95 protein-coding genes (1 of these 95 running past the window's edge) are annotated in these 115,343 nt (G+C 57.2%); 54 read left to right on the top strand and 41 right to left on the bottom strand.

What is annotated here, in order from left to right; genetic code table 11:
* Positions 1-760, top strand: the end of a protein-coding gene (locus tag Q354_RS0122550) for an electron transfer flavoprotein-ubiquinone oxidoreductase (protein WP_027859594.1). It extends 896 nt beyond the left edge of the window; only the last 760 of its 1,656 coding nucleotides appear in the window; its start codon lies off the left edge, out of view; its stop codon occupies positions 758-760.
* Between the two features lie 288 nt (positions 761-1,048).
* Here Q354_RS0122550 and Q354_RS0122545 read toward each other — a convergent pair whose 3' ends face one another.
* Both Q354_RS0122545 and Q354_RS0122540 read right to left on the bottom strand, forming a co-directional pair.
* Positions 1,049-1,696, bottom strand: coding sequence for a MalM family protein (locus tag Q354_RS0122545; protein ID WP_084332726.1), 648 nt, complete (start codon positions 1,694-1,696; stop codon positions 1,049-1,051).
* A gap of 21 nt (positions 1,697-1,717) precedes the next feature.
* On the bottom strand, positions 1,718-2,470 hold the full coding sequence (locus Q354_RS0122540; RefSeq protein WP_027859592.1) for a hypothetical protein: 753 nt from the start codon (positions 2,468-2,470) through the stop codon (positions 1,718-1,720).
* 664 nt (positions 2,471-3,134) lie between these two features.
* Here Q354_RS0122540 and Q354_RS26940 point away from each other — a divergent pair.
* The 12 genes from Q354_RS26940 to folD all read left to right on the top strand — a co-directional run bounded on the left by Q354_RS26940 (position 3,135) and on the right by folD (position 17,698).
* Positions 3,135-3,488, top strand: a complete 354-nt coding sequence (locus Q354_RS26940) for a putative quinol monooxygenase (RefSeq protein WP_051560556.1) — start codon at positions 3,135-3,137, stop codon at positions 3,486-3,488.
* A gap of 198 nt (positions 3,489-3,686) precedes the next feature.
* Positions 3,687-4,217 carry a L,D-transpeptidase family protein gene (locus Q354_RS0122530; protein ID WP_084332725.1) on the top strand — a complete coding sequence of 177 codons (531 nt, stop codon included), beginning with the start codon at positions 3,687-3,689 and terminating at the stop codon, positions 4,215-4,217.
* Between the two features lie 372 nt (positions 4,218-4,589).
* Positions 4,590-7,262, top strand: coding sequence for an ATP-binding protein (locus tag Q354_RS27715; protein ID WP_051560555.1), 2,673 nt, complete (start codon positions 4,590-4,592; stop codon positions 7,260-7,262).
* 37 nt (positions 7,263-7,299) lie between these two features.
* Positions 7,300-7,725, top strand: a complete 426-nt coding sequence (locus Q354_RS0122520; protein ID WP_211252314.1) for a response regulator — start codon at positions 7,300-7,302, stop codon at positions 7,723-7,725.
* Positions 7,726-7,736: 11 nt separating this feature from the next.
* Complete coding sequence (locus Q354_RS0122515; protein WP_036231202.1) at positions 7,737-8,168, top strand: response regulator; 432 nt, start codon at positions 7,737-7,739, stop codon at positions 8,166-8,168.
* Positions 8,169-8,174: 6 nt separating this feature from the next.
* Positions 8,175-8,909: a sensor histidine kinase gene (locus Q354_RS0122510; protein WP_027859588.1), complete on the top strand. Its 735-nt coding sequence runs from the start codon at positions 8,175-8,177 to the stop codon at positions 8,907-8,909.
* Positions 8,910-8,960: 51 nt separating this feature from the next.
* The gene (locus Q354_RS0122505) at positions 8,961-10,733 is read left to right on the top strand and encodes a GGDEF domain-containing response regulator (RefSeq protein ID WP_027859587.1); all 1,773 of its coding nucleotides are present in this window, start codon (positions 8,961-8,963) and stop codon (positions 10,731-10,733) included.
* A 491-nt stretch (positions 10,734-11,224) separates the two neighbouring features.
* Positions 11,225-11,974, top strand: a complete 750-nt coding sequence (locus tag Q354_RS0122500) for an electron transfer flavoprotein subunit beta/FixA family protein (RefSeq protein ID WP_027859586.1) — start codon at positions 11,225-11,227, stop codon at positions 11,972-11,974.
* Positions 11,974-12,921, top strand: a complete 948-nt coding sequence (locus tag Q354_RS0122495) for an electron transfer flavoprotein subunit alpha/FixB family protein (protein ID WP_027859585.1) — start codon at positions 11,974-11,976, stop codon at positions 12,919-12,921. The genes Q354_RS0122500 and Q354_RS0122495 overlap by 1 nt, the downstream gene beginning before the upstream one ends.
* A gap of 130 nt (positions 12,922-13,051) precedes the next feature.
* Positions 13,052-13,903, top strand: coding sequence for a formyltetrahydrofolate deformylase (gene purU / locus Q354_RS0122490; protein WP_027859584.1), 852 nt, complete (start codon positions 13,052-13,054; stop codon positions 13,901-13,903).
* 222 nt (positions 13,904-14,125) lie between these two features.
* On the top strand, positions 14,126-16,576 hold the full coding sequence (locus Q354_RS0122485; protein ID WP_027859583.1) for a GcvT family protein: 2,451 nt from the start codon (positions 14,126-14,128) through the stop codon (positions 16,574-16,576).
* A 267-nt stretch (positions 16,577-16,843) separates the two neighbouring features.
* Complete coding sequence (gene folD, locus Q354_RS0122480) at positions 16,844-17,698, top strand: bifunctional methylenetetrahydrofolate dehydrogenase/methenyltetrahydrofolate cyclohydrolase FolD (RefSeq protein ID WP_027859582.1); 855 nt, start codon at positions 16,844-16,846, stop codon at positions 17,696-17,698.
* A 108-nt stretch (positions 17,699-17,806) separates the two neighbouring features.
* Here the strand turns inward: folD and Q354_RS0122475 are convergent, their stop codons facing one another.
* The 7 genes from Q354_RS0122475 to Q354_RS0122450 all read right to left on the bottom strand — a co-directional run bounded on the left by Q354_RS0122475 (position 17,807) and on the right by Q354_RS0122450 (position 26,978).
* Positions 17,807-18,556: a sulfite exporter TauE/SafE family protein gene (locus Q354_RS0122475; protein ID WP_027859581.1), complete on the bottom strand. Its 750-nt coding sequence runs from the start codon at positions 18,554-18,556 to the stop codon at positions 17,807-17,809.
* A 151-nt stretch (positions 18,557-18,707) separates the two neighbouring features.
* Positions 18,708-20,477 (bottom strand): SulP family inorganic anion transporter, encoded by a 1,770-nt coding sequence (locus Q354_RS26930; protein WP_036231254.1) that lies wholly within the window; start codon positions 20,475-20,477, stop codon positions 18,708-18,710.
* Between the two features lie 142 nt (positions 20,478-20,619).
* On the bottom strand, positions 20,620-20,781 hold the full coding sequence (locus Q354_RS28375) for a hypothetical protein (protein WP_156948456.1): 162 nt from the start codon (positions 20,779-20,781) through the stop codon (positions 20,620-20,622).
* A gap of 47 nt (positions 20,782-20,828) precedes the next feature.
* Positions 20,829-22,193: an NAD-dependent succinate-semialdehyde dehydrogenase gene (locus Q354_RS0122465; RefSeq protein WP_027859580.1), complete on the bottom strand. Its 1,365-nt coding sequence runs from the start codon at positions 22,191-22,193 to the stop codon at positions 20,829-20,831.
* 60 nt (positions 22,194-22,253) lie between these two features.
* Positions 22,254-23,183: a dimethyl sulfoxide reductase anchor subunit family protein gene (locus Q354_RS0122460; RefSeq protein ID WP_027859579.1), complete on the bottom strand. Its 930-nt coding sequence runs from the start codon at positions 23,181-23,183 to the stop codon at positions 22,254-22,256.
* A 147-nt stretch (positions 23,184-23,330) separates the two neighbouring features.
* Positions 23,331-24,020 carry a 4Fe-4S dicluster domain-containing protein gene (locus Q354_RS0122455; RefSeq protein WP_027859578.1) on the bottom strand — a complete coding sequence of 230 codons (690 nt, stop codon included), beginning with the start codon at positions 24,018-24,020 and terminating at the stop codon, positions 23,331-23,333.
* A 21-nt stretch (positions 24,021-24,041) separates the two neighbouring features.
* Positions 24,042-26,978, bottom strand: a complete 2,937-nt coding sequence (locus Q354_RS0122450; protein ID WP_027859577.1) for a molybdopterin oxidoreductase family protein — start codon at positions 26,976-26,978, stop codon at positions 24,042-24,044.
* A gap of 449 nt (positions 26,979-27,427) precedes the next feature.
* On the opposite strand from Q354_RS0122450, the gene Q354_RS0122445 reads away from it, so the two are divergent.
* A complete protein-coding gene (locus Q354_RS0122445) occupies positions 27,428-28,153 on the top strand; it encodes a DUF481 domain-containing protein (RefSeq protein WP_027859576.1) in 726 nt (241 codons plus the stop codon).
* On the opposite strand, the gene Q354_RS0122440 is transcribed toward Q354_RS0122445, so the two are convergent.
* From Q354_RS0122440 to Q354_RS0122395, 10 genes are all read right to left on the bottom strand, one after another.
* Positions 28,150-30,468 (bottom strand): putative bifunctional diguanylate cyclase/phosphodiesterase, encoded by a 2,319-nt coding sequence (locus Q354_RS0122440; protein ID WP_084332724.1) that lies wholly within the window; start codon positions 30,466-30,468, stop codon positions 28,150-28,152. The two genes, Q354_RS0122445 and Q354_RS0122440, sit on opposite strands and share 4 nt — an antisense overlap.
* Entirely contained in the window at positions 30,455-31,513 is a 1,059-nt protein-coding gene (locus Q354_RS0122435) for a polyamine ABC transporter substrate-binding protein (RefSeq protein ID WP_027859574.1), read from the bottom strand. The genes Q354_RS0122440 and Q354_RS0122435 overlap by 14 nt, the downstream gene beginning before the upstream one ends.
* A 173-nt stretch (positions 31,514-31,686) precedes the next feature.
* Positions 31,687-32,550 (bottom strand): aminotransferase class IV, encoded by an 864-nt coding sequence (locus Q354_RS0122430; protein WP_027859573.1) that lies wholly within the window; start codon positions 32,548-32,550, stop codon positions 31,687-31,689.
* Between the two features lie 345 nt (positions 32,551-32,895).
* Positions 32,896-33,789 carry a LysR family transcriptional regulator gene (locus Q354_RS0122425; RefSeq protein WP_027859572.1) on the bottom strand — a complete coding sequence of 298 codons (894 nt, stop codon included), beginning with the start codon at positions 33,787-33,789 and terminating at the stop codon, positions 32,896-32,898.
* A 177-nt stretch (positions 33,790-33,966) separates the two neighbouring features.
* Positions 33,967-34,821 carry a glutamate cyclase domain-containing protein gene (locus Q354_RS0122420; RefSeq protein ID WP_156948455.1) on the bottom strand — a complete coding sequence of 285 codons (855 nt, stop codon included), beginning with the start codon at positions 34,819-34,821 and terminating at the stop codon, positions 33,967-33,969.
* Positions 34,822-34,833: 12 nt separating this feature from the next.
* A complete protein-coding gene (locus Q354_RS0122415) occupies positions 34,834-35,769 on the bottom strand; it encodes a 5-oxoprolinase subunit C family protein (protein ID WP_027859570.1) in 936 nt (311 codons plus the stop codon).
* Positions 35,766-36,443 carry a 5-oxoprolinase subunit PxpB gene (pxpB, locus tag Q354_RS0122410; protein WP_027859569.1) on the bottom strand — a complete coding sequence of 226 codons (678 nt, stop codon included), beginning with the start codon at positions 36,441-36,443 and terminating at the stop codon, positions 35,766-35,768. The genes Q354_RS0122415 and pxpB overlap by 4 nt, the downstream gene beginning before the upstream one ends.
* Positions 36,440-37,174, bottom strand: coding sequence for a 5-oxoprolinase subunit PxpA (locus Q354_RS0122405; RefSeq protein ID WP_027859568.1), 735 nt, complete (start codon positions 37,172-37,174; stop codon positions 36,440-36,442). Before Q354_RS0122405 ends, pxpB begins: the two co-directional genes overlap by 4 nt.
* A gap of 12 nt (positions 37,175-37,186) precedes the next feature.
* Positions 37,187-37,975, bottom strand: coding sequence for a putative hydro-lyase (locus Q354_RS0122400; protein ID WP_027859567.1), 789 nt, complete (start codon positions 37,973-37,975; stop codon positions 37,187-37,189).
* 164 nt (positions 37,976-38,139) lie between these two features.
* Entirely contained in the window at positions 38,140-38,505 is a 366-nt protein-coding gene (locus tag Q354_RS0122395; protein ID WP_027859566.1) for a DUF3461 family protein, read from the bottom strand.
* A gap of 304 nt (positions 38,506-38,809) precedes the next feature.
* Between Q354_RS0122395 and Q354_RS0122390 the strand changes: the two genes are divergently transcribed.
* Entirely contained in the window at positions 38,810-39,079 is a 270-nt protein-coding gene (locus tag Q354_RS0122390) for a hypothetical protein (RefSeq protein ID WP_027859565.1), read from the top strand.
* A gap of 139 nt (positions 39,080-39,218) precedes the next feature.
* Here the strand turns inward: Q354_RS0122390 and speB are convergent, their stop codons facing one another.
* Positions 39,219-40,217 carry an agmatinase gene (speB, locus tag Q354_RS0122385; protein ID WP_051560554.1) on the bottom strand — a complete coding sequence of 333 codons (999 nt, stop codon included), beginning with the start codon at positions 40,215-40,217 and terminating at the stop codon, positions 39,219-39,221.
* A gap of 100 nt (positions 40,218-40,317) precedes the next feature.
* Entirely contained in the window at positions 40,318-41,241 is a 924-nt protein-coding gene (locus tag Q354_RS0122380; RefSeq protein ID WP_036231197.1) for a LysR family transcriptional regulator, read from the bottom strand.
* 227 nt (positions 41,242-41,468) lie between these two features.
* Between Q354_RS0122380 and Q354_RS0122375 the strand changes: the two genes are divergently transcribed.
* Complete coding sequence (locus Q354_RS0122375; RefSeq protein WP_027859562.1) at positions 41,469-42,476, top strand: TRAP transporter substrate-binding protein; 1,008 nt, start codon at positions 41,469-41,471, stop codon at positions 42,474-42,476.
* A 447-nt stretch (positions 42,477-42,923) separates the two neighbouring features.
* On the opposite strand, the gene Q354_RS27710 is transcribed toward Q354_RS0122375, so the two are convergent.
* The 8 genes from Q354_RS27710 to Q354_RS27705 form a co-directional block, all read right to left on the bottom strand.
* The gene (locus tag Q354_RS27710; RefSeq protein ID WP_051560553.1) at positions 42,924-44,621 is read right to left on the bottom strand and encodes a GGDEF domain-containing protein; all 1,698 of its coding nucleotides are present in this window, start codon (positions 44,619-44,621) and stop codon (positions 42,924-42,926) included.
* 340 nt (positions 44,622-44,961) lie between these two features.
* Positions 44,962-45,831 carry a type IV pili methyl-accepting chemotaxis transducer N-terminal domain-containing protein gene (locus Q354_RS0122365; protein WP_084332723.1) on the bottom strand — a complete coding sequence of 290 codons (870 nt, stop codon included), beginning with the start codon at positions 45,829-45,831 and terminating at the stop codon, positions 44,962-44,964.
* A gap of 251 nt (positions 45,832-46,082) precedes the next feature.
* Positions 46,083-46,940 carry a type IV pili methyl-accepting chemotaxis transducer N-terminal domain-containing protein gene (locus Q354_RS0122360; RefSeq protein WP_027859560.1) on the bottom strand — a complete coding sequence of 286 codons (858 nt, stop codon included), beginning with the start codon at positions 46,938-46,940 and terminating at the stop codon, positions 46,083-46,085.
* A gap of 13 nt (positions 46,941-46,953) precedes the next feature.
* Positions 46,954-51,066, bottom strand: a complete 4,113-nt coding sequence (locus Q354_RS26920) for a hybrid sensor histidine kinase/response regulator (RefSeq protein ID WP_245601115.1) — start codon at positions 51,064-51,066, stop codon at positions 46,954-46,956.
* A 37-nt stretch (positions 51,067-51,103) separates the two neighbouring features.
* Positions 51,104-53,335, bottom strand: coding sequence for a methyl-accepting chemotaxis protein (locus Q354_RS26915; protein WP_084332721.1), 2,232 nt, complete (start codon positions 53,333-53,335; stop codon positions 51,104-51,106).
* A 93-nt stretch (positions 53,336-53,428) separates the two neighbouring features.
* On the bottom strand, positions 53,429-53,893 hold the full coding sequence (locus Q354_RS0122345; RefSeq protein WP_027859558.1) for a chemotaxis protein CheW: 465 nt from the start codon (positions 53,891-53,893) through the stop codon (positions 53,429-53,431).
* Between the two features lie 101 nt (positions 53,894-53,994).
* Positions 53,995-54,360 (bottom strand): response regulator, encoded by a 366-nt coding sequence (locus tag Q354_RS0122340; protein ID WP_027859557.1) that lies wholly within the window; start codon positions 54,358-54,360, stop codon positions 53,995-53,997.
* 45 nt (positions 54,361-54,405) lie between these two features.
* Entirely contained in the window at positions 54,406-55,239 is an 834-nt protein-coding gene (locus Q354_RS27705; protein WP_027859556.1) for a response regulator, read from the bottom strand.
* A gap of 1,053 nt (positions 55,240-56,292) precedes the next feature.
* Here Q354_RS27705 and csy1 point away from each other — a divergent pair.
* From csy1 to cas6f, 4 genes are read left to right on the top strand one after another with little or no spacing between them, the layout of a single operon-like run.
* Positions 56,293-57,594, top strand: coding sequence for a type I-F CRISPR-associated protein Csy1 (csy1, locus tag Q354_RS0122330; RefSeq protein ID WP_027859555.1), 1,302 nt, complete (start codon positions 56,293-56,295; stop codon positions 57,592-57,594).
* The gene (gene csy2, locus Q354_RS0122325; protein ID WP_027859554.1) at positions 57,587-58,543 is read left to right on the top strand and encodes a type I-F CRISPR-associated protein Csy2; all 957 of its coding nucleotides are present in this window, start codon (positions 57,587-57,589) and stop codon (positions 58,541-58,543) included. The genes csy1 and csy2 overlap by 8 nt, the downstream gene beginning before the upstream one ends.
* Before the next feature lie 16 nt (positions 58,544-58,559).
* Positions 58,560-59,582 carry a type I-F CRISPR-associated protein Csy3 gene (gene csy3, locus Q354_RS0122320; protein ID WP_027859553.1) on the top strand — a complete coding sequence of 341 codons (1,023 nt, stop codon included), beginning with the start codon at positions 58,560-58,562 and terminating at the stop codon, positions 59,580-59,582.
* Positions 59,583-59,584: 2 nt separating this feature from the next.
* Entirely contained in the window at positions 59,585-60,148 is a 564-nt protein-coding gene (gene cas6f, locus Q354_RS0122315) for a type I-F CRISPR-associated endoribonuclease Cas6/Csy4 (protein WP_027859552.1), read from the top strand.
* Positions 60,149-60,769: 621 nt separating this feature from the next.
* On the opposite strand, the gene Q354_RS27700 is transcribed toward cas6f, so the two are convergent.
* On the bottom strand, positions 60,770-61,369 hold the full coding sequence (locus tag Q354_RS27700) for a FecR family protein (protein ID WP_051560550.1): 600 nt from the start codon (positions 61,367-61,369) through the stop codon (positions 60,770-60,772).
* 399 nt (positions 61,370-61,768) lie between these two features.
* Between Q354_RS27700 and Q354_RS27695 the strand changes: the two genes are divergently transcribed.
* The 10 genes from Q354_RS27695 to nhaR all read left to right on the top strand — a co-directional run bounded on the left by Q354_RS27695 (position 61,769) and on the right by nhaR (position 70,577).
* Positions 61,769-62,263: a Na+/H+ antiporter subunit E gene (locus tag Q354_RS27695; protein ID WP_051560548.1), complete on the top strand. Its 495-nt coding sequence runs from the start codon at positions 61,769-61,771 to the stop codon at positions 62,261-62,263.
* A complete protein-coding gene (locus tag Q354_RS0122300; RefSeq protein WP_051560547.1) occupies positions 62,260-62,523 on the top strand; it encodes a monovalent cation/H+ antiporter complex subunit F in 264 nt (87 codons plus the stop codon). The genes Q354_RS27695 and Q354_RS0122300 overlap by 4 nt, the downstream gene beginning before the upstream one ends.
* Entirely contained in the window at positions 62,516-62,800 is a 285-nt protein-coding gene (locus Q354_RS0122295; protein WP_027859549.1) for a cation:proton antiporter, read from the top strand. Before Q354_RS0122300 ends, Q354_RS0122295 begins: the two co-directional genes overlap by 8 nt.
* Before the next feature lie 5 nt (positions 62,801-62,805).
* Positions 62,806-63,732 carry a hydrogen gas-evolving membrane-bound hydrogenase subunit E gene (gene mbhE / locus Q354_RS26895; RefSeq protein WP_084332728.1) on the top strand — a complete coding sequence of 309 codons (927 nt, stop codon included), beginning with the start codon at positions 62,806-62,808 and terminating at the stop codon, positions 63,730-63,732.
* Positions 63,732-64,016: an NADH-quinone oxidoreductase subunit K gene (locus Q354_RS0122285; RefSeq protein ID WP_051560543.1), complete on the top strand. Its 285-nt coding sequence runs from the start codon at positions 63,732-63,734 to the stop codon at positions 64,014-64,016. The genes mbhE and Q354_RS0122285 overlap by 1 nt, the downstream gene beginning before the upstream one ends.
* Positions 64,009-65,451, top strand: coding sequence for a complex I subunit 5 family protein (locus Q354_RS0122280; protein WP_027859547.1), 1,443 nt, complete (start codon positions 64,009-64,011; stop codon positions 65,449-65,451). The genes Q354_RS0122285 and Q354_RS0122280 overlap by 8 nt, the downstream gene beginning before the upstream one ends.
* A 1-nt stretch (position 65,452) precedes the next feature.
* Positions 65,453-66,952, top strand: coding sequence for a complex I subunit 5 family protein (locus Q354_RS0122275; protein WP_027859546.1), 1,500 nt, complete (start codon positions 65,453-65,455; stop codon positions 66,950-66,952).
* Positions 66,949-68,622 (top strand): complex I subunit 5 family protein, encoded by a 1,674-nt coding sequence (locus Q354_RS26890; protein WP_051560540.1) that lies wholly within the window; start codon positions 66,949-66,951, stop codon positions 68,620-68,622. Before Q354_RS0122275 ends, Q354_RS26890 begins: the two co-directional genes overlap by 4 nt.
* A gap of 15 nt (positions 68,623-68,637) precedes the next feature.
* Positions 68,638-69,576, top strand: a complete 939-nt coding sequence (locus tag Q354_RS0122265; protein ID WP_027859545.1) for a universal stress protein — start codon at positions 68,638-68,640, stop codon at positions 69,574-69,576.
* Positions 69,577-69,668: 92 nt separating this feature from the next.
* Positions 69,669-70,577, top strand: coding sequence for a transcriptional activator NhaR (nhaR, locus tag Q354_RS0122260; RefSeq protein WP_027859544.1), 909 nt, complete (start codon positions 69,669-69,671; stop codon positions 70,575-70,577).
* Between the two features lie 359 nt (positions 70,578-70,936).
* Here the strand turns inward: nhaR and Q354_RS0122255 are convergent, their stop codons facing one another.
* Together Q354_RS0122255 and Q354_RS0122250 are read right to left on the bottom strand one after the other, a co-directional pair.
* Entirely contained in the window at positions 70,937-72,415 is a 1,479-nt protein-coding gene (locus Q354_RS0122255; protein ID WP_084332718.1) for a Na+/H+ antiporter NhaC family protein, read from the bottom strand.
* A gap of 109 nt (positions 72,416-72,524) precedes the next feature.
* Positions 72,525-73,916, bottom strand: a complete 1,392-nt coding sequence (locus Q354_RS0122250; protein WP_027859542.1) for an aminotransferase — start codon at positions 73,914-73,916, stop codon at positions 72,525-72,527.
* Positions 73,917-74,051: 135 nt separating this feature from the next.
* Between Q354_RS0122250 and Q354_RS0122245 the strand changes: the two genes are divergently transcribed.
* The 12 genes from Q354_RS0122245 (at position 74,052) to Q354_RS0122190 (ending at position 91,098) form a co-directional block, all read left to right on the top strand.
* Entirely contained in the window at positions 74,052-74,846 is a 795-nt protein-coding gene (locus Q354_RS0122245; RefSeq protein WP_027859541.1) for a helix-turn-helix transcriptional regulator, read from the top strand.
* 182 nt (positions 74,847-75,028) lie between these two features.
* Positions 75,029-76,267, top strand: coding sequence for a Zn-dependent hydrolase (locus tag Q354_RS0122240; protein WP_036231192.1), 1,239 nt, complete (start codon positions 75,029-75,031; stop codon positions 76,265-76,267).
* Positions 76,268-76,638: 371 nt separating this feature from the next.
* Positions 76,639-78,030: an aminotransferase family protein gene (locus tag Q354_RS0122235; protein WP_027859539.1), complete on the top strand. Its 1,392-nt coding sequence runs from the start codon at positions 76,639-76,641 to the stop codon at positions 78,028-78,030.
* Positions 78,031-78,346: 316 nt separating this feature from the next.
* Positions 78,347-79,825 (top strand): MocR-like pyridoxine biosynthesis transcription factor PdxR, encoded by a 1,479-nt coding sequence (gene pdxR, locus Q354_RS0122230; RefSeq protein WP_027859538.1) that lies wholly within the window; start codon positions 78,347-78,349, stop codon positions 79,823-79,825.
* 142 nt (positions 79,826-79,967) lie between these two features.
* A complete protein-coding gene (locus Q354_RS0122225) occupies positions 79,968-80,483 on the top strand; it encodes a hypothetical protein (protein WP_027859537.1) in 516 nt (171 codons plus the stop codon).
* A 72-nt stretch (positions 80,484-80,555) separates the two neighbouring features.
* Complete coding sequence (locus Q354_RS0122220) at positions 80,556-81,836, top strand: TolC family protein (protein WP_027859536.1); 1,281 nt, start codon at positions 80,556-80,558, stop codon at positions 81,834-81,836.
* Between the two features lie 4 nt (positions 81,837-81,840).
* A complete protein-coding gene (locus Q354_RS26885) occupies positions 81,841-83,364 on the top strand; it encodes an efflux RND transporter periplasmic adaptor subunit (protein WP_156948454.1) in 1,524 nt (507 codons plus the stop codon).
* Complete coding sequence (locus Q354_RS0122210; protein ID WP_027859535.1) at positions 83,361-86,468, top strand: efflux RND transporter permease subunit; 3,108 nt, start codon at positions 83,361-83,363, stop codon at positions 86,466-86,468. The genes Q354_RS26885 and Q354_RS0122210 overlap by 4 nt, the downstream gene beginning before the upstream one ends.
* A gap of 392 nt (positions 86,469-86,860) precedes the next feature.
* Positions 86,861-88,624, top strand: a complete 1,764-nt coding sequence (gene xsc, locus Q354_RS0122205) for a sulfoacetaldehyde acetyltransferase (RefSeq protein WP_051560537.1) — start codon at positions 86,861-86,863, stop codon at positions 88,622-88,624.
* Positions 88,625-88,799: 175 nt separating this feature from the next.
* A complete protein-coding gene (gene pta / locus Q354_RS0122200; RefSeq protein WP_027859533.1) occupies positions 88,800-89,798 on the top strand; it encodes a phosphate acetyltransferase in 999 nt (332 codons plus the stop codon).
* A 307-nt stretch (positions 89,799-90,105) separates the two neighbouring features.
* Positions 90,106-90,405 (top strand): DUF6506 family protein, encoded by a 300-nt coding sequence (locus Q354_RS0122195; protein WP_027859532.1) that lies wholly within the window; start codon positions 90,106-90,108, stop codon positions 90,403-90,405.
* A gap of 36 nt (positions 90,406-90,441) precedes the next feature.
* Positions 90,442-91,098, top strand: a complete 657-nt coding sequence (locus Q354_RS0122190) for a response regulator transcription factor (protein ID WP_027859531.1) — start codon at positions 90,442-90,444, stop codon at positions 91,096-91,098.
* 473 nt (positions 91,099-91,571) lie between these two features.
* Here the strand turns inward: Q354_RS0122190 and Q354_RS0122185 are convergent, their stop codons facing one another.
* Entirely contained in the window at positions 91,572-92,234 is a 663-nt protein-coding gene (locus tag Q354_RS0122185; RefSeq protein WP_156948453.1) for a hypothetical protein, read from the bottom strand.
* A 270-nt stretch (positions 92,235-92,504) separates the two neighbouring features.
* Here Q354_RS0122185 and cysM point away from each other — a divergent pair, with 270 nt between their 5' ends.
* The 7 genes from cysM to adk all read left to right on the top strand — a co-directional run bounded on the left by cysM (position 92,505) and on the right by adk (position 103,262).
* A complete protein-coding gene (cysM, locus tag Q354_RS0122180) occupies positions 92,505-93,398 on the top strand; it encodes a cysteine synthase CysM (RefSeq protein ID WP_027859529.1) in 894 nt (297 codons plus the stop codon).
* 711 nt (positions 93,399-94,109) lie between these two features.
* Entirely contained in the window at positions 94,110-95,327 is a 1,218-nt protein-coding gene (locus tag Q354_RS0122175; protein WP_027859528.1) for an FAD-binding domain-containing protein, read from the top strand.
* A 613-nt stretch (positions 95,328-95,940) separates the two neighbouring features.
* Positions 95,941-98,214: a GTP diphosphokinase gene (relA, locus tag Q354_RS0122170; protein ID WP_027859527.1), complete on the top strand. Its 2,274-nt coding sequence runs from the start codon at positions 95,941-95,943 to the stop codon at positions 98,212-98,214.
* Positions 98,214-99,026, top strand: coding sequence for a nucleoside triphosphate pyrophosphohydrolase (gene mazG / locus Q354_RS0122165; RefSeq protein WP_027859526.1), 813 nt, complete (start codon positions 98,214-98,216; stop codon positions 99,024-99,026). Before relA ends, mazG begins: the two co-directional genes overlap by 1 nt.
* A complete protein-coding gene (locus Q354_RS0122160; RefSeq protein ID WP_027859525.1) occupies positions 99,026-99,406 on the top strand; it encodes a hypothetical protein in 381 nt (126 codons plus the stop codon). The genes mazG and Q354_RS0122160 overlap by 1 nt, the downstream gene beginning before the upstream one ends.
* 263 nt (positions 99,407-99,669) lie before the next feature.
* A complete protein-coding gene (gene ppc, locus Q354_RS0122155; protein ID WP_027859524.1) occupies positions 99,670-102,276 on the top strand; it encodes a phosphoenolpyruvate carboxylase in 2,607 nt (868 codons plus the stop codon).
* A gap of 329 nt (positions 102,277-102,605) precedes the next feature.
* Entirely contained in the window at positions 102,606-103,262 is a 657-nt protein-coding gene (gene adk, locus Q354_RS0122150; protein ID WP_027859523.1) for an adenylate kinase, read from the top strand.
* Positions 103,263-103,363: 101 nt separating this feature from the next.
* Here the strand turns inward: adk and Q354_RS0122145 are convergent, their stop codons facing one another.
* From Q354_RS0122145 to Q354_RS27690, 5 genes are all read right to left on the bottom strand, one after another.
* The gene (locus Q354_RS0122145) at positions 103,364-104,659 is read right to left on the bottom strand and encodes a DEAD/DEAH box helicase (RefSeq protein ID WP_245601114.1); all 1,296 of its coding nucleotides are present in this window, start codon (positions 104,657-104,659) and stop codon (positions 103,364-103,366) included.
* Between the two features lie 66 nt (positions 104,660-104,725).
* On the bottom strand, positions 104,726-105,061 hold the full coding sequence (locus Q354_RS0122140; RefSeq protein ID WP_027859521.1) for a DOPA 4,5-dioxygenase family protein: 336 nt from the start codon (positions 105,059-105,061) through the stop codon (positions 104,726-104,728).
* 123 nt (positions 105,062-105,184) lie between these two features.
* Positions 105,185-105,907, bottom strand: coding sequence for a glycerophosphodiester phosphodiesterase family protein (locus Q354_RS0122135; protein ID WP_027859520.1), 723 nt, complete (start codon positions 105,905-105,907; stop codon positions 105,185-105,187).
* A gap of 130 nt (positions 105,908-106,037) precedes the next feature.
* Positions 106,038-106,664, bottom strand: coding sequence for a glutathione S-transferase N-terminal domain-containing protein (locus Q354_RS0122130; RefSeq protein WP_027859519.1), 627 nt, complete (start codon positions 106,662-106,664; stop codon positions 106,038-106,040).
* Positions 106,661-107,539: a hypothetical protein gene (locus Q354_RS27690; RefSeq protein WP_027859518.1), complete on the bottom strand. Its 879-nt coding sequence runs from the start codon at positions 107,537-107,539 to the stop codon at positions 106,661-106,663. The genes Q354_RS0122130 and Q354_RS27690 overlap by 4 nt, the downstream gene beginning before the upstream one ends.
* 161 nt (positions 107,540-107,700) lie before the next feature.
* On the opposite strand from Q354_RS27690, the gene Q354_RS0122120 reads away from it, so the two are divergent.
* The 4 genes from Q354_RS0122120 (at position 107,701) to Q354_RS27685 (ending at position 111,420) form a co-directional block, all read left to right on the top strand.
* Positions 107,701-108,513 carry a dienelactone hydrolase family protein gene (locus Q354_RS0122120; RefSeq protein WP_036231187.1) on the top strand — a complete coding sequence of 271 codons (813 nt, stop codon included), beginning with the start codon at positions 107,701-107,703 and terminating at the stop codon, positions 108,511-108,513.
* A gap of 39 nt (positions 108,514-108,552) precedes the next feature.
* Positions 108,553-110,214: an amidohydrolase gene (locus Q354_RS0122115; RefSeq protein ID WP_084332717.1), complete on the top strand. Its 1,662-nt coding sequence runs from the start codon at positions 108,553-108,555 to the stop codon at positions 110,212-110,214.
* Positions 110,215-110,319: 105 nt separating this feature from the next.
* A complete protein-coding gene (locus Q354_RS0122110) occupies positions 110,320-110,568 on the top strand; it encodes a hypothetical protein (RefSeq protein WP_027859515.1) in 249 nt (82 codons plus the stop codon).
* Between the two features lie 21 nt (positions 110,569-110,589).
* Positions 110,590-111,420, top strand: a complete 831-nt coding sequence (locus Q354_RS27685) for a putative metalloprotease CJM1_0395 family protein (protein ID WP_051560535.1) — start codon at positions 110,590-110,592, stop codon at positions 111,418-111,420.
* A gap of 56 nt (positions 111,421-111,476) precedes the next feature.
* Here Q354_RS27685 and Q354_RS0122100 read toward each other — a convergent pair whose 3' ends face one another.
* A complete protein-coding gene (locus Q354_RS0122100; protein WP_036231184.1) occupies positions 111,477-112,373 on the bottom strand; it encodes a helix-turn-helix transcriptional regulator in 897 nt (298 codons plus the stop codon).
* A 187-nt stretch (positions 112,374-112,560) separates the two neighbouring features.
* Between Q354_RS0122100 and Q354_RS26870 the strand changes: the two genes are divergently transcribed.
* A complete protein-coding gene (locus tag Q354_RS26870) occupies positions 112,561-113,508 on the top strand; it encodes a DMT family transporter (protein ID WP_051560533.1) in 948 nt (315 codons plus the stop codon).
* On the opposite strand, the gene Q354_RS0122090 is transcribed toward Q354_RS26870, so the two are convergent.
* Both Q354_RS0122090 and Q354_RS0122085 read right to left on the bottom strand, forming a co-directional pair.
* Positions 113,489-114,250, bottom strand: coding sequence for an alpha/beta fold hydrolase (locus Q354_RS0122090; protein ID WP_027859513.1), 762 nt, complete (start codon positions 114,248-114,250; stop codon positions 113,489-113,491). The genes Q354_RS26870 and Q354_RS0122090 overlap by 20 nt on opposite strands.
* Before the next feature lie 130 nt (positions 114,251-114,380).
* On the bottom strand, positions 114,381-115,007 hold the full coding sequence (locus tag Q354_RS0122085; protein ID WP_027859512.1) for an FKBP-type peptidyl-prolyl cis-trans isomerase: 627 nt from the start codon (positions 115,005-115,007) through the stop codon (positions 114,381-114,383).
* Positions 115,008-115,343 lie beyond the last annotated feature (336 nt).

Below are 115,343 nucleotides of genomic sequence, written 5' to 3'. Positions count from 1 at the left end.
CTACGGTGCCCGTGCCATCGCTAAGGGCGGCTATAACTGCCTGCCGAAGATGAGCTTCCCCGGCGGCCTGCTGATCGGCTGCGATGCCGGAACCCTCAACTTCGCCAAGATCAAGGGTACCCATACTGCCATGAAGTCCGGCATGATCGCGGCAGAAACCGTGGTCGAGGCGCTGCAAAACGGGCAGGAGGGCGGTCAGGAGCTGAACGCCTTCGACGACCAGTTTGCTGACAGCTGGGCCAGCGAAGAGCTGCACCGCTCACGTAACTTCGGCCCGGCGATGCATAAATTCGGCACCCTGATGGGCGGGGCTTTTAACTACCTCGACCAGAACATCTTCGGCGGCAAGCTGCCCTTCACCCTGCACGACAGCACCCCCGACTACGCCAAGATGAAACCGGCCAGCGAATGCAGCCCGATCGACTACCCTAAACCGGATGGTGTACTCAGCTTCGACAAGCTCTCCTCGGTGTTTCTCTCCAACACCAACCATGAGGAAGACCAGCCCTGCCACCTCAAGCTGAAAGATCCGTCGATCCCGCTGAGCCAGAACCTGCCGAAATTCAACGAACCGGCCCAGCGCTACTGCCCGGCCGGGGTCTATGAAGTGGTCGAGGATGAAAACAGCGGCGAACAACGCTTCCAGATCAACGCCCAGAACTGCGTCCACTGCAAAACCTGCGATATCAAAGACCCGGCCCAGAACATTACTTGGGTAACCCCGGAAGGCGCGGGTGGGCCTAACTATCCGAATATGTGAGTCTTTTGTTAAACAACGGCCAGTTGTTCCCTGATGCCAGGTTCTGTCTAGGACCTGGTTTCTTGATATAAATAGACTTATCTGCAGGCCTCTAATTAAGAATGCTTTTTAAAATTCAGAGGTGATAGCTAGATATGGAGAAATGGCACATCGGAGGACTCCTTAAGAAACTCAAAAGTATATGCTTGTCCTATGGGAGTTTTAATGAAAATTGAGCCGTCGGGAAGATCTTTTCAGTTACCTAGCTCGGAGGACTCTCCGAGCTAGGCTGTCCTATTATCGTTATCTTTACTTTTCATCCTCCCTGATGTCGCTCAAGGTTCGCAGCTTGTACTCATTTAAACCGATAAGAACGATCCCCCCTTTCGAACTGGTGATCGTCGACGTTATATCGCCACTACCGTAGGAAAGGCTTACTCCGCTTGTGTATACGGTGTTGACTTCAACACTAGTTGTTTTCTGTGCTATTGATCTAGCATTTAAGTCTTCACTTATAACCAAGTAGTGTTCGTTATTATTAGTATCATTTACAAATAGCGTCGCTTCATACTTGGAGTGATTAAATATGAAGTCCTTGTGATCAAAGGTGCGTGATACTCTATGGTCTTTATCCAGCAGAACTAGTTTGGGAACAAAGGCTGACTTTAGGTGAACAGGAGATTGGACTCTAATTGAGTATGGAGAAACAAAATTCGGAAGAATTAGCTTTAAGGCATATATTTTTTCCTTTTCCTCCTCCACTACCACTCCGTGCTCGTCACCAAGATGAAAGCGTATGCCCTCGCCATTAAACTCTATCTTTTCGCCGGGCATCTTCTCATATGTTGTACAGCATGGTGCTGCGCTCTCCAGCTGAGAAGCGTAGTCTATTCGTTTCACTGTACAGCCTGCCAGAGTAACTACGCTCAAGGCTGCTAGCAATGTTCTAACAATCATACTAATTACTTTAATTCTGCATTAATTGTTGAGAGCGATCGATTTAGGCTCTTTTTCTATAGGCGCTAATTCTTGAACAATACTCGAAACGATGCGGTTGATTGCATCTTTTAATCCATCAATACTGCTTTCCGGTGATTCTTTAAGTGCATCGTAGCTGGGAAAAGAAAAATTCTCAGAATGACCGATATATCTTGTGTTATCTCGAAGTCCAAAGTTTTCGCCTGTCGCTAATTGGTTGGCGTACAATACGGCTTCAGAATTTGAATCAACCAGCCTGGTCTGTAACTTTATGGTTGGTTTGTATGCAGCGATAGGGCTACCAGCCGTATATCCATAGCTGTAGAAATAATTATCCAAAACGGCATCGATACCTTTCTTAGGATATTCCTGCATGAACTTTCGAGATTCTGTTGCGGAGGTTTCTATAAGCGATACATCATAATTCCGATCTTCAAGCGCTTTCTGTAGGCTCTCAACTAGATATTCTGAAGGGTTGAAGCTTTGATTAGCGATTGCTTCGTTATATCCGTTAGTTTTACTAGTGAATTCAATGCCTGCAGCTATACCGCCGATTAAACCAGCCTGATAGCCAGGATGATTATGATAGTAGATGTTCACTTCCTCAGGCGTTATAGGCTTGACGATAGCAACCTTTTTTACATGCGTATTTGCTTGCTGGTTATATGCTTGCTGTTTTGGAAGGCCCGAACAGCCTGTCATTGCTACTAGTGTTAGAAAAGTGAGCGCTAGCTTGACTTTGTGCTTAAACATCTGAAGTCCCCTTGTAAATTAGCTCTAATATACACAGGGACAATTATCTAGTTCACGATGAGAGTCATAAGCATACTAACTTCATGATTTTTAGTCGATCTGAACCGTCCCTGTTTCAGGCGGGTAGTGTAAACATTGTTCGCCGAGATGTAATCCCCTTTGATAGCTCACACAATCAACGGGAAGAAGTACTAATCGATAAATTAAACAGTTGTTAGCTTGTATTTTGTTCAGATGTAAGCCAAGCCTGATCTCTTGTCTACAAAAAATCTTCTGTAAGTGATACTGAATCTATAGTTGGCAGGTGTTCCTTTGCGGCCCAGTAAAAATTTCTAAAGAGTTATGACTATGGTGCCTGTTCTTAGAGATGGTAGAGCTTGAGGGCTCGGTTGGTGGCGACTGACCGCTATGGCTTATGACTGACCTATTGATATATCGATCTAATAATCGACACGTTGGATATACTGGCCGATGGCATTGACAAGTCTTCACCTGATATAGCCATAAGAGGCTCTCCCAAAAGCTGTGTTTTTTCATCCTAAAGACCTAATTGGCGCCTTGCCTGAAACTGCTAGGGTTGAGTCATTAGCGCTCTGCCCAGGTCTGGGGTAACGTGACTGGGTGGCCTTCTGGCTGCCTTCAATCAACAGTTAGGGATGATCAGATGACGAACAATATCTACTGGATACTGAAAGCCAATATCGGCGAGGGTAATCTTGCGGCGCTGAAAGAGCTGGCTGCGAAGTTTTGCCATATGACGCAGGAAGAGCCGGGTGTGGTGGCTTATGAGTGGTCGGTCAGTGAAGACGGCAAGGTGCTGCATATCTATGAGCGCTATGCCGACAGCGATGCCGGTCTGGCTCATCTGGCGAATGTCGGGCCATCCCTGCCGGAGCTGATGGCGTTGGTGACGCCGGTGAGTATCGAGTGCTACGGCAATGTCGGTGATAGTCTCAAAGAGGCGATGAAGGCGTTACCGATGAGCTATATGGAGACCTTTGCCGGTTTTCATAAGTAAGTGACTGCTGCTGGCGGTATCGGTCACAAGGCAGGATATCGCTGGCAGGATGTTTGATTACCGCTTGCCCGGATTCACCGCAGGGTAATGCGCCCGTAAATCTATCCTGAAATCTCTGGAAGATCCTGCAGTGGCAGAGTATCTTATCAATCGTTCAATAAACATCACTTCCGTTAGTTATCTGAATGAGTTGTCCGAATGGAATCGCCCGTCCTGTCAGGGATACATGTCTGCACTCCATATCTGTCCCGTCTGTGTTCACTGTCATTAGCACTGTTTCTGTCTGCGTTTAGCTTTCAGGCGATAGCTGTTGATCTGATTCGGGTCGATAAGTCTGAGCGGCGGATGTACCTGATCGAGAACGGTAACCTGGTTCGCGAGTATGTGGTGGCACTGGGTAAGAATCCCCGTGGCCATAAGCAGCAGCGCGGCGATAAACGAACCCCGGAAGGGGCTTACTACCTCGACTTTATCAAGCAGAACTCCTCCTTTTACCGCGCCATGCATATCAGCTATCCCAACGAGCAGGACCGGCAGCGCGCGCGGCAGCGGGGTGTGTCGCCCGGCGGCTCAATTATGATCCACGGCCAGCCGAACCGTGCGGACTGGAATGCTGAGCGGGCACAGAAGCTGAACTGGACCAACGGCTGTATTGCCCTCACCAATGAAGAGATGGATGAGTTTATGACTCTGGTTGATGTCGGAACCCCCATCCGTATCGACTGGTAGCCGCTTTCATAAGCGTGATCCATCAGGCCGGGTAATGCGGGCTGAGCTGCTACCTAAAGGCTTAATTATAGAGCCGCTGCTCTAGCGTTTTTCCTCTGCTGTTCTAGTATTAGGTAACCTCGGTGTTTATCAGTCAGTCCGGCCGTGTGGAAATCTACCCAGGGGTCTATCTAGAAGTTGTCGGATCTGTTGATATCATCCGTCCTGTTAAATCAGGTTATCGGGAAGGTAGTGAAATCCTCTTCAGGAATCCTTCCAGTGGGATCGTCCGGCAACAGGGAGTGTTTAGGCAGCCATTCTGCTTCTTGACTCATCTGTAACCGATTCTTAAGGCCTCCCTCCGGGGCAGGCTTAGCTAAAGGATTAGTGCTAATGGATCTGGCTCATGGCCCTCATCATTCTGAAAATAAAGTTCAATCCTTCCGGTGTTATAGCCTGAAAGCGATCGGTACTGTGATAGCAGCATTGTCCGCGCTGATGGGGCTGGTAGTGATGACCGGCTGGTATAGCAAAAATCAGTTGCTGATTCAGATCGATCCCGAGTTTGTGCCGATGCAGTTTAATACCGCCTTGGGCTTTTTGATGTCGGGGACGGGGCTGCTGGCCGCAATCTACAACAGACGCTATCTGATGGTCGGGCTGGGTGGCATGCTCGCTGCATTGGGTGGGCTGACTCTGGCTGAGTATCTGGCCGATGTTGATCTTGGTATCGACCAGTTGCTGATGGAACACTACATCACGACACTCACCTCGCATCCCGGCCGGATGGCACCGAATACCGCCTTGTGTTTTCTACTGACCGGAATGGCGCTGGTATCTGCTTTTCTGCTGCAACGTGTCATGTTTCCTATGATTCTGGGAATCATAACCGTTTGCCTCGGAGGGTTGTCGCTCACCGGCTATCTGGTCGGCTTTGAAGCGATCTATGGCTGGATGCACTTTACCCGGATGGCCGTACATACCTCTGTCGGCTTTGTCTTTGTCGGCACAGGGGTGTTGCTCTGGAATGCCTCACGCCGATTGCATGAAGAACGCTCGCAGACCTATCTCTATAACATTGTCAGTGGCGTGGTGCTGACGGTTTCGTTGCTGGTGCTTTGGCAGGCGCTTTCCTCATGGGAAAACCAGAGGATCAAAGAGGTCATCAGAAACGAAGCGGATGCTGCCCGCTCTGTCACGGATCAGTTTCTTGCCTCAGAGGTAGCGGCACTGGAACGCATGAGCCAGCGCCTGTCCTACCAGGGGCAAATCAATCAGAAGCAGTGGGAACGGGATGCCGAATCCTATATTGAGGATATGTCGGTGTTTCAGGCGATCGAATGGGTGGATAGCAGCTTCCATATCCGCTGGGTTGTACCGCTGGAAGGCAATGAATCCGCAATGAATCTGAATCTGGCCTCCGATCCGCGAAGGGCGGCTGGGTTCAGGCAGGCCCTTCAGGAAAACGGCATCAGCGTTACCCGTACCGTCGAGCTGGTGCAGGGTGGGCGCGGCTTTCTGGTTTACTCGCCGGTGATGCAGGAATTGGAACTTAAGGGTTTTGTTCTTGGGATTGTGAAGGTTGATCAGTTGATGTCCAGGTTGATCGGCTTTCGTGACTATGATGAGCGATTCTATATCACTGTCTCTGACGGTGATGAGGTTATCTGGAAAAACTATTCAACGCCTGAAGCGGAGAGTATTGCCATCAGTCAGATGGTTGTGCTGCCGCTGGCCAATGTCGCCTGGCAAGCCGAGTTTATTCCGCGTAAGCAGTTTGTCGAAGAGCTGGTGTCTTCCCTGCCGTTGATGGTGCTGGGGGCAGGGGGCTTGCTGATATTTCTGTTTCAGGGGACGCTGTTTTTCTATTATCAGGCACGTGAAGTGAATCGGCTGAATATCCGCAAAGAACGGCAGCTGGAGCAATCCAACCAGGCTTTGCAACAGGCTGAACAGCGTTATCGGGCTATCACCTACCTGATGCCGGTCGGGGTGTTACTGATTGATCGGCAGGGCAACATTGCCGAAGCAAATGAGCAAGCCTGCACTATCTTTGGTTATCGTAGCGAGCAATTGCTGGCAATGAATGTCGATCAGCTGGTGCCGGATATGGTGCGCAATAAACATGCTGCATTGCGTGAGGGCTTTCAGGGCGACCGGGGGGCGCGGAAGATGGCCGGAGATGGCGCTGACCTGATGGGGCTGACCGCCGATGACTGCCTGGTACCTATTGAAGTCGGCCTGTCATCAATTGAGATCGGGCAGGAAACGTACATCATCGCCTCCATCACTGATATGACCGAGCGTAAACGGATGCTGCAGGAGCTTAAAGTGCAGAATATCCAGATGGACTGTGCCATGGAAAGGCTGCGGCACTCCAATGAGCAGCTGGAACGCTTTGCCTTTGTCTGCTCGCATGACCTGCAGGAACCGGTACGGATGGTGCTGAGTTTCAGTCAGCTGCTGGAGCGTCGTCTGTCTGACAACCTGGACGATAAAAGCCGTAGCTATCTGCACTACATTACCGACGGGGCACAGCGGGCCCGCAGTATGATTTCAGACATTCTTACTTTCTGCCGCCTTGACCAGAATGTGCAGGCGACCGAGGAGGTCGCTTTGGAAGATATCTGTGTTCAGGTGAAGAACACCCTGCAGGAGGTGATGACCGAAAAGCAGGCGGAGTTTAGCTGGCAGCAGCCGTTACCGGTATTGTCAGGGATACCTTCTCAGGTGTTCCAGCTGTTCCTCAACCTGGTGGGTAACGGGCTCAAATTTAATCGCAGTGAACAGCCCCGGGTTGTTATCTCAGCAGAGGAGCAAGGCGATCTCTGGCTGATCGATGTGCAGGACAATGGCATCGGTATTGATGAAAAGTATCGGGACAAGCTGTTTACCATCTTTCAACGGTTGAATACTAAGGAGGAGTTTCCGGGCACAGGCATTGGCCTGGCAATCTGCAAAAAAGTTGCCGGGCACCACGGTGCTGAGATAGACGTTTTCTCTGAACCGGATAAAGGAAGCCGATTCCGCATTAAGTGGCCGAAGTCAATCAGCGGTGACCACTGATACTGGCGACAAACAGAACTGATAATGGATGTTATTTATGGAAGTACGCCCGATAGAAATACTGCTGGTGGAGGACAACCCGGGGGATATCGAACTGGTTAAGGCCGGATTCGATGAAGCACGGGTTGCGAACAATATCGTCGTGATCGGGGATGGTCAGGATGCACTGGATTTTTTTGATCAGGCAGAAACGTTACCGGATATTGTGTTGCTGGATATTAATCTGCCTAAAGTCGACGGCATAGAGGTGCTGCATAAGATTAAAAGCCAGCCCCGGACCCGGAGTGTACCGGTGATTATTCTGACCTCATCGGAGGCGGAGATCGATATCAGCCGGAGCTATACCGAAAATGCCAACAGCTACATCACCAAGCCCGTGGATTTCGAGAAGTTTATTGAGGCGATCCGATCACTGGAAGATTTCTGGCTGTCTGTTGTAAAGCTGCCCGGGCAGCCCGGATAAAGGGGGGAGCGATGAAGTCCATTAATATTTTGTTAATTGAAGATAATCCAGGTGATGTCGAGCTTACCCGGGAGGCGCTCAGCTCGGGCAAGATTCGCAATCACCTGGAGGTGGTTTCCGACGGTGAGCAGGCGCTTGATTATCTGCGCAAGCAGCCCCCTTATACCGATGTCTCTACCCCGGACATTATTCTGCTGGATCTTAACCTGCCAAAAGTAGACGGCCGCGAAGTACTGCAGGCCGTCAAAAGCGATCTTAACCTGCGTCAGATTCCGGTGATTATTCTATCCAGTTCAGAAGCTGCCAGTGATATCCAGCAAAGCTATGACCTGCATGCCAACTGCTTTATCTCCAAGCCTGTGCAGCTCGATCGTTTTCTGGATATTGTCCAGATGATTGAATGTTTCTGGATCGATATCGTCAAGCTGCCGGGTAAGGGGTGAGACACCATGGCAACGACTGATTCAGGCGTGACTGCGCCGCCGGAAGGGCAGGGGGATGATCTCCAGAAACTGGTCTATGGATTATCGCACGATATGGGCGCGCCGCTGCGCGCCGTGGTTCAGTTTTCCCAGCTGATCGGGCGACGGCTGGATGGACGGCTGGATGAGAAAGAACAGTACTGGTTAGCACTGATTCAGGAGAACGGCGAGCGCGCCCAGCAGATGATCGATGCGCTGCTGGTGTTCTCTCGGCTGCAAAGCCAGCGGCAGCCGGACTCATCATTTTCACTGGCCAGGCTGATCGACTCGGTGCTGCAAAAACTTGGCCGTCACTATGATATATCGGTAGTAAAGATCGGCCATGTCGAACTGCCTGAAGTGACCGGCTGCTATGGTCACTGGCAGCTGTTACTGGAGAATGTTCTGAAAAATGCACTGCAGTATCATCCGCCAGAAGCAGGTCATCAGCCGCAGGTTGTACTACAGTGCCTGCAGCATCAGGAAACTATTCAGGTTTCTGTAGAAGACAACGGGATCGGAGTATCTGATACAGCTTTGGAACTGCTCGTGACACCTTTTAAGCGTCTGCAGTCGGGCCATGACTACGAAGGTATCGGAATGGGACTGACTTTTTGTGAACGCATTGTCCGGCTGAACGATGGAGCGCTGTTATTCGCTCACTCTCCGCAGGGTGGACTGGCGGTCACTTTCATAATGCCCACCGTAAACCGACAGGATTGACCCTCCATCCATTCAACTGAAGGCGATGGAGAAAGCAAAGGAAAGTCATGCATGAATACTCCGATGGTGAACTCCAAATCCAGTAATATATTTCTGATGGCGGAGGATAATCCCGCCGATGCCGAACTGGTCACCGAGATGTTATTCGAAGTGTTTGGTGACAGCTATTCGGTGGTCTGCGTAGACCGCTTTGAAAAAGTGGTGGAAGCACTGGCGAAAGGCACCTTTCAGTCGCTGATACTCGATATGGGGCTGCCGGACCGCTCGGGGGTCGAAAATATCCGCGAGGTGAACAAGCTCTATCCCAACCTGCCCATCGTTGTGCTGACCGGCCAGGAAGATCTGGATGTAGCCGCAGATGCGCTGCAGAAAGGAGCCCAGGACTACCTGACCAAAAATAATGTATCGCCGGAGCTGCTGGCTCGCAGCCTGCACTATGCCAAAGAGCGTAAGCAGATTGAGCTGAAGCTGAAACAGGCGCTGGAAGACTCGGCCTATCGTAATGTGCAGCTGGAAGCGATGGTGAAGCATGACCCGCTGACCCGGCTGCCAAACCGCACCTACTTTCATGATGCCGCCACCCGGGTGTTACATCGGGCCAAGCGCTCTGGCGACCAGGTGGCGTTGCTGTACTTTGATCTCAATGGTTTTAAGAAGATCAATGATACCTATGGCCATCTGACCGGCGACGAACTGTTGAAACAGCTGGCGCGCCGACTGGAAGGTGTTGTCCGGGACTCCGACTTTCTGGCCCGTCTGGGTGGTGACGAGTTCGTGATTATTTCCGACCTGCTGGAAAACCGGCAGCAGATCTATCCCCTGATTAAGCGCATACTCTCGGTGTTCGACAGCTCCTTTGAGATCGACAGCCACCAGATTCTGATGACGCCTTCGGTTGGTGTCGCTTTTTATCCCCATGCCGAGACCATCGATCTGCTGATTAAGCACGCGGATTGTGCGATGTATGAAGCCAAGCGGATGCCTGATTACCCGGTTTGTTTCTATACCCAGAAGATGGCGGCTCAGTTTGCCCGTAATCAGGCCATTGAGCTGGAGCTCAGCGCCGGGCTGGCGAATACCGAGTTCAGCGCCTGGTTCCAACCGGTCATTGCGGTGCAGCAGCCGGAGACTATGCAGGTCGAGGCGCTGGTCCGCTGGCAGTCACCACGTCTTGGCTGGGTTCCACCGGATCACTTTATCTCCCTGGCCGAGATGACCCCGGCGATCAATGGCATCACCCGTGTGGTGGTTAACAAGAGTCGGGACCTGTTTCATCTGCTGAGCGGTGACAGTTCATCGATACAGAAGATCGCCATCAATGTAACCGCTTCGCAGTTGAGCGGACGTGGCTTTTACGAACTCTTTCTCAGCTGGCTGGAGGAGTGCGGACTGCCGCCGGAGTGTATCTGTCTGGAGCTGACAGAGCGTGAAATCGTGCAGAGCACCAAAAGCTGTCGCAAGCAGCTGGAGCGCTTTCGCGCCATCGGCATGAAGGTGGCGCTGGATGATTTCGGATGTGGCTTTTCTTCCATTACCCATCTGCTGGACCTGCCTCTGGATATCCTCAAACTTGATCGGATGCTGATCGATCATATTGATGTACATCCGCGTAATCAGGCGCTGACCGCAGGTATCGTCGAGATGGCGCACCGCCTGGATATGGAAGTGGTGGCCGAAGGTATAGAGCGCCGGGAAGAGTATGAGATGGCGATCCAGCTGGGGTGTGACCACCTGCAGGGGTTTTATATCGCCAGGCCGATGCCGATTGATCAGTTGCTGAGATTCTACTCCAATACAGAGTGTGAACCCGGCTCCCGGCACTAGTCGGATGGTGGTAACGGCCGCACCGCTTAACCGTGTCGACTGACGAACCCGCCGTGTCGCGGTTCGCAGTGACTCAGCGGCGGGGTGCAAGAGACTCTGACTGAACCGACTCTTACATATGGCATGACCCAGCGGGCCATTACTCTGGCGCCCTGGCTGCGGTAATGGAAGCCGGAGCAGCCGGTAGCACAGTCCTTTTTGTTCTATTCTTTCCTTTCTTCACTTCATATCTCCTGAGTTTGTTGCCTCCGGCAGCACATCCTCTGTTGTCTTAACGGGATGCCTCGCTGGCTTTCAATGCTGGTCGCGATCTTTTGCGCGATGCGTGGAAAGCGGTATTTCATCGGTTTCGTTTACTTGCCTGTAAAAATTTTATTGACACGGCTTATCTAAAGATTTATTTATGTATGTGAAAAATAAATAAATAATTTCACGAAAATATTGGTCTTTGTGAAATTTGTCACTTTGAAGTAAACGTCTTTGAGGTCAATATGAAGATACTGGTCGCTGTTAAGCGGGTTGTGGATGCCAACGTCAAGGTGCGTGTTAAGCCGGACAATTCCGATGTCGAGCTGAACAACGTCAAGATGGCTATCAACCCTTTCTGCGAGATCGCGATTGAAGAAGCGATTCGCCTGAAGGAGTCCGGTGTGGCATCTGAAGTCGTAGTGGTGAGTGCCGGTAGCAATGAGTGTCAGGAGCAGCTGCGCACCGCGCTGGCGCTGGGCGCCGACCGTGCAATTCAGATCGCTACCGATGAAACCCTGCAGCCGCTGGCGATCGCCAAGCTTCTGAATGCCGTGGTTGAGCGCGAACAGCCGGGGCTGGTGATTATGGGCAAGCAGTCAATCGACGGCGATAACAACCAGACCGGCCAGATGCTGGCCGCGCTGAGCGGCATGCCTCAGGGGACCTTTGCATCGGAAGTTAAACTCGAAGGTGAAGAGTTACTGGTGACCCGCGAAGTGGATGGCGGCCTGCAACAGGTTGGCCTGAAGCTGCCGGCACTGGTGACTACCGACCTGCGCCTGAACGAGCCGCGCTATGCCTCCCTGCCGAACATTATGAAAGCCAAGCGTAAGCCGCTGGCGCAACTGACGCCTGATGATCTGGGTGTCGATGTAACACCACGCCTGACCACCCTGAAGGTATCTAATCCGCCAGAGCGTGCGGCGGGCACCATGGTCAGCACCGTGTCTGAGCTGGTCGAGAAACTGAAAACTGAAGCGGGAGTGCTGTGATGACGATTCTGGTAATTGCCGAACACGATAACCAAACACTGAAAGCGGCGACCGCCCATGCCCTGAGTGCTGCGAAAGAGATCGCCGCCCAGACCGGTGGCGAAGTAAGCCTGCTGGTAGCCGGCCATAACTGCGGCGCTGCCGCCGAAGCGGCTGCAGCTGTACCGGGTATCGCTAAGGTCCTGTTGGCCGACAGCGCTGCGCTGGCGCAGCAGCTGCCGGAAAATCTGGCACCGGCTTTAGTATCACTGGTTCAGGCGCAGGCGGTTACTCACCTGCTGGCGGCGTCTACCACTCAGGGTAAGAACCTGCTGCCACGGGTTGCCGCACTGCTGGATGTGGCACAGGTCTCCGATATCACCGAAGTCGTTGATGGCGATACCTATGTGCGTCCTATCTACGCCGGCAATGCCCTGGCAACGGTACAGAGCAGCGACAGCGTTAAGGTGATCACCGTGCGTACCACCGCATTCGAAGCCGCTGAACTGAGTGGCGGTCAGGCGGCGGTGGCAACCCAGGAAGAGGCATCCGATGCCGGACTGTCGCGCTTTATCAGTGAAGAGGTGAGTCAGTCTGACCGTCCGGAACTGACCTCCGCCCGCATCATCATCTCCGGTGGTCGCGGCATGCAGAGTGGCGATAACTTCCCGCTGCTGGAAAAGGTCGCCGACAAGATTGGCGCAGCGGTTGGTGCCTCCCGCGCGGCGGTGGATTCCGGCTTCGTGCCTAACGATATGCAGGTTGGACAGACCGGCAAGATCGTGGCACCGGATCTCTATATCGCCGTGGGTATCTCCGGTGCGATCCAGCACCTGGCCGGTATGAAGGATTCCAAGGTGATCGTCGCCATCAATAAAGATGATGAAGCACCGATCTTCGGTGTAGCCGACTACGGCCTTAAGGCGGATCTGTTCGAAGCCCTGCCGGAGCTGGAGCAGCTGCTCTGACAGCGTATGACTGAACGCTAAACGTTGCCCGGGGTGTCGTCGCTGCGCGCTGAACCCCGGGCGCTACGAAGACAAAAATAACAATAGCGGCGGCATGCCACAGAGACAGTGCCGCCGGGAGGAAGACTAAATGAACCGCAACTATCGCCTGATTCTCGATTGTCCCGACCGTGTTGGCATTGTTACCCGCGTAGGTGAAGTGATCACCAGCAATGGCGGCTGGATCGCTGAAGCGGCACACCACTCAGATGAAGAGAGTAACTGGTTCTTTTCTCGCATGGTGATTCAGGCGGCTTCATTGCCATTCGGCATTGAGGCGTTGCGCGAAAAGTTCCGGCCACTGGCGGAAGAGATGGAGATGAACTGGCAGATCGTGGATAGCGAAGAACCCAAACGGGTGATCGTTATGGCCAGTAAGGGCTCGCACTGCCTGTCCGATCTGCTGGATCGTTGGAAGAGCGGCGATATCGACTGTGATATCCCTTGCGTAATCTCCAACCATGAGGATATGCGCGGGCTGGTGGAGTGGTACGGCATTCCGTTCCATCACGTAGTGATCGAAAAGGACAACAAGGCGCCGGGCTTTGCCGCGGTTGAGTCGCTGGTGGATGAGTACAACGCCGATTGCGTGGTACTGGCGCGCTACATGCAGATCCTGCCGCAGGCGCTGTGCGAGAAGTACCGTCATAAGGTGATCAATATCCATCACAGCTTCCTGCCATCCTTTATCGGTGCCAAACCCTACCATCAGGCATCCCGCCGGGGTGTGAAGCTGATCGGGGCGACCTGTCACTACGTTACCGAACAGCTGGATGAAGGCCCGATTATCGATCAGGACGTGGCCCGGGTCAGCCACAGCGACCGGGTCGATGACCTGGTGCGGCTGGGCAAAGATGTGGAAAAAACCGTGCTGGCGCGAGGCTTGCGCGCCCACCTGGAAGACCGGGTGCTGGTACACGGCAATAAAACTGTCGTCTTCTGAGCGACAGAGGATTTGTGACCCAGCGGGCTTTTGATGCTTGCGTAGGTTGGTGTTGAGCTTGCGAAACCCGACATCCGGGGGGGATGGCTGCTCCGTTGTTGGGATTCATCGCTGCGCGATTCATCACCAACCTACCAGCAATAGTTCGATTGGGTCCCGAACGAATAACTACAATCAGATTTAAAAGGCCCGGCAATGTCTGCCGGGCTCAGGAGAATAATAATGTCCAAGAAACTTCCAGCCTCAGCTCAGGTTGTCATTGTTGGCGGCGGTGTTATCGGTTGCAGTGTCGCCTATCACCTGGCGAAACTCGGTATTAAAGATGTGGTACTGCTGGAGCGTCGCAGCCTGACCTGCGGAACTACCTGGCATGCGGCGGGCCTGGTGCCGACCCTGCGTGCCACCTACAACATGTCGATGCTGGCCAACTACAGCGCCAGCCTCTATGAGCAGCTGGAAGCGGAAACCGGACAGGCTACGGGCTTTGTGCGTAATGGCTCCCTGACCATCGCCACCAACAAAGAGCGTCTGGCAGAGATCAAGCGCGGTGCATCGATGGCCAAGGTAGCGGGCTTCCCCTGTGACGTTATTTCGCCGGACCAGGCCAAGGAGATGTGGCCGCTGCTGAATGTCGACGATGTAATGGGCGCCATTCACCTGCCGATGGATGGCATGGCCAGCCCGGTCGATGTCACCCAGGCCCTGGCCAAGGGCGCGCGCCTGAATGGCGCACAGATTTTTGAAAACACCAAAGTGCTGGACCTGAAGATCCGTGACGGCAAGGCGGCCGGTGTTATCACCGAGCAGGGCGATATCGATGCCGAGTACGTGGTCAACTGTGCCGGTATGTGGGCGCGTGAGTTCGGTAAGAAAGCCGGGGTTAACGTACCGCTGCATGCCGCCGAGCACTTCTACGTCGTGACCGAGAATATGCCGGACCTGAAAGCCGGCCTGCCGACCCTGCGCGATATGGATGGCTACTGCTACTACAAGGAAGATGCCGGCAAGCTGCTGGTGGGAATGTTCGAGCCGGGCGCCAAGCCCTGGGGCATGAACGGCATTCCGGAAGACTTCTACTTCGATCAGCTGCCGGAAGATTTCGATCACCTGGAGCCTTACCTGGAAGCGGCGATGCACCGGGTACCTAAGCTGCTGGAGACCGGCCTGCAGGTGTTCTTCAACGGGCCTGAATCTTTTACCCCGGACGATCGCTATCACCTGGGTGAAGCACCGGAGCTGCGCAACTACTTTGTTGCCGCCGGCTTCAACTCGGTGGGCATCCAGTCCGCCGGTGGTGCCGGTAAGATGCTGGCCGAGTGGATCCATAAGGGCCATGCGCCGCGTGATCTGTGGGATGTGGATATCCGCAGAAACATGCCGTTCCAGGGCACGCAGAACTACCTGCAGGAGCGTACAACTGAGTCCCTCGGATTACTCTATGAAACCCACTATCCGTTCAAGCAGTTTAAGACCTCGCGCGGCGTGCGCCGTTCGGTACTGCATGAGCAGCTGAAGGCGCAGGGCGCGGTATTCGGTACCGAGAACGGCTGGGAACGTGCCAACTGGTTCGCCAACGAAGGCCAGGCGCGGGAGTATGAATACAGCTTCGGCCGTCAGAACTGGTTCGACAATAACCGCCAGGAGCACGAAGCGGTACGTAACGCGGTTGGCGTGATCGACCAGTCCTCCTTCTGTAAGTATCAGGTAGAGGGGCCGGACGCCGAGCGCTTCCTCAACCGGATCTGCGCCAATGATGTAGCGGTGGCCGTGGGCAAGATGGTCTATACCCAGTGGCTCAACGAGCGTGGCGGCATCGAAGCCGACGTCACCGTGACCCGCCAGGCCAAAGACCGCTACCTGGTGGTATCCGGGGTGGCCTGCCAGACCCGCGATATGGACTGGCTGCGTCGCAACAAGCCGGAAGATGAGATGGTGGTGATCACCGATGTCACATCTGCCTATGCGGTAGTGACGGTGATGGGGCCGAAGTCCCGCGACACCCTGAGCAAGCTGAGCCGGGCTGACCTCTCCCACGAGGGTTTCCCGTTCGCAACCTCCAGGGAGATCGATATCCACTACGCCATGGTACGGGCTTCGCGTATCACCTACGTCGGCGAGCTGGGCTGGGAGCTGTATATCCCGACCGAATATGCGCCGTCGGTGTATGAAGCGATCTTCGAAGCGGGTGAGGAGTTCGATATCCGCCCTTATGGCTACCACACCATGAACTCGCTGCGGATGGAGAAGTGCTACCGTCACTGGGGGCACGATATCACCGACGAGGATACGCCACTGGAAGGTGGCCTGGGCTTTGCCGTGGCCTGGGATAAAGAGGGCGGCTTTATCGGTCGCGACGCGCTGCTGGCGCAGAAGGCGGCCGGGCCGCTGAAGAAACGCTTTGTTGCTTTCGTATTCGAGAATCCGGAACCGCTCTGTTACCACGAAGAGCCGATCTGGGCCGATGGCAAGATTGTCGGTCGCACTACTGCCGGGATGTTCGGCCATACCGTGGGCAGCACCATCGCCATGGGATATGTCGAGTTTGATGGCGGCGTCACTAAGGAGTGGCTGGAAAGCACTGAATTTGAGATTGAAGTGGAATGCGAACGCTACAAGGTCAAGCCGACCCTGCGTTCGGTATACGATCCGGCAATGGAGAAGATCCGTTGCTGATTATCGAGAGGCTGTGAACAGGGTGCTTAGGCTCGCTGAAGGCTGATAAAGCCAGAGGCCGGTAAAGCGGTTCACAGCTTCCACAGGAGAGGGCATGTTTTCTGCGACCATTCGTGAGAAAATACCGCGCTCAATCCGAAGGCCCTCTCAGAATCTGCCCTGTTGTCTGCAACGGCAGGGCGTCAGAGTGGGTTTTCACCATTGGCATGAGGGACGGGTAAATCTGAAATGCCCGCCTTCAGCAGTCGGTTTAAACGGGGGAAATTGATGACTGCTCTAATCCTTGATGGAAAATCGCTGGCCCAGCAACGCGAAGCACAACTGAAAGAGTCCGTCAGCGGACTGGTGCAGCGTAATGGCAACCGCACGCCAATTCTGGCAACAATCCTGGTTGGGGATGATCCTGCCTCTGCGACTTACGTGCAGATGAAAGGGAACGCCTGCCGCCGGGTCGGAATGGATTCCATCAAAGTTGAACTGCCACAGAGCACCACGACTGAGGAGCTGCTGGCGACCATCAACGATCTCAACAACAATCCGGATGTGCACGGTATCCTGCTGCAGCACCCGGTACCGGAGCAGATCGACGAGCGTGCCTGCTTCGATGCGATCGACCTGGCAAAGGACGTTGACGGTGTAACCACCCAGGGCTTCGGTCGTATGGCGATGGCAGAACCGGCCTACGGCTCGGCGACACCGGCGGGTATTATGCACCTGCTGGAGCACTACGGTATCGAACTGTCCGGTAAGCACGCCGTGGTTGTCGGCCGCAGCCCGATTCTGGGTAAGCCGATGGCCGCCATGTTGCTGAACGCCAACTGCACCGTGACTATCTGCCACTCCCGTACCGCTAACCTGGCCGACCATGTTGCGCAGGCAGATATCCTGGTAGGTGCCGTCGGGCGTCCGGAACTGATTCGTGCCGAATGGATCAAGGACGGTGCCGTGGTAGTGGATGCCGGCTATCACCCGGGTGGTATCGGTGATATTGAAAAGGATGGTCTGGAAAACCGTGTCGCGGCATTAACCCCGGTGCCGGGCGGTGTCGGTCCGATGACCATCAATGCACTAATCAGTCAGACGGTTGAAGCGGCCGAGAAGGCTGCAGACGCAGCGCAGTAACCGATCAGGCTGCAGCGCAGTGCTGTAGCCGCTTGCATGGCCCGTGCGGGCCATGCATCTCCTCCCTGATATTCTTCCTTTCGCTTCCCTTCACACAGGTTGCCAGGCTTAGAGCAGCTCTTTTACCAGCAACGTGCCACCGATGATGATCAGCAGGGTAAAAGCCAGGCGGCGCATGGTCTTGTCGCTCAGCGGCGGCGGATACTTCTTACCCAGCCAGGTCGCGGCGGACACCACCGGCAGACAGATACCGGCATAGATAAACATATCCAGGTTCAGCTCGCCCTGCAGCCCCACCATCAAGGTACGAAAGGAGCTGCTGCAGAGAAAAATTGCCAGCAGACAGAGGCGGATACATTTCATGCTGTAGGGCTGGCGGTAGAACTGAAATACCAGCGGCGGGCCCGCGATACTGAACATCCCGGCGAGAAAGCCGCCTGCGGCCCCGGCCGTGGCGAAAGCCAGCGGGCCTGAAGGCTGCTTCAGCGGTTCGGGCTTGAGCATAATAAACAGGCCGCCGGCGATAATAGTGACACCCAGCAGGATCTTCAGCATCTGATTCAGCTCACTGCTCATCCAGGTCAGCAGCCAGACCCCCAGCGCCAGGGCCGGAACCAGGCCGATAAAGGCAAACTTGACCGCTTCGCGGTTGAGCTCCTTCCAGTTGCCCTTCAGGGCCTGCAGGCCGTTCGCCAGCGCCATCAGACTGATAATTACCGAGGTGAAGAGTACCGGGGCCAGGTCAAAGGCGGTAACGCCGCCCATGACGATCATGCCCAGGGCAAAGCCGGTCACGGTCTGTACATAGGCGCCAAGGGCCATGATAACCAGAAATGAGATCAACAGGGTCAGTTCCATCAGGGTTCCTGAAGTTAGTCAGCAGGGCTGAGATAGAGAAAAGAAAAGTGGTGTGGCTCAGGCCGCAGATCACCAAGCAGATCGCTGGCCGCCTGAACGAATGCGCCCCGCAGAGGCGGGGCGCAGATTATACAGCGGTAAATCGACCGGGTTAACCTCTGCTGGCTAAAGGTATCGTTACCTTCTCCTGGCACTCGCGGAACAGTTTGACCTGACAGCGATTGCAGCGTTCCTGATCCAGCTGACGGTAGATGCTCTGGATCGCCTCGCCTTTGCCTTTGAAGATCGCGTCTTCACCGATGACCTCACGATATTCGCCGCGGCTGAGATAGTCATCGACCCGCGTCTTCAGGTTGGAGAGGTAGAGGGCGCCGCCCTTAACCCGCCGCCTGCGGGCTTCGTGCATCAGCATCTCGGCCCCGGCGATATCGATAAAGTTCATGCCATTGCCGACAATCAGCAGGTGCTCCTCCTCGACGGATTCCAGATACTCCTGAACGTACTGCACGGCGCCGAAGAATAGCGAGCCTTCGATGCGGATAATGCGCAGCTGCGGACAACTGCTGCCGCCATCTTCATTGGTGTCGAAATAGTGACCGCGCTCGGTTTCGGTCGGTACGATCTCGACGATATTCGGACGTGATGTGCGTTTCAGGTAGAACACCAGCGACAGGATAACGCCGATATAGATCGCAAACTCCATCGCCATCACCAGTGTTGCGGCAAAGGTGACGCCGAGAATCGCAAACTCTGACTTACCCGCCTGAACGATGCTCTTGATGTGATGGAAATCGATCAGGTTGTAGGACACCACAAACAGCAGTCCGGCCATGCTCGGAATCGGTACATAGGCGGTCAGCTCGGAGAACAGCAGCACGATAATCGCCAGCGACAGCGCCGCGACAATCGCCGCCATCGGCGTCCGGGCACCGGAGCTGTAGTTGACGCCGGTACGGGTGAAAGAGCCGGAGGAGGCGTAGCAGGAGAAGAAAGAGCCGACGATATTGGACAGCGACTGGCCGTAGAACTCCTGGTTGCCATCGATACGCTGATGCGAGCGGGTCGCCACCGAGCGGGCAATTGAAACCGCTTCTACCAGGCCGAGCAGGCCGATGGCGATCGCCCCCGGTGCCAGCTGGTGGAAAATCTGGGCATCGATACCCGGGAAGCTTAACGGCGGCAGGCTGCCGGGAATGGAGCCGACAAGGCGGATATTGTGCTCTTCAGCGCCGATCAGGTAAGCGGCGATACTGCCGGCGATCATCGCCAGCAGCATATGCGGCCAGCGTGGCAGGATCTTCTTGATAATAAGGGAGGCGGCGAGGGTGATCAGACCCACGCTCAGGGCATAGACGTTAGTGCCGCCGATGGCATCGATAACACCGGCCCAGGTAGAGAGGAAAGTACCGTCACTCTCGATGCTGATACCCAGCAGGTTCTTGACCTGGCTGGAGGCGATCACAATTGCGGCGCCGGAGGTGAAGCCAACCACCACCGAATGGGAGACAAAGTTAACCAGGGTGCCCATGCGGGCCAGGGCCAGTACCAGCTGAAACAGCCCGGCCATCAGGGTCAGCGCCAGGGCCAGCTGGATAAATTCGGCCGAGCCCGGTTCGGCCAGCGGACTCAGGGTGGTGAACACCACGATCGACAGTGCCGCCGTCGGGCCGGAGATCAGGTGGAAAGATGACCCCCAGAGGGCCGCGATGATGGCGGGCACAATCGCTGCGTAAAGGCCGTATTCCGGCGGCAGCCCGGCAATCAGTGCGTAAGCCACGCCCTGTGGCAGTACGATGACCGCATTGGTCAGGCCGGCAAAGAAATCGTCCCGCAGCATGGCCGGGGTCAGGGTGCGCGCCCACACCAGGAACGGAAACAGGCGTAACAATAACCGGGAACGGTCTTGCGAAAGTTTAGACATAGTACTCACTTCAAAAAATCACTGTTCAGGCGGCATGGGTCTGCTGAACGGATACCCGGCACCGAAATACGGCACCACCTTGTCATGGCAGTGTGAAAACCAGGCTAGCTGCCGCGAGGGGCCGCTAACCTGGCGCTGGGCATCAGCAGTGATTGTGTCGGGCCGGGGTGACGCCTTTACGCCGCGGTTGAGCGGCAGCGTTCTGTTGTTTCCGGGGCGACGCTTCCGGGCTACTGAGACGTTGCTCCTGATGAGCGAAGATATCCCAGGTAAGGCCGGACTGAGTGCTGCTGTACTTTTTCATTACCAGCTCCCATTGTTATTGTTGTCGGGGCTTTTGCGGGGCGCTGATTACTCACCGACCCACAGGGTTTTGATATTACAGAACTCATGCATGCCATAGCTAGCCAGTTCACGACCCACACCGGAACATTTAATGCCGCCAAACGGCAGCCGCACATCACTGCCCACCTGGGCATTAACAAATACCGCCCCCGCTTCGATCTGGCGAGCCAGCTGTTCGCCGCGTTCAGCGTCGCGGGTAAACAGGCTGGCACCGAGGCCGAAACGGGTGTTGTTGGCCATCGCAATGGCTTCGGCTTCATCCTTTACCCGCACGATAGAGGCGACCGGGCCAAACAGCTCTTCGTCAAAGGCTTCCATTCCCGGCTTGACGTTATCCAGCACCGAGGCCGGGTAGAACCAGCCGTGGCCGGTCAGCGGTTCGCAGCCTGCCAACGGCGTGGCACCCTGCTCAATCGACTTCAGCACCTGCTGGTGCACCTGGGTGCGCAGGTCTTCACGGGTCATCGGGGCCAGGCGGGTGTCGGCATCGGTCGGATCGCCGCACTTGAGGGTGGCAACCTGATCCATCAGCTTGCTGACAAACTCGTCGGCAACGGCTTCGGTAACGATAAAGCGTTTGGCAGCGATACAGATCTGACCGGCGTTGCTGAAGCGGGCACGGACAGCGATCTCGACCGCCTGGTCCAGGTCGGCGTCATCCAGCACGATCAGCGGGTCGGAGCCACCCAGCTCCAGCACCACCTTCTTCAGGTTGGCACCGGCCAGGGCTCCGATCTTGCGACCGGCCACTTCGCTGCCGGTAAAGGCAACGCCATGGACACGGCGGTCTGCGATCACAGTGGCACTCTGTTCCACCGAGATCAGCAGGCTGCTGAATACGCCTTCAGGCGCACCGGCGTCACGCAGGATCTCCTCCAGCGCCAGGGCACACTGCGGCACGTTCGGCGCATGTTTCAGCAACAGGGTATTACCGGCCATCAGGGTCGGTGCCATGCAGCGGATCACCTGCCACAGGGGGAAGTTCCACGGCATGATCGCCAGGACGGTGCCGATCGGCTCGAACGCTACCAGGCTCTTCTTCGCCGGAGTTTCGATCAGCTTGTCCTGCAGCATCGCTGCGCCGTGATCGGCATAGTAGGCACAGGCACCGGCACATTTATCCACTTCACCCAGGGCTTCGCCCAGCAGCTTGCCCATCTCCAATGACACCGTGCGGGCCAGCGCTTCGCGGCGCTCGGTCAGCAGCGCGGCGACTTTGTGCAGCAGCTGGCTGCGTTCGGCAAAATCGGTCTTGCGCCATGCACGGGCCGCCTGCTCAGAACGGGCCAGGGCAGCGTCCAGCTGCGTATCGGAGATGTAGTCGAACTGCTGAATCAGTTCACCGGTAGCCGGGTTACGGGTCTCAAACATGGGTCTTCCTTCTTTAAGTCAGGCGCAACAAGTACAGGGCGCAAACAGGATTTATACCGCTCAGGTGCGCTGGTCGCCGTGGTAAAGGCGCACAACATGACGTGCTTCGGCGAAGAACAACCAGCGTTCTACCAGCAGTCCGCCAATCGCCAGCAGGGCCGCGATCAGGGTCAGGGCGGCAGAGTTCAGCATTAGCAGGATAAACGGCAGGACAAACGCCAGCAGCAGCATGCCGCCACGCAGGCGCAGCAGCTTATTGGCCTCCACTGTATAGCCAAATTCGTCGTTGAGGAAGCTGTTGGAGGTGTGGCCCTGATCCAGCAGACGCACGCTGGCCTGAGTAAAGCCGGTGGCGGTCTGGATGGTGGAACCCTGTGGCTTACCGATCCAGAACAGGTAGATCAGTTTAGTCACGCTGCCCAGTACCACCAGGCCCAGTGCGGCATTCTGCAGAGTACCGTTGAGGTCACCGGCGACAATGCCCTGCACCGCAGCCAGCAGCAGGGAGCCGGACATCAGGCCCAGTGCCAGGTAGTTCATCGGCGTCAGGGCGCTGTTCCACTGGCGGATGGTTTTCAGGCTGGCGTAGATCATGGAGGTGCAGAACAGCGTCACCATCGCCAGGATCGCAGCAACAGTCCCCATCAGCTGGAAGAAGCCGTTCAGCTCGGTGCCCTGGCTGTAGATACCGAACAGGTAAAGCAGCAGGAAAGGGTAGAACAGTACCGCGAACACGGCCTCACGGGAGAGCCATGAGGTACGGAAGCGACTGAAAGAGCGCCAGGCGTTCTTCGGGTTCGCCAGATGCAGGGTAGAGGAGAGCAGGCCGCCGGAGATCAGCAGGAATGCCAGGATGCCACCTGAGAGCAGGGTGCTGCTGTCCTGCAGTTGTGCCAGTCCGCTCATATGAGCGATTACCATCAGGGTGATCAGGCCGTAGCCCGCCCCTGACATCACCGTAAATACCAATACAGAAAAAGCCGGATGCATAGTTCGTTACTCCGTAACCGGGCAGCGCGCCTGGCGCTGCGAGCTTCGCGTTGTTTAATCCCCGCTTTATGGGGGCAGCGCTTGGTTAATTCTCAATTCGATCAATGGTTGCGCACGGCCCGAAGCGCGCCGTGCGCAGCTCCCGCATCAGCGGGCAATTACCTTGTTGACCCACTTCTTCACGGTGTTTTTCACCGAAGAGACGTCGTAGGTTTCCACCACCGGCTTGTTACGCGGTGGCAGGTAAGTGTTGACCGGGTTATAGCCCAGTTCCGGCATCAGCTGCTTACCGGCACGCTCGCGTACCAGCTGGCTGACCTCTGAGTCCGGATCGTCAAAGTCACCGAAGACACGGGACTTGGTCGGACAGGTCATCACGCAGGCCGGCTTACGCTCGTCTTCCGGCAGTTTCTCGTCATAGATACGGTCGACGCAGAGGGTACATTTCTTCATGGTGCCCTGCTGCGGGTCCAGCTCACGGGCGCCGTACGGGCAGGCCCAGGAGCAGAGGTTACAGCCCATGCACTTGTCCTGATCGACCAGCACGATGCCGTCTTCCTCACGCTTGTAGGACGCGCCGGTCGGGCAGACGGTGACACAGGCCGCGTTGTCACAGTGCATGCAGGACATCGGCATGTTGACGGTTTTACTGTTCGGGCTGTCATCCACTTCATAGGTGCGGATTCGGTTCAGCCAGGCACCGTTCGGGTCGCGGCCATACGGATCTTTATCGGACAGCGGCCCGATGGTGCCGGAGGTATTCCATTGCTTACAGGCGGTGGCGCAGCCGTGGCAGCCCACACAGGTATCGAGATCAACAACCAGACCTAGTTTCATCTTCTTATTCTCCGTCTGCCGTTACTGCTCGCCACGTGTCAGGATGTCTGACATCGGGCGCTTCAGATTGACGTTTTCGTGGGTGGCATAGCTCAGCGATTGCGGTGATGGCTTGGCATTCGGCTGTGGCTTCAGCGGGCCGAATTCAGGCCAGGCACCGGTTTCGCCCGGAGCGGCTGGAGTGATCTTCACACGAAGGTCATACCAGGCTGCCTGCCCGGTGACCGGGTCGGAGTTAGTGACACGGTCAATCTTGTCGCCTTTCTGCGGCAACAGTTCGGAGATCAGGTGGTTCATCAGGAAGCCGTCGGTGGCTTCGTTGGCGTCGTCAGACAGGCCCCAGGCACCGCCGCGCTTGGCGATGGCATTCCAGGTCCAGACGGTCTGTTCGTTGGTGCCTTCCATGTACTTGATCTGGACCCGGATCTTGCCGTTGTGGGATTCGACCCAGACCCATGACAGGTCGTCGATACCCAGTTTCTCGGCGGCGATACGGTTCATGAACAGGTAGTTCTGCGACATGATCTGGCGCAACCAGGCGTTCTGGCTGTCCCAGCTGTGGTACATAAACATCGGACGCTGGTTGACGGCGTGGAACGGGTATTCCTCGCGGTCGATACGCTGCTCTTCCAGTGGCATGTAGTAGGTCGGCAGCGGATCGAAGTATTTCACCAGACGTTCTTTGTGGTGCTCTTCGGTCGGCATCGGGCCGTCATACAGGCCCTGGCCCGCCAGGCGGAATGTCTGCAGCTTCTCGGAGTACAGTTCGATCACGATCTGGTTGGTGGAGCCGACCCAGGCTGCTTCCTTCGCCAGCGTCAGGTAATCCAGGTTGGCGTGACGCATGTAGCGCTGGTTTGGCTGCAGGTGCATCTCGAAGAAACCTTCGTTCTCTTCGTAGGCTTCCCACTGGCGTGGGTTCGGCTCGCCGCGCAGGGATTTCTCGCCATCCTTGCCACGGTAACCGGCCAGGAAGCCGATACCCGGTTCCTTCTCGAAGTTAACGATAAAGTCTTTATAGCCTTCGTACTTGCGGCCACCTTCCGGCTTGGTGAATGCCGGGAAGCCCAGGCGTCCGGCCATCTCAACCATCACTTCCTGCCAGCTCATCACGTCACGGTCCGGCTTAACCACCGGGATACGCACGGAGTCACAAGCGGCGTGCGGCTCGGAGATCGGACGGTCGAGCATGGAGATAGTGTCGTAACGCTCCAGGTAGGTGGTGTCTGGCAGTACCAGATCGGAGTAGGCCACCATCTCGGAGTTGAAGGCGTCGGAACAGACGATAAACGGAATCTTATACTCGCCGCTCTCCTTCTTGGCACAGAGCATATCCATGGTCTGGGCGGTGTTCATGCTGGAGTTCCAGGCCATGTTGGCCATAAACAGCATCAGCGTATCGATCTCGTACGGATCGCCCTTCACCGCATTGCTGATCACCATATGCATCAGGCCGTGGCAGGAGATCGGCGCATCCCAGCTGTAAGCCTTATCGATACGCAGCGGATTGCCGTCGGCGTCGATCGCCAGGTCTTCCGGACAGGTCGGGAAGCCCAGCGGAGGTGATTTCAGTGGCGTGTTCGGTGCCATCTCTTTGGCAGGCTTGATGCCTGGTGGCACATGTTTCGGGAACGGTGGCTTCGCCAGGTGACCGCCCGGGCAGTCGATGGTGCCCAGCAGAACCTGCAGCAGGTGGATCGCACGGCAGGTCTGGAAACCGTTGGAGTGAGCGGAGATACCGCGCATGGCGTGCATCGAAACCGGACGGCCGATGAACTTGTCCTGCTTACGGCCGGCCCAGTCAGTCCACTCTACATCCAGGGTGATGGACTCTTTGAACGCCACGTGCGCCATCTCCAGCGCCATGCGTTCGATATCTTCAGCGGCAACGCCACACTCTTTAGCGGCGTTTTCCGGTGCGTACTGCTCGTCCAGGTACTTGTCGAGCATGATGTTCATGGCGGTACGCAGCGGCGTACCGTCTGGCGCCGTGTACTCACCAAACAGCGCCGGGTTGATATCCGGCAGGTTGGCGTCGACAAACGCTTCCTTCACCAGATCCCAGACCTGAGGCTGGCCGGCCTGCCCCTCTTTTTCCGGGCCACGGTAGAACAGGCCATCGCCTTTCTGTCCCGGGGTGTTCACAACCAGCTGGGCGGAGTTGGTGTAGCGGATCAGGAACTCTTCGTCGATCAGCTGGTGCTGCAGCAGCACGTGCACCATGGACAGGGCCAGTACCGCGTCGGTGCCCGGACGGATGGAAACCCACTCGTCGGCGATCGCCTGGTAGCCGGTACGGACCGGGTTAACGGCAACAAACTTGGCGCCGCGCTCTTTGAGCTTTTTAAGGCCCAGCTTTATCGGGTTGGAGCTGTGGTCTTCCGCCACGCCCCACATCATGAAGTACTTGGTGTTATCCCAGTCCGGATCACCAAATTCCCAGAAGGCGTGGCCCATGGTGTAGAGGCCGCCAGCGGCCATATTCACCGAGCAGAAACCACCGTGGGCCGCCCAGTTGATGGTGCCGAACTGGCTCGCCCACATGCCGGTCAGGGCCTGCATCTGGTCGCGGCCGGTAAAGTAGGCCAGTTTCTTCGGATCGGTGGCACGGATATTCGCCAGGCGTTTTTCCAGGATATCCAGCGCCCGCTCCCAGCTGATCTCCTCAAACTCACCGGCACCGCGTTCGGTGCCCGGCTTACGCAGCAGCGGTGCGCTCAGTTTGGCCGGAGAGTACTGCTTCATGATGCCGGAGTTACCCTTGGCGCAGAGTACACCCTTGTTGATCGGGTGGTTCGGGTTGCCCTGGATAAAGCGGACTTTGTTGTCTTCCACGGTAACCTTGATACCGCAGCGACAGGCGCACATGTAGCAGGTGGTGTAGCGGGTTTCCTGTTTGTCCCGGTCTTCAAAGACCGGCAGGCCGGAGTTCACCGGAATATTGGCTTGGCTTGTCATATTTATTATCCACCGCATTCAGCCTTGGCGGGCCTGTGGCTTGGGTACAGGTCGCCGGGGACAGAGGCTGATGTTGTTTTTATTCGGTCTGGCGACACCGCACTCACCCTGCGGAATCGTCGCTCACCCTATGCTAGGAGTCCGGGCCTGATGCGACAAAGGCCAACGCTTTTGCCGCTATAGGTCCAGCCCGAGGCTTTGCCGGAACGGTTTGTCCCGGGCATTCCATTGCGGAAAAAGCCTTGTTTAGTTATAGGCTTATATTATGAAGTTTGGTTTGTTTGTCATATACAAACGTCCTGTACTTGTCGTCAACTAATATTGAACAGTTGTCGGTAGTGGCTGTGGTTGGCGGGCTGTAGCGGGGCTGGCGGGGGAGATCAGGCGGCTGAAAATGAATCTGATCTATACTTTTTCCAAGCCCGAAACTGACAAAAGGTAGCGCCTGAATGAAACCGGCGGTTCGATTACTGAGCTGTGTGCTCGGTCTGAGTTGTAGCGTTTCGGTGGCGGCCCCGCTGCTGGAGACTCCGGAAGATCGCTGGGTTTTTGATGCTGAACTGGGCTTTGTGGCCAGTCGCGGCAATACCGATACCGAAACCTCGGTGTTCAAGCTTAACGGTGAGCGCGACAGTGCCCGCTGGCGGTTTAACTTTAACCTCGACACCTTGCATGCGGCTGACTCTGACCAGACCTCGGCCGAACGCTATCTGTTGTCCGCGCAGCTGGATTACAAGCTGGAAGCGGGACGCTATCTGTTTGGGGTGCTGGATTATGAAAATGATCGCTTCAGTGGCTACAACCACCAGAGCAGCTTCTCGGTCGGTTATGGCTGGCCGGTGCAGCAACGCGAAAACCTGCTGTGGAACCTCGAAACCGGCCTGGGTCTGCGCAGCAACCGGCTCGATAACGGGGCTGAGGAGAACGACCTGATCTTTCGCCTGGGCTCAGATCTTAAGTGGCAGATCAGCACTGTTTCCCGCCTTAAACATGCCCTTTCCATGGAGATCGGTAAAGATGCCACTATTACCAAATCCACAGCCGGGCTCAGGTCCAAGATCGCTGATGCCCTGGCGATGAAGCTGACACTGACGGTTAAACACAGCAGCAGCGTCCCGCAGGATAGTGAGAATACCGATATCGAGACGGCGGCGACGCTGGTGTACAGCTTCTAGACGCTGAGCACCCGGACCACGCTGTCCGGTATCTCCTGTGGCAACCTCTCCAGCCGTTCCGGCTTACAGATCAGATAGCCCTGAAAATAGTCGCAACCGGCTTCCATCAGCAGCTGTTGCTGCTGGCGGGTCTCTATTCCTTCGGCAGTTACGCAGATCTGCTGCGAGTGGCACAGGTCGATAATCGGCTTCAGCAGCTTACGCTGACGGGGCTGAGTAAGCATGCCAGTAAAGGTCTTATCGAGTTTTATCTTATCCACCGGATACTCAACCATCTGCAGCATCGAGGTGTAGCCGGTGCCAAAGTCATCGATCACAATCGAAAATCCGATCGCCCGGATGCGGTTCAGCACCGCGATATGTCTGCTGCTGTGATGGGCATTGAAGGTTTCGGTGATCTCCAGCTCGATATGGCGGCTGTCCACCGGATGCCGCGCCAGGGCATCCAGCAGCATCTGCTCCAGTTGCGGGTTTTCCAGTTCGGCGGCCGACAGGTTGATACTCAGCGTCAGTTGCTCGCCAAAGCGGCGTTGTAACGACGGATAGGCCGCCAGTGCCTGATTGAGCACCCACTTGTCGATATGGGCGAAACTGCCGGTACTTTCTGCAATGGGGATAAACAGGTCGGGTGGCACGTTGCCCAGTGAGGGAGAGTTCCAGCGCAACAACGCCTCGCAGTGGCTGACCTCAGCGTCCCGGTTCAGGGTGGGCATAAAGACCAGATGGAATTCCTGGTCGAACACGATGCTGCGCAGCTGTTGCTCGATCTCTTTCAGCTGGCGGGCTTTTTGTGTCAGCTTTTCCGAGTAGATCGAGTAGCGGTTCTTGCCTTCGGACTTGGCCTGGTACATGGCGGCATCCGCGTTGGATATCAGCTGGGAGGCGTTGCCGGCATCCCGGGGATACAGGGCAATGCCGATGCTGGCACTGACCGGGTACTTGATCCGCTCTACTTTAAAGCCGTTATCAAACTGTTCGATGATACGGCGGGCGATCTCCGGGGCTGTCTGTGGCTGACGGATATTCCGGATCAGGATGGCGAACTCATCCCCAGACAGGCGGGAAAAGAAGATATCATCCGGGCTGCGTTCATCCGAGTCCCGGTGGCGCAGCAGTGACTGAGTCCGATGGGCAAAGGATCGCAGCAGGCTGTCGCCGGCTTCATGGCCGAAGCGGTCGTTGACGAACTTGAAGTTATCCAGATCGATAAACAGCAGGGCCAGCTGGGCCTGGGGGTTGCTCTCCAGCGCGGCCGTTAACTGCTGGGTAAAGCTGCTGCGGTTTGGCAGTGTCGTCAGGGAGTCGGTCAGTGAAAGCCGCCGGGTTATCTCATGGGCGTCGGAGAGCCTCTGGTATAGCTTATGGAAGCTTCCGGCCAGGTGAGAGATCTCATCGTCGCCCTCGCTGTTGGCGATGTTATCCAGCCGCTTTTCCATCACCGCGGCCAGCTGTTGGTCCAGCTTAGCAATGGGCTGGGTGATAAAGCGCCGGATCAGCAGGCTGAGCATCAGCAGCGTCGCCGCGCTCAGGCCTGTGATCGCCAGCATCAGCTGCTGCTTAAAGGGCTGTAACAGTGAGTCAAAATAGGCCTTGGGAATCGTCATCGAAACGGTGATTTCCGGGGTCAGGGCGACGGCGTGACTGAAGGGGCGCTCGGGGGCGCTGGCTGAGATGTCCACCCGGGCCATATAGCGTTTCTCGATGGCGCTGATGCGGCTGTTCAGCTCCACGGCTTCCAGTGCCATCTGCAGAGCCAGCGTGCCCGGGGCTGAAAAATCGACCGGCTGTAGCATCGTTTCGCGGTCGATAATCAGGGTATAGAGTAACAGTGCATTGTCCTGATTGAGTATCAGCTTCTGGTTACGGCTCTGTCCGGAGCTGAGTGTCTGGATAGCAATGCTTTTGTGCTCAGGCGAGATATCGGCAAAGGGGTCCTCGCTGTTTTCGTAGTAGAACATCACCTGCCGGTTGGGTTGGATCAGGGTGATCGAGGCGAAACCTGACTGATCCGGCAGCAGGCCGTAGAGTGCTTCCTCCAGGCTGATGCCGAGGGTTCTGGCACGGAGGTAGTCGTTCTGTTCGTTGAGATAGCCTTTGAGGACATTACCCTTGAGCAGGGTGAACAGGTAGTTGCTGGCGAAGCGGCTGTGATTGTCATGGATGGTCTTCAGCTCTGCCATATTATGGGACAGCTGAGACAGCTCGGCTTTTTCCACCGTCTTGCGCTGTAGCTGAAACACAGAGATCGCTGCAGTGATATAGGCCGCCAGAATCACCGGCAGCATCAACAGCCCCGCGCGCTTATTTAGCCTCATAGAGTTTACGCATGGCGCCGGTAATGCGTTTACGCAGGGTTACGCTCTCCGAACTGATCGGCCGGTAGTTCTGGCTTTTAGCCAGTACTTCAGCGCCGGGGAAGACTTCAGTGTCATTGAGAAAGTCGCTGGAAAGCTCAGTCAGGGCGCTGTGGTTTACCGGAGCGACGTAGAGCGATTCGGCATTCATGGCGGCGATATGCGGGCGGTTAAGGAAGTCGATAAAGGCGAGGGCCTGTGCCTTATTGTCCGATTCGGCCATCACCGTCAGGCAGTCACGCCAGATGGCACCGCCTTCGCCGGGGACGGTGAATTTCCAACGCTCATCGCCGTCACTCATCTCGTTCAGTACATACTGGTCGCCGCTGTACGCCATCCCCATGTAGAGTTGTTCTGCCTGCGGCGAGTTACGCATAAAGCTGATCGGGTACTGCAGCGTCAGCAGCGAGGGGGCCTGTTTTTTCAGGATTTCGAACGCCTGCTTCAGGGTTTCCCGGTCCTCGGTCATGAAGTCCTGATCCATTGCCTGCAGCGGCGGAATCAGCGTGTCCAGGTAGTCATAGAGCATGCTGATATGGCCCTGAAGCTCCGCAGCCGGGGTTAGCAGGTCGTTCCAGGATTCGGGGCGTGTCACCTTGTCGCTGCGATAGATGATGCCCACCATTCCCCAGGCGTAGGGGACGCCGTAACGGCTGCAGGCATTGCGGTGCTCATCGCCGATATGGCTCAGATTGGGAATACGCTCGGGCGGGATCTCTACAATGGTGCCTTTGTTACCAAACTGGGGCGTGATCAGCTGATCCATGATGGCCAGGTCAAAGTTAATTTTCTGACTGGTGTTGAGTATCTGGTCCCGGATCTCATCGCTGTCAAAATAGACCTGTTCGATCCTGACACCCGTCTCCTGCTGCCATAAAGCGATGACTTCATCGCTGAGATATTCTTCCCAGTTGAGGATTCTTAAGGTTTCGGCGGCACAGAGGCCTGATGAGAGCAGGCCGGCAGTAACGGCTGTGAGCAGTGGACTGAAGCACAATCTGAACATAGGAGCTCCCTGCTGAAGTTTTCATCCAAGAATCAAAGTCAGAAGTGACTAGAAATACAGGATAGTACAGCGCTGGGCATCTGTTTCAGATTCAAACAAAAACCCCCGCACGGAGGCGGGGGCTATGTCGTCTTTTGCACGACTTAAGGCCGTGAGTCTATCCGGCTACGGGATCAGTAGTCGAATTTTGAAGCAGTGTAGATCTTAAACGCTTCTTCCCAGACCTGGCCGACTTTACCGTCGCCGACAGGCTGGCCGTCCAGTTCGATAACCGGTGCGATCTCTTTCGAGGAGCTGGTGATCCAGATCTCGTCAGCGTTACGCACTTCATCCATGGTGATGGTCCGTTCTTCAATCTGGATAGTACCGGCAGCCTTGATGCTGTCGATAATGATGCGACGGGTGATGCCCGGCAGGATCTGGTTGTCCTGGATCGGGGTGATCACGACACCATCTTTAACGATGAAAGCGTTGCAGCTGGAACCTTCAGTCAGTTCGCCTGCTTCGTTGTACAGCAGGATTTCGTTCTGACCGGCAGAGTGGCCCTGCTGGTAGTGGATAACGTTGCCCAGCAGTGCAGTGGACTTAATGTGGCAGCGTTTCCAGCGCAGATCTTCAGTGCTGTTTACTTTGTAGCCGTGGGCTTTAGTGCGGTCGGTTGGCTCAGGATCTTTGATCGGGAAGGCGAACGCGAAAACAGTGGCCGGCACATCTTCAGGGTAAGCGTGGAAGCGCTTAACGTCGGCACCACGGGTAACCTGTACGTAGACGCCCAGGTTTTCGCCCAGGTCAGCGTTACGCTCAACCAGGTCGCTCATCAGTTCGTTCCAGCCAGCCAGGTCGATATCGCAGTTGATTTCGATCTCGGCCAGGCCATTAGCCATGCGGGTCATATGAGGGTTGAAACCAACCGGCTTACCCGCGTAGTACGGTACAACTTCGTAGATACCGTCGCCGAACAGGAAGCCGCGATCCAGTGGAGAGATACGTGCTTCGGACAGCGGCAGATATTCGCCGTTCAGATATGCAATGCTCATATTAACCTTCCTCTCATATCAATTCAGATAATCAACGGGCTGTTGATTGGTTTAGCCGGCGGGGATGTACGGTATGACAGTGACATCCGCTCAAAGTGCTGGTGGTGATTCGGGCCGATCAGCCACAGTGCGCCTTATTGTAGTCTTAGCAGCCAGTTGAGTGATTTTTCGGCAGTTTCCTCAAAAAGGTGTTTCTTTGCAATACGTAGGTTGAGAAAACATAATTTTTATAAAACTCGATAATTATTGGAGCTTTATCAGGAATAAACTCATTTAACAGCAAATTTAACTGGCTGTGTTTGGTCCAGATTCTGCATTTTACCTAGGCCAGATTCCGTTCAGCCATTACGCACCTGCGTTGCCTGCGGTAACGATCTCGCGACCGCTCTGGGCCAGCAGGCGGGGAACGATACGGTCGTCATCCAGCCGCCAGGAGCAGCAGAATGAAAGTTCCGGGGGCGCGTTACTCACCTCCAGCCGGGTCAGGCGGCCGGCATCCAGCGATTTCTGCACCACGGGATACGGCAGCAGCACGGTGCCGACGCCCTGTTCCGCCAGTCGCAGCAGGCTGGCGACCGAGCTGCAGGTATGAATCACCAGCTCTTCCTGCTGTCTGGCAAACAGCTGCTGCAGGTAATGCCAGGGCCGGGTATCGCGCGGAAAGCTGAGAATCGGATAGGCAGACAATGCCTCAAGGCTCTGTACCTTGTTGCTGTCGATCAGTTCCGGGCTGGCCACCCAGCATTGCTGGTAACTGCACAGCGGTTCGGTGATCAGTTTCGGCATATGTGCATGTTCCGACACCATCAGGGCCAGGTCGAGCTGATGGTCTTCCAGCTGCTGAATCAGGGTGGTGGTGATATCACTGATCAGCTCGAAGGAGATCAGCGGATGCTGCTTGCGCCAGTGGTTCAGCAGATCGGAGAGCCACAGGTGGGACAGGGTTTCTGCAATGCCGATGCGCAGGATGCCGCGGTCAGGGGTGTCCTGTTTCAGCTGGCTTTTCATCTCCTGGCTGATCGCCAGCAGCTTCTCTGCGTAGGGCAGCATCTGGGTGCCGCGGGCAGAAAGCCGGGTGCCGCTTTTATCACGGATAAACAGCTGGACGCCGAGTTCATCTTCCAGTGCCACGATACGGGCGGAGATAGCAGGCTGGGTGGCATGCAGCTGCAGGGCTGCGGCATGGAAACTGCCAAGGTGGGCAACTTTTACAAAGGTTTGCAGGTTACGCAGACGCATCAGCGGGTCTCTAGGTACGACGGTATAGAGCTGATCATACTGTGTTAGCAACGCCCCCGCGATGCTCTTTTGAAGCGTTGGGGGCGTTATCGGTCTGAACGGTCGCAGCCGGGTAGGCTGCGCCGCTTATCCGGCGGCTTACTCAGACGGCTTAGCAGGCACCGCCGGGGCGTTCGTTCAGGCTGCGAATCCGCTCAGCTGGCGCAGTTGCAGCAGCACGCTTTCGCCTTCGCTGACCGGCATCCCGTCTTCGGTCAGCTCATTGAGGCGGGTCACGCCGTCAACGCTGCCCAGCTGGGAGATGTATTCGAGGATTTCCAGCGGCTTCACCGCGCCCAGCAGGTCTTTTTCTGCCCACAGGCCGAGGAAGGTCATGATGCCGTAAGCGCCCCAGTTGGAGACGTCGGCGATCAGCAGTTCATCCACCTTGGTGGCAGAGGCCATGATATCGAGGTCTTTCAGGGCCGCGTAGATGTTGCCCATACCGATCTCGTTACCGCCGTCGCCGATAGCGATGGTCGGGCAGCTGGCATTACGCACGAAGCTGTCGAAGCAGGCAGCGCGGGCGCCGATGCTTTCACCGCGCATATTGTAGTAGTCGCCATCTTCCGCCTGGCCCGGACGTTCGATCGATACGATCACTTCCGGCTGGTATTTTGCCAGCGCATCCAGCGCTTCCTGTTCGCGCTGCTCGTGTGGACCGACATGGATTTCACAGACACGGTAGTCCTTCGCCAGGGCTTCGGACATCGGCTTGCCGCAGACGATCACCGGTGTCGCGCCCAGGGTTTCCAGCGCCTGATACAGCGCCAGTGTGCCGACAGGGCCATCGGTTTCGAAAGTGTCGACCACCGGGAAGCCGGTGCCGATCAGTACGGTGCCTTTCACATCACGCAGCATCTGTGCCGCGCGCAGGTAGTAGCCGGTTTCCAGCGCAGGCTGGACGGTCTTCATACCACGCGGGTTACGGGCGACCAGTACATCTTCAATCTGTTTACTCAGTGCTGCTTCATTCACAATGAGTGTCTCCACAAAAATTGATTCTTAGACGGCTTCAGGTTCGGTGCGCTCGAAGCGCTTCTGAGCCAGACAATAGAGGTTGTGTGCCTGATCGATGCTGATCTCTTCGAAGGAGAGGCTGGCACCGGGCATCAGCTGGGTCAGGCGGGCCGTATCTGCCGCGATCACAGAGCCGATCTTCGGATAACCGCCGATGGTCTGGCGGTCGTTCAGCAGGATGATCGGCTGGCCGTCGGCCGGTACCTGTATCGCGCCGTGACAGATCCCTTCGGAGAGGATGCCGTCGATCGATGGTTTGATCTCCGGTCCTTCGAGGCGGAAGCCCATGCGGTCGGCACGGTCGGTGACCTTATATTCGCTGCTGAAGAAGATCCGCTTCTGGATGGTGCTGAAGGCGCTCTGCTGGTAGCCCTGAATCACCCGCAGGGTGACATCGCTGGCGTAGTCAGGCTGATGCTCATCTGCCAGGCGGTAGCCTTTGGCTGCCGGGGTATTGGCGCAGTGCAGGTAGGCACCCTGTTGCAGTTTCTGGCCATCGATACCGCCGATCCCTTCGCGGGTGACAGTGGCGGCACTGGAGAAGCTGTGGGTGATCTGGAAGCCGCCGCTTACTGCCAGGTAACAGCGGGCACCGGCCGCGGCAAAGCCGACTTCGATCTTATCGCCCGGCTGCACCTTATGGCTGTGCCAGCGGGACTGTTCCACGCCGTTGATCTTCAGCGGCATCTCGGCGCCGGTGAGGACGATACGGGTTGCCACATCGGCTTCCAGCACCAGGCCGCCGATGCTGACTTCCAGCGCGGTAGCGCCGGGCTGGTTGCCACAGAGGCGGTTGGCCCAGCTAAAGGCTTCGGCGTCCAGTGGACCGCCGGTGGTCAGGCCGATACGGTGATGGCCGAAACGGCCGGCGTCCTGGATCAGGGTCAGCAGGCCCGGCTGGAGAACGTTAAATCCGCTCATAGCTCACCTCCCAGCTCAATAAATTCTTCCCGGCTGATCGGTTTGAAGGTGACCCGGTCACCGACTTCCACCGGCATGGTGGGTTCGGCATCCGGATTGAACATCCGCGTCGGGCAGAGGCCGATCAGGTTCCAGCCACCCGGCGACACAGCCGGGTAGACCGCAGTCTGGCGGTCGGCGATCGCGACGGCACCACGGGGTACCTTCTGGCGCGGCGTCGACAGCCGTGGAGCGGCGATACGCGGATCGACCTCACCGAGGTAGGCAAAGCCCGGCGCGAAGCCGATCGCATAGACGCGGTATTCCATGCTGCTGTGGATGGCGATCACCTCTTCCGGCGTCAGCTTGGCGCGCTCAGCCAGGGACTCCAGGTCGGGGCCGGACTCAGCGTCATACCATGCCGGCAGCGTGACCAGGCGGCCCTCGCCGGACTCGGCGTTATCCATGCCCTGCAGGCACTGGCGCAGGCGGCGACGTACTTCAAGGTGGTCGCAGGCCAGCATATCGAAGATCACCAGCAGCGAGGCATAGGAGGGCACCAGGTCGATCAGCAGCTCAGGCATCGCCTGTTCGATACGGCTGACCGCCTGCTGCACCTGGGCAGATACAGCCGGGCTGGTCTCTTCACCAAAATAGAGGATCAGGGCGTTTTCGCCCGCGATTTCTACTCTCATGAGTGCAGCATCTCCCGGATCTCCTGAATTGCGTTGACCCCTTCCATATTGTCGCCGTGGACACAGAGGGTATCGGCGTGCAGGTTCAGGGTGTTGCCGCTGACGGTGGTGACAGTGCCGTTTTCAGCCAGCTGCTTAACCTGGGCCAGCATCTTCTCGCGGTTATGCACTGCGCCTTCTTTAGTCCGTGCCAGCAGGCGACCATCGTCGTCGTAGCAACGGTCGGCAAAGGCTTCAAACCACAGCTCGATGCCTGCCGCTTTCGCTTCTTCGCGGTGTTTAGCGGCATCCGGCGTGCCCTGCAGCATCAGCACGACCGGGCGGTGGTAGCCGGCGATCGCTGCCATGATGGCCGCGCGGACATCGGCATTGGCCATCATGTCGTTGTACATGGCACCGTGTGGCTTAACGTATTCCAGCGTCAGGCCTTGGGAGGCCGCCATGCCATCGATGGCGGCGATCTGGTACTGCACCATCGCTTTCAGCTCGGCGGCAGAGGCCTTGATGGAGCGACGGCCAAAGCCGACCAGGTCCGGATAACCCGGGTGAGCACCCACGGTTACACCGTGCTGCTTGGCCAGGGTCAGGGTCTTCTGCAGGACCAGTGGATCACCGGCGTGGAAGCCACAGGCGATATTGGCCTGATCGATATGGGGCATCACCGCTTCGTCGAGACCCATCTTCCAGGAGCCGAAGCTCTCACCCAGGTCGCAGTTCAGTTTCAGTGTCATACTCAGGACTCCTTACAGAATCGCCAGACGGCTGTTTGGCAGGTCGGATACCAGCATGTGGCCCGGGCTGTGGGTGATACAGAAATCAGGTTGTGCCTGTTCAATGGCAACCTGTGGTGTCACGCCGCAGGCCCAGAACACCGGTACTTCACCTTCTTTGATCGTTACCGCGTCGCCAAAATCCGGAGTATTGATATCTATTATGCCGATCTGGGCCGGATCACCAAAGTGCAGCGGCGCACCGTGCACGGACGGGAAGCGGGTACAGATCTGGATCGCGCGGATCGCATCGGCCGGTTTCATCGGACGCATGCTGACCACGGTGGTGCCGGAGAAACGACCGGCTGGCTGGCACTCGATATTGGTGCGGTACATCGGCACGTTAACGCCTTCAGTGATGTTACGTACTTCCAGACCATCGGCGATCAGCGCTTCCTCGAATGAGAAGGAGCAACCGAGCAGGAACGCCACCAGGTCATCACGCCAGAAGTCACGGATATCGGTGACTTCCTGGGTCAGGACGCCTTTCTCATAGATACGGTATTTCGGGATATCGCTGCGGATATCCAGGTCTTCGCCCAGCGTCGGCAGCATAAACTCGCCCGGCTGGCTGCTCATGCCGATAACCGGACATGGCTTAGGGTTGAGCTGGCAGAATTGCAGGAATTCGTTGGCCCACTCTTTTGGCATGATGGCCAGGTTGCCCTGTACAAATCCCTGACAATAACCGGAGGTGTTGCCGGTGAACTCGCCGGAACGGATCTTACGGCGCAGTTCCAGCGGTGACAGCTGAGTATCCATTGAAAGGCTCCTTTATCAAAAGCTGGGAAAATCTATTGGGGCGAAGTGTCTTATGGGCCGTTTCTGCTGTCCAATCGATATTGGCTGCTACATCTGATAATTTTTATTTATCAGATGTAGCAGGGAGAAGCGTCCGGCCGGAAGCCGGATCGGGGGCAGGCGGTTCAGAACTTGGAGAGATCGCTGCGCAGTTCAGCCAGTTTGCTGCTCATTACCCGCTCCAGGTGCTCCAGTTCGTGGGCCAGCTGCTCGCGGGCGGCACGCTGTTCCTGGTGCTCAGGTTTATTCAGCTGATTAAGTTCTTTAATCGCCGCAACAATAACCGGGGCCATCTCTGGCTGGGAACCGGCACCGTCGGCCTGTACAGCACGCTCAAAGGCAAACTTGTTGCTGCTGGGTAGCAGGGAGTCATCGGCGTTGTTGAAGTAGATCTTGAGTACGTCCCGATTGCCTTCCTGTCGCAGGCTGTAGCGACTGATGTTGTCGACATCGGTAATACCCATCTGGGCCAGTGTCTGGTACTGAGTCATTGATGGCTCCTCTGCGTGTCTTGCCCTTGTAGTTATTATCCCGGAGACGTCTGAGAGTCTGCTGATACCCGACGTTCCTCTGTCCGCGTGCTGCGCACAGCAAGATGCCGCGCGGCAGGCGTTAATCTTCAAGCTTCAGCTTTTGTCTTTAGACCGGGTAGAACCAGTAGCGGAGGGGGGATGCGTCCAGTTTCAGCAGCGGCTTGTGGTGGCCCCAGATTTCAGCCGGGACTGGCCCTATAGGTGATATTTAACGACTAATACTATTGGGTGGTCGAAGCATAAAAATAAGAGGCAGCAAAACATGGCTTACGAACCAACTACCGTAACAATTGAACTGAATGCTGAAGTGAGCCGCTTGCTGGCTGAGTACAGTGACTACACTAAGGTGCCTGCCGAAACTTATATCTCCACGCTGGTCGAACAGACCCTGCCGACGCTGAAAGCGATGGTGGAGTGCTTTGATAAGGTGGGTGACGATGAAGACGCGATGATGGAGATGTTCGGCCAGAAGATGGGCGAAGCTATTCTGGCCCAGCGTAAAGCGGCTGAAGCACAGGATGCCGCTCACTGAGGGCTGTGCCACCTGACGGAACCGAATCAATCAAAAAAGGCTGCCTGTCGTTAAGACAGGCAGCCTTTTTTGTGACTCTATCTCAGCCAGCCCGGACATTGCCTGCAGGCATGACCGGGGCGGGGCCGAGTGGTGGACGTTACCGTTTGCGCTGAGCCACCTTTTCGCTCATCAGGCAGAGCATCTCCCACATCAGGGTAGCGCCGAGCAGGGCGGTGGCGCCGCTGGGATCGAAAGGCGGGGATACTTCCACCAGGTCGGCTCCGATCAGGTTCAGCCCGCGCAGGCCGCGCACCATGCGCTGGGCTTCATGGGAGGTCAGGCCGCCGATCTCCGGTGTGCCGGTGCCGGGGGCAAATACCGGGTCGAGACAGTCGACATCGAAGCTGATATAGGTGGCCTGATCACCGACCACGCGACGCGCTTCCTGCAGGGCTTTTTCCACACCTAATTCGTAGAACTCCTCGACCCGCATCACGCGGATACCCTGTTCCAGCCCCCAGTCATCATCGTGCTCTGAATAGAGGCCGCCCCGGATACCGATCTGGACGATCCGTTTCGGGTCAAGTATCCCCTCCTCGATGGCGCGCCGGAACGGTGTGCCGTGGGTGTATTTACAGCCGCCGAAGTAGCGGTCCCAGGTATCGGTATGGGCATCGAAGTGCACCATCCCCATCGGGCCGTGTTGCTTTGCCAGCGCGCGCAGGATCGGCAGACTAACGAGGTGATCGCCGCCGGCGGCCAGCGGGATAATATTGCGTGCCACTATCTCATCGACAAAGTGCTCGACCTTATCGAGGGTTTCCTCGATCTGCAGCGGATTTACCGGACTGTCGCCCAGGTCGGCACAATTCGCCAGACTGAAAGGACTCAGGCCCAGCACCGGGTGTACCTTGCGCATCAGCGCTGATTGTTCGCGGATCTGGCGCGGGCCATGGCGTGCGCCCGGGCGGTTGGTGGTGCCGCCATCCCAGGGAATACCGAAGATGCCGATATCTGCGCCGGTGGCCTCGGCCGTGCTGTAGAACGGCAGGCGCATGAAAGTGGCAATACCGGCGTAACGTGGCACTGATTCAGAGGGCAGGGGGCTGAAACTTTTTGTGGCTGTAGCGATTGTCTCGGATAAGGAATCTGACATAAGGGGTACCCGGTTAATGCTGGTTTCCCCCGACTATAGGAAGCTGTTTGCGTTACTTAAATCGCAATAAGGGCATCTTAAGTTGTCTGAAACAGAAACATTAAGCCGTGGACGTATCGACCATCAGGGCCTTCAGAAAGGTGGTCCGCAGCAGGTTGGGCTGGGCATCACGTCGGGTAATCGCGCAAAAGGGCACCTGATAACTGAAGGTCTGTGGCAGAATCTCACGCATCTGACCGGTACTGAGCCACTGCAGGGCATAGTGATCGGGCAGGAAGCCAAGGTACTGGCCGCTGAGTACCAGAGTGGCGATGCCTTCAACCTGTGACGACATAGCGGCCGCCTTCAGCTCAGGAAAGCGCTCCTTGAACTCAATAGAGTGGGCGTAGCCCGGTACGATAAAGTCGAATGGCTGCAGGCGATCGGCGGTAATTTCGCTGGCCTCCAGCGGGTACAGCGGATGGCGGGCGGCGCAATAGAGCCTGGAGGTTTCCTGATACAACGGATGATACTCCAGCCCGGGCAGTTTATGGTGAACCGGCACTATCCCGATGTTGGCATGGCCCTCAATCACTGCCCGCTCTATCTCGTTGGGCGAGCCGACCTGCAGGCTGATGCTGACCTCAGGTTCGTCCTGATGAAAGGCCCCCAGCGTATTGATCACCGGGGCCTTGCTGTCGCTGACCATATTGTCGGTCAGCCCCAGCTTCAGTTCCCCGATCAGCTGGCTGTGCGCGGCGTTGATATTGCAACGGAATTTCTCGATATCGACCAGCAGCTCCAGGGTCGCCTCATAGACCAGCCTGCCATGCTCCGTGAGCAGAAAGCCGGAGCGGCCGCGTTGACAGAGCCGCATATCGAGGCGAGTCTCAAGGTCGGCCATCTGGCGGCTGATCGCCGAGCGGCCGATGTTCAGTTCGACTTCGGCGGCAGAGAAACCACCGCATTCCACCACTGTTTTAAAGACCCGCAGAAGTTTCAGGTCCAGATCGCTGACCTGGCCGGACAGGCTGATACGCTTCATCGGTATTGTTTCCTGAATGGTGGAGTGGATGGTATTTATATGATGTACCCGACAACATAAAAATAGTTGTCGCCGGGGTCAACCCGGCTGTTGCGGCCGGGGAGGTCAGGGCTTAGCTATGTTTCCGGAATCAGCAATTAAAGATGTTTTTATTGCTATTTAACGAAAGCGAATGCGGTTTCAGTATGGCCATACTGACCAAAACAAAAAGCGATGCTGAGGATTATATGAAATATAAGAATAAGTTTATCAGCGCACTGGCCCTGACGACGGGCTTGATTTTAGCGGCCCCCTCTCAGGCTGCCACCGTCTGGAAAGTGGCGGCGGGCGATAACGAGGGCAGTGCACAGCATGCGTTCGGATTGAAATTTAAAGAAGCGCTGAACACCGGCTCCGGCGGTAAATATGATGTCAAACTGTTTATGGCCAGTACCCTGGGCAGTGAGCAGGATACCGTGAACGATGTGTCGCTGGACACGCTGGATTTTTCAATTCTGGCGGTCAATAACCTGACACCATTTTCGCCGACGGTCGGCATTTTTACCCTGCCCTATGTGGTGCAGTCACTGGATGATGCTGTGACCCTGACTCAGGGCAGTGTGGGGCAGGAGTTGGTGGAGAACTCGGTGCGTGATGCCGGTGTCCGGATTGTCGGTTGGACCTATACCGGTTTCCGGGTGCTGACTAATTCGAAAAAGCCCGTTCGTACCCTGGATGATCTGAAGGATGTGGTGGTGCGGGTGCCCAAAAACGAGATCATGATTGATACCTATAAAGCCTGGGGGATCAACCCGACGCCGATGGCCTGGTCGGAGACTTTCACGGCCTTGCAGCAGGGGGTAGTGGATGGCCAGGACAATCCCTATGTCACAGTGAATGCGATGAAGTTCTACGAGGTTCAGAAGTATGTCACGAATATCCGCTACATCTTCTCCATCGAACCGATGATTATGAGCGAGCAGCTGTTTCAGTCACTCAAGCCTGATATGCAGAAAGTGGTACTGGATGCCGGCCTGGCCGCGACTAAGGCCAGTGAAACGTTCCTGATCGAAAACGAAGCCAAAATTCGCCAGAACCTTATTCAGCACGGGATGAAAATTGTCGATCCGGCCAATGGTGAAAAGGAGTGGATCGAGCGGGCGACCGGCCAGGTCTGGCCTAAATATTACGATTCTATCGGCGGAAAGGACAAGCTGAACAAAGCCCTGCGCGCGCTCGGCCGGGATGAGGTTTAGCAGATAATCGGGTTTACTTCATAAGTATCTCTTACCGGCCTTCTGGCCGGTTTTTTTATATCCGGCGGCTATAAATTGCGTGATGCAGATAGCGCCGGTTACCGCAGCGTATAGGTCGTTGTGACCATATAGCCCGATTATCTGTATTGGTATTAATTGTTCGAGTGCAGGGTTATATCAACGCTCTTATTTAACTAGTTGTGAGTGACAATCCGCTTAGTCGCCACGAAAGTGCTTAGTCCATTCCGGCCAGTACTGCAGGATGTACGCTGATAAACACCGGCCGTAAACAGGTGAGTAACACAGCTTTTTCTCCTCCTCTTATCCCACGCCAAAGATATCGATCCGGGCTGTTTCGGCCATGCCCGTGGGGTTATCGATGCACAGGGTCATGGCCTTCAGGGATTTGCATGGATTTGCCCATCGGCACAGGTCATCAAGGGGAATTCAGGCTGCCTGCGTGGTGGCGGAGCAGACCTGATTGCGGCCATTGGCTTTGGCCTGATAGAGGTGGTGGTCGGCTTTCTTTATCAGGGTTACCAGATCGTCCTGGTACTCCAGTGCCGCGATACCGGCACTCATGCTGATATTAAGTTGCTGCCCGCTGTCGATCTCCAGCTGCCGTTTGGCCACCACCAGGCGGACCTTATCCACTGCCGCGACCGCCTGTTCCAGTGAGGTATCGGGCAGTATCACTGAAAACTCCTCACCGCCGTAACGTCCGACGATATCGTAGCTTCTGAAGTGGCTCTGCAGGCAACGCGCGACCTCCTTCAGCACCTGGTCCCCGCTTGTATGGCCGTACCGGTCATTGATCCGCTTGAAGTGATCAAGGTCGATAATGGCCAGGCACAGGCTGCCGGACTGTCTCTTCGCCTGGTTCATCGCTGCTTTGGCCCGGGTTGTAAACTCGGCCCGGTTGTAGAGACCGGTCAGGCTGTCGGTCGAGGCCAGAATTTTTAATTCCCGTGTGCGCTCGGCAACCTTGTCTTCAAGCTGGCCGTTAATCTCCATCAGGGACTGGGTCAGCCGGTTTCGTTGTCGAAGCAGAATACTCAGCCCTACCAGCAGGGCGAGCTGCAGCAGTATAAAGATGACTGTTCCGGCAAACTGGTAGTGATCCGGGCCCTGACTATCCGACGGGGGGTTAAGCATCCGGCTCCCGGTAGGGATCTGTCTGGCGGGAATGGAAAACCGTTGCAGTTGAGGATAATTGATCCAGCTTTCGCCTTTGACAGGGTAACTGCCGGGGAAATAGGGCGGCTCTATATAGGCAAGCGCGCTGCGCAGCGCTGAACTGGCAGCCTGTTCTGCCGTCAGCAGCACGCCGCCAGCGGCCCCTGCAGAGAGAAACGTTTCGTAGCTGACCAGCATCGGTACGCTGGCTGCCGAGGCCAGAATCGCTGCGCTTTCAGCCGGCTGGGGACCGTTTTGTTGATAGTAGAGGGTATGAAACAGCAGTGTCGACTCGGGCAGCGTCGATACATAGCGCACCAGCTCGGTCAGATCGTCGGTGCGCAGGACGTCCACCGCAGCATCAGGCAGCCGCTCGGCGGCGGCCTGCTGCAGTCCGTTGCTCAGCGCTAAAGCCTCGGGGCTGCGGTCTCCGGTAATCGCGATCAGTTCCGGGGCAGGGCGAAGCCTGGCGGCAAAATTCAATGACTGAGCGAAGTCTGGCAGCAGCGGAATATGGTGCACCTGCCGGGCGGAGGAATGGACAAAGCGGTTTTCCGAAACGCTAACCTGAGGCACCTGGCCAAAAATGGATATGCCGTGCAGGCTGAGTAAGCGCGCTGCATGATTTGATTCGGCAATAACGGCATCGACCTGCAATGATGCATATTTATGGCGCAGGTATTCCGCCTGGCGTGAATGCCACATGGGTTCGGGCAGACGCTGGCTATCCATGTACTCGATATAAAGCTTCACCTTGTCCGGATGTCTGGCAGCGTCACTAATCAGGGCCTGGGTAAACTCCTGAGACCAGTCCAGGGTCGGATCATAGGAGAGCAGGGCGACTATATTATGCTCGGCCAGAACAGCGGGACTGCCTGATAACAGCGTTAGGGACAGCACAAGGCGGGATAGGCCGGAGGCGATATTGCCTGCGATCCGGAATAACGCGAAAAAGTTAAAACTGATCATGATGATGCCCGCTCCGAAAAGGTACCTGGCGATAAGTACCTAAACCAGACGTAAATCAGGCCGGGTGATATCTGAACGCAAATAAATCAGGCCGAAGGATTATCAGAAATATGAGTAAAAGCGACAACCGGAAAAACTTGTAGTCAGATATCAATAAGGCTCCCTGCCTCTACGATTTTTATTTTATGACGTCAGGGAACAGAATGAAGAGAAAGCATAAAGAGTTTTGATTCAGGTGAATAAATACTGCGAGTAAGTGCTGTGAAGCGCAGGTAGGGGTTTTAATAGCCTCGTAAAAAATAGGTTTATTACGAGGCCTGATGGGCTTTTCGGCGCTATCTCAGTTGCTGCTCAGTTCGGCATACATATTGGTGATATCAAGCATCTCTCGCAGCATCCTTTCTGCTGAGCGGTCGATCAGGGCGGGAACATAAACGTTAGCGCCGCTATTGGACGAGCGTTCAAAACTGGCGAACTGTCGTTTAACCCGATCGAGTTTCCTATCGACCCCTGGAGTATTAATCAGGTTTTCCAGCAACACTTCCAGATTATAGCGGAAGTCATTTTCTACCTTGCTATAGGTTTCTTCAACGTCGTCTTCAAACCCCCAGGACATTAAGCCATACAGTGCAGCAATCCGCTGGGACAGCATGGTTTGCTCCCCCGCCAGATTGACCATCTGGCCATACTCGCTATCGCCGTACACCATAAACGTTGTGACGTTGGCATAGCTGGCTCTCAGTATCTCATTGTTGTAGTCGCGCAGTTGCCTGACATTGGCCTTGTCGGGCGGCGACTGGTAAATCGGCTTGATCTTCAGCCATAGGTGATGCATGGCGGCGCAGCGCGCCTTTAGGTGCTCATTGTAGGCGTAAGCGCTGAGGCGGGCGATACTGAACTCAAACTGCTGCATCGCTTGTTCAAGGTCGTGATTTGCCTTACGTGCGCGGACATTCAGGCCTGAGAATACATAGTCCTTATACATGCGCTGGGTCAGCATGCGTAATTCGCTGGCAACGGTAATCGCTTCTTCAGCAGACGCTACAGGCCGCCAGGCAGCTGAGGAGATCCCCGTTGTGTGATTGCCTCCCCCTGAGCCGCCGGAAGCTTCGAGCGGAGCAAAGCCTGCGCAGGCGCTCCCTGAGGCGACGGTGACGGCGGCGGTGAAAAGTATGGGGAGGAGTGATTCTCTCAGCTGCTTAGATTGCATGATGTGACTCCGTGATTGCTTTGTTTTTATATTTTTTTGTATTAGTCCAGCAGGCTTACCCGGTTACGGCGGGGTAAGAGCGCCGGTAAGGGCCGCGACTACATAGAGGCGGAAGCAGAAGGGGGATTAGTAAAGGTATAGCTTGTACTCAGGTTGTCGGGGGCCGACAGCCAGAAGCGGGGCGAGAGGCTCTGACAGATCGCTGTATACGAAATGCCAGAGGCTCACGTCTGAAGGGGTATAGTCCGGGATCAGTTGCTGCTCAGGTCTGCGTACAGGTTGGTGACGTCAAGCATCTCCTCCAGCATCTTTTCTGCCGAGCGGTCGATCAATGCCGGTACGTAAGTGCGGCTGCCGTTTTTTGAAGAGCGTCCGAAGCTGGCAAACTGGCGCTTTACCTTTTTCAGTTTGCGATCGACCCGGGAGGTATTGATCGGGTGATCCATCATCACTTCCAGGTTATAGCCGAAGTCTTTTTCGACAATGTTATAGATATCCTCAAACTCTTTTTCGAAACCCCAGGCCATCAGGCCGTAGAGTGCGGCCATCCGCTGTGACAGCATGGTCTGTTCACCCGCGAGGTTAACCATCCGGCCGAAGCGACTGCCGCCAAATACCATTAGCGTAGTGACATTGGTATGGCTGGCTTTCAGAAGCGCGATGTTCAGGTCTCTGAGTTCAGCAACCCGGCCCTTGTCCGGAGACTTGCTGTAGATGGGTTTGATACTGAGCCAGGCGTCTTTCAGCTCGGTGGCTCTGGTTTTCAGGTTGTCGTTATGGGCGAACAGGGTAATCCGTGCCAGCTCAGTCTCGAACAGTGCCATCGCTTGTTTCAGGTCCTGACGCGCCCGCCGCGCACGCACATTCAGGCCCGCGAAAATATAGTCCTTATACATCCGCTGTGTCAGCATTCGCAGCTCGCTGGCACTGGCAATGGCTTCATCCGCTGAAGCCAGCGGTTGCTGTGGCGTGGCGTTTGCTGTGGTTGACTGCTTCTGGTTGCCGCCCTGCCCATCAAACGAGGTGATGCCGGCAACTGATGCTGTACTCATTAGCGAGCCCAAAGCAATAACCGGGAGTATGGTTTTCAGAAAGTTCATTATTTTCATGGGATCTTCCGTTTCACTCTGGATTATTCTTATTTTTAACAAGCAGAGTCTGCATCTGGTCCAGCAGCTCATTTTCTGTCCACGGCTTATTGATATAAGCATTGATACCGGCCTGTTCGGCCTCTTCCCGGTGTTTTATCGTCGAGCGGGAAGTGATCATAATGACCGGAATATCGCGGGTTTCCGCTTTACTGCGTAATGACGAGGTCAGCTCGATACCGTTCATGCGCGGCATTTCCAGGTCAGTCAGGATCACGTTTGGTGGTTGCTTCCTGATCTGGTTGAGGGCATCCAGCCCGTCAATGGCGGTATGCACTTCGTAGCCGGTATCCTGCAACAGGGTTGCGAGGGACTTTCGCGCACTGATGGAGTCATCCACGACCATCACCGATGGCAGTTCAGCTTCATACTCAAGTTCAGGCAGCTCCTGAAGTCCTCGCTCGCCATCCTGATAGTGGCGAATCCGGCCCGGCAGGTCGACAACCGGAGCCACTTCACCGTTCGCCAGAATCGTCAGGCCCGGAATACCCGGAATATCCGGTACAAAGTCGCCCATCGCCTTAAATACCAGCTCCCTGTGGGCGAGAACTTCCCGTACCAGCAAGGCAATGGTTTCCCCGGCACTGGTTTTCACCAGCAGTACCGGATGTACGCTGCTGTTGCGATAGTCATAACCCCGGCTGGATACCAACTGCTCCAGCGATACCGCCGGATAGGTCTGTTCGGCGGTGACAAACTTAGCGCCGTCGCTGTCTTCGACATACTCGCCGTCGATCGACAACAGGCTCTGCTCGATACCGTGGCTGACCAGAGCAAAGACCTGCTTACCGGCCCGCACCAGCAGGCTCTTGATCATCATCGAGCTGGCGGGCAGGGTGATATCGAACCGGGTACCTTTGCCGCTTTCGGAATGCAGTTCCAGTGTGCCCTGCATGCGGGTGATCTGCTGGTTTACTACATCCAGGCCGATGCCGCGGCCGGACAGCTGACTGACCGATTCACTGGTGGAGAATCCGGGCAGCAGGATATAGCGCAGAAGTTCGGCTTCGCTGGGTTGCTGCTCGGGATCAATCAGGGCTTTGGCAATGGCGTTGTTATGGATCGCATTCAGGTCGATACCGTGGCCATCGTCACTCAGGCGGATACGGATCAGGTCATTATCCTGGCTGAAGCTCAGGCTGATCTCACCTTCGACCTCCTTGCCGGCTTCAAAGCGGCCATGGTCTGATTCCAGGCCATGATCCACCGCATTCCGGATCATATGCATCAGCGGGTCGGCCAGCTGGTTGAGGATCTGGCTGTCGATCCGGGTATCACCCCCTGCAATGTTCAGGCGGGCCTGTTTGCCGGTAGAACGGCAGGCCTGGCGCAGGATTCGCTGCAGCCGGGTCGTGATGGTGCTGACTTCTACCAGTCGAGTACTGAGTACCGTGTTCAGGGCCTCTTTCTGCAGGCCCGACTGGGTTACGTGCAGCTCACTCAGCGTGCGGACGTGGCCATCGACGCCCTGACCGACTTCAGCGACGTCGGTCGCAACTTCGTGCAGTCGTGCCAGGGTGGTGTGCATCTCGTTGTAGCGGTCCATCTCCAGCGGATCGAACTCTTCATCTTCCTGCTGTACCGCAGGAGAGAGGGTGAAGTGCTCATTCAGCTGTTGTTCCAGCTCAAACATAACCCGCTGCATGGCGCGCTGACGCTCCCTGCCGGAGCGGGTCAGTGCCCTGAGCTGGGTCAGCTCTTCATCCAGCTGGGCGGTCAGGGTGCTGTTTTCACCGGCAATACGGAAAAGATTGTCGAGCAGCTGGCGGGAGACCCTGAAACTGTCGCTTTCACGTTTTTCGGTGCTGGCCGGCAACGGATTCTGATCGTCGGAAGCCTCACTCTCGACTGGCCCATCGCCTGGCCCGGTAGGGCTGTCGTCGGCCAGCTGCGTCGCCTCTTCGATCAGGATATCGCCGCTGCGTAGCTGATAATGCCAGTCCATCAGGCGCTGCAATACGCTGAGGATATCATCCGGTGCCGGGCGGTCGTCGGTGATCGACTCGGTTGCCGCCGCCAGGCAATCGGCGGCCTGCATCAGGTCATCGGCCAGCGTGCCTTCGGGCAGCCTCGATTCGTCAGTCAGTATCTCGAGGATATCTTCCAGGTTATGGGTCAGGTTGGCGATACCGGCAATCCCCGCCATATTGGCGAGACCCTTGATGGTATGGGCAGTACGCTGTGCCTCACTCAGAGCTTCGATCTGCTGCTGTACGGTGATCTGCTGTAGCTGGGAGAGTAGTTCATCGCTCAGCTGCGGCAGCTCGGTATAGAGCATATCCAGAAGCTGGGCGTCGATATCCGTTTCCCGTGCCAGGCTGACCGCTTCAGGCGTGGCGGTCTGCCGGGTGATGCTACTGCTCTGCAGTACCGAAGGCAGGGCCAGCAGTCCGATCAGCAGCGCACTTTGTTCCGAGTCCGGGCGGACCGGTAGCGGCGAGTCGCAGACGATATCAAGCAGTGCCTGACGGGTGGTTTTTTCACCGATCTGCAGCAGGTAACTGCTGACGGCGCTGAGGGTATCTTTCAGTGCCTGAACCTGTTCGGCATCCGCTGCGGGCTGAGTCCCGGCCAGCCACTGCAGGTTTTTCTGCAGACCGTTGAGGATCACGGCCGTGCCATGCAGGCGCAGCGTCTCAGCTGCCCGCTGAATCGGCTTCAGGGACTCAAGTTGTGATCGCATTGCCCCGGCTGTGCCGAGGCTTTCCCCGTTCTCCCACTGCTGGCAGAGCGACTGGATGGTGGATGCCAGCATCTCCATCGCGGCCGGATCAAGCTCGGGCCCCGGCTGCTCCAGCAGCGCTGCATCCAGCGTGCCGAAGTCAGGCAGTTGCGGCGCAGGTGCCGGTTCGGGCCTCGCCGGGGAGTCCTCTGCAGACAGCGGAGAATCCGGCGTATCCGGTGTTGCGGTTTCGGTCGTTGCTGCGGCGGCTATAGCATCGACTGCGATGTCGGTGTGCTCCGCAGGAGGCTGTCCGTTGCCGGCCGGCCCGCTGGTGTTCTCCGTGAGATCCGTCGCTGAATCACTACCGGCAGCATTATCAGCGACGCTATCGACGATACTTTCAGCAGGATGATCAGCAGGGACGACGGACTGCAGGTATTCACAGTTCTCCAGCAGCAGGTCCTGCAGGAACTCGCAGTCCTCTGCCGGTACCGGCTGCGGCCAGCGTGGGTCTCCCAGTAGCCCGAGTACGGTGACACCGGCGGCAATATCGGGAGCATCAAACAGCTGGCGCAGGGCATTCTGCATTTCCATGCCGATTGCATCCTCAGATAGTTCCTGCTGCTGTAGCTCGCAATACAGTGCCAGCATATCGGCCAGACCATGCAGATCCAGTTCGCTGAAACGGTCGCTCAGATGCTGGATTGTTTCGCCTGACCGGGGTGTTGCCTGCCCGGTAAATACTTTACGTAACTCGGAAACCGTCGCCAGGCATTCGTCGCTGTTTGCCGGGCGATCCTCGCTGCTTTCCTGATATTCCGCGCTGCTTTCCAGATAGCCTTCTGTGCCTGGCGGGTGCGTTGCAGCGGTGTCGGAGGCGGCTGCCTGCACGGCAGGTTCGGTCGTCAGCGATGGTGTATCACTGGCGGCAGACTCCGGAAGCTCTTCCGAAGGCGCTGTCGGCCGGCCCTCTTCGGTGCCTGCCACAGCAGCCTCTGTAAGGCTTTGGGCTTGCTCGCTGAATGCGGCGTTTTCGCATTCAAGTGGCAGGATTTCTGCCAGAAATGCCAGGTCTTCATATTGAACCGGCATGGGCCAGCGCGCATCCGCCAGATGTTCAAGCAGATTGACCCAGCGATCGGCACGCTGCGAGGTGAGCAGATTCTGCAGGTCGGCGGCTGTTTCCAGCAAGACGGCTTCGAAACCTGATTGCCGGTCTATCTGACCAAGCAGTTCAGCATAGAGGGCAACAGAATCAGCGAACCCCTGCAGATCTCTGGCGCTGAATGCTTCCGCCAGCGCGTAGAATGAGTCAGTCAGTTCTGTCAGATCCAGGCTCGATTGACTGGTCTGGAGTTGCAGCAGCTTTTGCTGCTGCAACTCCAGTGTCTGGCTGATCGTTTCTTGTAAGTCCAAATGCATGCTTTTTACCTGCAAACGGGTAACGCTCAGTGCCGGCTCAGGCCGGAATCACTGAGGAGTTATCACTATCTTTGCTGCTGGACTCTGCAAGTCCGCCTGTTTCTGCCGGTTCTGCGCTTTCGGCTGACTCTGCATCGGCATTCTCAGCGTCCGCTGATGGGGTCTCGGCAGCGGTTGCTTCAGGCTGAGCCAGGGTGAATACACTGATCGAACGCTGCAGTTCGTCGGCGGCCTCTACCAGCTCATCCGACAGGGCGCTCTGCTGCACCATCTCCTGGTTGGTTGCCTGGGTGGACTTGTCGATGCTGTCAGCACGTACCCGCAGTTTCTCGGCTACCTGAGCCTGCTTGGTCGCGTTCTGGGCGATTCGGACAACCGATTCAACCAGTGTCTGGGTGGTGCTTCGGGTCTCGCCCATGCGCTCACCGGCTTCCTCTGCCTGTCGGGTACCATCCACTACGTCGGCGATTACGGCGTTAATAACGTTGATCGTATCGGCCGTCTCCAGCTGGATGTTGTTCACCAGACTTTCAATCTCGGAGGTCGCCTCACGGGAGTTCTCTGCCAGACGCTGTACCTCATCTACCACCACCATCAGGCCACGGCCCGCTTCACCGGCCGACGCCGCGTGCATGCTCGCATTCAGAGAGAGGACGTGGGTACGCTCGGAGATGTTGTTGATCAGGCTTACGATACCGCCGATCTCCTGGGAACGATCGCCCAGGCGCTTGATACGTTTCTCCGCTTCGTGGATGGTCTGGCGGATCTTGTTAATACTGGTGATGGTCTGGGATACCGATTCCATGGCAGTCTCAGAGGTGTGAATCGCTTTCTGAGAGGCGGTGTTGGAAAGCGTCGCCAGGCGGGAGATCAGCTGCATCGCCTTAGTTGCCGATTCCAGACCTTCAAGGGTTGCCTGGATCTCCTGCTGCTCCTGGCTGGCATGGGTCAGTACCGTGGCTGACTGCGTTTTTACCTGCTTGGACGCGGTGTTTACGCGGGTGGCAACGTCGCTTACTTCATGCAGTACCGATTCCATCGACACGGCCAGCTGGTTGATGGAGTCGGCTACCGCACCGGTAATATCCTCAGCTACCGGTACCCGTACGGTCAGGTCTCGCTGGCTCAGTCGGAATACGTTCTGGATCAGCTCGATTACCGAAGCGTTGAGGCGTTTGTTTTCCTCTTCCTGGGCTTTCAGGGCGTTCTCTTTCTCATCCAGAAGGCTGTCCAGCAGGGTCGCCAGCTGACCCAGTTCATCTTCGTTATCGAGACGGCTTCGGGCTTCGCTGTCACCGCTGCGTACTTTCTCTACCGTATCCTGAATCAGTTTGATCGGATCGATAACGCCGTACTTGATGATCGACAACGCGATCGCCATCGCAATGGTCATCAGGAACATAGCGCCAAAGAAGTACTTCAGCATATCGTGCTGGTCCAGCTCGCGCTGCCGGTTATTCTCTGCGGCGTAGCGGGAGGTCAGGCTGGTTACCTCTTCGATCTTCGGACCCAGTGCCGATACGGGGCCCTGCAGTTCTGCCAGCTTGTTATCGCGGCGGACAATCGCCTCTTTAAGGTCGGAAAAGTCATCACGGATCGAGGTAACGCGCTGCAGGACTTCATTTTCGTCGGTAAATCCGGCTGCTTCCAGCTGATTGACCATGCGTTCCAGCTCTTTATCGGCCGGGCCGCTTTGCTGCATCAGGCCACCGGAGGCGGAAAATTCGTTCAGCGCCTTACGCACTGCGGCGAACTGCTCGCTCAGCCAGGGACGTTCGGGGAAGATCATCAGCGGTTCTGCTTCTCTGACGGCCTGACGGATCTCTCCGGTCAGGCCCTGGTCGGCGGTCAGACCGGCTTCGATTGCCGCCTCAGCACCCTCATAAAATGTATCCTGATAGCTATCCATCAGCAGCTGGAAGTCGCCGATCAGCTGCTTATCTTCCTCACTGCGCAGGTACTCAGCCAGCTGCTGCAGGGCTTTATCGGCCAGTGACATGTTCTGGTCGAAGCGGTTAAGCGTCTCCAGATCATGGTCCTGCATCAGGCTTTTTTCGTGGAAACGCGCATTCGCTACATCCAGCTCAACCTCGGTGATCAGGTTGATAAACTTATCCAGCTGGCTCTGGCGTTGCTGTGCCGCCTCATTCAGCAGAATAGTTTGATAATAGGAAGCACCCATGAAAACCAGACCGAGGGTCAGCAGAAATATTGCCAGGGCAAATTTGACCGGTAGCCTGATGTTTTGAAATTCCCAAAACGACCGCATTTATTTATACCTCAGAAGTTCTGTAGAGGACGGTTCAGTGTCTTGCCATACATGGATGTCCGCCATGTATATGTGGCTGATCGACGCTCTTTATTAGATTTTTTGTTTTAGATTTCGGAAGAAACTTTTGTAATCAAACTCGGCCCATATATCATCGCCGCTGCTCAGGTAGCCACGGCAAAACGGTGCGATAGCATTGCTGAGAGTGGTTTCGGATATTTCGCTGGCCTGCAGGTCGACAATACCTTTGGGGTAATCATCCAGTAGCAGGGCAACTGCCTCTGACTGGAGGCCAAGTATCAGCACCCAGCGTTTTTCCTGCACAGGTTTATCAAACAGGCGATAGAGGTCGTAGGCCGGCACCGTATCACCACGGTGATTAATAAAGCCGGCGAACCAGTCGGGAGTATCGGGAATGGCACAGAGTCTTGGCAGCGGTGCCAGTTCAGAGTGGGTATCCAGGGGAATCAGCAACAGATCGGAACCGATTCTGAAGCCGTGTCTTACATCCTTTGCGCTGACATCGGAAACAGCCGTTGCCTGGGAACTGCTCTCCATTACATCCTTTCTCCGGGCTTAGTTATTATTCTTGTAGTATTTTTTGTTGCCTTAAATCCCTGACCTGCCCCGGCTGCGAGGCAGGCAGGTTATACCATCCGTCAGATAAACTGGTTTACCTGGGACAGTAGTTCTTCTTCGGTAAAAGGCTTGCCGACCAGTGCGCGGGCGCCCTGTAGCTGGGCCCATACCTTATCGGCTTCCTGATTTTTACTGGATACCACAACCACCGGGATATCTTTGGTATCCGTATTGGCGGTGATCTGGCGGCAGGCCGAGAAGCCGTCGACTTCGGGCATGACCACATCCATCAGGATCAGGTCCGGCTTTTCGCTACTTGCTTTTTCAACACCTTGCTTGCCGTTATTCGCCAGAATGATATTGGCGCCTGTCTGGCTCAGGATTTCGCAGATTCGGGACTGCTGAACCGGGTCATCTTCAACGACAAGGATTGTCTGGGCTGTCATGTTGTGTACTCTTCAAATCGTCCGTATTTTGGCTGCCAGTAAGGTTTAAGCGGTCTGGAATTCAGAGATCCAGCTACTCACGCGCTTGATAACTTTCTGAAACTCTTCATGGTTAATCGGTTTTGTCAGGTAAGTAGAGCAACCCGACATAATGCCTTTCACCTCATCCAGTGGAGAGGTCTTGGCGGAGAGCATGATAATGGGGGTTTTTTTCAGTTCTGCTATCTGACGCATGCGGGTACAGGTTTCGAAGCCGTCAATGCCGGGCATCATGATGTCCAGAAAGATAAAGTCGAACGGCTTTTCTGCGACTCGCTCAAGTGCGGCTTCACCGTCATCGGCAAAGGTAATATCCACTTCATCGTCCAGCTGTCGCAGTTCATGCGCCAGTGCCTGTTGCATCGGGGCACTGTCATCGACTACCAGAACCCGGTGTGGACCGCGGTCCTGATCGCGCTTTATCTTGTGCTCAGCCGCTGCAGCGGCGGCCTGACGTGCGGCTTCGATATATTTGCTGAAACGGCTTTCGGCCTCGGCAGCCGCGCGGGCGATCAGGTCGGGCTCCAGATCTTCATTTTCGTTGGTGACTCTGTCCAGGGTGCGAATGACCCGGGATGAAACGAGGGGGAAACCGAGGTGGGTGTAGTTGCTGTTAACCGGTTGTTCCCGGGAGGTGATGATCAGGCGGGAGTGAAAGCTTTCAGGCAGTGCCTGTGCGGTCTCGGTATCGAGTTGTTCTGTGCCGAAAAGCAGTAACAAATCGGGGAGAGCATCCGGATCAAAAGCGACCAGCTCATAACGGTTGCTGCGGGAGAGTTTAAATATCTTTTCTAATTTTGTTTGCTGATCCGCGGGGAATCCCAGTGTACCAATTTTCATTGTGATCCCTTCTTAAACTCTTTGACCGGGCCAGCCCGTACCAATAGTTAAAGCGCCAGTCTGCAGACGTCTCTCAGAATAAACTGATCGCTTTTGGTAGGTACTGCTGAACACCCGGTGTTCCTGAATGCCAGACTCCCTTCTGGGCGCGCAGGAGAACTGCTAACCGTAGTTCAGTATCTGCCTGGCCCTAACGTTATACCACGATGGTTTAGAAGAAAAAACGTGTAATTTGTTTCCGAAAATGAGGCATCGGACCTTTCCCGTCAGAATAGGTAGAAGTATCTGTTTTACATAGGGAAATTGTATTAATTGTTGAGTGCTTGTTTGCTCGCCTCTTAGCCTTAAAGACCGTTGCTTTAATCGGGATTTCCGGTAGTCCGGCATCCTTGCAGCTTTTGCTGAAGTGATTTTTTATCGTTTGAATGTACGTAAAATAACGGAGTTCTAATTTTGTCTGTTATGAATTTAATTGCCTGAAATTAATAAGGGTTTTTAGCTTTATTTAGTCGTTTTGTAATAAATCATCTGTTAGGCAGCTTCGTTTCATTAAGTTGCGGAAAATGATGGCGGGTTTACGCCAATCCCGGGCCTTGAAACGCTGGAGTCCGGACCAGCTTCTATGGATTCCCGGCGGCCAGAGCGCGCTGTTTATCAGCCCGTAAACGGGGCTGATAAACAGCGCTGTGAAAACGGTCTTTTCTTCTGGTTTCAGCAGGCTTTCCTGCAGCGATATAATGCTGCCTTATCCCACTCTCGGCACCGTCAAGGACGACAATATTATGCATGAGATCCGATCTTCAAATCTTAAAACCATTCTTCTTTCCAGGCATAACAACCTCTGTTAGCGCGGAATAGGTTAACGCAGGATGCTTCTGGCAGCAGAAGGTAAGCGCTCGCTTTTCTGGATTATCCTTGTTGCCAGTACCTGCTCTGTGCTGCTGGGGGCGCTGTACCCATCAAGGCAGTGCTGATGTACAGCCGGGAGTGGTGGTGCAAAACCCTGTTCAGCAAGCCGATTGAACGCCAGTAATGTTTCACAAGGAGGTGGAGATGGCTAATCCCTGTCAATCAGAGGTGGCCTTGCTCAGGCAGCAGATTGAGCAGTTTATTCAGGACCGGTGTGACCGCCGGCTGGAAAAGCTAAAGCCTGAAGAAGCAGAGAAACGCCAGGTATTGCTACAGGCTTACCAGCGTGAACACTGGATAGAAGGCGCCGCGAAAAGGGTGTCACAGATTCAGTTGGTGACCCATGCATTAAAATTTACCCATCCCAGTGCCAGAGGCAGCAGTATCTATCTGGACACAAAGGGTAGCGTGCCCGACCATCGCTTTGCCGGCACCCATAGCGTGCCGCTGGCATGCCGCTCGGAGGATGTCGTCGGTAATGCGGCGGCATTGGATGTATATAAGTTTCTGAAACTTGATGCCGCAGGTGAATCGATCCTGCAGCGGGTATTGCGCTCAGATCCTGCGCTTCTGGCGGCGATGTCCGATGATTTTACGGCAGCAAGCCACTGGTGCCAGTCATTTGCAGCCATTACCCAAAGCAGTAGCGGGCCGGCGTCGCATAAACTGGCCAAGCAACTTTACTTTCCAACAGACCAGGGTGAATACCACCTGTTAGCACCGCTTTTTCCTACGACACTGGTGCACTACCTGCAAAACAGATTGAGGGAAGACCGTTTCGGCGAGCAGGCTAAAGCCGCCCGGGAAGCCAGAAAGGCAGGCCAGCCCTACCCGCATGGCTATTGCGACTATCCAGGCCTGACTATCCGCAAAATCGGCGGGACAAAGCCACAGAATATCAGTCAGCTGAATAGCGAACGCAATGGCGAAAACTGGTTGCTGGCCTCTGTCCCGCCACTATGGCGACAGCAGCCGCTTGCACCTCCGCTGCGCACTGACAGCATCTTTCGGTGTGATTTCTACCGCTATGCCGATGTCTCCCTGCGGGTAAGGGCGCTGGGCGAGCTTCACCGTAAAGCCGGGCATAACAATCGGCGGGTAGCTCAGGCCGACGCCGGGTTGGTGGCCAGACTGGTGGATTTGCTGTTGCAGTACGCTGCCGGAATACAGCAATTGGAAGCCGGCTGGTCCGCCTCAGAGCATTGCAACCTAAGTGAGGTTGAAAGGGCATGGTTAGATCCGTTCAGAGCGCGCCAGGACCAGCGCTTTGGTCAATGGCGCAGCCAACATGACTGGCAAAGTGGCGTCTGTGATGCGTTTGCCAGCTGGCTGAATCAGCAACTGCGGCGAGATCCAATGGTTCAGGGGCAACCTGAGAATGAGGCCTGGTCCAAGGTGCTGCAGCATGAGCTGATGCTGTTAAAAATGGAACTGAGCCATGGGTAATAGCAAGGGACTGATTATTCTGCCCCGGTTGCAGGTAAGTCACGCCAACGCCATATCCGGGCCACTGAGCTGGGGTTTCCCGGCTCCTTCAGCTTTTACCGGATTCGTTCATGCGCTGGAGCGGCAACGACCAGAAAGCTACAGCGGCCTGAAGTTTGAAGGTGTGGGCATCGTTTGCCACGGATTCGATCCGCAGGTCAGCCAGCCGGCAGGTAAAAGATCACAGGTGTTTCACCTGACCCGCAACCCACTGGGAAAGGATGGTAAGCCCGGTGCGATTGTAGAAGAGGGGCGGGTACATCTTGAGGTCACGCTTGTCATCGGGCTGGCTGGCTATATCGAAGAGCAGAAAGGGCAACAGCTGGCGAACTGGGCAATGCAGCAGGCCCGGCGCATGCGTATCGCGGGTGGCAGCTTACTGCCAGCGCGCAACGGCCGCCGGTTTGAGGCCGGATACTACCCGTTGTCGGGTGATCCTGACGCGCGACGAAAGGAGTTGCGCCAGTTTATGCGGCGCTTGCTTCCGGGCTTTATCCTTTGTCACCGGCCCGAAATCCTTCAACAGCATCTGCAGTATCTGCAGCTGCAATCCCCTGAATCCACCCGGTTGGATGCGCTGCTGGATCTGACACGCCTGAATATAGACCCTGTTGTAGCCGACAGTGATAAGCCTGACGACGTGACCTGGCATGCCCGGATAAGCCCCGCTTGGCTGGTGCCGCTGCCCATTGGCTATGGCGCTATTTCTGCGTTGTACCCGCCAGGTGAAGTCGGCAATTGTCGGGATAGCGCAACACCGTTCAGGTTTGTCGAATCACTGTACTCTCTGGGCGAGTGGTGTAGCCCCCACCGTCTTGAATCGCTTGCAGAGTGGCTCTGGTATCACCAGGCCGAACCTGAGAACGGACTCTATATCTGCAATCACCGCAAAGCTACAAATGCCATCTGAATAAGGAACATGAAATATGGCGAAAACAACCTTGAGAACCGCTTCTGTACTGGCTTTCGAGCGAAAGCTGGACACCTCCGATGCCCTGTTCAGTAGTGGACGCTGGGAGGCTCGGGAGAGCCATCAGCAATGGCCTGCGGTCGAAATCCGGGAAAAGTCTGTACGCGGGACGCTCTCGAATCGGCTGAAGGCCAAACCGGATGCCGCTATTCAGGCGCCGAATCTACAAACTGTCGATGTTGCTTCGTTACCCAGCAATAGTGACAGCCTGAAAGTCCGTTTTACCCTGCGGGTGCTGAGCGGCGCCGGGACGCCTTCGGCCTGTAATGATGCCGACTATCGGCAGGCCCTGGGTGAGACGGTCAGATCCTATGTCTCCGCACAGGGCTTTGCCGTGCTGGCGCAACGCTACGCGGTCAATCTGGCCAATGGACGCTTCCTGTGGCGCAACCGGGTCGGCGCGGAAGCCATTGAGGTTCGTATCACCACAAAGGGGAGCCAGGGGCAGGTGTTGCACTGGCAGTTTGATGCCTACGACTTCAGTCTTCGCACTTTCACGCTCAGCGATGCCCGGCAGCAGGCGATCACGCCCCTGGCCAGACAGATCGAGCAGGGGCTGGCGGGGGAAAGCTGTGTCCTTTTCGACGTGGTTGCGTTGGTGAAGCTGGGGGACGGCCAGGAGGAGTTCCCCTCCCAGGAACTGATTCTGGACTCCGGTGATAAGACCGGGCAGAAGAATAAGACGCTGTACCGAATCGACGGTGCGGCCGCCATGCATAGCCAGAAAATCGGCAACGCCCTGCGTACCATCGATGACTGGTATCCACAGGAAGAGGCCGATGCAGTTGGCCCCATTGCCGTGGAGCCTTATGGCTCAGTCACGTCCATGGGCCGGGCCTTTCGCCAGCCAAAGCAGAAGCTGGATTTCTTTAGCCTGCTCGACAACTGGGTGATCAGGGGAGCTAGCCCCGCACCTGAGCAACAGCATTATGTGATGGCGACACTGATCCGGGGCGGTGTCTTTGGCGAGAAGGGCTGAATATGCAGCACTATCTCGATATCAGGATTCTCCCTGACCCGGAATTCAACACCAACCTGCTGATGAATGCATTGTTTAATAAGCTGCACCGGGCACTGGTGATGCTGCAGAGTGACCGGATCGGAGTCAGCTTTCCCCGGGCAGGTGCTTCCAGCCCGGGCCTGGGGGCGTTGTTGCGCTTACATGGCAGCGAAGAGGCTTTATGCCAGTTGATGGCACTCAACTGGCTACAGGGGATGCGTGACCATATTACCCCGACGGATATCAGGCTGATTCCGCAGCGATGTCAGTATCGCTGTATCTCGCGGCTGCAGGTTAAAAGTAGTGCTGAGCGTCTGCGCCGTCGCCAGATGAAGCGTCATGGCCTGAGCGAGCAGCAGGCCCGGGTGTTAATCCCGGACAGTATTGAACAGCGAACAAAACTGCCTTTTCTGGCAGTCAAAAGCAGCAGTAGCGGCCAGAGCTTTAAGCTGTTTATTCGTCTGGAGGCATTGCAGGATAAACCGACCGATGGCAGCTTTAACTGCTACGGCCTTAGCCGGGACGCCAGCGTTCCCTGGTTTTAGTCTGGCTTAAGCAAGGCCGGAACAAGCTTTGTAAGTTAATAGCACTGGCAGAGTTGTCTGCAAAGGCGGGGGGCTGCCCCTTTGCGCGGACATGCTTTAAAGCCAGCGGATCAGATTGTAGGGTTCCCGCTTCACTGCCGCACAGGCAGCTCAGAAATCTCAGCCACCCAGGTCAGCGTTATTATCTCTGTTCACTGCCGCACAGGCAGCTTACAAACTGCTGGCTTTATCTGAGCCGGAGGCCTGTCTGCTTACTGCCGGACGGGCCTCATAGAATTTTCGTAAATCCGCTTTTACAGCGTCAAATAGGACCACTGCCGTATAGGCGGCTGAGCCGGACTGTTACACACTGCTTGCAGTGTCACAGCATTCAGCCCGGAATATCGTTGTTGTCGGTTTCGGGCAGATAGCCGGGTCCAATGCCGTATAGGTAGCTCAGAAACGCGATAGAGAAAGATAGCTCCGTGGCTGCCAGTACCCGATGGTGCTGGCGGCGAAGAAAAGATATCCGGCTTACGGAGTCGTTTTTTCGGTGCACTGCCGCACAGGTAGATAAGGACAAGGCCGCTGCTTCAGAAGCAGCGGCCTTGTTGTATGCGGCAATGGGGTTTGAGGTGGGGGTTACTCCTGCACGGCTGTTGCCGCAGCGGCCTGGCTGACTTTCTGTGCTGACCAGCGTACCGGCGGGGCGGGGGCCTGACTGGCGGCGACCGTGGTGCCTTCACCCCCCGTGTCGATATCGACCCGGCCCTGGTCGTTGTAGATATAGATCCCCTTGCCGCTGATCATGGTGACATCCAGTGCCTCAGAGAAGAGGAAGCCGCCCCAGAAGTCGGTACCGCGGATACCTATAGTGGCGACCGGGGTAGCCACTTCCAGCTTGGGGTTGGCCTGTTTACCGATCAGTCCGCTGACGGCGCGGAAGGCGCCTCTGGCCAGCTGAAACCTGACGTCGGATGTTTGCGCAGTGGCGTCAAAGCGGTAGCGTGCCAGGGCAAACTCGCTGTTCTCTGCCAGGTTGATGCGGGTTTTATCCGCCAGCTGCAGCATCACCCGGGCGCCGTTGCCTGTTTTAATCAGGTCGCCCTCCTGAAGCGGGCTATGACGCTTCAGCAGAAGCAGCTGGTCGCCTCGCTGCAGCTGTGGCTGGCCAACCGCCAGTAATACCTTGCCGATTACCTCACTGGCTTCTGCCCTGGAAATGCCGGTAATTGACAGCATTAAGCAGCAAATTAAACAAATTACCGTCCTGCGCTGACTCATCGTCTGGGGTCCTCTCCTGAAATATCCCGGATATTGCGTTCAGTATAGGGAGCGTTGGCGGTGATAACAGCCATTTTTTAGCAGGGGTTATTGAGGGCGAGCCTTTGTTTGAACAGAACGACTGTAAATGGCGGCTGCGAGGATGTAGCTGTAACCCGGCTGAAGCAAGGGCCAGGCGATCTGCGGTCGGGAAGCCTGTATCGGGAGCAGGGACGGGTTGCACGGCCGGGGTATCGGTTACGGATAATTCCCGTTTCGGAAAAACCGAGTTATGGGGGTCTATAAATCGTTTTGTGCTTATCCAGCCGGGTACCTAGACTGCGCCGTAATGGGTTTAACCCGGCGGAGGTATCGAGCATGGCGAAAGGTCGATCCATTTTGCTTGCAGCTGTTTTCCTGGCAGCTATCTGGTGGTTACTGTCCGGTGGAAGCGGGCAGGGCTGGCTGGTTGGGGTGCCAACGGTGGGCTTCGCCGCCTTTATTGCCTGGCGTCTGCAGTCCTTTCCGGGCGGTCGCTTTTGCTGGACGGCACTGCTGGGCCTGATAACGCTGTTTTTCCGGGAGTCCATCCGGGGCGGTTTTACGGTGGCGCTGCGGGTTATGTCTCCACAGCTTTCGGTGCGTCCGGCGCTGGAGGACTACCACTCCGCACTGCAGCGGCCCGCGGCCCGCGTGTTGTTTATGATCTGCGTCAATCTGCTGCCTGGCACCCTGATCGCCAGGCACAAGGGGGCAGGCTTCACCGTCCATCTGCTGGATTACGATGCCGGTGCCCGGGAGGATATGCGCACCCTGGAGGCTGCGATCGCCCGGGTATTCAATGACCGGCGACGCACGGAGGAGAGCAAATGATGACCTCCTCAGCGGCTGTGTTGGCCTTAATCCTTTTACTGGCGGCTATGGTGCTTGGGTTATCGAGAGCGCTGCTTGGCCCCACACTGGCGGACCGGATGCTTTCGGTGCTGCTGCTCGGGACCTGCGGAGTGGCAATTGTATTGCTGCTTGGGTTTGTCCTGGCAGCGCCTGCGCTGATCGATGTCGCGCTGGTGATGGCGTTGCTGGCAGCGGTCGCGGTGGTTGCCCTGACGCAGGAGGTGATAGGTGATGACTGATCTCTTAGGCTGGGGGCTGCTGTTTGGCGGTAGCGGTATTTTTATTGTCGGCAGTATTGGCCTGTGGCGCCTGCCGGATCTTCTCTGCCGGCTGCATGCGCTTACCAAAGCCGACAACCTCGGACTGGGCCTTGTCGCCAGCGGACTGGCACTGCTGGCTGCGGATGCTTTCACTGCCATCAAGCTGCTGCTGATCTGGTTGCTGATACTGGTAACCAGTGCGGCGGTCTCCCAGTTTATTGCCCGTCAGGCGCTGACGAAGGAGTGCCGCAAGTGAATGCGATGATGTGGCTTCTTTTTGATGGCGTACTGGCCCTGCTGGTTCTGGTTATGGGCTGGATAGTGATCAGCAGTCGCGATCTCAGGCGTGCTGTGGTGTTGTTTATCGCTTTCGGCTTGCTGCTATCACTGATCTGGGCGCGGCTGGCTGCGCCCGACCTGGCTTTGGCGGAGGCCGCCATTGGCGCGGGCCTGACCGGTGCGCTGTTGCTCTCGGCGTTGGCTGGCCAGCCAGACAAGCAGGAACTTTCTAGCGCCAGCGCACCGGGGTTGCTGCTGCTTAGCCTGCTGATCGGGGCGGCCATGGCCTGGGCGCTGTTCGCGGTGCCGGGTACGATGCCGGTCTCCAGCGATAGCAACCTTATCTACAGTTATCTGCCCGAAAGTGGCGTCAGCAATCCGGTCACCGCCGTGCTGCTGAACTTTCGCGCCTACGACACCTTGCTGGAGCTGGCGGTGCTGCTTTGTGTGGCGATCGGCATCCTTGCACTCGGGCGCGAGCGCCCCTCTCAATCTCAGGCCGGTGCCCTAATGAGGCTGCTGATGCGCGCATTGGTACCCCTGCTGATAGTGATGTCGGGTTACCTGCTATGGGTGGGGGCGCATGCGCCGGGTGGTGCCTTTCAGGCTGGCGCGGTTCTCGCAGCGGCAGGCGTGCTGCTGCATCTGGGCGGCCAGCAAGCGCTCTGCACACCCACGCCGTGTTACCTGCGTGCGTTGCTGGTGGCTGGCCCGGCCGGCTTCCTGCTGGTTGGCCTGGGCAGCATGTTGAATGGCTCTGCTTTCCTGGCTTACCCGCCGGAGTGGTCGGCAAGCCTGATTTTGCTGATTGAAACCGGGGCCCTGCTCAGTATTGCCGCCACTCTGCTTCTGGCATACCGGGGCGGTGAGAGCGCATTGCACCGTCACAGCCCGGAGGACCGTCTCTGATGTTGCTTACAACTATGATCTACGGGGGGAGCGGCCTGGGCCTGTTCGTTATCGGCCTCTATGGCGCGCTGCTGCCGCGCAGTCTGTTTGCCCGGATACTGGCGGTTAACGTGTCCAGTGCCGGTGTCTTCCTGATACTGATCGCCCTCGCATACAGAGGTTTTGGCCAGCTGCCTGATCCCCTGCCTCATGCTCTGGTGCTCACGGGACTGGTGGTTGCCATCAGTGCCACTGCACTGGCCCTGGTGCTCGACCGCCGGCTGCAGGAGATGGACGATGATTAACCTGCTGATTCTGCCGGTGGCCATGCCGTTGTTAGCCGCGCTGCTGGCTCTGCTTATTCCGCGCTATGGTCAGCTGATCGCTGTTGTCGCCGGTGTGCTGACAACGGCGGCGGCCACTGCAGTGCTAATGCTGGTGCACAGTGGCGGAGACCAGATGCTGGTACTCGGGGGCTGGCAGACCGGGCTGGGGATCGCCCTCTATGCGGACGGCCTGGCGGCCTCAATGCTTCTGATGAGTACACTGGTTGGCGTTGCTGCCAGTATTTTTGCCTGCCGCTACTTCGAAAGCTCTGCGACCAGGGTGTCGTTCTGGCCGCTGTGGCTGCTGTTGCAGAGCGCCATCAGCGCGCTTTTGCTATCGGCCGACCTGTTCAATCTTTACGTCACGCTGGAGCTGCTGGGACTGTCGGCGGTCAGCCTGACGGCCCTGGGACGCAGTCGAACGGCGATGAAGGCGGCGCTGGACTATCTGATGCTGGGGCTGCTGGGATCGCTGGTTTTTCTCGCCGCGGTGGTACTGATCTATGCCCGTTACGGGACGCTCGATATCCTGCTGCTGGGGGGGATGATTGAAGCTGATCCACTCACCTGGACCGCGCTGGCCCTGTTTACTGCCAGCCTGATGCTCAAGTGTGCCCTGTTCCCGCTGCATTTCTGGTTGCCGGCAGTGCATGCCAATGCGCCCGCGCCGGTCAGTGCCGCCTTGTCTGCGCTGGTGGTCAAAGTTGCGTTCTATCTGCTGTTGCGGCTCTGGGCTGATTTGTTTGCTCCGGTGGTCACGCCGCCGCTTGCCTCCGTCCTGGGTGTGCTGGGCGCGGCGGCTATTCTCTGGGGCTCCTACCGGGCGATTCAGGCGGAACGGCTGAAACTGCTGGCGGCCTATTCCACCATCGCCCAGCTGGGGTATCTGTTCCTGTTCTTCTCGCTGCTGCTGGCAATGCCGCAAGGGGAGTCACGGCAACTGCTCTATGGGGCGCTGTTGCTGTTTGCGTTGACCCACGGCTTTGCCAAGAGTGCGCTGTTTATGGCGGCGGGAGCCATTCAGCAGCAGCTGGGCCACGACCGGATCACAGAGCTGGCTGGATTGGCCCGGACTCTGCCCGCCACTGTCTTTACCCTGGCGCTGGCCGGTGTGGCATTGATCGGCCTGCCGCCCAGCGGCAGCTTCCTGGCTAAATGGCAGCTGATGACGGAAGCCTTTGCCCAGGGGCAATGGCTCTGGGTATTGGTGGTGACCGCAGGCTCGCTGCTGGCGTCTGTCTATCTGTTCCGGGTGCTGGGGCTGATGTTCAGCCAGGGTGGACAGCCCTCGTCACCGCAGCTGCATGTACGTGAACCATTGTCGCCTCTTGTGCTGGCACTGATCGCCACGGCGGTATTAGGGCTGGGCAGTAACGGCCTATGGCAACTGTTAGCAAGTGGTGGAGGTATCTGATATGACCCTGAACGAATGGCTACCACTGCTGATCCTGGGGAGTTCGCTGATACCGGGGGTGCTGATCTTTTACATCAAAGAGCGGGACACATCATTGCGTACCTTGCTGAACATGGGCGGTGCACTGCTGAAGCTGGCGCTGGTCGGCCTGATGATCTGGGGTGTTTTTCATGAGCAGGTTTATGAAACGCGCTGGACACTGGCACCCGGCCTGGAGCTGGTGTTGCATGCCGATGCTATGAGTGTGCTGTTTGTCAGCCTGTCGACCGTGCTCTGGCTGGTGACTACGGTGTATGCGATAGGCTATCTGGAAAGGACCCCGCACCGCAGCCGCTTCTTCGGTTTCTTTTGTCTCTGCGTCACCGCCACGGTGGGACTGGCGCTGGCCGGCAACCTGTTCACCTTCGTGGTGTTCTACGAAGCGTTGACGCTGGCAACTTATCCACTGGTGGCACACAAAGGCTCGCCGGAAGCGGTACGGGGCGCCCGTATCTACCTGGCCTACACCCTGGCTGGCGGCATGATCCTGCTGGTGGGCACCATCTGGCTGCGCAGCATTGCCGGTCCGCTCGAGTTCTCCCAGGGCGGAATACTGGACAGTATTGAGGGCCTGGACCGATCGACACTGAGCTGGATCTTCCTGCTGCTGATTGCCGGGCTTGGCGTCAAGGCGGCGCTGGTTCCGCTGCATGGCTGGCTGCCGCAGGCGATGGTTGCGCCGGCACCGGTCAGTGCGCTGCTGCACGCTGTGGCCGTGGTCAAGGCAGGGGCCTTCGGGATCGTGCGAGTCGTTTACGATGTCTACGGCATTGAGTTTTCCGCCTCGCTCGACCTGCTGGCACCGCTGGGCGCAGCGGCAGCGGTCACCATTATCTATGGCTCGCTGCGGGCACTGTCACAGGACCACCTGAAGCGGCGACTGGCATACTCGACCGTGAGTCAGGTGTCCTACATCGCTTTGGGGGCGGCAATTCTCGGGCCGCTGGCGACTGTCGGCGGGCTGGTGCATCTGGTGCATCAGGGACTGATGAAAATAACCCTGTTCTTCGCTGCCGGTAACTATGCCGAGACGCTGGGCATCCAGCGTGTCAGCGAAATGGACGGGGTGGGACGGCGGATGCCGGGAACCACGCTGGCGTTCACCGTCGGGGCCCTGGGTATGATCGGCGTGCCGCCGGTTGCCGGGTTCGTCAGCAAGTGGTACCTGGGCCTTGGCGCGGTTGAGGCCGGGGCGACTGACTGGGTGATCCCGGTGCTGGTGATCAGCAGTCTGCTGAATGCGCTCTATTTCCTGCCCATCCTCTATCGTGCCTGGTTCAGGCCGACGCCCTCCGCATGGCAGGCCGACTTGCAATCCAGGCCTTTGGAAACCAAAGGGGCGCTGCTTTGGCCTCCGGTGATCACCGCAGTGCTGGCGCTGGCAGCAGGGTTGTTTGCGGCAGCTCCCTATAGCCCGCTGGAATGGGTACAACTGATCGCCGAGCGGGAGTACCGACCATGAATGAATCATTGTTACTGATTTTATGGCTGTTGCCACTGCTGCTGGTGCCACTGGCAATCCGCGCCAATGGCAGTATTTGGCTGGTAGTGGCAGCACTGCCTGCGCTGATGGCAAGCCTGTTGTTACCCACGGGCTCACAGGTGGAGATTCCATGGCTGTTGCTGGGAACCCGGCTGGGGCTTGATGCCAGCGCCGCCGTCTTGCTGCTGGTGGCGTCACTGTTGTGGCTCGCGGCTGCCTGCTATGTGCGCCTGTGGCTTGGGGATGACGCTGCGGCGCGACGTTTCCGGGTGTGCTTCCTGTTGGCGATGTGCGGTAATTTCGGGGTGATCGCTGGCCAGGACCTGGTCAGCTTCTACCTGAGTTTTTCTGCAATGGGGCTGGCGGCCTATGGCCTGATCGTCCATGGCGGACAGCCGTCGCAGCAACGGGCAGGCAGGGTATACCTGAGCATGACGATACTGGGCGAGATGCTGCTGTTTGTTGCCTTTATGCTGATCTACCAGCGCACCGGCAACCTGGCCCCGGATAGCACAGAACTGATCGGTGGCAGCACGCTGGAAACCGGCCTGCTGATACTGGCGTTTGCCATCAAGGCCGGCGTGCTTGGCGTGCATTTCTGGTTGCCACTGGCCCATCCCGCAGCCCCGGTACCGGCCAGCGCTGTGCTGAGCGGTGCCATGATTAAGACCGCCCTGATCGGCTGGATACGGTTTCTACCGCTGGGTGAACAGGCGCTACCGGAATGGGGCCAGCTGCTGGTTATCAGCGGTAGCCTGGCCGCGCTGTTGACGCTGGTTTGTGGGCTTTCGCAGCGAGACCCGAAAGTTGTGCTGGCCTATTCAAGTATCGGCAAGATGGGACTTATGGTCGCGATACTGGGGCTGGCGCTGCTGGAACCGGGCCTGGCCGAGCCGCTGGTTGCTGTCATTGTGCTTTTCGCAGCCCATCACGGCCTTGCCAAAGGCGCTCTGTTTCTCGGAGTTGGCCTGGTGAAAGCCTCAGGATGGCGCTTTTCCTGGGTTCTGCTGCTGTTGCCAGCACTGGTGTTGGCGGGGGCGCCGCTGACCAGCGGGGCCTACGCCAAAGCACAACTTAGCGCTCCACTCAGCCAACTCGGCGGCTGGGGGGAGGTCGTCGCCTGGATTCTGGTGATGACGGCGATCGCCACCCCATTGCTGATGGCCCGCTTTCTCTACCTGCTGCATCGCATTGAGCGGCAACCGGTTGCGGCCGCTGCCATATCATGGCTGCCGTGGCTGGTGTTGGTTGCGGTATTGCTGGCGATTCCTGTGATGTCTGATGTTACCGGGATTCCTAGCAGCCCCGCTGACACCCTCACGAACCCATCCGGACTGCTTATCGCACTGAGTGTCGCGGGCTTTGTCTGGTGGCGTCGTCCTGACTGGATTGTGCGCTGGGTCGGCACAATTCCACCGGGCGATATATTGATGTTATTCAGTGGGCGCTGGTTAAGCGTCATTCAGGCCCGCTGTATAAGCGGACTGTCCGCGCTGGATCTGGTTAGTCGGATAAAGCCGGCCACAACCCGGCTGAGGCTGACGCTGTTACGACAGCCGGATCTCTGGCCCGGCAGACGCCAGATGGGATTCGGGTCCCTCTGGCTGGGCATGACAACGGTTTTTCTGATGTTGACGTTTTGGTCCTGATCGAAGGAGATATCCATGCAACGATTTAAGAACATTCTCTATTTTGCCGATGGCGAGCAGCAGCTCAGTCGGGCCTTTAACAGGGCGCTCAACCTGGCCCGTTCGAACGGGGCGAGACTCTGTGTCTTTGACGTAGTCGCCGACACTGCGATAAAGGCAGATATCAAACAGCGTCTGGGCCTGAATCTGAATGAGGCTTTGCGCGAAGTACGTCAGAAAACACTGTCATCACTGATAGCGCCCCGGATACAGGATGGCGATCGCGTCAGCATCGAAGTGGTCAACGGCGTTGATTTTGTCGAAGCAATACGCGCGGTGTTGCGGGACGGCTATGATCTGGTCATTAAGGCGGGCCGCTCACCCAACGGTTTTTCTGAGCTGATTCTGGGCAGCACCGATATGCACCTGCTGCGAAAATGTCCCTGTCCGGTCTGGGTCGATCGTCCCAACCAGCCCCCGACCTATCACAATATTCTGGCGGCAGTCGACCCCGAGACCCCGGAGGGGCACGATTGTGCCGTGAAGACCCTGACCCTTGCCGCGTCTATGGCCGCGCGGGAAAATGCCCGGTTAACCGTGGTACACGCCTGGCAACTGTATGGTGAATCGACCCTGGAAAGCGGATTCTCCAGAGTATCAAGAGAGCAACTGGAGGCCCTGCTTATCGATACCGAGCAGCAGCATCAGGGCATGCTGAACGATTTGATGGCTGAGTGCGGCTTAGCCGATGCCGGGCATGAGGTCCATCTGATCAAGGGGCCGCCGGCGGAAAGCATCAGGAAGGTATGCGCGCAGAACGGTACCGATCTGATAGTGATGGGAACGGTTGGTCGCTGCGGTATACCCGGCTTTATCATCGGTAATACTGCCGAGAATGTGCTGCAAACCACGGAAGCATCCATACTTGCAGTTAAGCCCGGTGCTTTCCTCTCGCCGGTAACAGTTGCGGAGTAAGCCTGGCCGGGGCTGGTCGCTGGCATCTGCCGCTGTTGCCGCTGCCGGCGACGATTCTGCCGTGTGACAGGCACAACAAGGATGATTGTACGATGCACAACCTCAAGCTCAACCTGAAGCATCTGCGTTACTTCTGGGCCGTGGCCAGCCACGGCTCTATTGTCGCGGCCGCAGAGGCGCTCTGCATCACCCCTCAAACCATCAGTGGACAACTGCGCGAACTTGAACAACAGGTGGGCGCCAAGCTATTTCGACGCAGCGGTCGAAACCTGGTGCTCACGGACACCGGGCAGCTGGTATTTTCCTACACCGATGAGATGTTTGAACTGGGCGGCCAGTTACAGGAAGCGCTGGATGGCAGCCGCCCCGGATCATCGCTGACGTTGAAAGTCGGGGTGGCTATGGTTGTCCCCAAACTGCTTGCATACCGGGTGCTGGAGCCGGTGTTATCCTTTGAAAAGGCTGTTCGCCTGGTGTGTCACGAAGCGCCGCTGGTTGATCTGCTGGCGGATCTTTCTGTGCATAAACTGGATGCGGTGTTGGCGGACTGCCCGGTCAGCCCGACGCTGAATATTCGTGCCTACAACCATCGGCTGGGGGAGTCGGGCATCACATTCTTTACCCCCCGGCAGATGACCCCGGCGTTTACCGAGCCATTTCCAACCTGTCTTCAGGGGCGGGAGATGCTGATGCCCACTGCCGGCAGCAGCCTGCGCCGCAACCTGCAAGCCTGGTTCGAGCGCAATGAAATCAGTCCCCAGGTGGTCGCAGAGTTTGAAGACCGGGCCCTGATGAAGGCCTTCGGTGAGCGCGGTGCTGGTATCTTCACCTCGCCGACGGTGGTCGAACAGGATGTACTGGATAAGTACCGGGTAGACGTGATTGGCCGCACCGCTGAAATTACCGAACAATTCTATCTGATCTCCGCCGAGCGTCGGATCAAGCACCCGGCGGTGAGTGTAATCACCGAACACGCCCGCAATCTGTTGTTGCCTTCGTAGCCTGGGTTGCTGTCGTTCAGGCCCTCCCTCCCAGCCTGAGCTGTGCTGTATTTTGGCTTTCTTCCCGTGATTCTGGCGCTCTGTGGCGGCTTAAAAGACCCCGCCAATAGCGCCCGTGCGGCCAAACGGGTTAGGCCAGACGCCGCTGTTAGCCCTATAAATGGTGCTGGCATCATATGGCCTTGATATCCGGTTCTAATCCTCTCTCTGTTATCCCGGGCTATCGTTTCAGTAAAAAGAGCTGACCGCAAAACCAGATATCTTGTTCAATGGATTAAACAACTTAGCTGATGGCTATAAACGATAGATACAAAAATACCGGAGCGGGGCTCCGGTATCGGGGGTGGCCAGATCAATGATCAGGCGAAAAGGAAAAACAGCAGGGTGGCGATTGCTGCGCTGATCAGGGTGTAGGGCAGCTGCGTCAGGGCATGGTTCATCGGGCTGATGCCGCAGGCCTTGGCCGAGAGTACGGTCGAGTCGCCGTAGAAGCAGGCGTGGGAGCCGAAGGCCGAGGCTGAGATCATGGCACCGATCACCAGTGGCATATCTGCATTCACCGCCATCGCCAGCGGCATGATGATCGGCATGCCGACCACGAAGATGCCCCAGAAGGAAGCGGTGGCAAATGCCAGCCCGGCCATCGTGATAAAGACGGTGGCCGGTAACAGTTCGGCAGTCATGATGGTCGACGCGCTCTGGATCACAAACTCGGTGGTGCCCAGGTCGTTATTCACTTCGGCCAGCATAAAGCCACAGAACAGGGTGCCCAGCGGGGCGATCATTCCGACGAAGCCTTTCAGTACCGCATCGAACATCTCCAGCATCGGCAGCAGGCGCTGCACAAAGTAGAACGCCAGGGTAACGAAGATTGCGGCCATCGCACCGGACATGATGTCGATATCGAAGTACCAGGTGAAGAAGATCAGGGTGCCGATCGGGACGAAGAAGTTGAGCATATTGCTTTCGGCGGTCGCCGCTTCAGTGCCGTTTTCAAGGGCGGCGTCCTCTTCGCTCAATACAGCCCCGGTGCGCTCGGTGCGCTCTTCGGCCTCTCGCATCTTACCCAGCAGCGGGATGCTGTTGTTGATCGCCAGCACGACCACGGCGAGACAGATCCAGGCGTAGAACATGTAGGGGATCGACTGGATAAACAGGTTGATCCCTTCGCCTTCGGCCGCAACCTTGTTCTCTTCCAGCAAGCCGGAGAAGAATACCGCCCAGGTGGAAAACGGCAGGATGATGCAGACCGGCGCGGCGGTGGAGTCCACCACATAGGCGAGGAACTCGCGTGAGGTTTTGACCTTATCGGTGGCCTTGCGCATCGAGGAGCCGATGGTCATGGCGTTGAGGTAGTCGTCAATAAAGATCAGGATGCCGAGGCCCATGGTGGCGAACAGGGTCGGTTTCTTACCCTGTACCTTACGTGAGATCCAGCCACCGAACGCTTCGGCACCGCCGCCTGCGGTGACCAGGGTGATCATGCTGCCCATCAGGCCGCAGGCGATAAAGATCCAGGCTACGGTATCGTTCTGGAATACGGTGAGGAAGGTGCTGCCCAGGGCCGGTATAAAGTCGGCAAAGGACCTGGTCATCAGTAGGCCAACGAGTACACCGATAAACAGCGATTCGATGGTGCGCTTGGTGTACAGCGCGGTAGCGATCACGACCAGGGTCGGGAACAGGCTCAGTGCGCCGTAGCTGCCGTCCGCTGTGCCGATTGACTGGTAGCTGAATATGGCCAGCGCGGCCACGGCCAGCGATAGCAGGAGTATGACTGCTTTGAATTGGGGTCTCACATCGTCAAGCACTAAGCTTTCTGTACGTTCATTAAGCATAGCTATTTACCTGTTATTTTTTTTCTGGGTTCGCACTCGTGGGGCAGGGCACGGCAGCCACAGTCGGCGCTCGCCGTGTGGCCCTGAAGGTTGCTGCCCCGCTGCTGGATCAGGTTTGGTAGTAGCCGTCCTCAACCAGGCTTTCTACCGTGGCCAGAATTGACTGCCGTAATATGCCGACCACATTGTCGACCGTCGCGCGGTCCCAGATTAGTGGTGGTGAGAGGACGTTGAGGTGGGCGATCGGACGCACGATCAGGCCGCGTTTCTGGCACTCCTGGGCGATACGCTTGCCGACATCGGCCTCCATTGGCAGCAGCGCTTTGCTGTCCTTATCGGCGACACTTTCGATACACATCATAAAGTGGCTGCCACGCACGTCGCCGACGATCGGCAGGTCGAGCAGGGTCTTCAGCTGCTGCTCCAGGTAGGGGCCGACTTCGCGTACGTTTTCGCAGATCTTCTCCCGTTCCATAATCTCGATATTTTTCAGGGCTACGGCACAGGCCACCGGATGACCGGAATAGGTAAAACCGGTGCTGAATACCGCACCATCGCGCTGGGGCTTGCTGATCACCGCGTAGATATCATCACTCAGCAGGGTGGCGCCCAGTGGGATATAGCCGGAGGTCAGACCCTTGGCGCAGTTGATGATGTCAGGCTGGATGCCGAATACGTCTTCGGAGGCGAAGAAATGGCCCAGGCGACCGAAGGCGGTCACGACCTCATCAGAGATGTAGAGGATATGGTTCTGCTTACAGATCTGGTGGATACGGCGGTGGTAACCGGCCGGAGCGACCAGTACGCCACCGGCACCCATAATCGGCTCGGCGATAAAGGCGGCGACTTTGTCGGCACCGCCCAGTTCCTCGATGCTGCGCTCGAATTCCGCCACCAGGTGGTCACAGTACTGGGCTTCATCCATGCCGTCCGGGCGGCGGTAGCAGTTGGCTTCACTGATGTGGTGGACAAACTGGTCGCTGGTATCGAAGCCCCAGTTGTTGCTTTCGATACCGGTCAGGGTCGCTGAAACGTAAGTAGTGCCATGGTAGCCGTTGTTACGCGAGATGATCTGCTTCTTCTCGGACTTGCCCAGCTGGTTGAAATAGTAGTGGACGATACGGATGGTGGTATCGTTGGCGACCGAGCCACCGCAGCTGTAAAACACATGATTGAGGTTGGACGGTGCCAGCTCGGCCAGTTTGGCGGATAACTGGATAGCCGGGATATTGGAGAGGTTGTTAAACGGCGAGTAGTAGGCCATCCGGGTTGCCTGCTCGGCCATCACCTGGCCCAGTTCCTCGCGGCCATGCCCTACGTTGACGCACCAGAGTCCGGCGATACCGTCGAGATAGCGCTTACCTTCGCCATCGAAGACATATTCGCCCTTGCTCTCGGTGATGATGTCGCAGCCTTCCTGCTGGAATACGGAAAAGTCGGTAAACGGGTGAACAAAATGGTCCTTATCCTGCTCCCAGAGCTTTTGCAGATCGTAAGACATAGGTTTGCCTCGGTGGAATAAATCACGTTATAAGTTTTATGCTGTAGAGACGTGGCACTACTGCTGTGGAAACACGGTACTACTGCTGAAAAAATCCCGGATATACCCCCAAAGGAATAGCGAGGCTGGCAAAAGGTGACGACTGAAATCTCCCCGGTAGAGCAATGGCACAAGGCGCTGGGACATCTGGTCGAGCATCTGAGGCTGACCAACTTTCCCGACGTTCTCATCGAAACTCTGGCTAAAGTGGCTCATTTCGATACTTTTCTTATCGCAACCTATAAACAGGATTACCTGCCGGTGGTGCTGTTATCGTCCTGGCCTGAGGCGGAAGAGAGTTCACCGATCCGGCGCTATCTGGAAGAGTTTTATCTGCTGGATCCGCTGTTTAATGCCATCAGAAAACAGCAGGCCTCAGGCCTTTATCGCCTCATGGAGATAGCGCCGGATTCCTTTGAACAGACCGAATACTTTCAGACCTGCTACTCGGGCCTTGGTCTGGATGATGAAATTATCTTCCTCTGCCGCCTGGACAATGATGTGGTGTTTACCATTTCGCTGGGGCGCACCGGACGGCTGGGAACCATCACCCGGGCGGAAAAGAAGCGCCTGAAAGAGATCTTTCCGGTGATCAGCGCCCTGTGTCACCAGTTCTGGCTGGCGCTCGCCTCGGAGTATGTCCATGACAAAGCGGCACGCAGTTCCCTGGAACAGGCGCTGCAGAGTTTTGGCAGCGGCGTACTGACCGGACGCGAACAGGAGATCACCGGCCTGATCCTGCAAGGGCACTCCAGCCGGTCGATCGGTGAGACCCTTGAAATCAGTACCGGTACGGTGAAAGTCCACCGCAAGAATATCTATGCCCGCCTTAATATCTCCGCCCAGTCGGAGCTTTTTTCCCAGTTCCTGGCTCACCTCAGCAGCCTCTGACCTGCGACGACGCGAGCCGCCCCGGCGCGCGCCGACTATTCCTTAAGGGATATATCCCGGCCTGTTTTGCCTGTGTCAGCATGCGATTATTCCACTAACAGAGGCCGCTGAGCGTTGGATGGGCGGGCCTTATGGCCTGAGCGCCCGCGCTTGTTCTCCGGTCCGCGACACAGGGGCTTACGATGCAGAACAACTACAGAATTGATCCTTCCCGAATCTGGAATAGCCTGATGGAGATGGGTGAAATCGGTGCCACCGAAAAGGGCGGGTGCTGCCGCCTTGCGCTGACGGAACTGGACCGCCAGGGGCGGGACCTGTTCGTGCGCTGGTGCCGCGAGGCGGGGTGCGAAATCCGGGTCGATCAGGTCGGCAATATCTTTGCCCGTCGTCCGGGCAGTGATCCGGACGCCGCACCGATCACCACCGGCAGTCATCTGGATACCCAGCCCACCGGCGGCAAGTTTGACGGTATCTATGGCTGCCTGGCCGGACTGGAAGTGATTCGCAGCCTGAACGATCACAATATCCAGACCCGCCGCCCGGTTGAAGTCTCGGTCTGGACCAACGAGGAGGGCTCTCGCTTCGCCCCGGCGATGGTGGCCTCCGGTGTATTCAGTGGCAAGTTCTCGCTGGATTATGCGCTGCAGCAGTGCGATGCCCAGGGGATCAGTCTGGGAGATGCGTTGCAGGCGATCGGTTACGCCGGTGACGAAGTGGTTGGTGAGCATCCGATCCACCGCTTCTTCGAACTGCATATCGAGCAGGGCCCGGTGCTGGAACGGGAACAGCTGGATATCGGTGTGGTGACCGGCGTGCTGGGGATGCGCTGGTACGATGTGACGGTTAAGGGCACCTCTGCCCATGCCGGGCCGACTCCGATGGATTATCGCCACGATGCCCTTTATGCCGCATCCCGGGTGTTCAGCAGCCTCTACGAGCTGACCGCCTCCGGTGAAGCCGGTGACAGCCGCTGTACTGTCGGTGAGTTGAGTATCGAAAAGGCCTCGCGCAATGTGATACCCGGAGAGGTGCGCTTCTCACTGGACCTGCGACATGCCGAGCTGGACGGGCTCGGTGCACTGGAGCAGGCGGCGCAGGAGCTGATTGCGAGGGTCGCTGCAGATACTGGCACCGAGATCGAGATGAACTGTATCTGGGACAGCCCACCGGTGGCCTTTGCCGAAGACTGTGTCGATGCGGTGGAGGCGGCGGTGGCCGCCTCGGGTTTCAGCTATACCCGCATGACTAGTGGTGCCGGACACGACGCGGTTAACCTGTCGACGGTGGTGCCGACCTCCATGATCTTCATCCCGTCGATCGGTGGTATCAGCCATAACGAGGCTGAGTATTCCAATCCGGGCCAGGTTGCCAAGGGCTGCCAGATCCTGTTCGAGGTGATGCTGGAGCAGGCCGGACGCTAAGCCGAAGGCGGCGACGAGTCACTCCTTTTGGCTCAGGAAAAGACCAGAGTAGCTTCGGCTACTCTGGTCTTTTTGTTTCTGTCGGCGGGCTTTTTTGCCCCTGTCAGCTGCTGCCAATAGTTCCAGTCAGAGCATGCCGGTTAGGCCAGACGCCGCTGTTAGCCCTATAAATGGTGCTGGCATCATGTGGCCTTGATATCTGGTTCTAACTGCTTTCCGCCCGGGCCTATTACTTTGGAGCCATCACTGATTGATGGCTTAACGGCCATGTTCAGCACTGTAGCCCGCTTTAGCAGGCGCTACGGAATTGGAAGATAGGAGTCTGTCTCCTGCCTCTGCAAAACAATAAGAGACTCTCAGAGGAGTTAAGCATGGCATTTAACGCAAACGAATTTAATTCAGCCGAAGCACTGGGTCAGGACCGTAAGCACGTATGGCATCACCTGAGCCAGCATAAGCCTTATGAAAACAGCGATCCGTTGATGATCGTAAAAGGCGAAGGCATGCGTGTATGGGATGCAAAGGGTAAAGAATACCTGGATGCGGTGTCCGGTGCGGTATGGACCGTTAACGTTGGCTACGGCCGCACAGAGATTGCTGATGCGGTACGTGATCAGCTGGTGACCATGAACTACTTCGCCCAGACTGCGGGTAACATCCCGGCGGCACAGTTCGCTGAGCGTCTGATCGAAAAAATGCCGGGCATGAGCCGCGTTTACTACTCTAACTCCGGTTCTGAAGCCAACGAGAAGGCGTTCAAGATCGTTCGCCAGATCGCCGAGAAGAAGTACGGCGGCAAGAAACATAAGATCCTGTTCCGTGAGCGTGACTACCACGGCACCACCATCACCGCACTGAGCGCGACCGGCCAGTTCGAGCGTAAGGCACAGTACGGACCGTTCACTCCGGGCTTCGTTGAAGTACCACACTGCTGCGAATACCGCGCACAGGACGGCGCTGATCTGGACAACTACGGTGTCTGGGCGGCGGATGAGATTGAGAAAGTGATCCTGGCTGAAGGTGCTGACACAGTTGGCGCACTCTGCCTGGAGCCAATCACTGCAGGCGGCGGCGTGATCGAGCCACCTCAGGGTTATTGGGACCGCGTACAGGAGATCTGCAAGAAGTACGACATCCTGCTGCATATCGACGAAGTGGTTTGCGGCCTGGGCCGTACCGGTAAATGGTTCGGTTACCAGCACTACGGCATCAAGCCGGATATGGTGACTATGGCGAAAGGTGTGGCATCCGGTTATGCCGCGATCTCCTGCACCGTAACCACTGAAGAAGTGTTTGAAGCCTTTAAGGAAGATGACGATGCCCGTCTGGGTTACTTCCGCGATATCTCCACTTTCGGTGGCTGTACTGCCGGTCCTGCGGCGGCACTGGTGAACCTGGAGATCATCGAGCGCGAAAACCTGCTGGAAAACGTGACGCAGCAGGGTGAATACCTGCGCGGTCGCCTTAACCAGCTGATGGAAAAATACGACATCATCGGCGATGTGCGTGGTAAAGGCCTGTTTGCCGGCTTTGAGCTGGTCAAAGACCGCACTACTAAAGAGCCGGTGGATGAGGGTGTATCCGTGGCGATTGCCGGTCACTGCATGAAGAATGGCGTGATCATCGGCCGCACCAACCGCTCTTTCAAAGAGTACAACAACACTATCTGCCTGAGCCCGGCACTGATCGCAACCCAGGCTGATATCGACACCATCGTCGATGCACTGGATGCCGCAATGGCAGAAGTTTGCCCTAACAGCTGATTGACCTGATCAGTCGTTCCTTAGCCACCCGGGGCGCCGTCCCGGGTGGTTTTTTCGTTTCGGGGCTGCTGCCGGCAGGCATATTTACAGCCTCCTAATCCAGCGCGAACTCAATGAATCGTCTTTAATTAACAAGTACTTTGCATGCAGGGATTGCGCACTAGCCTCTGAGTCAGTAATTTTGAGCGTGGCTGGATATTCGACGTTGGTGTGGTAATGCCGGGCATTCCCACCCGTTCGCAGCCAGGGAGATAACAATAATAAGGCAGTACCCGGGCGCAGCCCGAGCCGGTGACTGCAGGTCTAAGGTTAATGCATGTTTCAACTTTTCCACCTGTCTGCGGACAAAGACACCAGTCTGCAGCAGCAGCTGCGTGAGCAGATTGCCTCAGCCATCCTGAATGGCAATATTCCACTTAACAGTCCGCTTCCTTCCAGCCGTAAGCTGGCCAAGCAGCTGAATGTGGCGCGCAATACGGTGGTGCTGGCGTATGAGCACCTGTTGGATGACGGTTATCTGATCGCCAAGGAGCGCAGTGGATATTACGTTAACCCGGATATTCTGGCAGGTAAGGTTAATGTCGCAGCAGGGCCGGTTGTGACCTCTGACGATGACACCGGGCATAAGCCTGACTGGAGCCGCTGCCTGAAGGTTCAGCCGTCCTCGCAGCGTAATATGCACAAGGCGCGGGACTGGCAGCGTTACGACTATCCCTTTATCTACGGCCAGTTTGATACCAACCTGTTTCCCACCAATAACTGGCGCGAGTGCTGTCGCGATGCAGTCAGTGTGCCGGCGATCCGTGACTGGGCTGCCGACCGGTTCGATAATGATGACCCGCTGCTGGTCGAGCAGATCCGCACCCGGCTGCTGCCACGCCGTGGCGTCTGGGCCTCGCCGGAACAGATCCTGGTTACCGTGGGGGCGCAGCAGGCGCTCTATATCCTGGCTCAACTACTGCTCGACAGCGACAGTGTGATGGGGTTGGAAGACCCCGGCTATGTGGATATCCGTAATATCTGCAGCCTCAGCCCGGGCCAGATCAAGCCGATTCCGGTCGACGGACAGGGAATGCAGGTGGGTGAAGAACTGTCGGAGTGCGATTGTGTCTACACCACGCCGAGCCACCAGTGCCCGACCACGGTTACCATGCCGATCGAGCGCCGTTATGAGTTGCTGAAAAAGGCGGAAGAGGAAGACTTCCTGATTATCGAGGATGACTATGAGAGTGAAACCAACTTCAAGTCCAACCCGATTCCGGCGCTGAAAAGCCTCGATAAGAACGACCGGGTGCTCTATGTGGGATCCCTCTCCAAGACCCTGGCACCGGGCCTGCGCATGGGATATCTGGTCGGTCCGGAGGAATTTATCAAGGAAGCCCGTGCCCTGCGCCGGCTGATGGTGCGCCACCCGGCGGCCAACAACCAGCGCTCGGTGGCGCTGTTCCTTGAGCGCGGCTATAACGATGCCCTGATTATGAATATCGCCCGCACCTATGAGGCGCGCTGGCATGCGATGGAGGAAGCGCTGAGCAAGTACCTGCCGGACTCCTTCACCCAGCCGACCTTTGGCGGTTCCTGCTACTGGGTGAAAGGCCCTGAAGGTCTGGATACCCATAAACTGCGCGAGGCCGCGGCGGAAAACGGTATCCTGATTGAGCCGGGTGATATCCACTTTATGGGCGAGACACCGCCGCTGAACTACTTCCGCCTGGGGTACTCTTCGATCTCTACCGATCGGATCGAGCCGGGCATCAAGCGCCTGGCCGAGTTGATTCAGTCGCTGGTGGATTAACGGCCAGATCAGCTGAACGCCTGCAGGCCGGTTTTTTCCGGCCTGTTTTGCTTTTGGCGGAACTAAACGGTAGGCTGCCGCTCTTAATGCAAAGACTCCGGCCCTGTTCAGGGAGCCGAGACAAAGGAATTGAAGCGATCCCATGATGTTGCAGAGACTGAACAAGCGCGACGGACAAGCAGCCAGCTGGCTGGTGCTGTTCCTGTTGCTGTGCCTGTTCGGTAACTGCCTGCGTGGATTGAGCGAGCCGCTACTGACGCTGCTGAATCCGCCTGCGATGGCGCAGACATTCCCACAGGGTGAGCCCCATCAGCTGATCGCACAAGGGGACAAAACTCCGGCGGTCGATCATGCCGCGATGGGACACGCGATGCCGATGGCTGCAGCGGACACACCCACGATAGCAATGACCATGGCCTGTTGCGAAGACAGCAGCAGCGGTTGTCAGCTACTGCAGGATAAACTGCTCAGCGCCGGTATCAGTTTCGATGCGGCACACTTTACCCCGATCCTCTGGCTGAGCACGTTGCTGCTGGTTATCCAGCTGCTGACCCAGCTACGCCTGTTACGCTACGCCTCAGACCCCTTCTCAGCGGAGCGATCTTTCCTGCGTGGTTATCCGCGCCGCCACCTGTTGCTGGCCGTATTCCGCAATTAAAACCCCCACTATTTCACTGTTGGAGCCTACCCTAAGGGAGGCACTCTGCTATCTGAAATATAGGGGACGCTTATGTCTCACCGAGTTATTTATCATCTGCGACCTGTGCTGCTGGCTGCTGGGCTCAGTGCTGTTGCCCAGCCGGTGCTGGCGGCACTGACGCTGCAACAGGCTACCGAGGGCGCCCTGCAGCAGGATCGCTGGCAACAGCAGAACCGGGCGGAAGAGCAGGCGCTGCGCCACGAAGCCACCGCTGCGGCGGCGCTGCCCGACCCGACGATGCGACTGGCACTGGCCAATCTGCCTACCGATAGCTTCGATATCGATCAGGAAAATATGACCCAGCTGCAGCTGGGCCTGTCACAGGTGTTTCCCCGTGGTAACAGCCTGCAGCTGCAGCAGCAACGGCTGCAACTGATGGCCGGGCGTAACCCGCTGGCGCGGATGGAGCGCCGTGGACAGATTCGCAAACAGGTCGGCCAGTTATGGCTGGATCTATACAGCAGCCAGGCGCAGATCCGCCTGATTGAACGCAACCGGGCGTTGTTCAGCCAGCTGGTGGATGTGGCCGAAGCCAACTACCGCGCCGGCGTCAGCCGCAGCAGCGACCTGGTACGGGCAGAGCTGGAACTGACCCGGCTGGATGACCGCATCAGCCGTTTACGCCAGCTGCGCGACAGCAAGCGGGGCCAGCTGGCGCAGTGGTTGCCGCTGGAACAGAGTCGTCAGCTGGTGTCCCGTCACCGCCCCGAGTTGGATCACCATAGCGTTGACTTTCAACGGCTACCGCAGCGGCTGATGGCCCATCCGCGGGTGTTGCTGGCCGAGCAGCAGATCGATATAGCGCGCAAGCAGGTCGAGCTGGCCGAACAAGCCTACAAGCCCGCCTATAAAGTCGATCTGGGCTATGGCTACCGTGATGATATGCCCGGTGGCCGCGAGCGGGCGGATTTCTTCAGTGCCGCTGTCAGCTTTGACCTGCCCCTGTTTACAGAGAAGAAGCAGGACCCGGCCCGCAATGCCGCCCGCAGCCGGGTCGAAGCAGCGCGGGAAGCCCGCCTGCTGCTGTTGCAGCAGATGCGGGGGCAGTTCGAAACCCTGCATGCCGAACAGCAACGGCTGGGTGAGCGCCAGGCGCTGTTTGAGCTGAAGCTGCTGCCGCAGCTGGCCCAGCGCCGTGAAGCTGCGCTGCAGTCCTACTCCGCCGGTAATGGCGGCTTTGACGAGGTGATGCGCGCCGCGATCACCGAGCTGGATACCCGGCTGCAACAGATCGAACTGCAAAGTGCGCAGCAAAAGAACCAGCTGGGACTGAACTACCTGCTGCAAACGGAGGCGGGTGACCGCGATTGAGGCTATGAAGAAAATACTATCAACCCTGACTATCCTGCTGATCGGTATCGCTGCCGGTCACCTGATCAGCACCCAGCTGTTACCGAAATACCTGCCGCAGTTTGCGGTAACAGGCAGCGGTGAAAGCCAGGACGGCACTGCAGACGCTAATGAGCCGCTGTACTGGGTGGCGCCGATGGATGCTAACTACCGCCGTGATAAGCCCGGCCTGTCTCCGATGGGGATGGAGCTGGTGCCGGTCTATGCCGAAGACCTGAATGGCGATTCACCGGGCACGGTGAAGATCAGCCCTGAAGTGGTGAATAACCTTGGTGTACGCAGTGCCGAGGTGGGCTTTGGCCCCCTGACTCGGCGGGTCGACACTGTCGGCTATGTCGGCTTTGACGAGGACCAGTTGCAGCATATCCACAGCCGCCTGCCGGGCTGGATTCGCAAGTTACATGTGCGCAGCAATGGCAGCTATGTGGAAAAGGGCGCGCCGCTGTATGAGCTGTACTCGCCACAACTGGTCAACGCCCAGGAGGAGTATCTGACCGCGTTGCGCAGCCGCAATCAGCTGTTGCAGCGCTCGGCCCGCGACAAACTGCGGGCGCTGGATGTTTCAGTCAGCCAGATCAGGACGCTGGCCCGGCGCGGCCGTGCTCAGGAGGCGGTCACCGTCTATGCCCCGCGCGCTGGCTATGTTAACGAACTGGCTGTGCGCAACGGCATGTTCGTGAAACCGGAGATGAGCATGATGACCCTGGGTCCGCTGGACCAGGTCTGGGTGACCGCCGAGCTGTTTGAACGCCAGGCGGGTGCCGTGCGTGTCGGTAACCCGGTGCAGATGCAGCTGGATTATGCCCCGGGCCGTGTCTGGCAGGGGCAGGTGGATTATATCTATCCGACCCTGGACGCGAAAAACCGTACCCAGCGGGTGCGGCTACGCTTTGCCAATGAGGATGGCCGCCTGAAACCCAATATGTTTGCCCGCGTCACTATTGCCGGAACCGATACCGCCAGCGAACTGCATATCCCGGCGGAGGCACTGATCCGTACCGGCAACCAGAACCGGGTGGTGCTGGCGCTGGGGGAGGGGCGGTTTAAATCGATCGCCGTCATGCCGGGTGAACGGGTCGCTGATCAGGTGCTGATTCTCGATGGCCTGGAGCTCGGTGACCGGGTGGTGACCTCGGCCCAGTTCCTGCTCGATTCCGAATCGGCGGTCAATTCCGACCTGAAGCGGATCAGCAGCGATGAGGTGGTGTTTCCGACCGCCTGGGTTGAGGCGGAGATTATACAGATCGATCCCGACAACCAGCTGCTGCGTTTCCGTCATGGCGAGGTCACCCGCTGGGGGATGCCGCAGATGGTGATGATTGCACCGATTGCCGAAAGCCTGCAGCAAACACTGGATATCTATCAGCTGACGCCGGGCCTGAAGGTGCTGATGCAGCTTGATGGCAGCGAAACCATGGTGCGGATCGTACAGCTGCGGATTCCCGATCAGGCCGGGCCGCGTGGCAGCGGTAGCGGAGGTGCTAAATGATTGAAGCCATTATCCGCTGGTCGCTGGTCAACCGCTTTCTGGTGCTGCTGGCAACCCTGATCCTGATCGGCTGGGGGGCCTTCACGGTAAAGAACACCCCGATCGATGCGATTCCCGATCTGTCCGATGTGCAGGTGATTATCAAAACCAGCTATCCGGGGCAGGCGCCCCAGGTGGTGGAGGATCAGGTCACCTATCCCCTGACCACCGCCATGCTGTCGGTGCCGGGGGCGCAGACGGTGCGCGGTTTCTCCTTCTTCGGCGATTCCTATGTCTATGTCATCTTCGATGAGGATACCGATCTCTACTGGGCGCGTAGCCGGGTACTCGAATACCTCAGTCAGGTGGCACCCAACCTGCCTGCAACGGCCAAGCCGCAACTGGGGCCGGATGCCACCGGTGTCGGCTGGGTCTATATCTACAGTCTGATCGATCGAACCGGACAGCATGATCTGGCCCAGTTACGCTCGTTGCAGGACTGGTTCCTGAAGTATGAGCTGCAGACCGTGCCGGGGGTGTCCGAAGTGGCCACCGTGGGCGGTATGGTGAAGCAGTATCAGGTAAGGGTCGATCCGGATAAGTTACGGGCACTGAGTATCCCGCTGGCACAGATCCGTACCGCCATCCAGCGAGGCAACCAGGAGACCGGCGCTTCGGTGCTGGAACTGGCTGAGGCGGAGTATATGGTACGTGCCAGCGGTTATATCGACGGTGTTGAAGCGCTGCGTAATATCCCGCTGGGCGTGAATCAGAACGGTACGCCACTGTTGCTGTCGGATGTGGCCGAGATCGGCACCGGGCCGCAGATGCGCCGTGGAATTGCCGAGCTGAACGGCGAGGGTGAGACGGTCGGCGGCGTGGTGGTGATGCGCTTCGGCGAGAACGCCCAGCGCACCATCGATGGTGTTAAGGAGCGGCTGGCGGCATTGAAGCAGGGCCTGCCGGAAGGGGTGGAGATCGTCACGGTCTATGACCGCTCCGGCCTGATCGGCGCGGCGGTGGAGAACCTGTTCGAGAAACTGCTGGAAGAGTTTCTGGTGGTTGTGGTGGTCTGTGCCATCTTCCTGTTCCACTTCCGCAGCTCGCTGGTGGTGATTATCAGCCTGCCGGTGGGCATGCTGGTGGCCTTTATCATCATGTATTACCAGGGGATCAACGCCAATATCATGTCCCTTGGCGGTATCGCCATCGCTATCGGGGCGATGGTGGATGGTGCCATCGTGATGATCGAGAATGTACACAAGCATATTGAGCGTACTCCGCTGACCGATGAAAACCGCTGGCAGGTGATCGCCGAGGCGGCGGCAGAGGTCGGCCCGGCGCTGTTCTTCAGCCTGCTGATTATCACCATGAGCTTCCTGCCGGTGTTTACCCTGGAGGCACAGGAGGGGCGGATGTTCTCGCCGCTGGCTTACACCAAGACCTATGCCATGGCCGCCTCGGCCGGGCTGGCGATTACTCTGGTGCCGGTGCTGATGGGCTACTTTATCCGCGGCAAGGTGCTGCCGGAGCATAAAAACCCGCTTAACCGCCTGCTGACGGCGCTCTACCTGCCGGTGATCCGCCGGGTTCTGTTATGGCCGAAGATGACCATCCTGCTGGCGCTGCTGGTGACCGGCCTGGGCTTCTGGCCGTTGGACAAGCTGGGCAGCGAGTTTATCCCGCCGCTGGATGAGGGCGACCTGATGTATATGCCTAGTACTTACCCGGGCGTGTCGGTGGGCAAGGCGCGGGAGATCCTGCAGCAGACCGATAAGCTGATCCGTAGCGTACCGGAGGTGGATACCGTGTTCGGCAAGATCGGCCGGGCCGATACCGCTACCGATCCGGCACCGCTGACGATGATCGAGACCTTTATCCAGTTCAAACCGCGCAGCGAGTGGCGCCCGGGCATGACGCCGGAGAAGATCCGCCGTGAGCTGGATAAAGTGGTGCAGATTCCTGGACTGACCAATGCCTGGGTGATGCCGATCAAGACCCGCATCGATATGCTCGCCACCGGTATTAAAACCCCGGTGGGGATCAAGGTGGGTGGGCCGGATCTGGCGGTGATCCAGCAGATCGGCCAGCAGCTGGAAATCATCCTCGCCGACCTGCCGGGCACCGCCTCGGTTTACAGCGAACGGGTGGCCGGTGGGCGCTATGTCAATGTGGATATCCGCCGTGCTCGGGCTGCGCGCTACGGTCTCAATATTGCGGATATCCAGGGAGTTATTGCCACGGCGGTCGGCGGGATGAATATTGCCCAGAGTATCGAGGGGCTGGAGCGCTATCCGATCAGTCTGCGTTATCCACAGGGCTACCGTGACTCGGTGGAGCAGCTGCGTATGCTGCCGCTGGTGACTAAGGCCGGGCAGCAGATCGCCCTGGCCGATGTGGCGGATATCTATATCGCCGATGGCCCGCCGGGGATCAAGAGCGAGAACGCCCGTCCCAATGGCTGGACCCTGGTGGATATCGAGGGCCGCGACCTGGGTTCCTATGTCGCCGAGGCGCAGCAGCGGGTGGCCGAACTGCTCGATCTGCCGCCGGGCTATTCGCTCAACTGGTCGGGGCAGTATGAGTACCTGATCCGGGCCAAGGAGCGCCTGAGCTATGTGGTGCCACTGACGCTGGCGATCATCGTGTTGCTGCTCTATCTCAACTTTCGCCGCTTTGCCGAAGTGGCGATTATTATGGGGACCTTGCCGCTGGCGATGGTCGGCGGGATCTGGCTGATGTACCTGCAGGGTTTCAATTTTTCGGTGGCGGTCGGGGTCGGCTTTATCGCCCTGGCCGGGGTGGCGGTGGAGATCGGCGTGATTATGCTGGTCTACCTCAACCAGTCCTACCGTGAGACCTGCCGGCAATATCCTGCGGGGTTTGGCGAGGCCGAGCTGCGTCAGGCGGTGATCAACGGGGCCGGGTTACGGGTACGGCCGGTGATGATGACGGTGGCGGCGGTCATCGCCGGCCTGTTGCCGATCATGTATGGCAGCGGCGCGGGATCTGAGGTGATGCAGCGTATCGCCGCACCGATGGTGGGCGGGATGGCCAGCGCCGTGGTGCTGACCCTGTTGTTGCTGCCGGCGGTCTATTATCTGTGGAAGAAGCGGGCGCTATAGTGCGCTATCTGCCCCCTCTGACGGGGCCGGCGCTGTACAGTCGCTGATCATCTGGTCACTGCGGCCTCATTCGGGGCCGCAGTCAAAACCTCCTTTTGAGGCCGGTATTCGACTCTGGTACTGGCCGTATCCAACTTTCTGCACTGGCCCAATCCTCTGCAGCCCCCACACCGCAAGGCTTTGCCGCTGGCGCAAGATGCCGCATTAAACTGGCCCTACTCCCTTAGCCGGTGCCCTCCTAATCTAAAACCACCTGAAAACATGCAGGTCAGCAGCGGCTACAGTGATTGACCCTGCTGGCCACGCAAACGGCAAACCGGGCGCCCCTGGGGCGATTATTTCGAGTGATGTCAGCCACAGGGCTGCAACAACAATAAGAAGGTATACGAAATATGGCACGTATGACTCCTAGTGAAGCGATGGTGGAAACCCTCGTTGCTAACGGTGTAACAGATTGCTTCGGCATCATGGGTTCTGCATTCATGGATGCAATGGATATCTTTACCCCGGCGGGCATTCGTCTGATCCCGGTTGTACACGAGCAGGGTGCAGGCCATATGGCTGATGGTTACTCCCGTGTATCCGGTCGTCACGGTGTTTGTATCGCCCAGAACGGTCCTGGTATCACTAACTTCGTAACTGCAATCGCTGCAGCTTACTGGGCACACTCTCCGGTTGTCTGCATCACACCTGAAACCGGCACTAACTCCCAGGGTCTGGGTGGTTTCCAGGAAGCGCAGCAGCTGCCATTCTTCGAAACGATCACCAAGTACCAGGTGACTGTTGCTAACAACAGCCGTATGGCTGAGCTGACCGGTCGCTGCTTCGACCGTGCGATGCTGGAAAATGGCCCGACTCAGCTGAACATCCCTCGTGACCTGTTCTACGGCGATATCGATTGCGAAATCCCTGAGCCGATCCGTGTCGAGCGTTCTGCCGGTGGCGAACAGGCTCTGAACGATGCAGCTGAGCTGCTGGCCAGCGCTGAATTCCCGGTAATGATCTCCGGTGGCGGTGTTGTACTGGGCGATGCCTGGGAAGAAGCGATCGCACTGTCCGATGCACTGGGCCTGCCGGTTGTTAACTCCTACCTGCACAATGACTCTTTCCCTGCTTCCCACCCGATGTGGTGTGGTCCTCTGGGTTACCAGGGTTCCAAAGCCGGTATGAAACTGATCGCCAAGGCTGACGTTGTACTGGCGCTGGGTACCCGTCTGGGCCCATTCGGTACCCTGCCTCAGCACGGTATGGATTACTGGCCGAAAGACGCCAAGATCATTCAGGTTGATTGCGATCCTAAGATGCTGGGTCTGGTTAAGAAGATCAACGTAGGCATCTGTGGCGACGCTAAAGCCGCGGCTAAAGCCCTGCTGTCCCGCCTGTCCGGTATGTCGCCTAAGTGTCTGGAAAACCGCGCTGCGCGTGAAGAACAGATCGCCGCTGAAAAAGCTGCCTGGGAAGCTGAACTGAACGAGTGGATCCACGAGAAAGATGAATACTCTCTGGATATGATCGCTGAACAGGCCGGTGAAGACGGCAGCTATCTGCACCCACGTCAGGTTCTGCGTGAGCTGGAAAAAGCCATGCCTGCAGACGTTATGGTGTCCACCGATATCGGTAACATCAACTCCGTATCCAACAGCTACCTGCGTTTCGAGCGTCCGCGTTCTTTCTTCGCAGCGATGTCCTTCGGTAACTGTGGCTACGCGCTGCCAACGATGATCGGTGCTAAAGTTGCTGCGCCGGACCGTCCGGGTATCTCTTACGCGGGTGACGGTGCCTGGGGCATGTCCATGATGGAAATCATGACCTGTGTACGTGAAAATATCCCGGTAACTTCTATCGTATTCCACAACCGTCAGTGGGGTGCTGAGAAGAAGAACCAGGTGGATTTCTACAACCGTCGCTTCGTCGCCGGTGAGCTGGAAAACCAGAGCTTCGCAGGCATCGCCCGCGCCATGGGTGCTGAGGGTGTGACTGTAGACAAGCTGGAAGATATCGGTCCTACGCTGAAAGAAGCGATCCGTCAGCAGATGGAAGAAGGCAAGACGACCGTTATCGAGATCATGTGTACGCGTGAGCTGGGCGACCCGTTCCGCCGCGATGCATTGTCCAAGCCGGTTCGTCACCTGGAAAAATACAAAGACTACGTATAAGTCTCTGTTATCGCAGGGTTCCGTCCGGAACCCTGTCTCTCGACCGAAGGCCTCCGGCCTTCGGTTTTTTCTCACTACGGCCCTGTTGCCGTGAGAGGCCTCTGAATAGCGTACTCGCGGAGTGCTTTATTCACAGGCTGTCCCGCCATTCAAGAATAATAAGAAGGAATTGCTGATGAAGGCTTTGAATAATATTTTCAGACGCGCCAGTGAAGACCCGCGCCGTGTGGTGCTGGCTGAGGGCGAGGACCCGCGTATTCTTGAGGCGGCGGTAACCGCAACGGCCCGCGGTATCGCCCATATCACTCTGCTGGGTGATGCATCCGTGATTCGTGCCAATGCCGCCGAACAGGGGCTGGCGCTGGATGGTGTATCGCTGGTTAACCCGGCGGAAGCGGCGGATGCGGGACGTTATGCCGAGACCTTCTATGAGCTGCGCAAAGCCAAGGGGATGACCCCGGAGAAAGCGGCCGAGCTGATGCGTGATCCGCTGCACTATGCCCAGATGATGGTGCACCTGGGTGATGCCGATGGCTCTGTCTGTGGTGCGGTCTATACCACCGGCGATACGGTGCGGGCGGCGATCCAGATTATCGGCATGGCCGAAGATGCCAGCATGGTGTCCAGTTTCTTCCTGATGATGCTCTGTGAGCCGTTTCATGAACTTAAGGGCGGCGTGATCTTCTCTGACTGTGGACTGGTGATTAATCCCGATGCTCCGCAGCTGGCGCAGATCGCCATGTCGGCCTCGGCCAGTGCCCGCAACCTGCTGGGCGAAGAGCCGCGGGTGGCGATGCTGTCCTTCTCCACCAGCGGCAGTGCCAGCCACTCGGCGGTGGATAAGGTGGTGGAAGCGACCCGAATCGTCAAAGAGCAGCATCCTGACCTGGCGATTGATGGCGATGTGCAGCTGGATGCGGCTATCGTCTCCGAAATAGCCGAACGTAAGGTGGCGCACTCGGAAACCCACGGCAAGGCCAATGTACTGGTGTTCCCGAACCTTGAGGCGGGCAATATCGGCTACAAGCTGGCCGAGCGTATTGGTAAGGCCGAGGCGATAGGACCGATCCTGCAGGGGCTGAGAAAACCAGCCAACGACCTCTCCCGGGGCTGCAGCGCTAATGATGTGGTGAATGTGATCGCCATTACCGTGGTGCAGTCTCAGTCGCTGTAAACAGATTTTCCCTCAGTAAGTTGTTTTACTCTCTCCACTCTTTCGGGATCCCTGACTCAGGTGATCCCTTTTCTTTGTCTGCGGGCTACAAGCTACAAGCCACAAGCTCTGCTGCTGGCTTACCGCTTACCGCTTACCGCTTACCGCTTACCGCTTACCGCTTACCGCTTACCGCTTACCGCTTACCGCTTACCGCTTACCGCTGCTTCTGAGCTGGTTCTACATTTTCAAATTGTCTGGCTCTAAGCCTCAGTGCCAACACCGGCTTTAATAGATTGAAAACAATAACAATATCCGGAGACCAACTATGGCTCTACAACGTTACGGCTTTATCGTAAAAGCTCCCAGTCTGGAAATGTTTAAACACCATGGCCGCGTTAGCAGTGATGACTTTGATTGTGCGGTTGCCGGTGTCAGCTCTGTTGCCGAAGCCTGTATGGTGGCGCAGGAGATGATCACCAAGCGTATCCAGCTGATCGAACTCTGTGGCGGTTTCAGCGCTGAAGACGCCCAGCAGGTGCGTGATGCCATCAACGACCATATCCCCGTAGGTTACGTACAGTACAGCCCCGACGAGCGTGAGCGCCTGCAGCGCGAACTGGCCTGATCTCATTTAATCAGCTAACCGTTGTCGGAGGTGTTTATGGCTGCTCTTCTGAAAGTTGTTATCGCAGATTCTTCACCGCTCTACCGTCAGGGCATCGAGCAGGCGTTGCACGCTGCCGGCGTAGAACTCTGTGCCTTTGCCGCTGATTCCTGGCAGGAACTGGAAGCGATTCTTCACTGCCGTGATGATCTGGACCTGCTGTTGCTTGATAGTGGTGTTAACGGCCTGCGCCAGTATGCGCAGCTAGACGCACTGCTGCAGCAATATGAGGTTCCGGCGCTGGTACTCTGTGAGACGGTGAATTCCGACAGTGTACGCAGCCTGTTTCAGGCCGGAGCCCGCGGCATCAGCCTGCGCTCACTGGATGGACGTAAGCTGTTTGAAGCGGTGCGCTGTATCCTGCAGGGCGACTTCTGGCGTCCGGAGCTGGATAAATACCACTGGATGCAGGCCAGTGAAAAAGTCAGCCTGCAGTCCGGCCTGGAGCAGTTGTCGGCAAAAGAGAAGTGCGTACTGATGCACCTGAAGGACGGCCTGATGAACAAGCAGATTGCGCGGCAGATGCAGGTTACGGAAAACACCATCAAGGGCCATGTGTCGAATATCTACCGCAAGCTGAATGTGGATAACCGTATCCGGCTGGCGATGTCGATGCAGCAGCTGGAGGCGGCCGGAACGCTTCGGGTAGCCTGACTTAGCAAGGATTTTGTTGCCGGCTGATCAGTGTGCCGGTGACAAAAGTTTCTGACTGTTGTTGCCGGTTATCGCCCCGGCGACTTTTAGCCCAACGGATCAGAGACCTGAATCAGTAACAGTGGGTTGCGCCGTTGATCTGTTACCGATTCCTTCCCCGGCGAGGTTTCTGCAGGCGTTCATTGTGCGGCTGAAGAAACAGATGCATTCTTTCCTGGCCCCTCATTGAGGGGCTTTTTTTCCGGCGTTTTTCCTGGCGCTGGTGGCTGCTCCCGCCGCGCGGAAACCGGACGGCCGGGCAGGTTGTCCGGTGCCGGATTCGGCCGCAGAATCCTGGCGAGCAGACATAAAAAAGCCCGCCGTGGCGAGCTCAAAGATCAAGGATGTCCGACTTCAGTCTAGACCGCTTTTCGCCTTTATGTAGCGCATATCACGGTTTTATTTCAGTGCCGGGGCATTTCTGTTGCAACCGCTCAGCGGCTGAACAGGCAGCGGCGCTGCCACCAGTCGCCGCGGCTCAGCAGCCGGTCGATCAGTTTACACTGGCGCTCGTCACCCTGAACGGCGGCGGGCGGGGTGGCGCTGTGTGGCAGCTTCTGAGCCAGTCGCTGGCGGCAGTACGCATGATAACCGGCATATCCGGCTGGCTCCTGAGAGTCGCTCTGCGGCGACTGCAGTTCATGATGCCAGGCAAAGACCGGTAATTGCGGGCACAGGAAGAACAGCAGCATGCTGGCAGCCCGCCAGTTAGGGTTACCGGGGAAGACCGCAATGGCGGCCTGCTCGACCAGTTCGATCGCCAGCTGATGACGCTGGTCGTGATCCAGTTCATCCAGCTGCTCCCAGTGCGCGCTGATCCGGTCGCGGATAAAGCTGTCCAGATTCGAGGCCAGCTGGTCATAAGTGGTGGCAACCGGGGCCATGTCGCAGCTACTCCAGAGGATACGCAGGTAGGTCTTATCGACCAGGGTGCGTCCGGCATTGAGCCATTGATAACGTGCGGCGTGCTCCAGGCTGCCATAGAACAAATTGAGCAGGCCGTTTTCGCTGCTGCGCATATCATGGCCGGAAGCGAAATCCGGATGGGGCTGCTGCCAGCGCGCCAATGCGTCGTTGGGGGCGACGGCTGTCGTCATGTGGCTTACCTCGGAAAAACAGTTCATTTCTGCCCGGACCCTGAGCCGGGCCGGAGCTTAAAATCCTATAAAATAGCCAGCTGCCGCTACTGTTGCTAGATCCAGCATCTGACACAGGCTGGAGCCAATACGACAGGCCAGTTGCGTTTACTCCACCTTGCTTGTACTTTCCGGGAACCATCAGTAGTATTCCGTGTCCTGCTATAGGGTATATAAAATTCCTTTTTTATTTCTTTTGGTTACAAGCTTGTAACCGTGAAGGTGAGGTTTATGAGCATTCAGTTCCCGACCATTGAAGATTACGTGGGTAAAACTCCGCTGGTGCGTCTGCAGCGACTCGGTCAGGAGAACGGCAACACCATCCTGTGTAAGCTTGAAGGCAATAACCCGGCAGGCTCGGTTAAAGATCGTCCGGCCCTGAGTATGATCCAGCTGGCGGAAGAGCGCGGCGCGATCAAGCCCGGTGATACGCTGATCGAGGCGACTTCCGGTAACACCGGTATCGCGCTGGCGATGGCAGCGGCGATCAAGGGCTACAAGATGAAGCTGATCATGCCGGACAATATGAGCATGGAACGTAAGGCCTCGATGACGGCTTACGGTGCCGAGCTGATCGAGGTCACTCAGGAGCAGGGGATGGAAGGCGCCCGGGACCTGGCGGCGGCACTGCAGGAAGAGGGGCAGGGCATCGTGCTTGATCAGTTCGCCAACCTGGATAACCCCGAAGCACACTATCGCGGCACCGGACCGGAGATCTGGCAGCAGACGGACGGGCAGGTCACGCACTTCGTCAGCTCTATGGGCACCACCGGTACTATCATGGGTACCTCACGCTACCTGAAAGAACAGAACAGTGATGTGCAGATCGTCGGCCTGCAACCGGAAGACGGCTCGCAGATTCCAGGCATCCGCCGCTGGCCTGAAGAATACCTGCCATCGATCTTCGATGCTGCGCGGGTCGATTCCATCCTGGATATCAACCAGACCGAAGCGGAACAGACCATGAAGGACCTGGCCACCCGGGAGGGGATCTTCTGTGGCGTCTCCTCCGGTGGTGCCGTTGCCGGTGCCCTGCGCCTGTCGAAACAGGTTAAGAATGCGGTGATTGTCTGCATTATCTGCGACCGTGGCGACCGTTACCTGTCCACCGGCGTATTTAACTGATCTATCCCCCAAGGCCCTGTCGTGTCCGCGATGGGGCTATATCTCCGATAAAATTTATCAGATAACAGCTTTACATCCTGTATTCGGATCTATACTCCAGTTAGAAGCCTGTTGAACGCTGTCCGAAGAGGACTATCCGGTGTTCACAGGTCATGAGGCAGGGATTGGTACTGAGAGCGTCAGGACGATCGTCATGGCAGTTCACAGGGCACGGATACTCTGCATCTCTCAGGTTAAAGGCGCGGAGAGACATAGATCTTCATTCCTTTACAGCGCTGTAATTTATTCATTACGGCCAGTTTCCTGCCAGTAGAACCGGCTACTGGGTCACGCTTATCGTTCACGACTCCTGTACAGATCACAGAACATATCGCCGGTTACTGTATCGGTAAAACTCGTCTACCTTTATGTTGCGCTGCGAAATAATTACCAGCGACGGCTGATGCAGAGACCTGTTTTGCCTCACATGAGATGGCGCCTGTTTTCTGCTTTGCCGCCCGGGTGATTGGCGTATCACCCTAAGGCCCGTCGTTAAATATAGTGGGCACAATGCCTGACCCCCGTGGGCATTTTTGCCGTTAGAGTAAACCACTGTATGGCCTTAAGACGTAATGGAGAGAGGAAACAGAAACCATCAATCTGAAACCCGGAGTCTGAATTAAACAGAACAACAGACTCCACGCTCTGTCGGGGCAGGGCAGGAGAAACACTGTGAACAAGATAGCTGAAAACTGGTATCCATCCCGGGAGGCTGCATTGTCTCGGTTGAATGACTTCGTGCCACGTGCCGGGCGCAGTTATCAGAGCCATCGGAATGAAGACCTGGGCGAGGGTCAGCATAAGTGGGTGTCCGGATTGTCACCCTATTTTCGTTACGGCCTGTTGGAGGAAGCGGAAGTGATTAAGGCGGTACTGGCGCAGCACAGTGCCGAGGCGGCCAACAAGTTTATTGAGGAGGTTTCCTGGCGCAGTTACTGGCAGGGCTGGATGATGATGCACCCTCAGATCTGGTTGGACTACCACAGTGATGTGGCAGATCGGCTGACATCGATGCAACAGGATATAGAGCTGGCAGAGTGTTATCACAATGCCTGCCAGGGCCAGACCGGCATCGACTGTTTTGACAGCTGGTCGCGCGAGATGCAGCAAACCGGCTACCTGCACAACCACGCCCGGATGTGGTTTGCCAGTATCTGGATTTTCACCCTGCAACTCCCCTGGCAGCTGGGGGCCGACCTGTTTATGCGCCGTATGCTGGATGGCGACAGCTCTTCCAATACCCTGTCATGGCGCTCGGTGGCCGGGTTGCACACCCGGGGTAAACACTATGTTGCCACGGCCGAGAATATCCGTCGCTTTACCCACGGCCGCTTCAATCCGGTCGGTCAGCTCAATGAACAGGCTGAATCGATGTATGAGATCACCATGCGGCCGGCGATCCGGGAGATTCCGGCGGCGGGTGAGGTGCACGGGCGGGTTGGTATTCTGGCTACTGAGGCGTTTTGTAACCTCAACGGACTGGTTGAAGCCTATCAGCCGGTGGCGCTGGGGGTGCTGGACACGACGGAGGCCCGCTCTCCCGGCTCAGTGTCGCAGCAGGTCAGTCGTTTCAGTCAGGGCGCGTTGCTGAACCTGACCGAGTGCTCACCGCAGCCACTGACACTGATGCAGCTGGCAACGCTTGAAACGCAGTTCTGCGAATGGGTTCAGAGCCACCAACTGGATTCGGTACTGCTGCTGGGGGTCTGCCCCGGTATCCATCAACTGGTCATCAGTCAGATGATCGCCGGCCTCCCCGAGGGCTCCAGGCCGCATATCTGTTACCACCAGTCTGAATGGCAACGGGCACTCTGGCCCCATGCCCAGGCCGGTTTCTACAAGTTCCGTCAGCAGCTGCCTGCACTGCTCGAGCGCCTGTCTGCCACTTAGCTCTGGGGGCGGCTGCTATACTTATTTGAAACGGGCATATATTGCCCGTTTTTCTTTATATGCCCTGCGACCTCCCGTCGTTGCCCGATTTCTGATCAGCCCCGTGCGATGGCCTCGGAGTAGGTACTTATTCCGAGGCTCTTAAGGCTGTATGATGTAGCGCGCATCGGTATGACGCTGCCCTGTCTGAGCATTTATCGCCCCGGGATAAAGCGTCAGCGACCGATGCCTGAGCCTTCAGTGGTCGATGGAAAGACCCTGATGTTCGGACCGGGATTGAATGGCTGGCGCCTTTAATGACTGCAACCGGTAGCGATTTGGCCGGACATTGGGCGGAACTTGGCTGCCCTCAGTAGTCTTAATGCATAGTAATGTGCGCCGTATAACCGGATTCTGATTGGCCGATGCAACTAGCGGCATCGTATTTGCTTTATCAATCCGGTCTCTGCCGATGCAGGGAAATCCTTCCCTGTCCCGGAAGTTCCAGGCTCTCTGACGCGACGTTGCCCGTTATCTTTGGCCGTCGATCAGGGGCAAACAGGTTTTTACTCTGTTCATAAGAATAAGTATCCGCCATGTGCGGCAGAGTTGTGTAAAGGAGTGGCATTTAGCCATGGTTAAGGTTCGTGAAGATCAATACATCCGCGAGGATGGCAGTGTAGATTTAGATATCTGGCTTGAGCAGCTGCAGAGCCAGATGGATATCGAGAATATTGAACAGCTTCGTCAGGCCTGCGAGCTTGTGCAGCAGGCGCAGGACCGCGTATCGCCTAACGAAGATGTCTGGTCGAAAAATACCCAGGGCAGTCTGCTGACCGGTCTGGAGATGACCCAGATTCTGGTTGAACTGCAGCAGGACCAGGATACGCTGGTGGCTGGGGTGCTCTATCGCAGTGTGCGGGAAGGCAAGCTCAGCATTGAGCGCATTCGTAAGGAATTTGGTACGCCGATCGCCAAGCTGATCGACGGCGTGCTGCAGATGGCTGCGATTGGCAGCCGTAAGAATCCGCGCTCAGAAGAACTGGTGCTGGGCAGCGGTTTTGCCCAGGTAGATAACATCCGCAAGATGCTGGTGGCGATGATCGATGATGTGCGCGTGGCACTGATTAAGATCGCCGAGCGTACCTGCGCCATCCGTGCCGTGAAAGAGGGTAGCCGACGTAAACGCTACCTGGTGGCACGCGAAGTGTTTGATATCTATGCCCCGCTGGCCCACCGGCTGGGGATCGGGCATATCAAATGGGAGCTGGAAGACCTCTCATTCCGTTACCTCAAGCCGAACGATTACAAGCATATTGCCCAGTTGCTGGATGAGAAACGTCTCGACCGGCAGGGCTTTATCAATACCATGGTTTCGCTGCTGGAACAGAAACTGGGCGAAGCCAGTATCGACGGTGAAGTGAACGGCCGGGCCAAGCATATCTACAGTATCTGGCGCAAAATGCAGCGCAAGAACATCGACTTCAGCCAGGTCTATGATGTCCGTGCAGTGCGTATCCTGGTGCCGGAGATCCGCGACTGTTACACGGTTCTGGGTATCGTGCATGGTCTGTGGCGCAACATTCCCCACGAGTTCGATGACTATATCGCCTCGCCGAAACCGAACGGCTACCGCTCACTGCATACCGCCGTATTCGGCCCTGAAGGTAAGGTACTGGAGATCCAGATCCGGACCTTTGAAATGCATGAGGAGGCGGAGCTGGGCGTCTGTGCCCACCACCTCTATAAGGGAACCGATACCAAGACCAGCAGCGACGCCTATGAAGATAAGATCGCCTGGCTGCGTCAGGTGCTCGAATGGCATGAAGACCTGGGTGAGAGCGAAGGCTTTGGCGATATGCTGCGCGCCGATATCGTGCAGGACCGCCTCTATGTCTTCACGCCTGACGGACATGTGATCGACCTGCCAAACGGCGCCACGCCGGTGGACTTCGCCTACCGGGTACACACCGAGGTCGGACATCGTTGCCGCGGTGCCAAGGTTAATGGTCGTATCGTCTCCCTGACCACCCAGCTGCGTACCGGTGATCAGGTTACTATCCTGACCGACAACGAAGAGCGTCCGCGCCGTGACTGGCTGAACCCGAACCTGGGGTATGTCACCACCTCCCGCGCCCGAGCCAAAGTTGCGCACTGGTTTAAAGAACAGGATAAGGATAAGAACGCCGACGCCGGACGTAAGATTGTCGACCGTGAATTCAAGCGCCTGGCGCTGGATCAGGAAGAGATAGATATCCGCAAGGTGGCTGGCAGCGTCAACTACAAAACCGCTGAGGATATGTTTGCGGCCCTCGGGGCCGGGGATATCCGTCTGTCGCAGATTATTTCCGGTGCCCAGCGTCAGGTCGAACGGCCAGGCGTCGAGCACGACGAACAGCTGGATCTGGCCCTGCCGGGCAGCATCGCGGAAGCGCGCAGCGGTGACGCCGGTATCCGCATCGAAGGTGTCGGTAACCTGCTGACCAATATCGCCACCTGCTGCCAGCCGGTGCCGGGCGATCCGATCGGCGGCTACATCACTCAGGGGCGTGGCGTCTCGATCCACCGCGAAGACTGCCGCAACCTGCTGGAACTGCGCCAGCGCGAGCCGGGCCGGCTGCTGGAAGTAGACTGGGGTGAAGAGGGCGAGACCACCTACCCGGTGGATATCTCGATCGAATCCTTCGACCGTCCGGGGCTGCTGCGCGATATTATGATCCTGCTGGCCGAGGAGCGCCTCAACGTCATGGCGGCGCACACCCTGACCGATAAGAGCAGTAACACGGCGAAACTGTCGATCACCATCGAGATTGCCCGCCTCGACCTGCTGGGTAAGATCATGGATAAGATCAATCAGGTACCGAACGTGATTGATGTCCGCCGCCAGCGCAGCGGAGTTCACAGCTGATGAGCGATCAGTACGGACTCGAGGATCTGCTCTATCTGATGGCCCGGTTGCGGGATCCCGGGGATGGTTGTCCCTGGGACCTGAAGCAGGACTTCGCCAGTATAGTGCCGCATACGCTGGAAGAGGCCTATGAAGTGGCTGACACCATCGAACAGCAGAACTGGCCGCATCTGAAGGATGAGCTGGGCGACCTGCTGTTTCAGGTCATCTTCTATGCCCGCCTGGGTGAGGAGCAGTCGCGCTTCGACTTCGGCGCTATCGTCGATAACCTGGTGCGCAAGCTGGTACGCCGTCATCCCCATGTATTTCCCGAAGGCACATTGCAGTCACGCCGCAGCGGCAGCGATATCAGCGATGAGCAGATCAAGGGCACCTGGGAGAAGATCAAGCAGCAGGAGCGGGTCGAGAAGGCCAGCAAGCGGGTGCTGGATGATATCCCGCAGGCGCTGCCGGCACTGAACCGTGCCGTTAAACTGCAGTCCCGCGCCAGTAAAGTGGGCTTTGACTGGAATGACCCCCTGCTGGTGCTGGATAAGATCGAAGAGGAGATCGCCGAACTGCGTGAAGCGATCGCCGCCGGTGATCAGATCGAAATCGAGCACGAGCTGGGCGATATGATCTTTGCCCAGGTGAACCTGGCGCGTCACCTGGAGGTGAACCCGGAAAGCGCCCTGCGCTATACCAACCGTAAATTTGAACGCCGCTTTGCCCATGTTGAAGACCGGGTGGTGGAATCCGACCGCGAGTGGCAGCAGTTTACCCTGGACGAGCTGGACGGATTCTGGGACGAAGCCAAGGAGAAGGGACTCTGATGAGCGGATTACACTGGTTTATCCTGGCGGTTGTGGTGATGGCCGCGCTGGCGTACTGGAACTGGCAGCGTAGCCAGGACCAGCTGGCCCAGTTGCAGAAGCAGGGCTTTCAGATCAGCGAAGATCTCAAGGGCCAGCCCCGCTTGCTGCTGGATCTGGCTGCAAAGCAAGTGGCGCTGGTCACACCCTCGCAGGCCAGCCGGGTCGCCTTTGCCGATATCGTTGCGGCTGAATATGGCTATGATTCCGGCACCCAGACTGACAGCCGCTTCCGTATCGAACTCAGCACCAGCAGCGGTCAGCAGTGGCAGGTTCTGTACGAAAACGAAGCCATTGCCCGGCGCCAGCTGGAACGCCTCAACAGCCTTCTGGGACGCTGATCCCATCTCCTGAGGCCGCTTTTCAGAAGCTGGCCTCAGTCACTTTTCTGTCATCTGTGGCGTTCATTCTCTACCAAAGACCTATGTTGCGATGCAGCATAGATCCACTTTAGAGGGGGTGTAACTTGGCCGTCCCTGCGTTAGGATCGGTGAAGATACTCTTAAAAACGGCTGGTCCGGCGCAGAAGTACTGCACAGAATCCCATTATTTCAATGGTCTGGTGGCAGCCTGTCGCCGAACCGGCTTCATCAGGAGGTGATCGATGATGGATCTGAACGAAGCGCTGCGCGATAACGTACGGATGCTGGGGGCGAGCCTGGGACGTACCATAGAAACCCATCGCGGGGCAGAACTGCTGGCGACCATTGAGCAGGTGCGGAAGCTGGCAAAGGACGGTCGTAATGCCGATCATCCGGAACGGGAAGCGCTGTTGCAGACCCTGCGGACACTGGATAAAGACGATGCACTGGCGGTATCCCGCGCCTTTACCCAGTTTCTGAACCTTGCCAATATTGCCGAAGAACACCACCGGGTGCGCCGTCGCCTGGAAGCGACCGATATCTGCACCCCGGATTCCCTGTGCAGCCTGTTTGCCCGCCTGAAACAGCAGGGCTTCAGCGCCGCTCAGATTGCCGAAGCCCTGGGCGAACAACAGGTCGAACTGGTCCTGACCGCCCACCCTACCGAAGTCAATCGCCGTACCCTGATCCAGAAATTTGACGATATCGCCGATTGCCTGCGGCGGATGGACCAGGGGGAAACAGTCGATCAGCGCCTGAACCAGCTGATCAGCCAGATCTGGCACACCGATGAGATCCGTAAGCAGCGCCCGACGCCGGTGGAAGAGGCCAAGTGGGGCTTTGCTGTGATCGAGAACAGTCTCTGGCGGGCGGTACCTGACTTCCTGCGCCGCCTCGATGCCCAGCTGGATGAGACCCTCGGCGAGCGCCTGCCGCTGGACTGCTCGCCGGTGCGTTTTGCCTCCTGGATGGGCGGTGACCGTGACGGCAACCCCAACGTTACCGCCAGCGTGACCCGCGATGTGCTGTTGCTGTCGCGTTGGATGGCGGCCGATCTGTATCTTCGTGATATCGACAGCCTGCGTTCCGAATTATCGATGTTTCAGGCTAATGCCGAGCTGCGCACCATCGTCGGTGACTGTGCCGAGCCGTACCGCGAGTTGCTGAGCCGGGTGCGTCTGCGGCTGCAGGCGACCAAAGCCTGGGCCGAGGCGCAGCTGAAGGGCGAAGTGGCTGACGACACTAACCTGATGCTGAATGAAGATGACCTGCTGCAGCCGCTGATGTTATGCCATCGTTCGCTGCACGAGTGCGGCATGGGCATTATCGCCGAAGGGGCGCTGGAGGATATTATCCGCCGTATTGCCTGTTTCGGCCTGACCCTGGTGAAACTGGATATCCGTCAGAGTTCGGATCGCCATGCCCAGGTGTTTGAGGAGATCTGCCAGTTTTACGGCATGGGCTCCTATACCAGCTGGACCGAGGAGGGGCGGCAGAACTACCTGCTGAACGAGCTGCGCAGCCGGCGTCCTTTGCTCCCGCGTAACTGGACCCCCTCGGCTGAGGTGCAGGAGGTGCTGGATACCTGCAAAGTGGTGGCCCGGTCAGCGCAGAACGGCCTCGGTTCCTACGTGATCTCCATGGCCGCTCAGCCTTCCGACGTGCTGGCGGTGATTCTGCTGCTGCAGGAGCAGGGCATTCGCCACAACATGCGCGTGGTGCCACTGTTCGAGACGCTGGATGACCTCAATAATGCCCGTGACTGCATCGACGCCCTGCTGAGGGTCGACTGGTATAAGAACTACACCGCCGGCCATCAGGAGGTGATGATCGGCTACTCGGATTCGGCCAAGGATGCCGGTCAGCTGGCCGCCGCCTGGGGCCAGTACAAGGCGCAGGAGGGGCTGACATCGCTCTGCCGGGAACACGGCGTCAACCTCACACTGTTCCATGGCCGCGGTGGAACGGTCGGCCGCGGAGGTGGCCCAAGTCACACCGCCATTCTGTCCCAGCCCCCGGGCTCGGTGGCGGGCAGCCTGCGCGTGACCGAGCAGGGCGAGATGATCCGTTTCAAGTTCGGTATTCCTGAGATCGCCTGTCGCAACCTCGAACTCTATGCCGGGGCGGTACTTGAGGCCACACTGGCACCGCCAGCCGCCCCTGATCCGGCTTGGCGCGAGCAGATGGAACAACTGGCCGCACGCGGCCTGCAGGAGTACCGGGCGGTGGTGCGCAACGATCCGCAGTTTGTACCCTATTTCCGGGCGGCAACGCCGGAACAGGAGCTGGCCAAGCTGCCGCTGGGCTCACGGCCGGCCAAGCGTCGCCAGGACGGCGGTGTGGAAAGCCTGCGGGCGATCCCCTGGATCTTTGCCTGGACCCAGATACGCCTGATGCTGCCGGCCTGGCTGGGATCTGACCGGGCACTGGCGGCGGCTCTGGACGGTGGCCAGGAACAGCTGATCCGCACCATGTACCGTGACTGGCCGTTTTTCCGCGCCAATATCGATATGCTGGAGATGGTACTGGCGAAGAGTGATAGCAGTATCGCCGCCTACTATGAGGAGCGGCTGGTGTCGGAAGAGCTGCGGGTGCTGGGGTCCAGTATGCGCAGCCGGCTGCAGTCGATGCCCGGGCTGATCAACCGGATCAAGCAACAGGATCAGCTGCTTGTCGACAATCCGGTGATCCGCCAGTCCATCGATGTCCGCAACCCCTACATCGACCCGCTGCACTTCCTGCAGGCCGAACTGCTTGACCGTGACCGCACTGAACCGGACAAGCGTCTGGAGCAGGCGTTAATGGTTACTATGGCTGGAATCTCCGCCGGTATGCGCAATACCGGTTAGGGTCGCCACAGATTCGGGGCTGAAAAGCCCCGTATTTTCACTCCGCGACCCTGCTTTTAGTCTTAGTGTCGCTTTCAGGGGTTGAGCAAACCCCGCCTTTGGCGTACCCTCAAAAACCTTTTGCTCTCCGGGCTCGGGCCTGTACTTTTGTCGCCAATCTTTAGTCCGAATGTCGAATTGTTCAGCTTTCGACGCGTGGTATCGTCCGGTAATCAGTGTTTAAAAGGCGCCAATAATTAAAAGATTTCGCCGCCCTGTCGTTCCCCCGGAAGACAGGGCGGCAACTAATTATCCATTTTGCTTGTCTATAGATTCAGGAGTTTTCCTTTATGCGTATCATCCTTTTGGGCGCACCTGGTGCCGGCAAAGGCACTCAGGCACAGTTCATCACTGAGAAGTACAACATCCCGCAGATCTCTACCGGCGACATGCTGCGTGCTGCAGTAAAAGCCGGTACCCCACTGGGCGTGAAGGCAAAGGAAGTGATGGATGCCGGTCAGCTGGTATCTGACGAGATCATCATCGGTCTGGTTAAAGAGCGTATCGCCGAGTCCGATTGCGCTAACGGTTTCCTGTTTGACGGTTTCCCGCGCACCATTCCCCAGGCTGATGCCCTGAAAGAAGCCGGTGTGGATATCGATGCCGTGGTTGAGATCGACGTAGCTGATGAAGAGATCATCAAGCGTATGAGCGGTCGTCGTGTACACCCGGGTTCAGGTCGTACTTACCACGTTGTGTTCAACGCACCTAAGGTTGAAGGCAAGGATGATGTGACCGGTGAAGACCTGGTACAGCGTGAAGACGATCAGGAAGAGACGGTACGTAAGCGTCTGGACGTTTACCATGAGCAGACTGCACCACTGATCAGCTACTACAAAGGCTGGGCGGAAGAAGACGCAGCATCTGCACCTCGTTACGTATATGTAGCAGGTGTTGGCTCTGTGAACGATATCCGTGACGCGGTATTCTCTGAGCTGGAAGGTTAATTCCGCCGCTGCAGAACGTAAAAAGCCGTATCTTCTGATACGGCTTTTTTGTGCCTGCGATTTATCGCGCCGACCTTATCCGGCCTCTCTGGACGACAGGGCTAGCGTTTTTTACGTCCGCCGCCGAAGATCGACGGGCGCACGCTGGGGGCGTCACTGGCGACATATTCCGGCACCGCCGGTTTTTTCGGTGTGGCAACCTTGGTGGCTTTCCTGCGCCGGCCCTGTTCGGGCAGTGCTGCCGCCGGCATTTCAACGCCGTTATCAAAATACGGTACCGGCTTCAGTTTCAGCGGCCGCTTCATCAGCGCTTCAATTTCGGCTACCAGCTTATGTTCATCGGGGGCGACAAAGGAGATCGCCTGGCCTGAGCTGTTGGCGCGTCCGGTACGGCCGATTCGGTGAATATAGGCTTCCGGCTGCTGTGGCAGGTCGAAGTTGACCACCCTGGGCAGGGCGTCGATATCCAGTCCCCGGGCAGCGACATCGGTGGCGACCAGTACCCGCAGTTTGCCCTGCTTAAAACGTTCCAGGGTCTGGCTGCGCTCACGCTGGCTCTTATCACCGTGAATGGAGCCGGCCTCGATCCCCTCCGCCTGCAGGTGCTCAGTGACCATATCTACCCGTTTCTTGGTGCGGACAAATACCAGTACCTGTTTCCAGCTGCCGCCCTGAATCAGATAGCTGAGGATCTCGGCCTTGTCGCGCTGCTCGACCCCGTAAGCGATCTGCTGCACTTTGTTGGCGGCAGAGTTGCGTTTAGTGGCGGTAATGCGTTCAGGCTTGTCCAGCAGGTCGCGGGCAAGCTTTTCGATCTCGCCGGAGAAGGTTGCCGAGTAGAGCAGGGTCTGACGTTGCTTCGGCATAAACCGCATCAGACGGCGGATATCGTCAATAAAGCCCAGGTCCAGCATCCGGTCGGCTTCATCCAGTACCAGCGTCTCCAGACCCTTAAGGTCGAAGACCTGATGCCGCAGCATCTCCTGCAGCCGGCCGGGTGTGGCGACCAGCAGGTCGGCACCGCGTTTCAGGCGACGGGCCTGGGTTTCCGGTGCCACGCCGCCATAGACGGCCGCGCAGCGCAGGCCGAGGCCGGCGCTGTATTTGCGAAAGCTCTCTTCAACCTGAATGGCCAGCTCCCGGGTGGGCACCAGTATCAGGGAGCGGATAGGACGGATCTCCGCTTCTGAGAGGCACTCCGCATGACGTTGCAGCAGCGGCAGGGCAAAGGCGGCGGTCTTGCCGGTCCCGGTCTGGGATTCCGCCATCAGGTCTCTGCCAGTCATCACCAGTGGGAAACACTGGATCTGGATCTGTGTGGGCTGCTTATAGCCGAGTTCGAGAAGGGTGTTCTGAAGGCATTCATTTACACCCAGAGACTTGAAAGAGGACATCATTAAACCTGTCTGAAACCGCAAAAAAGGCGATTATAGCAGAAGCGTCTGCAGACCGTTTCTGAATGCTCAGGCCGTGCGGAACATATCCAGCTTCAGGGGCTGCTGTGTACCCATCCAGAGGGCGTGGTCGGAATGGTCCAGCAAGTGGTTCCCGGTAATCGGGTGGATAAAAATATCCAGTCCATTGCGGTTGAGGGACAGCCAGGGGATCAGGCTGGCAAAGGTATCCGGCCCGAAGGACAGCTGGCAGCTCCAGTGCGGGTGTGGCCCAACCGGTTTACGGTGCATGCGCCCCATCTCCAGATCGAAACGGCGCTGGGCCTCCAGGCAGAGGGATTCCGCCTGCGCATAGCTGTCGGCATCGAAGTAAATATGTGCATGGTAACCGCTGATTGTCTGCATAAGCTGAAACACTGGACCGCTGTTGATAAGAGGCTTCCAGTTTAAAGCCCGCGGGTAGCGGGTGCAGCCCGATTGTGGTCAACAGTCTGTTGCCCCGGGGGGAATAAAGGCCGGATTCGGCGATCAGACCTGCTCCAGCAAATCTTGTGGGCAGTCGGTAAAAATGCCGTCGACGCCGATACTGAACAGGCGCCGTGCCTGCTCCGTATCGTTGCAGGTGTAGCAGTAGAGGTCATAACCGGCCTGTTTCACCGCCTGTGCCTGACGAAAGCTCAGCTGCTCCCAGTCGCAATGCAGGCTGGCGGCATCAACGGCCTGCATATAGCCGAGCCAGTCGTCGGGGATCGCCTCAAACAGTACGCCGATCTGCGGGCAGGGGTCGAGTCGCCGCACAGCCAGCAACACCTCAAAGTCGAAGCTGCTGATCAGCAGGCTGCAGCGGTTATCCCAGTGCTGTTCAAGGGCGTTACAGATCACCTCTGCCACCTGATCCGGGGGCAGGTCGAAGCCTTTGATCTCCAGGTTCAGGTTCAGTCCCAGTTGCTGGACCAGGGTGAGTGCCTGCTGCAGTGTTGGCAGCGGCTCGGCAGGAGAGTCCTGAAACAGTGCGGTGGCGTTGATCTGGTTCAGTTCAGGGAGGCTGAGGTGTTGCAACAGTCCCTGCTGATCGGTACAGCGGTCGAGGCTGTTGTCATGGCTCAGTACCGGGGTGTTATCACCCAGCAGGGTGGTATCGAGCTCTATCCAGCGGAGGCCAAGGCGGGCGGCCTGTCTGATTGATCCCAGGGTGTTTTCTGCCGCCAGGCTGGCGACGCCACGGTGTCCGATTATACGATCAGCGATCATGGAGTCCTCCTCTGGCTCAGGGTACTGTTTTGCAGGACGCTATTATCCGGTCAACAGTGGCTGCATCTTCTGGCCTGGCTGTGACCGTCGGGTTAAGGATTGAGGATAGTTTGATGAATCCCGGAGGCAGTCAGCCTGGCCCGGGCACCTGCATGCCCCGCTGCACGAAATCCATGGCTTCCATGCGAGCCATCCAGCCTGCAACGGCAGGATAGTCCGCCGGATCGACCTTTTGCCAGGCAAAGCGTGCAGCCCAGGGGTAGATGGCAAAGTCGGCAATCGACAGGCTGTCCCCGATAATAAACGCCTGTCCGTTCAGCTGGGTATCGAGTACCTGCCACAGTCGCTGCGCTTCTTTATTGTAACGCTGAATCGCATAGGGGACCGGCTCTGGTGCAAAACGGTTGAAGTGGTGAGCCTGGCCGAGAAAGGGGCCGAACCCGCCCATCTGCCACATCAGCCACTGCATGCATTCAAGGCGCAGGCGTGGTGCCTGAGGCAGGAAGCGGGCAGTTTTTTCAGCCAGGTAGAGCAGTATGGCACCGCTCTCAAACACTGAGACAGGCTGGCCGTCCGGGCCATCGTTATCCACAATGGCAGGGATTTTATTGTTGGGGCTGATCGCCAGGAAGTCGGCTTTGAACTGATCATCATGGAGAATATCGATGGGCTTTACCCGGTATTCAAGCGCGACGGCCTCCAGCATGATCGAGACCTTACGGCCGTTCGGTGTTGCCCAGGTATAAAGGTCAATCATTGCACGTTTTGCTCACTGAAATGTTGATAGATCCGGATCAGCTCTTCCTCGCTGAAAGTCACTACGATCAGCTGCTGACCGGGCTCGATCAGATCTGGGTTATTGCCCAGCACCCCTTTGCGGTAGTTATACACATAGGTGCGGCTGACCTTATCCTGCAGTAGCCGGCCGAGGAAGGAGCTGAGATCGTTGGAGAGCTTTTCGTCAGCATCTTCCGGAATATCGGCAGAAACGGTCTGATCCATCTGTCTTAAGCGGATACCTTTGGCAAAGGTGCGTGTCAGGCCGTTCTGAATGATGCCCCAGAGGCCCTGCCGGTCGCCGTCCTGTACCGCATGGATATAGAAGATCACCCGGCCGTCGTGATCCGGGTTATCCAGCAGTTCCTGCAGCTTGATGCTCTGTTCGACCCGGGGCAGCACGCCCCTGAGGACCGATTGGCCCTGGTGATCGGTGATGATGCTGTCGCCCTGGGCAGTGCGGAAGGATTCGGTCCGGTCACCGGGGAGCGGTGTCAGTTCGATGGCACTGCCGCTTTCCAGTGGAATGGTGATGCTGATACCGTTCTCTTCGGTGGTGTTCGGCTGCACCGATTCGAGCTGCAGTATGCTGGCTTCGGTTTTCGGCAGTTTCAGCAACTGGGCTGCGGTAACAAAGTGGTCCGCCTGCTCAATGGCGATCTCTGCGGCAGCGGCATCGGTTAGCTGATCGATATGCGCCTTGGCGGCCTGCCGGGTTTTCAGGTCAACCGGACCGGCCTCAGTTGCGGCTGTTTCGGGCGCAGTTGGTGAAGCCGGCTGGTTCTGTTTTTGATAGAAGATCAGGCCCGCGGCGGCAAAAATAAACACGATCGCCAGTATCAGTGCACGTTGCATCCCTGTTCTCGCTTTTTGTTTGGATTCCCTAACACTCTACCTTTTCAGGCTGTATGAGCAATAGTCAGTCCAGTGAATCTATCTTATTTATCTATAGTTAATATGAAGATGAATAACTGTTCGCTAAGTATTCGCGACAACAACCGGATCGGGGGTGAGAGATGAAACCTGGCGTACTGGCGCTTGTCCTGGGATTGCTGCTGGGCAGTGGCGCCCTGAAGGCTGAGATAAAAGAAGAGGTAGTGGGATACCTGGATGGCGAGCATCACCTGCGTGGATATCTCTATTTTGATGATAAGTTCGCCGGTGTGCGACCGGGGGTGCTGGTTGCCCATGAGTGGTGGGGGCTGAATGACTATGCCCGGCAACGGGCGAAAATGCTGGCTGAACTGGGATATGCCGCTTTTGCGCTGGATATGTACGGTGATGATCTTGTCACCGAGCATGCCGATCAGGCGAAGGCCTGGATGAAGCAGGTTAGTGGTAACCTGCCGGCATGGCAGCAGCGAGCCCGGCGCGGCTACGACCAGCTGGCCAATCACCGCATGGTCGATCCCAAGCGGATTGCCGCTATCGGTTACTGCTTTGGCGGATCGACGGTGATGCAACTTGCCTACAGCGGCCTGCCACTGAGTGGTGTGGTCAGCTTTCATGGTTCGCTGCCGGTAGCAACAGCGGAGCAGGCCGCCCAGGTTGCGGCGCCGGTGCTGGTGTTTCACGGCGAGGCAGATAAATTTGTGCCCGCTGAGCGGGTCAGTGAATTTAAGGCGGCCTTGCAGACGGCTGATGTGGACTGGCAGTTTGTCAGTTATAGCCGGGCGCAGCACAGCTTTACCAACCCGGCCGCCAGTCAGCTGGGGATTGAAAATATCGCCTACAGTGAAGCCGCCGACCGGCGTTCCTGGCAGGTGTTGCAGGTGTTTTTCAATGAGATATTCAGTAATACCATCGAGCAGACTCCGCCGCAGGAATAATGCTGGCTGAGCCGCAGGCGGGGATTCCGAGGGTTTCAGATGACAACTTACAGGGGAATGCTGGCCGGTTGGCTGCTGGCACTGGGGATGGCGACGGGGCTGCAGGCGGCACCGGACCTGGTGCTCTATAACGGCCAGATCGTAACGGTGGACAAACGTTTTACCCGGGTGCAGGCACTGGCAGTAGAGAAGGGCGTCATTGTCGCCAGCGGGCAGGACAAGGCGGTGCGCTATCTGGCGGATAAAAATACCCGTCAGATCGATCTGCAGGGGCGGACAGTGATTCCGGGGCTGATCGATAACCATATGCACCTGATTCGCGGCGCACGCAACTGGCGTCAACAGCTGAGACTGGATGGCGTGACCCGCTACCAGCATGCGCTGGAGCTGATTGCGGCGAAAGCGGCGGCCAGCCAGCCGGGAGACTGGGTGCTGGTACTGGGGGGCTTCGTTGAGCGCCAGTTTACAGATCAGCCTGATGGCTTCAGCCGCGCTGACCTGGATCGGGCGGCGCCCGATAACCCGGTCTATATCCAGCACCTGTTTGACTGGGGCTATGCCAACAGTGCCGCGCTGGCTGAGATCGGCATCGATGCGGCCGTAGCGTGGCAGAAGCGCCCCGGGTTACTGCTGGATGATAGCGGCCTGCCCTCGGGGCCGGTGACCAAAGGTACCCGCCAGGCCCTGCTGGATGCCTTGCCGACACCCGAAGGCAAAGCCGCGATGGCTGATGCCCGGGCGATGGTCGACGCGCTGCTGCGGCTTGGACTGACCACGGTACAGGATGCCGGCGGCTTTGACCTGCTGCCCGGGGCTTATACCCCCTTTGCGCTGCTGGATAGCCAGGAGGAGCTGAACCTGAGGCTGTACTACCTGAAGCAGCTGATCCCCTGGGAGAAAGGGTTTGGTTATCCACCGGATATGACCCGCCTCGATGGTTATCAGCCACGCCAGGGCAGTGACTTTTACAGCAGCGTCGGTGTTGGCGAGCAACTCTACCTTAAGGTGCAGGACAGTGCTTCGCGTCCGGCGGACAGCAGTCCGGAGGTCCGGGCCCGCTTTCTCGACTACTGCCGGATACTGGCGAAGCGGGGGATCACGCTGCACCTGCACGCAGTCCATGACCGTTCTATCAATCAGCATCTGGATGCCTTTGCTACGCTGGCCAGGGAGTATGACCTGCGTGCGCTGCGCTGGACCCTGGCCCATGCGGACGGCATTAAGCCCGAGACGATCCGCCGGGCAAAAGCGCTGGGAATCAATATCGCCGTACACAGCCGGCCGTGGCTGATCGGTTACCGTTTCCATAGCCGTTTCGGTGAGCGGGCGTTTGAGATGACGCCGATGCGGTCTTTGAGCGAAAGTGGTATCGCCTGGGGGCTGGGGTCGGACAGCCCGATGGTGTCGAGTCTGAATCCCTTTCACACCCTTAGCTGGGCGGTGAATGGCACTATGGTGGATGGAAACAGGATTTCGCGTCAGACCGTTACCCGGCAGCAGGCGCTGGTGGCGCATACGATCAACAACGCCCGTCTGTTATTTGCCGAGCAGCAGCTGGGCTCGCTGGAGCCCGGCAAGCAGGCCGATCTGCTGGTACTGGATCGCGATTATCTGGCCATTCCGGCCGAAGAGATTGCGCAGATCAGAGTGTTGGCAACGATGCTTAACGGCCGCTGGGTTTATCGTGCAGAAGGCTATTAAAGGGTTCTGTTCTGATAGGGAAATTTACTGAGCCAGAGTTTGTATAAAATCTATACACTGATGTAAACTTAGCTTTACACCTAACCCGATTGCAGGGATATCACCATGAACGTAACAGGCGCACTACAATCAGGCATGATCGGCCTGAACCGCACGCTGGATAATGTGCAAAAGGCCTCCAGCGATCAGGTAGGCAACGGGCAGCCGGAGCGACCAGAAGAGGCCAGCGGTAAGACCACCACAGCACTGCAGGCTGTGCAGGGCACAACGCAATCAGGCAATGAAGTCGCCAGTACCCAGGTCGTCAGTGAAACTGAAAAGACCCTGGGTGGAAATATCGACCTTCACGTCTGATCCCTGCTAGCGACACTTCCCATGGAAATTTCTGCCGGCCACGCTCTTACGATCCATTCCCACCCTGCGATTCAGTCGCAGGGCCCGGGACGGGTCGCTGGTGGCGAAGAGTCGCTGCAGGATGCTCAATCTCCTGATCTATCTAAAAATCCTGATACTGCCGCGACCGGTTCGGTAACCGAGTCAGAAGCTGGCCGTGAAAGCGCGACGGGCAGCGAGTCTGAAAACAGCGCTGCCGGTAACGGCAGCCAGTTAAATGAAGCCGAACTCAAGCAGGTCGAACAACTGGCTCGGCGTGATCTCGAAGTGCGGCAGCATGAGCAGGCACACGCCGCTGTGGGCGGCAGCTATGCCGGGGCACCTGAGTACGAATATACCCGGGGACCTGACGGGCGGATGTATGCCGCCGGTGGCGAGGTCAGTATCGATACCTCGCCGGTTCCGGGTGATCCTGCGGCCACCATTGAAAAGATGCAGGTTGTGATTGCCGCCGCTACGGCACCGGTCGAGCCTTCATCCCAGGACCTGCGTGTAGCGGCAGCGGCGCAGGCGATGCTGGCTGAGGCTCAGGCAGAACTGCTACAGACTGAAGCTGAGGGCGCGGAAGAGGCTGATGCCGAAGCTGAGGAAAGTGGCGAAGCTGATGGCTCTGCGGCTGATGGCGGCAGCGCCCGTGGTGCTGAGCGATCTGCCGATGGCCTGAGTTCTGCGGATGCGGAGGAGAGCACACAGCAGGTCTCAGGACAAAGCGAAAACAGGGAGCAGGTTCGTCAGCTGGAACAGAAGCTGGTGGACAGCGGTGTGTTTTCTCAGTTATTTCCCAGTGGTAGCCTGATCTCTCAGATCACCTGAGCGATTCCGACCTACCGAGCCTCTCTACCCAATTTCTACCCCGCCTCCACCCATAATCACACCCGGCTTACTGGTGTTTCACGTTTCGACCGCCGGTAACGACCGGGTGTAATCCCCATGCCCTGCCTGAAACGGTGACTGAAATGACTTTGGCTGGAAAATCCGCATTGCAGTGCGATCTCGCTGATACTCAGTTCGGCATGCTGTAGCAGCATGGAGGCCTTAACCAGGCGCCGGCGGTTGACGTACTGGTGGGGTGGTTCACCGAAGGAGACCTTAAACATCCGGGCAAAGTGATATTCACTCAGGTGAGCCAGGCTTGCCAGCGAGTGCAGCGTCAGCGCCCTGTCCAGGTGACTCTCGATGTATTCGCTGAGCAGCCGCCTGACGGCCGGCGCCAGCCCGCCCCGGCACTCGGGCAGGGTGACCTGACTATTGCTGTAGTGTTTCAGCAGGTAGTTGATGAGGCTGTCATTAAGGCTGGATATCGCCAGCTGATCGGCCCGGTCATGCCAGTCCAGCTGCAGGATACCGTGCATGCAGATCTGATGGATCCAGGGATCGGCGACGAAGGTGCGGTCATCCAGCGCCAGGTGAGCGCTTTCACGATCCAGCACTCGTTCCGCCATCGTCTTCAGCTGCTGATCGCTGAAATAGAGATGGAACAGGCGCACATGGCCGGACACATCCCAGTCGTATCGCTGATCGGCCGGCATAACGCAGATCCGTCCTGGCGCGCCTCCTCCCATGGCCCGGCGCTGGAACAAGCGGCGCATTCTGACGCCGCCTTCCAGATAGCAGCTAAGGGTGTGGTGGCCGGGCTTCTGATAACTCACCGGACCGTAGTCATCACGCTCCCAGATCGCGGCCGCCAGCTCGCTGCCCCGGGTCAGACTGTCGACTAACTGGGCTCCGGACTCTTCGATGATCTGATAAACGGTAGGCGCAGACATAACGGATTCAGCCTGAGGCGTTTGCTGTATGAGAGAAATGATTGAACCTTTGATGCTAGCGCCTGCCTTTGGTGTGGACAAGTCGGCAGGCAACAATGCGCAAGATTATGCAAAAAGCGCAGGAAGCTGACAGAACGGTGCGGCCTCTCTCTGTAGCCTGAGTTTTCAGTCTGTGGAGGTGTCTAAGGTGTTTAATTTCGCTCTTTATCTGGTCACTGTGCTGATCTGGGGAACTACCTGGATCGCGATTAAGCTGCAACTGGGCGATATTGCGGTAGAGGCGTCGATCCTCTACCGCTTTTCGCTGGCTGCACTGGTGATGGTACTGGCCCTGACATTACTGCGGCGCTGGCAGCCACTGCAGCTGCGTGATCACCTGTTCTGTGTGTTGCAGGGCGGTTGCCTGTTCTGTTTTAACTTCTACTGTTTCTACACGGCGACAGGCTATATCAGCAGCGGACTTGCCTCGGTGATCTTTTCGCTGGCAACCATCGCCAATGCAGTAAACGGTTGGTGGATCTACGGCAACCGTCCGGGAATCAGGGTAGTCGCCGGCTCTCTGGTGGGAGTGGCCGGAGTGATCGCCATGTTCTGGCCCGAAATCACCGCCGATCAGCTGGATGCGCAGGTCGTGCAGGGGGCCGGACTGGCCGCGCTGGGAACCCTGCTGTTCTCATTTGGCAATATGGTGTCGATACGTCAGCGCCGGCAGCGGATAGCGGTTGAGGTCGCCAACGGCTGGAGCATGCTTTACGGCGTTCTGATGTTGTTGCTGATCGGCGGGCTTCAGGGCGTGGAGTACCGCTTTGATAGTTCGACAGCCTATGTTGCGTCGTTGCTCTACCTGGCGATTCCCGGGACGGTGATCGCCTTTACCACCTACCTGATGCTGGTTGCCCGGATCGGACCCGATAAGGCCGCTTACAGTACGGTGATGTTTCCGGCGATAGCGCTCAGTGTCTCCACCGTTTACGAAGGATTTATCTGGCACCAGGCAGCGATACTGGGGTTTGTGCTGGTGTTATGCGGTAACCTGCTGATCTTCGCCCGTATGCCCAAGGCTGTCATTGCCGTTATCCGGCAATGGCTGCACGGGAGGCGCTTCGCCCGAGGGCTTATCCGGCGAGGAAGTTGAGCACAATCTTGCCAAAGATTGCGGGCTTCTCGGCGTGGGGCCAGTGGCCGGCGCCCTGAATCATCTTATAAGTTGCCAGCGGGAACAGCCCCAGAATCATCTCCCGGTGATCGGGCAGGATATAGTCAGACTCAGCGCCCTTGATAAACAGGGTTTCACCGCTGTAAGGAGAGCCGATCGGCGGCTGGCTGATATTGGCATATTGCTGATGCAGGGTATCCAGGTTCATCCGCCAGGCAAACTGTTTCTGCTCATCGCGGTAGAGGTTTTTCAGCAGAAATGCCCGCACTGACAGCTCCGGCACCTGCTGTGCCAGCTGCTTATCGGCTTCGCCGCGGGATTTGATGCTGCCGGTATCAATGGCGTAAAGCCCTCTGAATACATCATCATGGTGCGGGCTGTAATGGACCGGTGAGATATCCACAATGATCAGCTTTCTGACCTTTTCCGGATAACTCAGGGCCAGCTGCATGGCCGCTTTACCGCCCATGGAATGTCCCAGGATATGGGCATTATCCAGCTGCAGCTGTTGCATCAACTCTACGATATCAGCGGCCATCAGGTCGTAATTCATCTCATCGCTGTGAGGGGAGCGACCATGATTGCGCATATCGACGGCGATCACCTGAAAGTGCTCTGACAGCACCTTAATCTGGCTGCCCCAGTTTTCAAGGGTGCCGAACAGGCCGTGCATGATAATCAGCGGCTCGCCGCTGCCATGGATCTGATAGTTAAGCTGCATTGGGAAAAGCCTTAAGCGGTCAGTCAAAAACGATGGGATGGGCAGGGCTGGCGTACCCGGACATAAACGCTAAGTCAGAAGCTGTAAGTGCCAGTGCGCTTACAGCTTGAAGCTTAACGCTGGGAGCTGCTTACAGGATGTCGAGCAGTTCTACGTCAAATACCAACGTGGAATACGGAGGGATACCACCCGGGGAACCCTGAGCGCCGTATGCCAGTTCGTAAGGGATATACAGTTTCCATTTAGCGCCTTTGGTCATCAGCTGCAGGGCTTCAGTCCAGCCAGCGATCACGCCGCCAACAGGGAATTCAGCCGGCTGGCCACGGTCGTAGGAGCTGTCGAAAGTGTTACCGTCGATGAAAGTACCGTGGTAGTGCACACGTACTTTGGAGTCAGCAGATGGCTTGTCGCCCTCTTCACCGGCTTCGATCACTTCGTACTGCAGGCCGGATTCCAGCTTGATCACACCTTCACGCTGAGCGATTTCGCTGAGGAACTTCTCGCCTTCAGCAGATGCCTCTTTGGCTTCAGCTTCCTGCTTTTCACGCAGGCGCTGGTTGATCACATTGAACGCTTCCTGGATCTCAGAAACTTCGATGCGCAGTGCGTCGCCGTTCAGGGAATCGGAGATGCCTGCTGCGATAGCAGTGACATCGATACCTTCAAAGCTGTTCTGTGCCAGCTGGTCACCCATCTGGCGGCCGATGCCGTAGCTTGCACGCTGCTCGATAGTTTCAAACTTCAATTCTTCAGACATTTATCTGTATCCGTTTTGGAAGGGGCGCGACGTAATAAGATCACGTCTTGTTAAGCGCATCCCCTGATAATGGGGATTCCCAGCCGTGTTTCAAGGGAGTTGTTCAAAATTCCTGTTGGCGCAGGGGTGGATAGAGTAAGTTATCTCAAAGCTCTTACTTCAACTGCTTTTTAGCGGCCCATAGGGCTGCAAACACCGTCCGGCAATATCGGTAGGTTGGCGCAGCGACAAAGCCCAACATATGCGTGAATCTGCCTATTCGGCAGTGAACGTTTTCGATACTTTTCCGCCTTGTTAGTACATTTTCTAAGCTGCCTGTGCGGCAGTGAACTCGTC

Origin of the sequence: Marinobacterium jannaschii DSM 6295, from assembly GCF_000620085.1 — a bacterium.
GTDB classification, from domain to species: Bacteria; Pseudomonadota; Gammaproteobacteria; order Pseudomonadales; family Balneatricaceae; genus Pontibacterium; species Pontibacterium jannaschii.
The sequence above is the reverse complement of the archived record's forward strand: the minus strand, read 5'-3'. Positions and strand labels throughout refer to the sequence as shown.

Excerpts from the sequence above, each read along its gene's own strand:
- Q354_RS0122545 (WP_084332726.1), bottom strand. The coding sequence starts at position 1,696 with ATGATTGTTAGAACATTGCTAGCAGCCTTGAGCGTAGTTACTCTGGCA.
- Q354_RS0122540 (WP_027859592.1), bottom strand. The coding sequence starts at position 2,470 with ATGTTTAAGCACAAAGTCAAGCTAGCGCTCACTTTTCTAACACTAGTA.
- Q354_RS26940 (WP_051560556.1), top strand. The coding sequence starts at position 3,135 with ATGACGAACAATATCTACTGGATACTGAAAGCCAATATCGGCGAGGGT.
- Q354_RS0122530 (WP_084332725.1), top strand. The coding sequence starts at position 3,687 with ATGGAATCGCCCGTCCTGTCAGGGATACATGTCTGCACTCCATATCTG.
- Q354_RS27715 (WP_051560555.1), top strand. The coding sequence starts at position 4,590 with ATGGATCTGGCTCATGGCCCTCATCATTCTGAAAATAAAGTTCAATCC.
- Q354_RS0122520 (WP_211252314.1), top strand. The coding sequence starts at position 7,300 with ATGGAAGTACGCCCGATAGAAATACTGCTGGTGGAGGACAACCCGGGG.
- Q354_RS0122515 (WP_036231202.1), top strand. The coding sequence starts at position 7,737 with ATGAAGTCCATTAATATTTTGTTAATTGAAGATAATCCAGGTGATGTC.
- Q354_RS0122510 (WP_027859588.1), top strand. The coding sequence starts at position 8,175 with ATGGCAACGACTGATTCAGGCGTGACTGCGCCGCCGGAAGGGCAGGGG.
- Q354_RS0122505 (WP_027859587.1), top strand. The coding sequence starts at position 8,961 with ATGAATACTCCGATGGTGAACTCCAAATCCAGTAATATATTTCTGATG.
- Q354_RS0122500 (WP_027859586.1), top strand. The coding sequence starts at position 11,225 with ATGAAGATACTGGTCGCTGTTAAGCGGGTTGTGGATGCCAACGTCAAG.
- Q354_RS0122495 (WP_027859585.1), top strand. The coding sequence starts at position 11,974 with ATGACGATTCTGGTAATTGCCGAACACGATAACCAAACACTGAAAGCG.
- purU (WP_027859584.1), top strand. The coding sequence starts at position 13,052 with ATGAACCGCAACTATCGCCTGATTCTCGATTGTCCCGACCGTGTTGGC.
- Q354_RS0122485 (WP_027859583.1), top strand. The coding sequence starts at position 14,126 with ATGTCCAAGAAACTTCCAGCCTCAGCTCAGGTTGTCATTGTTGGCGGC.
- folD (WP_027859582.1), top strand. The coding sequence starts at position 16,844 with ATGACTGCTCTAATCCTTGATGGAAAATCGCTGGCCCAGCAACGCGAA.
- Q354_RS0122475 (WP_027859581.1), bottom strand. The coding sequence starts at position 18,556 with ATGGAACTGACCCTGTTGATCTCATTTCTGGTTATCATGGCCCTTGGC.
- Q354_RS26930 (WP_036231254.1), bottom strand. The coding sequence starts at position 20,477 with ATGTCTAAACTTTCGCAAGACCGTTCCCGGTTATTGTTACGCCTGTTT.
- Q354_RS28375 (WP_156948456.1), bottom strand. The coding sequence starts at position 20,781 with ATGAAAAAGTACAGCAGCACTCAGTCCGGCCTTACCTGGGATATCTTC.
- Q354_RS0122465 (WP_027859580.1), bottom strand. The coding sequence starts at position 22,193 with ATGTTTGAGACCCGTAACCCGGCTACCGGTGAACTGATTCAGCAGTTC.
- Q354_RS0122460 (WP_027859579.1), bottom strand. The coding sequence starts at position 23,183 with ATGCATCCGGCTTTTTCTGTATTGGTATTTACGGTGATGTCAGGGGCG.
- Q354_RS0122455 (WP_027859578.1), bottom strand. The coding sequence starts at position 24,020 with ATGAAACTAGGTCTGGTTGTTGATCTCGATACCTGTGTGGGCTGCCAC.
- Q354_RS0122450 (WP_027859577.1), bottom strand. The coding sequence starts at position 26,978 with ATGACAAGCCAAGCCAATATTCCGGTGAACTCCGGCCTGCCGGTCTTT.
- Q354_RS0122445 (WP_027859576.1), top strand. The coding sequence starts at position 27,428 with ATGAAACCGGCGGTTCGATTACTGAGCTGTGTGCTCGGTCTGAGTTGT.
- Q354_RS0122440 (WP_084332724.1), bottom strand. The coding sequence starts at position 30,468 with ATGAGGCTAAATAAGCGCGCGGGGCTGTTGATGCTGCCGGTGATTCTG.
- Q354_RS0122435 (WP_027859574.1), bottom strand. The coding sequence starts at position 31,513 with ATGTTCAGATTGTGCTTCAGTCCACTGCTCACAGCCGTTACTGCCGGC.
- Q354_RS0122430 (WP_027859573.1), bottom strand. The coding sequence starts at position 32,550 with ATGAGCATTGCATATCTGAACGGCGAATATCTGCCGCTGTCCGAAGCA.
- Q354_RS0122425 (WP_027859572.1), bottom strand. The coding sequence starts at position 33,789 with ATGCGTCTGCGTAACCTGCAAACCTTTGTAAAAGTTGCCCACCTTGGC.
- Q354_RS0122415 (WP_027859570.1), bottom strand. The coding sequence starts at position 35,769 with ATGAGCGGATTTAACGTTCTCCAGCCGGGCCTGCTGACCCTGATCCAG.
- pxpB (WP_027859569.1), bottom strand. The coding sequence starts at position 36,443 with ATGAGAGTAGAAATCGCGGGCGAAAACGCCCTGATCCTCTATTTTGGT.
- Q354_RS0122405 (WP_027859568.1), bottom strand. The coding sequence starts at position 37,174 with ATGACACTGAAACTGAACTGCGACCTGGGTGAGAGCTTCGGCTCCTGG.
- Q354_RS0122400 (WP_027859567.1), bottom strand. The coding sequence starts at position 37,975 with ATGGATACTCAGCTGTCACCGCTGGAACTGCGCCGTAAGATCCGTTCC.
- Q354_RS0122395 (WP_027859566.1), bottom strand. The coding sequence starts at position 38,505 with ATGACTCAGTACCAGACACTGGCCCAGATGGGTATTACCGATGTCGAC.
- Q354_RS0122390 (WP_027859565.1), top strand. The coding sequence starts at position 38,810 with ATGGCTTACGAACCAACTACCGTAACAATTGAACTGAATGCTGAAGTG.
- speB (WP_051560554.1), bottom strand. The coding sequence starts at position 40,217 with ATGTCAGATTCCTTATCCGAGACAATCGCTACAGCCACAAAAAGTTTC.
- Q354_RS0122380 (WP_036231197.1), bottom strand. The coding sequence starts at position 41,241 with ATGAAGCGTATCAGCCTGTCCGGCCAGGTCAGCGATCTGGACCTGAAA.
- Q354_RS0122375 (WP_027859562.1), top strand. The coding sequence starts at position 41,469 with ATGAAATATAAGAATAAGTTTATCAGCGCACTGGCCCTGACGACGGGC.
- Q354_RS27710 (WP_051560553.1), bottom strand. The coding sequence starts at position 44,621 with ATGATCAGTTTTAACTTTTTCGCGTTATTCCGGATCGCAGGCAATATC.
- Q354_RS0122365 (WP_084332723.1), bottom strand. The coding sequence starts at position 45,831 with ATGCAATCTAAGCAGCTGAGAGAATCACTCCTCCCCATACTTTTCACC.
- Q354_RS0122360 (WP_027859560.1), bottom strand. The coding sequence starts at position 46,940 with ATGAAAATAATGAACTTTCTGAAAACCATACTCCCGGTTATTGCTTTG.
- Q354_RS26920 (WP_245601115.1), bottom strand. The coding sequence starts at position 51,066 with ATGCATTTGGACTTACAAGAAACGATCAGCCAGACACTGGAGTTGCAG.
- Q354_RS26915 (WP_084332721.1), bottom strand. The coding sequence starts at position 53,335 with ATGCGGTCGTTTTGGGAATTTCAAAACATCAGGCTACCGGTCAAATTT.
- Q354_RS0122345 (WP_027859558.1), bottom strand. The coding sequence starts at position 53,893 with ATGGAGAGCAGTTCCCAGGCAACGGCTGTTTCCGATGTCAGCGCAAAG.
- Q354_RS0122340 (WP_027859557.1), bottom strand. The coding sequence starts at position 54,360 with ATGACAGCCCAGACAATCCTTGTCGTTGAAGATGACCCGGTTCAGCAG.
- Q354_RS27705 (WP_027859556.1), bottom strand. The coding sequence starts at position 55,239 with ATGAAAATTGGTACACTGGGATTCCCCGCGGATCAGCAAACAAAATTA.
- csy1 (WP_027859555.1), top strand. The coding sequence starts at position 56,293 with ATGGCTAATCCCTGTCAATCAGAGGTGGCCTTGCTCAGGCAGCAGATT.
- csy2 (WP_027859554.1), top strand. The coding sequence starts at position 57,587 with ATGGGTAATAGCAAGGGACTGATTATTCTGCCCCGGTTGCAGGTAAGT.
- csy3 (WP_027859553.1), top strand. The coding sequence starts at position 58,560 with ATGGCGAAAACAACCTTGAGAACCGCTTCTGTACTGGCTTTCGAGCGA.
- cas6f (WP_027859552.1), top strand. The coding sequence starts at position 59,585 with ATGCAGCACTATCTCGATATCAGGATTCTCCCTGACCCGGAATTCAAC.
- Q354_RS27700 (WP_051560550.1), bottom strand. The coding sequence starts at position 61,369 with ATGCTGTCAATTACCGGCATTTCCAGGGCAGAAGCCAGTGAGGTAATC.
- Q354_RS27695 (WP_051560548.1), top strand. The coding sequence starts at position 61,769 with ATGGCGAAAGGTCGATCCATTTTGCTTGCAGCTGTTTTCCTGGCAGCT.
- Q354_RS0122300 (WP_051560547.1), top strand. The coding sequence starts at position 62,260 with ATGATGACCTCCTCAGCGGCTGTGTTGGCCTTAATCCTTTTACTGGCG.
- Q354_RS0122295 (WP_027859549.1), top strand. The coding sequence starts at position 62,516 with ATGACTGATCTCTTAGGCTGGGGGCTGCTGTTTGGCGGTAGCGGTATT.
- mbhE (WP_084332728.1), top strand. The coding sequence starts at position 62,806 with ATGATGTGGCTTCTTTTTGATGGCGTACTGGCCCTGCTGGTTCTGGTT.
- Q354_RS0122285 (WP_051560543.1), top strand. The coding sequence starts at position 63,732 with ATGTTGCTTACAACTATGATCTACGGGGGGAGCGGCCTGGGCCTGTTC.
- Q354_RS0122280 (WP_027859547.1), top strand. The coding sequence starts at position 64,009 with ATGATTAACCTGCTGATTCTGCCGGTGGCCATGCCGTTGTTAGCCGCG.
- Q354_RS0122275 (WP_027859546.1), top strand. The coding sequence starts at position 65,453 with ATGACCCTGAACGAATGGCTACCACTGCTGATCCTGGGGAGTTCGCTG.
- Q354_RS26890 (WP_051560540.1), top strand. The coding sequence starts at position 66,949 with ATGAATGAATCATTGTTACTGATTTTATGGCTGTTGCCACTGCTGCTG.
- Q354_RS0122265 (WP_027859545.1), top strand. The coding sequence starts at position 68,638 with ATGCAACGATTTAAGAACATTCTCTATTTTGCCGATGGCGAGCAGCAG.
- nhaR (WP_027859544.1), top strand. The coding sequence starts at position 69,669 with ATGCACAACCTCAAGCTCAACCTGAAGCATCTGCGTTACTTCTGGGCC.
- Q354_RS0122255 (WP_084332718.1), bottom strand. The coding sequence starts at position 72,415 with ATGCTTAATGAACGTACAGAAAGCTTAGTGCTTGACGATGTGAGACCC.
- Q354_RS0122250 (WP_027859542.1), bottom strand. The coding sequence starts at position 73,916 with ATGTCTTACGATCTGCAAAAGCTCTGGGAGCAGGATAAGGACCATTTT.
- Q354_RS0122240 (WP_036231192.1), top strand. The coding sequence starts at position 75,029 with ATGCAGAACAACTACAGAATTGATCCTTCCCGAATCTGGAATAGCCTG.
- Q354_RS0122235 (WP_027859539.1), top strand. The coding sequence starts at position 76,639 with ATGGCATTTAACGCAAACGAATTTAATTCAGCCGAAGCACTGGGTCAG.
- pdxR (WP_027859538.1), top strand. The coding sequence starts at position 78,347 with ATGTTTCAACTTTTCCACCTGTCTGCGGACAAAGACACCAGTCTGCAG.
- Q354_RS0122225 (WP_027859537.1), top strand. The coding sequence starts at position 79,968 with ATGATGTTGCAGAGACTGAACAAGCGCGACGGACAAGCAGCCAGCTGG.
- Q354_RS0122220 (WP_027859536.1), top strand. The coding sequence starts at position 80,556 with ATGTCTCACCGAGTTATTTATCATCTGCGACCTGTGCTGCTGGCTGCT.
- Q354_RS26885 (WP_156948454.1), top strand. The coding sequence starts at position 81,841 with ATGAAGAAAATACTATCAACCCTGACTATCCTGCTGATCGGTATCGCT.
- Q354_RS0122210 (WP_027859535.1), top strand. The coding sequence starts at position 83,361 with ATGATTGAAGCCATTATCCGCTGGTCGCTGGTCAACCGCTTTCTGGTG.
- xsc (WP_051560537.1), top strand. The coding sequence starts at position 86,861 with ATGGCACGTATGACTCCTAGTGAAGCGATGGTGGAAACCCTCGTTGCT.
- pta (WP_027859533.1), top strand. The coding sequence starts at position 88,800 with ATGAAGGCTTTGAATAATATTTTCAGACGCGCCAGTGAAGACCCGCGC.
- Q354_RS0122195 (WP_027859532.1), top strand. The coding sequence starts at position 90,106 with ATGGCTCTACAACGTTACGGCTTTATCGTAAAAGCTCCCAGTCTGGAA.
- Q354_RS0122190 (WP_027859531.1), top strand. The coding sequence starts at position 90,442 with ATGGCTGCTCTTCTGAAAGTTGTTATCGCAGATTCTTCACCGCTCTAC.
- Q354_RS0122185 (WP_156948453.1), bottom strand. The coding sequence starts at position 92,234 with ATGACGACAGCCGTCGCCCCCAACGACGCATTGGCGCGCTGGCAGCAG.
- cysM (WP_027859529.1), top strand. The coding sequence starts at position 92,505 with ATGAGCATTCAGTTCCCGACCATTGAAGATTACGTGGGTAAAACTCCG.
- relA (WP_027859527.1), top strand. The coding sequence starts at position 95,941 with ATGGTTAAGGTTCGTGAAGATCAATACATCCGCGAGGATGGCAGTGTA.
- mazG (WP_027859526.1), top strand. The coding sequence starts at position 98,214 with ATGAGCGATCAGTACGGACTCGAGGATCTGCTCTATCTGATGGCCCGG.
- Q354_RS0122160 (WP_027859525.1), top strand. The coding sequence starts at position 99,026 with ATGAGCGGATTACACTGGTTTATCCTGGCGGTTGTGGTGATGGCCGCG.
- ppc (WP_027859524.1), top strand. The coding sequence starts at position 99,670 with ATGATGGATCTGAACGAAGCGCTGCGCGATAACGTACGGATGCTGGGG.
- adk (WP_027859523.1), top strand. The coding sequence starts at position 102,606 with ATGCGTATCATCCTTTTGGGCGCACCTGGTGCCGGCAAAGGCACTCAG.
- Q354_RS0122145 (WP_245601114.1), bottom strand. The coding sequence starts at position 104,659 with ATGATGTCCTCTTTCAAGTCTCTGGGTGTAAATGAATGCCTTCAGAAC.
- Q354_RS0122140 (WP_027859521.1), bottom strand. The coding sequence starts at position 105,061 with ATGCAGACAATCAGCGGTTACCATGCACATATTTACTTCGATGCCGAC.
- Q354_RS0122135 (WP_027859520.1), bottom strand. The coding sequence starts at position 105,907 with ATGATCGCTGATCGTATAATCGGACACCGTGGCGTCGCCAGCCTGGCG.
- Q354_RS0122130 (WP_027859519.1), bottom strand. The coding sequence starts at position 106,664 with ATGATTGACCTTTATACCTGGGCAACACCGAACGGCCGTAAGGTCTCG.
- Q354_RS27690 (WP_027859518.1), bottom strand. The coding sequence starts at position 107,539 with ATGCAACGTGCACTGATACTGGCGATCGTGTTTATTTTTGCCGCCGCG.
- Q354_RS0122120 (WP_036231187.1), top strand. The coding sequence starts at position 107,701 with ATGAAACCTGGCGTACTGGCGCTTGTCCTGGGATTGCTGCTGGGCAGT.
- Q354_RS0122115 (WP_084332717.1), top strand. The coding sequence starts at position 108,553 with ATGACAACTTACAGGGGAATGCTGGCCGGTTGGCTGCTGGCACTGGGG.
- Q354_RS0122110 (WP_027859515.1), top strand. The coding sequence starts at position 110,320 with ATGAACGTAACAGGCGCACTACAATCAGGCATGATCGGCCTGAACCGC.
- Q354_RS27685 (WP_051560535.1), top strand. The coding sequence starts at position 110,590 with ATGGAAATTTCTGCCGGCCACGCTCTTACGATCCATTCCCACCCTGCG.
- Q354_RS0122100 (WP_036231184.1), bottom strand. The coding sequence starts at position 112,373 with ATGTCTGCGCCTACCGTTTATCAGATCATCGAAGAGTCCGGAGCCCAG.
- Q354_RS0122090 (WP_027859513.1), bottom strand. The coding sequence starts at position 114,250 with ATGCAGCTTAACTATCAGATCCATGGCAGCGGCGAGCCGCTGATTATC.
- Q354_RS0122085 (WP_027859512.1), bottom strand. The coding sequence starts at position 115,007 with ATGTCTGAAGAATTGAAGTTTGAAACTATCGAGCAGCGTGCAAGCTAC.